This is a genomic window from Streptomyces sp. NBC_00878, from assembly GCF_026341515.1.
Classification (GTDB): domain Bacteria; phylum Actinomycetota; class Actinomycetes; order Streptomycetales; family Streptomycetaceae; genus Streptomyces.
Genome location: NZ_JAPEOK010000001.1, coordinates 6415791 through 6525913 on the forward strand (window position 1 = coordinate 6415791; position 110123 = coordinate 6525913).

Here is a 110123-nt window from a genome sequence, read left to right on the forward strand (position 1 = left end):
GGGAGTACGAGGCGGACGCGTCCGGCGCGCAGCTCACCGGCGACCCGCTGGCCCTCGCGAGCGCACTGCGTAAGCTGGAAGCAGGCACGAAACAGCTTCCGCTGCCCCCGGAGCCGCGCATCGAGACCGCAAGTCACATGATGATCGCCAACCCCTTCCGTCCAGGCCAGGGACTTTCCAAGATGTTCTCTACGCACCCGCCGATGGCGGAGCGCATCGCCCGGCTAGAGCAGATGGCAGGTCACCACCAGTGAAGACAATCCTGAACGTCATTTGGTTCGTCCTGAGCGGCTTCTGGCTGTTCCTCGGCTACATGCTCGCGGGCCTGCTGCTGTGCATCACGATCATCGGCATCCCGTTCGGCATCGCGGCCTTCCGGATCGGTGTCTACGCGCTGTGGCCCTTCGGCCGGACGACGGTCGAGCGCCGCGACGCCGGTGCACCGTCCTTCATCGGCAACATCCTGTGGCTGATCCTCGCCGGCTGGTGGCTCACCCTCGCCCACATCTTCACGGGCATCCTCCAGTGCATCACGATCATCGGCATCCCTCTGGGACTCGCCAACTTCAAGCTGATCCCGGTCTCGCTGTTCCCCCTGGGGCGCGAAATCGTGCGCACGGACCAGCCGTTCGCGCAGGCGCGCTGGTAGCGCGGCGCCGGGGGTGCGGCGGCCGAAGTACGCCCTGGCGGCGTACGACGCCGATGCCGAGGACGATGAGATCCGGGCCCTGTGCTTGGACGCCGAGAACCTCTTCGGCGATCCGCCGCCTCCCGCGCGCGGGACGTACGAACTGATCGGCTGCGCCCCCGAAGGGGAGCTGAACAAAGCCCTCACGCGCGCGCGTGCCGACGGCTCGGCGTCCCTCGGCATCCTCACCCTGGAGATCCTCGACAAGGAGGGCGTACAGGTCGAGGAGTGGTCACTGGAGGACGTACGCGTCCTCGGCGACCGCCCGTGTGCGCGTGACCTCTCGCTGCGCGACATCACGATCGAGGCCTCCGAGTCCCCGCGCAACCCGCACGACTATCCACAGTGCCCGCCGCTCTCCCCGGGCTACCGGCTGCGCGGCGCGCAGGACGAACCATGGGGCGGCTGCCGGGACTTGGCGCACGTCCAGGACGGGCAGCCTGACCTCGCCGAACCGTCCGTGCGGCTGCTCGGCTGCTCCCTGCGCGGCGCTCTCCGGGCGGCCCTCGACGCGGGGGAGGAGGACCTCGGGCACGCCAGGCTGATACGCCTCGACACGTCCGGCCGCACCGTCCAGTCCGCCGTCGAGGGCGAACTCGTCGCGTGGATCCCGTCCGCGCGCGGACGCGGCCTGGTGGACCTCACGCTGGAACCCTGGTCGGAGCGGCCGCCGCCCGCGGCCGAGGAGGTCTGGGAACTGTGGGACGGCGGCCGCCCGAGCGAGCCCGGCCGCTGGGCCCGGTGCGGCGTGGAGGCGCGCCGCCACTGGCTGGGAGTGGCGCTGGACCGTCACGAGCCGAACAGACGCGACGCGGAACCCGGCGGCACCTATCACCTCGACGGCCGCCACGTCACCGACCATCCGGGCTTCTTCTGCGCGCTGGGCGAGGCGGTGAACGGGCCCGCGGGCTATTTCGGTTGGGGGCTGGACGCGCTCACGGACTGCCTCCGCGGCCGCTGGGGTGCCCAACGGCCCTTCACCCTCGTCTGGCACGACGCGGACGTCGCCCGCACCTGCCTCGGCCTCGTCGCGCGCACCGACCATCGGCCGAGGACGTTCGAGGAACTCCTTGAATTCCTCGCGGAAAAGGACGTCGCGGTGCGTCTCGAATGAGGGTTATCCACAGGCTGCCCGAATGTCAGTGGCGCCCTGCATCATGAACGCATGACCGAGATCGAGCAGCTGCTGGCAAGTGTCTCCGCTGAGGCACGCAACTCCCGGCCGTGGGGCTGGCCTTCGCTCCCCGAGCCCGTGGACGCGGCCACGCTCGCCCGCGCTGAGTCCGCCCTGGGCTTCCACATCCCGCCGCTGCTCGCTGCCCTCTACCTGCGGATAGGCGACGGAGGATTCGGCCCGGAGTACGGTCTGCTGCCTTTGCTCGACAGCCCGCCCTCCGGCGAGCCCGCCGTCGTCGCGCAGTATCTCGCCCATCGTGAGAGCGGCCGCAAGGACCCTGAATGGCCCTGGCCCGAGGGCGTCCTGCCGATATCCCACTGGGGTTGTGGCATGTACGCGTGTGTGGACTGCCGCACCCCCGACGCCACCGTCCTCCTCTTCGAGCCCAACGCGGACGAGGCCGACCACGCCTGGTACGTGGACGCCCCCACCCTCACGGCCTGGCTCCGCACCTGGCTCGACGGCACGGGCTGGTACGACGAGTCCCACGACGGGGCGGATCTGATGCCTTGGGGCGACTTCCGCATACGCACGGGGACGGCGCGGGCTTCGTAGCGCGCGAAGGAGTCTCGGCGTTTCGAGGAGGCGGGCGCCTTCCGGGGTGCGGGGGGATTGCGCGGCCAGCCCCCAAGACGAGCCCCCACGGCCTGCCCGCGTGCACCCGCACCCGCACCTGCACCCGCCCCTGCCCCCACCCCCACACTCCGCGCGGAGCACTCTGTCCCAGCGGTCCGTGCTCAGCGCTGAGCGCTCAGAGCTCAGCGCGAGACAACCGTCTCCTCACCCCATACGCGACCGCTCCCAACCCCAGCACCCCCACGCCCACAACCACCGACACCCACGGCAGTGCGAAAGCCAACGTCACACACCCCGCCAGTCCCACCACTGGCAAAACCCGCGACACGACGGTCGAACTCAACGTCCAGGCCGCCGCGTTGGCGATCGCGTAGTACACCAACACCCCGAAGGAGGAGAAGCCGATAGCACCCCGCACATCCACCGTCGCGGCCAGCGCGACGACCACCGCCCCAACGGCCAGCTCCGCCCGATGAGGTACCTGGAAGCGCGGATGCACGGCGGCCAGCGCGCTCGGGAGATGCCGGTCGCGGGCCATGGCCAGCGTCGTCCGTGACACCCCCAGGATCAGCGCGAGAAGAGAGCCGAGTGCGGCTACGGCAGCACCTACCCGTACGACCGGGACGAGCTCCGGCACACCCGCGGCGCGCACCGCGTCGGCCAGCGGTGCCGTCGCCTGCCCGAGCCCAGCACAGAGAGGACAGCCACCGCGACAGCCGCGTACACCACCAGCGTGATGCCCAGCGCGAGTGGGATCGCGCGCGGAATGGTGCGCGCCGGATCCCGTACCTCCTCACCGAGCGTCGCGATCCGCGCGTATCCGGCAAAGGCGAAGAACAGCAGGCCGGCAGCCTGAAGCACACCGCCCACGCCCCCGGAGATCCCTACGTCCAGCCGCCCGGCATCGGAGTTGTCGGAGGCGAGACACACGACGACCACGGAAGCGAGGACCCCGAGGACTACCGCCACAATCGCCCGCGTCAGCCACGCGGACTTCTGCACACCGCTGTAGTTCACCGCGGTCAGCGCCACCACTGCCCCTACAGCCACGGCGTGCGCCTGTCCCGGCCAGAGGTACGCGCCCACGGTGAGTGCCATCGCCGCACACGAGGAGGTTTTGCCGACGACGAACGACCAGCCCGCCAGATACCCCCAGAACTCCCCGAGCCGCTCCCGCCCGTATACATACGTCCCGCCCGACGCGGGGTAGCGGGCGGCGAGGCGCGCCGCCGACGACGCGTTGCAGTAGGCGACGGCGGCGGCGATGCCCAGGCCGAGGAGAAGCCCGGACCCGGCGGCCCGTGCCGCGGGGCCCAGCGCGGCGAAGATTCCCGCACCGAGCATCGAGCCGAGGCCGATGACAACGGCGTCGCCGACGCCGAGCGTCCGCCGCAGTGCCACCGGGTGTTGCGGTGAACCGGGTTGGGCCGAAACGGGGCGGCCGGAATCGGACCGTGTCATGACGCGCACCCTACTGATCAGTGCAACCGGCTACCGGCGCTCCGACGTCCTCCCCTGCGATAGCGAACGAAAAACGAGCAAACAAGCAATCAAGCAAGCGAGTAGACAAAGGCACGACGAGTACCACGCGAACGGCATGAACACAGCCTGGCGGGAGCAAGATCACAGCACAGGCACAGCGCGGAGAGGCAGGTTCACGGCATGGGCATCATCAGCTGGATCATCCTGGGGCTGTTGGCCGGCGCCATCGCCAAATTCTTGCTGCCGGGCCGTGACCCCGGCGGCTTCATCGGCACGACGCTGATAGGCGTCGCGGGCGCGTTCATCGGCGGCTGGATATCGGCCCGCTGGCTGGACCACCCGGTCACCAAGGACTTCTACGACGGCACCACCTGGGCCGCCGCGATCGGCGGCTCGCTCGTCCTGCTGATCGCCTACCGTCTTCTGTTCGGCAACTCGCGCAACTGAGCGCGCACTCCTGAAGCCGCAGCCAGCAGGCGAGAAGGGTGGGCACCCACGGTGCCCACCCTTCCTCGTGCTTCCTTACCTGCGCGCAACGAGCACGCGGTCACCGGTAGTTGACGTACCGCCGACTTGATCCTCTGACCTGCACGTAACCCCTGGAAGGGGGGTTGACGTGCGGAAACTACTGTCAGTATTTGCCACTGTTGCACAGTGTTATCCAGGGCCTTGTGCCCTGAGTGTGCCCTCGGGTGCCCGTGCTCCTCCGACTCCGCCTTGCCTCCGTCGACCTGACGGACGCAAAGCGGCGCCGCCCGGTGGTGAGACACCGGACGGCGCCTTGATCCGAGCCCCTTCCGATCAAGGAGTCAGACCCGTGAAGAACGTACCCGAGCCTGCCCGCGACCTCCTCGCGGCCGTTCTCGAAGCGCTCGACATCCCCCACCCCGCCACCATCGGCGACCGCGAGACCCACGACCGGATCCTGAACAACCGCGTCATGCAAGCGAAGATCGCCCTGCGCAGCGTCCTCGAAGACCACCCGCTCGGCACCGAGTGGACCGTCCAGTACTTGCGCGAGCAGCTGGCCGAGCACCCGCCCACGGGCTACCAGCACTACGCCGCCAAGGGTGCGGGGGCCGACCGATGAGCGCGCCCCGCACTGCCACCGTGCGCACCACGGACCACGGTGACGTCACGGTCACCTGTCCCGCCTGGTGCCTCGGCGCACACGACCAGGACGGCTACCGCGCCGACATCGCCCACGATGGGCCCGAACACCCCTTCACCTACCGGGGCGAGACCGTCGGCAGCGTCCTGATCACGCAGGCCCCGTACGCCGAGACCACTACCCGCCTCGCCCACGGGCACGTCGACCTCGTCATCGGGGGTACCAGCCTCGACCCCGCGGGCCTGGACGAACTGGCCGCCGCGCTCGTCGACTACGCCGTCGCCGTACGCCGTGCCGCCCGCGAGCTGGCCGTGATCCTCGCCGGAGGTGGCCAGTGAGCGCCCCTCCCACGGTCGGTAAGGCTGCGTCCGTCAAGGTCGATCAGCAGCTGTATGACGACCTTCAGACCATGCTCGCCACGGGTATGACCGTGTCCGACGCGGTACGTACGGCGGTTGCCATCGTGGCCGGTACGTACCGGCAGGCGTGGGGCACAGGCCGCTGCCCGGACGGCGTCCGTCCGACGATCACCCGGTACTGGGTTGACCGGTATGACGCAGGTCAGGAGCCGGAGCGCGGGTCGGTGCAGTCGACTGTTCCGACGCCGTATACCGAGCGTCCGACGCCGCGTCCGATCGTCCGACCGGAACGTCATACGCCGGTACGACAGGGGCCGCCGGATCAGGGGGCAACCTCATGAGGTGGCTTGTCCTCGGCGCCCTGCTGGGCCTGCTGCTCCTGTACCCGTCGCTCCTCGCGGTCATCGCGGCCGCGGTCGCGTGGCTCGTCTCGAAGCCCGTGATCGTGGCGTTCGCGCTCGGTCTCGCCGCCCGCCCTCACCTGCCCCGGATGCGGAGGTGGGCCCGATGAGCGACGCCCTCGACAAGGCCGAGGCCGCGGTGAGAGAGGCCTCGACGGACACGGCCGCCGTGCAGCTGGCGTTCGCCGCGATGGAGCTGGCGAAGCTGGCCACCCAGCAGCAACAGCCGGCCGTGCAGCCCGCATGCGAGCACCAGCGCAAGCAGGGCCGGAGCGCGGGCCAGTGGCTCGCCATCGGGGGCGCCGTCTGTGTCGGCTCCGTCGGTCTGGCCTTCGCGTCTCTCGCCATCGCCATCGCTGCGTGCTGCGCCACCGGCTGCTTCGTGATCCTCCGCTCGATCTGGCAGAGCACTCAGAAGGGGAAGTGACCATGGCTGCGACCAGCAAAGACCCGCACAACGCTCGCGAGATCGCCCGGGTGGTCCTCCTCGGCGCACGCATCGCCCGACGCGAGGCCCGCGGCAAGCCGGTCAAGCGCCTTAACAACGAGGTCGACCGCATCCGCGAGCGCGCGCAGGCCCGCGAGGACGCCAAGCGCAAGAAGTAGGTACCCCACGGGGCGCCCGTACCCGGCACAGGTACACCCGGGCGCCCCGTGGCCCAGAACGTCGCTCAGGACGACCGGAGAGACCAGGATGACGGACACGACCGCACCCGCCCACACCGACCCGACGGGTACACCCGTACCCGATGTACCCGAGCAGGCGGGTACCCGTACCCCGCCCGTACCCGCGACCGAGGTACACCCCCGCCGTCGCATCCGTCTCGGGGGCCTGCGGCGCGCCGTTGTCGAGGCCCGCGAGCACGACGCGTACCGCCTCCTCGTACGCCACGGCGCCTACGTACTCGGGGGTACCCGCGTCCTCACCCGACGCGGCTGGGACTCCCGCACCACCGCCCGCCACGAACGCATGATGCGCGCCGCCGAGATCGCAGGGAACGAGGAGCTCGTACGACAGTGGGAACAGCGCGCGTACGCCTACCGGTTCGCCCGGCACAAGCGGCGCATGGACCTGTTGCAGATGATCCTCAACGCCCCGAAGGCCATCGCCTCCGCGGTCCTGAGCGCGGGCAGCGTGCTGCTCGTCCTCGGCCTCATGCTGGCCTGGTACAACCACGACGTGTCCGACCTGCTGACCCCGCTCGATACGGCGGTCGAGCTGGTCGGATGGGTCGCGTTCGTCGCGGGCGTGCTGTGGGAGCCCGTGCTGTACTCGCTGCCCTGGCTCGCCCTCGCCGGAGTGTGGGCCGTCGGCCGGCACCGCCAGACCGCACCCTCGTGGGCGCTGCCCGTGGGCGGTGACGAGCGGGACATCGTGCCCGACGAGGGCGCCATCCTGCGTGCGCTCGGCAACCTCGGCATCGCCCCGCTGAACAAGGCCATCAAGGATGGCTGGCAGCCTCGTTGGGAGCAGCCCACCACCCGCTCGGGGAACGGCTGGCACACACAGTTGCAGCTACCCATGGGCGTCACCGTGGAGATGATCTGCGGGCGGAAGAACGTCCTCGCGCACAACCTCCTGCGGAAGCCGGTCGAGGTGTGGCCGACCGAGCCCCCGAAGCAGCCCGGCGTACTCGATCTGTGGGTCGCCGATCAGGGCTCACTGTCCGGGGCGGTGCCTCCGTGGCCGCTGCTCACGGAGGGCGTGACCGACTACTTCAAGGGCGTGCCGGTCGCGGTGTCGCAGCGCGGTGACGCCATCATCGGGAAGCTGATGGCGGCGAACTACATGGTCGGCGGGATCATGGGTTCGGGTAAGTCGTCGCTGGTCATCGCCCTGTTGCTCGGTGCGATCCTCGACCCGCTCGTCATCGTCGAGGCGTACGTCATGGCCTACAACACCGATTACGATCCGCTGAAGCCTCGCCTGCGGACGCTGGTCAAGGGCGACGACGACGAGGACATCAAGGCCGCGCTCGTCGCCCTGCGGAACCTGCGCGACGAGGTCACCGCCCGGGGCAAGCTCCTCGAGGAACTCGGCGAGGGTGCCACGAAGGTGACGCGCGAGCTGGCGCTGAAGGACCCGCGGATGCGGCCGAAGGTCGTCGTGTTCGACGAGTGCCACGAACTGTTCATGCACAAGGAGTACGGCAAAGAGGCCGCTGAGCTGGCCATCAAGGTGATGAAGAAGGCCCGGAAGGTGGCCATCACCCTCGTGTGGGTCACGGTCTCCCCGACCGCCGACAGCCTCCCGCGGGACGTCACCCGCAACACCTCCCACCGCGTCGCGTTCGCCGTCGGCGACCACGTTGCGAACGATGGCCTGCTCGGCTCCGGCAAGCACAAGGCCGGCATTACCGCGACCACCCTGATCCCGGGCGAGGACGTCGGGACTGCGGTGACCGTGGGGTTCAGCAACAAGCCGTTCGAGGTGGTGCGCGCCCACTACGTGGCGCGTGACCCCGACAAGGGTGTCGACGAGGTGACGCCCGTGGTCGAGCGGGCGATGGGTCTGTACGAGGGTGGCCCGGTTGTCGACGAGCCGATGTTCCAGCCGGCCGACCCGCTCGCCGACACCGCGGCGGTCCTCGGCGATGAGACGCGGGTGCTCGCGCAGGAGGTGCTGCACCGCCTCGCCGCGCGGAACCCGGAGGCGTATGGCAGCTGGGGGCCGACCGACCTGAAGCGCGCCCTGGAGCCGTACGGGGCCGAGCAGTACAAGTCGAACGGCGTGATGGTCGTGGCCCGCGACCGCGTCCAGGACGCCGTGTTGGAGCGCCTCGCGGAGGACGTCGACGGCTTCGACGACGAGGAGGGACCGGCGTAGATCTTGGGGAGTCCTCCCCGAAGCCTCCCTGATCCACCTCCCCCGTGGGGACCTGCACGTATGCGGGTTCAGGGAGGGCAGGGAGGCTGATCTATGTGGGGCGGGGAAGCGGGAAACGAGGGGTTCAGCCTCCCCCGTCCTACCTCCCTCCCTGCACTACCCGAGGCGCTTGCCAAGTACCTTGCCCTGCCCAGCCACATCGACGAACGGGCGCACCTGCGAAATGGCCACCCCCTGCTGCTGGCATGCCCGGTCCAGTTCGTCATGGAGGATGTACCAGCTCGCCTCCGCGTGCGACTCAAGCCGGTGCGGCAGGTCGTGAACTCCAGGGAGCCGAGCGCTCTGAACAACGATCGTCATGGAGTTCGGGAGCAGCAGTCCCCACCCCGTGATGGTCGCCGCGGCTCTGCCCTCGTTGACCGCCGTGACGGATAGGTGATGGTCCCCCACCACGCCGCCAACGTAGGGCATGGCACTGTGCCCCTTGACCTTGATCACTGGACCGGTGCGGAGCCAGGAAACTACCTGCCAGCCGAGCGAAACGGCGCTGACAGTGAGGGCGCATATGGAGATGACGATGGCTGTCATGCACGGAGAGTAGACCTGCCTCAGGGCCACTCAGCGCCGTTCCGTCTCCCTCCCCACGGCAACGGCCCCCGCAATTCCCTCCAGGGCAGCGGGGGCCGTCGCATGCGCGCGGGCGGGCGCGGACAGAGGTACGCGCCCGCCCGCGGCCTCAGCCGGGACACAGTACCGGCCGAGGCATGGTCCCGCCCGCCCCTGCGCATCGGGGATACAGGGACGGGCGGGGGGTCTACTGCGGGAGCGCCCGCCACTCCTCCCATATCTCCTGCGCCACGTCGCACCGCCGGTTGCCGAAGTCGCAGTCCGGGCAGCCCTGGGAGTGGTCCAGGAAGGCGCCGAACTTCGCCTGCTTCGGCGTGAACCCCGTAGTGCTGGCCGTAGTCCGCGGTGCCCCGCTGGACGTGTCGCGCCACTCGGACCGGTCGCCCATCATGAGGCGCTCCTCGTGTGCTTGGGGTGGTTGCGCATCTCGACCTCGCAGGTCGTCGCGGCCTTGGTGTTCCCGCGCCCCTCATGCCCGGCGCGCTGCTTCTCCAGCGCCGCACACACATCACAGCCCGGCGCCGGGCGGGGAGGGCTCGTCGGATCCAGCAACGTGACGGGGGATTCCTGGGTCGTGCTCATGCGCGTGCCTCCGCTGGCGTAGGTCTGCCCAGCGCGGCTATGTGTACGGGCAGAGTGGTGGGCCTGCCGCTGGTCACGACGCTAGGGACGCGATGTGTGGGAGTGCCAGCAATGTGCATCGATGTGCACGACGTACCTCTGAACAACTCCCTGGCCAGAACGCGGTCTTGACCCCGCATCACCGGCGGGTGACGTTGGTGCACATCAGCGCACGCGCCGCCAGGGGAGGACAGTCATGGCCTTACAGTTCATCGGCATCGACCCAGAGACAGGACAGAGCGGGTCGCCCACCGCGTGGGTCGACACCGACACCGCCGACATCGTGCTTCAGAGCTACACCGCCGACGAATCCACCCGGACCCAGTGCCAGGAGAACACCGCGCCCGGGCACGACAAGGGGATCCCCGACCACGAGACCGTGGTCCGGATCCCCGTCCACCTCGTACCGCTGCTGAGGGAGGCATGCGATGCCGCAGAACGAGCTGCGCTTTAACGACCTCCTTGAGTCGGCCCAGCAATCTGCCGTCCACTTGGAGATGCGCGACAACTACGGGGTCGGTGACGAGGCCGACGACTTCGACCACTGGAAGGAAACCGGCTGGCGCGACGCCGACCCGGGCTCCGCCTACTGGGCGCCGTGGGTCGACCTGATCCAGCGCTCGACCGCCCGCGGCGTGACCGTGCGCCGGGCCCGCATCGTGTCCGAGCCCGTCACCGACTACATCCGGTACGAGCACGCCGGGGCCGGCGTCAACGTCCACGCGGGCGAGCAAGTCCGCTGGCTGCCCCGCCGCCAGGCCGTCGACCTCATGCTGCCCGGCGCAGACCTGTGGATCTTCGACGGGGCACGCGTGCTGTTCAACCACTTCAGCGGAGACGGGGGCTGGGCAGACCCGCCGCTCGAACTCCGCACGGAACCAGCCATCGTCAAGCAGTGCGTCGATGCGTTCGAGGCCGTGTGGGAACGCTCCACCCCACACGACCAGTACGAGATCCACTGACAGAAAGCACCGGACAGGCCAGCTCATGCCCATCTCCCCGTCGTCCTCCGCCCAGGAGGCCCGCGAAAACGTGGCGCGCCAGCTCCGCGAACTCCGCAGGGACGCCGGACTGACGGTCACCGAGCTGGCCTCCGCGTGCGGCTGGCACCACGCCAAGACGTCCCGCATCGAGAACGCGAAGACGCCGCCGTCCCCCACCGACATCCGCCTCTGGTGCACGACCTGCAAGACGCCAGGCCGCGCCGAGGACCTGATCGCCGCGTCACTCAACGCGGAGTCCATGTACACCGAATGGCGCCGCCGGGCCCGCCTCGGCCTGCGCCAGATCCAGGACAGCTACGTCAAGCTGTTCCGCTCCACCGGCCTGTTCCGCATCTACTCGCCGACGCTGGTTCCGGGCCTGCTGCAGACCGAGGGATACGCGCGCGCCCTGCTGTCCGCCAACGCCCGCCTGCTCGACATCCCCGACGACGCCGACCAGGCCGCAGACGCACGTGTCGAACGGTCCAAGGTCATCCACGAGCAGGGGCACCGGTTCGTCCTGCTGATCGAAGAGGGCGTCCTCTACTACCAGTTGGGCGACAGCGACGCGATGGCCGCGCAGCTCGGCTATCTGCTCACCGCGGGGGCGCTGCCGTCGGTGTCGCTCGGCATCATCCCTCGCGCCACACTGCAGCGCGTGCTGTGGCCGCAGGAGTTGTTCCACGTGTACGACGACACGCTCGTCTCGGTCGAGCTCCTCTCGGCGCAGGTCAACATCACGCAGCCTACGGAGATCGCCTTGTATCTGGAGGCGTTCGAGCAGCTGCGGAGCATGGCCGTGTACGGGGCCGAGGCGCGCGCTCTGATCGTGAAGGCCATCGACGCGCTTCGGTGAGGCTGACCCCTGCTCGCTGGCCCCCAGGGGGAAGCGCCTCAGACAAAGGGCCGATCCCGTGTCACGGTCAGGACATGACTGACCTTCCGCGGTCCTGCCACCGCTCTGAAGTCCGCAACCTCCCGCACCCACAATGCGATCAGTGCCAGCGCCAGAAGCGTCCGAGGTGGCGCGAAGCCACAGGGATGTTCGAGGAGACCGTCGATCCCGTGGGAACGGTCTCCTACGAGTGCCCCACGCCCCTCTGCGAAGGCAATGGGGGAAGCTTCTGACTCTCCCTCGGCACGACGAAGCGCCCGGCCCCTCGAGGTGAGGGTGCCAGGCGCTGCCGGACAGTCGTCAGGACTTCGGCGGGTTGCCCTCCCGGCCCCACCGGGTCGCCCAGTAGCGATCCCGCAGGGGCACGTACTCCTGGAATGCCTGCATCGCCTCGGTCTGTGCGTCGCGCTCCGCCTTGGTGAGGACCGGAGGCTCTTCCCCGAGGGGGATGGGCTTCGGATCGCCCATGACGTCCTGCAAGGCCCGGTACGCCTCGCCCACCCGATTGAGGGCGGCCCGGTACTGCGCTTCCAACTCCTCGAACGACTCGCTCATGCCGCTTCCTTTCCACCCCGCTTGGACGAGGTGGGGTGGGAATGTACGACCACGGCCGACGACAGGCAAACCGGGGTCAGTTCCTCGTGATCCGCACACAGGACACCGCGGGCGTTGAACCCCAATCGGGAAATGAGGAGCGTCACGCCATGAACCGGTCATAACCTGCATCTCATGGCAACGAGCCCGAAGCGACCGGATGACGTCGCGTACCTCCTTCCCCTCTTCCAGGCCGTCGCGCCCTACCGCGCCGACGGCCACTTCAGGCAGCTTCCGGAACCCGCACCGCGCAGCAGCCTCGCCACGGACGATGCTGCGCTGAAGCCCTGGGACGGCAGCGTCCTGATCCGCACCTCCTTTGCCGCCGGCCTGTTTCACGTGGACGCGCTGAGCCGCAACGTCACCATGACGGGGCAGATCGATCCCTTCAGCCCCTGGACCCTCTTGCGTGGCGCTCTGGAGAACTTCGCCACCGCGGTATGGCTGCTGTCGGGCAAGGATCGGTCTGAGCGGCGTGCCCGCGCCCTCGCCCTGTGGCGCGAGGACATGCGCAACCGTGGCCAGCACGAGGAAGATGTCCAGCACGTCGTCACCGGCCAGGGAAAGTCGGGCGAGCAGCGGCGTCAGGAGATCGAGCAGGTTGCGACCACCCTCGGCCTGACCCCGCTCCCTGGCCACAAGGCAGGCACGACCATCGCCGCAGCCGCCAAGGAAGCGGGCCTCGATCCGGTACGCGTCCAGGCATCCTGGCGGGTCGCCTCGGGCTTCGCTCACGGCCGGTTCTGGCCCAACCTGCGTGCCGCAACGCCGCGGAGCGCGATACCGACGGCTGATGGCTATCTCGTCGGCATGGTGATCAACGACGACGAGCTTGAGCGCCTCGCGAAGGCGTGCCTGAAGCTCTTGGAGCACACCACGCAGCGCTACGCGGCTCGGAACACGGTCAACTGACTTTGGACTGGCAGGCGCACGAAGCGCCCGGCTCCTCACGGTGAGGAGACCGGGCGCCGGCGCTCACTAGAGAGCCCGCCCCGGGGCAGGGGGCGGCGTCTCGTCAGCTGTAGACGGCCTTGGCGACCTCGGGCGGAAGCTCCGGGGTGCGGAAGTCCTTGTAGTCCCACCCGCGGCCACGGGACTGGGGGGTGAGGGCGTCCCTCAGCTGCCGCTTCTCGTCGCTGTAGCCGCTCACTCCGTGCGCCTGCGCGACCCACTCGTTGACGAGGCGGACGTCACCGCTGTCCGAAGCATGCTGGAGTACCGCGCGCTGCAACGAGGCGTCGCCGTAGCGCTCGGCCTCGGCGAGCAGCTGCCCGCGGTGCTCCTTGCTCGCGGCCTTCGCCTTGCCGAGCGCGTCACGGAAAGCGGCGAGCAGGAGTTCGCGGTCGGCAGGGCTCGTGCCCTCGGGGATGTCGGGGCCGGACGGGACGAGGCTGTTGAGGTAGTCGAGGCGGGCCTGACGGCGCGCGAGGACCCGCTCGTACGCGTCGGCGACCTCTTGGGCGTGCGCCTGGTACAGCTCGGCGAGCTTCTCCGTCTTGTGGTCGTCGGACCAGACGCGGCTGTCGCGGATCACCTGCGCCTGCGCGGCGAAGTCCGTGCGGGACTGGCGTGCGGCGAGGTGGTCCGGGTCCTCGTTCGGGTGCGTGGCGAACGGGTTCGGGGGCGCCTCGGGCGTGGTCATCGTCACGCGTCCCTCCGGATGCGGGCGTGCACGTTGACGCGGCCGTTGGAGTCGATCAGGTCGCCATCGTGAGCAAGCTCGTTGTCGACGTTGTACTTCCGCATCTCGCGCGGGTACGTCGCGAGGACGCGGTGCAGGGCCACGGCGAGCAGGGTCCCGGCCCGCATGCGGCGGAAAATCTTGTGCCCCACGGTGACGCTCTGCTCGCCGATCATGTGGGCGAGGGCGTTCGGGCCGGTGCCTTCCCCGTGGATGGCATGGATGCCCGCCGAGCCCATGAGGCGGCCCCACTTCGTGATGCGGCCGTTGTGGGCCTGGACGGCTTCGCACAAGCCCTTCACTGCGGCCTCGTACGCGTCCAGGGCGGTGATGATGCCCTCGGCTCCGTCGAGGTCCGAGGCGGCCTCGGCGCGGATCATGGCCTTGATGTCTGCATGCCGGGCCTGGATGCGGGTCTCACGGATCTCGGCCTGGCGGCGCTCGGCGGCCGGCACCTTCAGCGCGGCGTGCTCGGCGCGGGCGCGCAGCTCGGCGAGACGCTCCGGGGTGAGGTCCTCCGGCATCCAGCCGGGGATGGGCTCCACCTCGCCGCGGAGGATCAGCTTCGCGGTCTCCACCTCGGCGGTGGCGTTGCGGGCCTCGATCATCGCGTCGTTGCGGATCGCGTCGACCTCGGCGTCGGTCATCTTCAGCGGGTCGGGCGGTGAGGCGGTCTTCTGGTCGGGCATCAGCGGGTCCTCCGCAGTTCGGCGAGCCGGTCGGCGTCCTCCGTCGCCCACAGGCCCCATGCGGCGCGCGTGATGCCCGCGGCGGTGGCCAGACGGCGGAGGTGGCGCCCGGTCACCCCCAGGCGGCCGGCGAGCTCCTGGGTGGTGACCAGGCGGTCACTGGCGCGATCGTGCGGCAATGTCCGGTTGCCGTGCCTGGAAGCGGACATGTGGTTGAAGGCTGCGGACCGCAGGGCGTCGAGCGCGGCCATGACCTCGGGGCGGATCTCGCGGCCGTTCGTGCGGGCCTGTTGCGCCTCGGCGCGCAGGGCCAGCCACAGGGGGTAGGCGCAGCTGGCGGGGACGTACACGCCTGCGTCGTCGAGGACGGCGTGCCGCTTGTCAGGCGACGTCGTCACCGTCGGGCCCGTCGTCCACAGTCCGCAGCCGCGCCCGCTCGTTGAGCCGCTCCAGCATCGACACCGCGCGCGCATCGCCCCGCCGTACGCCCCTGCGAAGGACCGCCCGCACCTTGTCCTCCTCCTTCTTCAGCCCGGCCCTGTGGCGCGCGCTGGAGTCCTCCGCCTGCTCGGCCTCCACGGCGAGCGCGAGCAGCTGCTCGGTGGCGCGCTGGACGATCGCGGTCAGCTTCGGCATGAGGGCGGGGTCGTGGCGGCCAGCCTCGCGGTGCAGGCGGGAGAGGCCGCGGCGGAAGCGCATGTTCGCCTCGTCCAGGGCAGGGCGGCCGGGATACGCAGGCTTCTTGGGGGGTGTGCTCACGGGGTGTGTTCTCCGTACATGTGCGGGGGCGTGATCACGCGGAGGGCGGCGGAACCGGATGCGCCTCGGCTGTCTCAGGTCTGGTCCCATGTCCCACCCCTTAAGGGGGGTGGGACGGGACGGGAATGGGATTGCCGAGTGAGACTGGTTTGGGACCGTGGGAAAACTGCTGGTCAGACGGTCGGTTGGAGAGTGGGACCGATTGGGAATGCGCTGTGTTCCGGCTGCCTGCCGAGGAGGGGAATGGGAATGCCGCTTTCCGGGCTTCACGGGGCACTCCGGGTTCCAGGCAGGGCGTAGCGAGCGGCCTTTTCCGTGCCGATGTTGATCAGCGCCGCGCGCTTGGTGAGGGATGTCAAGGCCCGGTAGAGGCTGCTCTTCGCGAGGCCGGAGACTTCACCGATCTGCGCGGCGGTGGCGCTGGTGAAGGCGAATGCCTCGCGCATCGCGTCGAGAACGGCCTCTTCGGTGCGGTTGGTCTCCTGGATGCCGGGCGCGGTGCTGCGACTGGTGAGCACGACGGAGTGCCCGGTTGGCGTCATGCGCAGGAAGACCGTTTCGAAGTCCTCGACGTCCTTCTGTTTGTCGCTGTGGACCTCGACGAACTCGCCGTCTCGGGTGACCTTGATGACGCTGGTTGCCGCTCCCTCGAACGCTGAGGCGCCGCGCATGTCGAGGCCGTTCTTGCCTGCGTGGTGCACGAGCAGCACGCACGCCCCGGTGGCCTGACGGATCTGGTCCGCGGCGTCGACGACCTTGCTCATCTCGCCGTTGCTGTTCTCCTCGGCGCCGACCGTGACGCGGGCCTGGGTGTCGATGACCACCAGTGCGGGGTGCATCTCGGCGACGAGAGCGAGAAGGGCCTGCCGGTCGACTCCGTTGAGCAGCTGCACAGCGACAGGCAGGAAGGTGACGTTCTTCATCGGCTGACGGAACGCCTCCTCCCACGCGCGTACGCGCCTGCGGATGCCGGAGACGCCCTCGGCGACCAGGTAGAGCACGGGCCCTTGGCTGACCGGGCGGAGCTGCCAGGGGAGGCCGTTGGCGATGCATCCGGCCCAGTCGAGGGCGACGAACGACTTCCCCGAGCCGGGCTTGCCGTAGAGCCAAGCGAGAGAGTCCATGAACAGGACACCGTCGACGAGCGGTACGGGGTCGGGGATGCTGTCGAGGCTGTCGGAGTCGACGAGCGCGCGCCGGAGTTGGGCGAGGCGGGCCTGAGTGGGGTTGTCGCTGTCGTCAGGTTCCGCCGGCGCCTCGTCGAGAACGGCCAGGGGTTCCTCGCTGCTCTCGTCGTTCATCGGGACCAGCTCGTCGGAGCCGAGCCCTGCGGCGAGGTGGTCTGAGACGTCCTTGCCCCGGGCCGGTTGCGTGACGCGTACCGGGATGCCCGTACGGTGCAGGGATGCGGCGACCTGCGCGGCGTGACGGCGGCCGGGGTCGTCGCGGTCGGCAATGACGATGACCTCGGAGACGCCGCGGAGACTGAGGCTGTACTCATCGCGCCACTTCCCGGCGCCACCGATGTTGCATGTGGCAGTGACGCCAGCCTCGACGAGGTTGTCGGCGTCCTTCTCGCCCTCGACGACGAAGACGATTCCGCCGGTCGCCGCCTGCTGGATCACCTCGGGGAGCCGGTAGAGAACTCGGCGAATGCCGGACACCCCCGGGGCGCCGTCGGCGGCGAACTGACGGAATGTCTTGCGCTCCCCGCCGAAGCCCGGCTCCATGCGCCTTACGGTCAGCAGCACCTCGCCGTGCTCGTCGACGTACGGGTACTCGGCCACGACCTGCGGGCGGTCGCGCCGTTCGGCCGTCGGTTCGTCGAACAGGTCCTGCATGGTGAACCCGAGGGCGTCCACGATCTCCTCGGGGGCGCATCCGGCGTGGCAGTTGAGCACCACGCCGTTGCCGTCCCTGCGCTTGCCGATGGACAGGGACGGGGCCCGGTCCTCGTGGGCCGGGCACTGGGCTGAGCTTCCGCGTACGGCGCACCCGTGCTGCTGGAGTGCGTCCGTGACGCGGCTGAAGGCTGTCACTCGTGGAGCTCCATTGCGTGCTCGTGTGCGAAGAGGCTGATCGCTCTGGCGATGGCGTCGAGGCCGAAGACCAGCCCGTCGTCGACGTAGCCGCGCTCGCTGCGCTCGGCGGTGCCGGTCACGGTGATCTCGGCGCACAGGGCGAGAGATCTGCCGATCTCACGGGCGGAGGGGGCGTACATGACGTCGACGGGACCGCAGTCGAGGACGACGGACGCGCCGGGCGGGCACGGCCGGTAGCGCTCGCCAAGGAACCCTGCGTCGAGGAGGCCTTGGCGAGCGCTGAGGACGATGCGGTGCTGTGCGCGCACCACGGGCCCCCGCCCGGTCGCCGAGGCGACGAGACGGGGGCGGTGGGTGCCGTTGCGGCCGGTCACTCGCCGACCTCGGCGAGGGCCGCGCGCAGCTGCGGCAGCGTGTCGCTCATCCGCTGCCCGTACGGCAGGAGCACGAGGCGGGAGTCCCAGAACACGACCACCTCGGTCACCCAGTCCACGGGCTCGGGGGCCCGGCGGACCGTCAGGCCGTGCTTTTCCGTGAGGCGCTTGACTTTGGCCTCGGCGCGGCCACTCTCGACGGCGCCGAGGAACCAGGACGCGAACCCGGCCGGGTCGCCTGACTTCTTGATCTCCTCGGTGGCCAGGTCGATGAAGCGGTTCAGGTTCTCGTCGCCGTTCCTGCGGAGCGCCTCGAACTGGGCGACGGCGGCCGTGACGGTGGGGTTCTCGTCGGCGGCGTACTCCTCGATGACCTCGGCCACGTACTGGAGGGCGGTGTATGCGGCCTTCAGCTTCGGGTTGTTGCCCGCGAGGCGGGCCAGCCCAATCCCGGCGTCGATGAGCTGGTTGTTGATGGCCTGGAAGGTCAGAGGCCCCCGGACGTCGGCGGGCTCGGTGTGCTCGCGGGCCTGCTCGCCCACGAGGAACGGCACGCGGCCGGAAGGCGATGTGGCGTTCTTGGCGATGGTGGCTCTAGTCTTCAAGGGAAGCTCCTCGACGGCCGCGCATATGGGACAGGCATCCCGCGCGGCCGTTCGGCTGTTCAGGTGTGAATGGATGGGCTTCCGGCCCCCGGATCACAGGCGTTGGCGCGCCTGCTGGGGGCCGCTTTCATGCGGCGATCGTCTGGGCGTCGAGCCACTGCTCGACGTCGGACCAGCGGGCCCGGAGGTGGCGGCCGACCTTGATGAACTTCGGGCCGCTCCCGCGGCTGGACCACTGGTAGACGGTGCCGAGCGGGACATCGCAGTACTCGGCGATCTCCTGCGGGGTGGCGAGCTTGCGCCGCTGCTGGTCAGCGACCTGAGGCAGCTTGCTGCGAGACATTCGCGATCATCCTCGATTCCGCCACGTGCAGCGGCGAATCACGTCGTTCGTGGGGTGATCCCACGTACCGGATGCGCCAAGAGTGGCCTGCGCTGGAATGTGGTGTCAACCCACACGGGAAAATTCGTGTGTGTTGTCATCCCACGACAACTGTGGGAGCGTGAAGCGCATGGATCAGGAGCGTCGCGAAGAGCCGGTGCCGAGCGTCGGCAAGGTCGTAGGCGAGAACCTGCGTCGGCTGCGGAAGCGACGCAGATGGACGCAGGAAGCGTTGGCTACGCAGCTCGCGACCGTGGGGCTCAACTGGAAGCGAGCACAGATCGCAGACCTGGAGAGCGGGCGCCGAGAAACAGTCGACCTCGGCACTCTGGTCGTGCTCGCCTTCGTGTTCGGTGCACCCGTGCATTGGCTGCTCGAGGGGGAGAGCAACGTGCTTCTCACCCCCAGGGCCGACATGCCGGCGCATGGGGCGGTTATGTCGCGAGAGCAGCTACGCGCCGCCATCGCTGGCGAGGAGAACTACACGGTCACGATCGAAGGCAGTGACAGTGTGAAGGCCAAGTGGGATCACTGGCGTCACGAGGAACGCGAGATCCCCGTGAAGCTCGACAAGGAACTAGCTCGGCAGCTGGACGTCGATGTCGTGCGCATCGTTTCCGCGGCCGACGGGCTTTGGGGGCGCAGTCTCACTGAAGAGAGGGAGCGTCGAGTCGCGGAGCTTGGAGATCTACCGATCAGCGAGCGGCAGGCGCGGCAGGGTCACATCACCAGGGAGTTGAAGTCAGCCCTGACCAAGTGGGTGCTCGAAGGGGAGGAACCCGCAGATGAGTAGCGTCTACGACCGGTGGCACCTCTCACGCCCGAAGAAGGACGCCAAGCCCTGCGCCGAGCACTCCAGCAAGACGCGCACCCTCGTACCATCCGCCGACCACGGCAAGGGAAAGCGCTGGCAGGTCCGTTGGCGCGACGCGGCGGGGGAGCAGCAGAAGGAGAACTTCGCCAAGCGCAGCCAGGCCGACAACCGCGCGGACACGATCGGGGCCGATCTCGCGCGCGGCCTCTATGTCGACCCCGCGGCGGGCAAGGAGAGCTTCCGGGCGGTCGCCGAGCGCTGGCGCACCTCCGCCGTACATCGCGACGGGACCGCGTCCCGCGTCGAACGGGCCCTACGGCTGCACATCTACCCGACGTTCGCGGACCGACCGATCGTCACGATCCGCCCCTCCGAGGTCCAAGCCTGGGTCAAGGACCGGTCGCAGGTCCTCGCGCCGTCCACGCTGCGGGTGACGTTCGCTTACCTCGTGACCGTGATGCACACGGCCGTACGGGACCGCACGATCGCACTCAACCCGTGCGCCGGCATCAAGCTGCCGGAGGTCCGCCGCGTCGAGATCACGCCCCTGCACGCGGACGCGGTGCGCGCGCTGATCGAGACGGCCCCGCCTCGGTACCGGGCGATGATCCTGCTCGCTGCGGCGTCCGGCCTCCGCCAGGGCGAGGTCTTCGGCCTGGAAGTCGACTGCATCGACTTCCTGCGCCGCGAAGTGATGGTGCGGCAGCAGCTCATCACGCCGGACAAGGACACCGACGCCGACCAGGACGCGACGCCGGAGCCGTACCTCGGCGAGCCGAAGACGCACGAGAGCTACCGCACGGTGCCGCTGGCCACCTCGGCGGTCAACGCCCTTGCTGCGCACCTTCAGCAGCACCCGGCGATCACTGTGGACATCGAGGACCGTACGGACCCGCGGAAGCCGAAGCAGCGCCAGGCGCAGATGCTGTTCACCAGCGACCGCAGTGAGGTACTCCGGCGCGCCAACTGGTCGTACGTCTGGGGGCGCATGGAGGAGAGGGCGAACGAGGCCCTCGCCAAGTCCTACGCCGAGGCGTACGCGGCATGGGTTCAGCGGGGCCGGCCGGACGGGCAGGAGCCCGCTCCCGTTCGAGTGCCGGACGGGGCGAGCATGCACGACCTGCGCCACTTCTACGCCTCGGCGCTGATCAAGAACCGCGAGAGCGTGAAGACCGTTCAGCGGCGGCTCGGCCACTCGAAGCCGTCGATCACGCTCGACATCTACACCCACCTCTGGCCGGACGACGAGGACACGACGCGGGCGGCCGTTGAGGCGGTCCTCGGCGATGTGCCCGCGTTGTGCCCTCCGGTCGCAGCCATTTCGGATTAGTGCAGCTCAGAGCGTTCGGTTAGCGGTAGTTGACGAACTGCAACGCGAAGTCGAAGTCCTGGCCCTTCAGCAGCGCCTGCACGGCCTGCAGGTCGTCACGGCTCTTCGAGCTGACCCGCAGCTCGTCGCCCTGCACCTGCGCCTTCACGCCCTTCGGGCCCTCATCGCGAATGATCTTCGCCACTTTCTTCGCGTTCTCCTGGGAGATGCCTTCCTCGATCGAGGCGAAGATCTTGTACTCCTTGCCGGAGAGCTGGGGTTCACCAGCGTCCAGCGCCTTGAGCGAGATGCCCCGCTTGATCAGCTTGGACTGGAAGACGTCGAGGATGGCTTTGACCCGCTCCTCGGAGTTCGCCTCCATGAGGATCTTCTCGCCGGACCAGGAGATGGAGGCGCCGACGTTCTTGAAGTCGTAGCGCTGCGAGATTTCCTTGCCGGCCTGGTTGAGGGCGTTGTCGACCTCCTGCCGCTCGACCTTCGAGACGATGTCGAAACTGGAGTCGGCCATGTCCTGTGGCTCCTTGTATCGGGGTGCGTAGTGGCGGCCGTCGAGCACCTCATCGGTCCCTGGCCGCATCCGCATAAGCCTAGCCACCCGCTCCCCTCCGAGTGCCGATCAATCGGGTGGCGAAGCACCCCCGAGCATCGGGTATCGTTTACGTCGTTGCCACGGAGCGCCGCCGAAAGCGGTTCGCATGGTAACTACCCCGGCGGTGTGCCCGAGCGGCCAAAGGGAGCAGACTGTAAATCTGCCGGCTCAGCCTTCCCAGGTTCGAATCCTGGCGCCGCCACGCTGAGAGAAACCTCCTCCTGAAATGCGTACTCGCAGGTCAGGAGGGGGTTTCTTCGTGTCTGGGGGATGTGTCCTCACGAGCGAGCGCAAGCCTTGGCCGTCGCCGTCGCCGTCGCCGTCGCCGTCGCCGTCGTGAGGAGTGTGGACGGTGTGTGGACCCCTGGCTTCCAAGGAGTCGTGGAGCCTCCCGCGTCAAGGCCTCCCCAGCCCCGCGCCGCTTCCTCCGTACCCTGAGTTCATGTCCTCACGTCGTAGGAGATGCCCCGAGTGCCGTCGCGAGATTGCCGTCGTCGCGGGGCGGTTTGCCCGGCACGATCCGCCGGGGGCGCGGCAGAGCGGGGAACTCGTGTCGTGCCCCGGGTCGCGCAGGCAGGCGGAACTGGGCGCGGCGCAGCCCGCGCTGGACGGGTACGTCGTCGCGGACTTCCCCGGCCAGTTGCCGCTCTTCTGACCCCGGCTGCTCCCGGCTGACCCCGGCTGCTCCCGGCTGCTCCCGGCTGCTCCTGGCTGGCCCCGCTGATCTCGCCGATCCCGACTGACCCCGACTCCGCTGTCCCCGGCTGCCACCGCAGCCCCGCAGACTGCCGCCCCCTCCGTTGATTCCTGGATTCCTGCGTCCCGCCCCAGCGGTTCAGGGCTGCCGTACGTCCATCCGGCTCACCAGTCCGTCCGCTCCGAAGGCGTACACGTGCTCGACCTGCTCTTCGCCCAGTGCTGCTCGCCCGTGGCGTCCCGAAGCCCAGGTCGCACCAGGGCGACCACGCGCCGCCCGTCTTCGTCGAGGCGCAGACCCTCCAGCCGTACGAGGGGGTGCGCGGCCGCGAACTGGGCTGCCCAGTAGGCGCGTACCGCCTCGTGGCCGTGCAGGCGGACCCCGTCGGCCACATTCGGCCAGTCCACGTCGGGCGCCAGGCAGTGGGGGATGAACGCGTCGCGTTCGGCGGTGCTGAAGACGTCGTACATCTTCCGCAGCAGCGCCTCCTGAGCGGCGGACACCTCAACGGGCACGGAAACTCCCCCTCTCGGAAGGCGGGGGCGGCCCCTCGCCGCCCCCGCCCGCGTGCAACCTCGGTCAGTTCCCTGCCACCGACTTCACCGCCACGGACACCGGCGCCGATCCGCTGATCAGCTCCAAGGTCAGCCCGGCCGTCGCCGAAGTGTCCACCAGTTCCGCGAGGACCGCGGCGACGTCGTCGCGGGGGATGGGCCCGCGCCCCGTGGCGGCCTCCAGGCGTACGAGACCGGTGCCGGCGTCGTTCGTCAGCACCCCGGGACGCAGGATCGTCCAGTCCAGGCCCCGGTGAGCGCGTACGTACGCGTCGGCCTCGCCCTTGGCGCGCAGATACGCGTCGAAGATGTCGCCTCCGGGGTGCTCCGGATCCGCCCCCATCGACGACACCACCACATGCCGCCGAACCCCGGCCCGGGCGGCAGCGTCCGCGAAGAGCACTGCGGCGCCCCGGTCCACGGTGTTCTTGCGGTCCACCCCGCTGCCCGGGCCGGCGCCCGCCGCGAAGACGGCGGCGTCCGCGCCCCGTATATGCGCGGCGACCTCCTCCACCGAAGCCGACTCCAGATCGCACAGCACCGGCTCGGCGCCGGCCGCCCGCAGATCGTCGCCCTGTTCGGCGTGGCGGATGATCCCCGCTACCTCGTCACCGCGCGCGGAGAGCAGCCGCTCCAGCCGCAGCGCGATCTGACCATGACCTCCAGCGATGACAATGCGCATGTTTCCGACCGTACGCCCGGACGACCCCACTCGCCGCACAACCCTGTGGATAACTCGTGGGTCTCATGAACGATCACTGTGTACGAGGGGGGACGCCGCGCGGCGTCATGAAGGAGACCGTCATCACCACCACACGCGAGAGCCTCGCGATACGCATGAGCTCGGCCACACGCAACCGCCCGGCCATGCGCAAGGCCCTCACCGCGGCAGCCTGCACCACGGCTCTGCTCGCCGGCGTGGCCGCCTGCGGAACGGTCGAGAACCTCACCGCCGGTCAGAAGGTCGACCGCGCCTTCGAGGGTCTCGGCGAAAAGAAGTCGCTGGCCTTCGAGTTGGGGCTCGACGCCAAGCCCTCAGCGCTCACGAAGCTGGCCGGGGAGGCGGAGCCCGGCGAGGAGTTGCCGCCCGAGCTCGCGGAACTCTTCACCGGGGTGCGGGTCAAGGTGTCCGTCGAGTCGAGGAAACCGCTCGCCGACTCGGGTGAGAAGGATCTCGTCGGTACGGGGGTGACGATCTCGGGGCCCGACGGCGTACTGGCCGAATACCGCCTCGTCGGCGACTACACGTACTACCGCGCCGACATGAAGGCGCTCGGTGAGGCGATGGGCTTCCCGCTCCCGACGGCCGAGGAACTCCCCGAGAGCGAGAAGGACCTCAAGAAGGTCCTGGAGGGCGAGTGGGTCAAGGTCGACAACAGTGACCTCGATCGTGCCGCCAAGGATGCCCCGGGCTCCGAGAAGGGCGAGATCGACACCAAGACCCAGCAGAAGCTCCTCGATGCCGTGCGCGGAGTCGTCGCCCGCGAGGTCACCTTCAGCGACAAGGGAGGCAGCGACGGCGTCGAACGGATCGTCGCCAAGGCCTCGTTCCGCGATCTGCTCATCGGTGTCCTCGACAAGCTCCGGCCGCTGGCCGACGACCTGCCGGCGGGCACCGAACTGCCCACCGACGAGGACCTGAAGGACGCTCCGGACAAGAAGATCGCCGTCAACTTCTCCCTGAAGAACGGCGACTTGACCCGCGTCTCCGTAGACCTCGCTGCCCTCGCCGACGACCCGAAGGGCGCCCGGCTTCCGCTGGTCGTCACGTTCGGCGAGGCGGGCGACGTCAGCGCCCCGTCCGGTGCCACCGAGGTGCCCGCGGACGGGTTCGGGGGTCCGGGCAACCCGTTCGCCGGGGGCATGCTGGGCGGCTTCTGACGGCCGGTCCGGACCCCACGGCCACAGGTAGCTCGACGACGGGTAACCCGATGGCTACGTGTATCCCGATGGCTACGAGTTACCCGGCGGCCGCGGGTGGGCCGACTTCGAAAGCACCGGCACGCGCGCGTGGAGCCCAAACGGACCTCCACGCGCGCGTGCCCACGCCAACAGCCCCCCGACTCGCAACACCTCAAGCTCCACGCCACCCCCCCGTCACCCCAACCCTCACGACGGTTCCCCCGCGCGCCCCGTCCGCCCCTGCCGAGGCAGATCCAACGCCACGGCCACAGCCGAGTTGCAGTACTCCCGCACCGCACTCGTCCGCGCCACCACCCGCCCCCGATGCACCACGATCCGGCTGTATGCCAGAGACAACGCCGCGTCCAGCCGGTCCCCGCGCACCGCGAGCAGCTCCGCGGGAAATCCGGCCTCCACCCGCACCTCGGGCAGCCCTAGCGCCGCCCGCGCCGACGAACTCACCGCTTCGTAGGCGTTCCCGGCCCGCAGCCCGTACCGCGAGGCCAGCAGATACGCCGCTTCCAGCGGGTCCCCGCGCCCCACGGGGTTCGATACGTCCCTGAGGGCGCCGCTCCCGGCCGCGACGCGTACCCCGGCCGCCCGCAGCAGCCGTACCGGAGCCGTCCCGCGCCGGTCCACGCCCGAGCAGCCGCCCTGGGGCAGGCAGACCACGCTCACGCCGGCCGCGGCGAGCTGGTCCGCCGCCCGCGAGGCCACCTCCGTGGGCAGCCGCCCGAGCCCGCCGCACGGGCCGAGTGTCACCCCGGGCCGCAGTCCGCCGGCCATCGCCGCGAGCCGTGCCAGCCGGGCCGGGTCGTCACCGTCCGTGTGCAGATCGACCGGGCAGCCGTGCTCCGAGGCGACCTCCAGGACCGCCTCCACATATCCCGTCGGGTCGGGGTCCAGATCTGGACAACCGCCCACTACGGAGGCACCCATTTTCACCGCGTCCCGCAGTATCGCCAGCCCGTCCGCCCCGGCGAGCCCGGTCAGCACCCGCGGCATCGCCACCACCGTCAACTCGGCCAGCCCCCGCAGCGCGCGCCGCGCCTGGAGCACCGCGGCCATCGAGCCCAGCCCCTGTACGTCGCCCACGCGCACGTGCGAGCGCAGCGCGGTCGCCCCGTGCCCGAGTTGGAGCAGCGCGGCCTCGGTCGTACGGCGCTGGACGTCCTGTGCCTCGTACGACACCGGTCCGTCGCCGTCGGCCGACAGGGCCGTGTCACCGTGCGCATGGGGCTCGGCGGGGGCCGGCAGGAGCAGATAGCCGACGAGGTCCACGCGCGTGGTGTGCGCGGTGAGGCTGCCGGCCGTCCCGACCGCCTCGATGCGCCCGCCGCCCAGCCTTACGTCCACGGTCCGGCCGTCGGTGAGCCGCGCACCGCAGAGCAGCAGGTCGGAGCCGTCGCTCCGGCCGGACGAGCCCGAGGGGTTCGACGAGGCCGAAGAGGACGAGGACGAGTGGGGCGGCTGCGGCTGGCTGTCGGGCATCGCGCTCCTGGGGCTCGGCGGCGGCTGCGAATGAGGGACACAAGATCACGCAGCGTGAGTCGAGCCTAGGGTGGCGACCGGCGCCCATCGAGGAGGAGCGGAATAGTCGTACCGGTGTGGTCCGTCGTGCGGAAGGGGCGCGTGAAACGCCCTGCGAACGCCCGGGAACGGGCCGGGGCAGGTGCCGCGAAACGGATTTGGGCGATCGGTGGCCGAGCGTGTAATGTCTTCATCGCTCGCCCCAATAGCTCAGTCGGTAGAGCGTCTCCATGGTAAGGAGAAGGTCTACGGTTCGATTCCGTATTGGGGCTCTGGTGTGGAAGGTTCCCGTCGCAAGACGGGGACCGATCACATCACAGCGGTGTAGCTCAGTCGGTAGAGCAAGCGGCTCATAATCGCTGTGTCACCGGTTCAAGTCCGGTCACCGCTACTGACAGTAGCCGATTGTGGGGTCGGTCCTTCGATCGGCTACTCTTCTATGCGTTATAAGCGTTAATCGTCCCATCCGTTCGTCAAGGAGCACTCCTGTGGCTGCCACCGACGTCCGCCCGAAGATCACGCTGGCCTGCGTGGAGTGCAAGGAGCGGAACTACATCACCAAGAAGAACCGGCGTAACAACCCGGACCGACTGGAGATGAAGAAGCACTGCCCGCGTTGCAATGCGCACACCGCGCACCGCGAAACGCGATAATTCAGGCTCGTACACGAGGCCGTCCCCTGAAGCTGGGGGGCGGCCTCGCGTCGTTACAGCAGCTGCGAACCAGGAGGTGCCGGGCCCATGGCGCTCGACCAGTCCTTCGTAGGGCGGACCTATCCGCCCACCGACCCCTATGAGGTCGGCCGCGAGAAGATCCGCGAGTTCGCGGAGGCGGTGGGCGACACCAACCCCGCGTACACGGACCCCGAGGCCGCCAAGGCCCTCGGCTACGCCGATGTGATCGCCCCGCCGACCTTTGTGTTCACCCTCACCTTCAAGGCCGCGGGGCAGGTCGTCCAGGACCCCCAACTGGGGCTCGACTACAGCCGGGTGGTGCACGGCGACCAGAAGTTCGTCCACCGCCGCCCGGTGCGCGCGGGCGACCGGCTCACGGTCACCTCCACCATCGAGACGATCAAGTCGCTGGCGGGCAACGACATCCTGGACATCCGCGGCGAGGTCCACGACGAGACGGGCGAGCACGTGGTGACCGCCTGGACCAAGCTCGTGGCCCGCGCGGCCGAGGAGGCGTGAACAGATGACGGCCAAGATCTCGTACGACGACGTCGAGGTCGGCACCGAACTGCCGGCCCAGACCTTCGGCGTGACCCGCGCGACGCTCGTGAAGTACGCGGGCGCGTCCGGGGACTTCAACCCGATCCACTGGAACGAGAAGTTCGCCAAGGAGGTCGGCCTCCCGGACGTCATCGCGCACGGCATGTTCACCATGGCCGAGGCGATCCGGGTCGTCACCGACTGGGCCGGCGACCCGGGCGCGGTCGTCGAGTACGGCGTCCGCTTCACCAAGCCCGTCATCGTCCCGAACGACGACCAGGGCGCCACGGTCGAGGTCAGCGGCAAGGTCGCCGCCAAGCTCGACGACAACGCCGTCCGCATCGACCTCCTCGCGATGAGCGCGGGCAAGAAGGTGCTGGGCATGTCCCGGGCGGTCGTGCGCCTGGCCTGACGGGGTCGGTAGGCGTGTAGGCAGCATGAGCGTAGGTAAGGGGCGTCCGCCATTGCGGGTGCCCCTTACTGACTCGCGGCCCGCGTCTCGATCCGCCTTCCTCTCGCTCGCCTCTCAGTCAGGCCCACCCCCTTGACTCAGTTAGTGATTGAGTACTAACTTGTTTGTATGGTCAGGATGAGCGCAGAAGAGAGGCGCGAGAGCGTCATTCGTGCGGCGATTAGCGAGTTCGCCCGGGGTGGCTACTACGGCACGTCGACCGAGGCGATCGCCAAGCGCGTGGGTGTCTCGCAGCCGTACCTCTTCCGGCTCTTCCCGAGCAAGAAGGCGATCTTCCTCGCGGCTGCCGAGCGGTGCCTGGAGGAGACCCAGCGCACCTTCGAGGCCGCCTCCGAGGGGCTGGAGGGCGAAGAGGCGATGAGCTCCATGGCGAACGTGTACGTCAAGGTCATCGCCGAAGAGCCTGAGCGGCTGCTGATGCAGATGCAGATGTACGTCGCGGTGGCGGCCGCCGAGGAGGCGGGCGACCATGAGCTCGGCGAAGCGGTACGGGCGGGCTGGATGCGCCTGTGGGACACCGTCCACCTGCCGCTCGGTGCCGATGTCGAGGAGACCACGACGTTCATGGCGACCGGGATGCTCATCAACTGCCTGGTGGCCATGGGATTTCCGCCCGAGCACCGGGTCTGGGAGGGGCTCTACCCGTCGGCCGGGGTCGAGGGTCGGCTCGAACACTGAATCAAGGGTGGCGATGACTGCCGCCTTTTCATGCCCATGAAAGTTAGTCAGTAATAACTAATCAAACTGAGCGATCACCCGTAGGGGGAAGCGATGTCACAGCAGACCGAACGTCCCGGGGGAACCGTCTGGGCCCTCGTCATCACCAGCGTCGCCGGGTTCATGGCGGCGCTCGACAACCTCGTCGTCACCACCGCGCTGCCCTCGATCCGCGAGGACCTCGGGGGAGCGCTCCACGATCTGGAATGGACCGTGAGCGCGTACACGCTCACCTTCGCCGTGCTGCTGATGTTCGGTGCGGCCCTGGGGGACCGGTTCGGCCGTCGCCGGCTCTTCCTCGTCGGCATCACCGTGTTCACCGGGGCATCCGCCGCCGCGGCCATGGCGCCCGGCATCGACTCGCTGATCGCCGCCCGCGCGGTCCAGGGCGTCGGCGCGGCCATCATGATGCCGCTGACGCTGACCCTGCTCACCGCCGCCGTTCCGGCCGCCAAGCGCGGGATGGCGTACGGGATCTGGGGTGCCGTCCACGGTCTCGCGGTCGCCTCGGGGCCGCTCATCGGCGGCAGCCTCACCGAACACATCTCCTGGCAGTGGATCTTCTGGCTGAACGTTCCGCTGGGCGTGGCCCTCCTGCCGCTCGCCCGGCTGCGTCTCTCGGAGTCGTACGGCTCGGGCGCCCCGCTCGACATCCGCGGCACCCTGCTGGCCAGTGGGGGCCTCTTCGGGATCGTGTACGGGCTGGTCCGGGCGCCCGTCGTCGGCTGGACCGACGCGATCGTCCTCCTGGGGCTGTTCGCCGGTACGGCTCTGCTCGTCGGCTTCGTGCTCCACGGCATCAGTGCCAAGAACCCGATGCTGCCGATGCGGCTCTTCCGCAGCCGGGCCTTCGCCGGGATCAACGCGGCCAGCCTGCTGATGTTCCTCGGGATGTTCGGCTCGATCTTCCTGCTCAGTCAGTACATGCAGGGTGTCCTCGGCTACTCGCCCACGGAGGCCGGGCTGCGGCTGCTGCCCTGGACAGGGACGCCGATGCTCATCGCGCCCGTCGCCGGAATCCTGTCCGACCGGACAGGCGGCCGCCCGGTCGTCGCCGCGGGCCTGTTCCTGCAGGCCGTCGGGCTCGGCTGGTTCGCCGCCGTGACCGCGCCCGACACGTCGTACGCCGCACAGCTCCCCGCCCTGATCATCAGCGGTCTGGGCATGTCCCTCTTCTTCGCCCCCGCCTCCAACCTGGTCATGTCCAGCGTCCGGCCGCAGGAGCAGGGCATCGCGTCCGGCGCCAACAACGCGCTGCGCGAGGTCGGCGGTGCCCTCGGCGTCGCGGTGATGGCCTCGATCTTCTCCGCCCAGGGCGGCTACCAGAGTGCGCAGACCTTCGTGGACGGCATCCAGCCGGCGCTCTGGGCGGGCTCCGGTGCCGTGGGTGTGGCGGGTGTCGCGGCCCTGCTCATCCCGACGCGTCGCCGTACGGCGGAGGCGGGCGCGGACGTGGACGTGGACGTGGACGTGGAGGCGGGGGAGGGGAGCACGGACACCGCGCCCGCGCGGGTGCTGGAGAAGGCCTCTCGCTGAGGACCTCTCGCCGAACCGGGTCCGGAATCCAAACGCTCGGGCCGCATCCGGTTCGCCTACGACTCGCATTCAGTCCGGAAGCCAAACCCACAAGAGTTCGGAAACCAAACCCGAAAGGACTCCGCTCATGCCCACCCTCCCCTGGACCGTGCCGAACAAGCCGCCGCAGGACGCCGAGGTGCACGTCTTCGCCTCCCGCTTCGAGACCCGCACCCTCTGGGGAGCACTGAAGTTCTTCGCCAGGACGCCGGCCGTCTGGCGGCAGGTGAGCAAGGCCCCCGGAGCGTACGGCGCCACACTCAAGGCGGCCCCGCTGCGGCGGACCTTCTGGACCCTGTCCGCCTGGGAGTCGCCCGCGGCGCTCAAGAACTTCGCCCGCTCCGGCACGCACGCGCCGGCCGCCCGGGGCCTCGGCCCCCAGATGCGGGACGCGAAGTTCGTCTCGTGGACGGTCACCGCGGACGACCTCCCGCTCGACTGGTCGGAGGCGCTCCGCCGCCTGTGACCGAGCCACCCCTCGAACAGACCGAGCACTCCCGCGAACAAGCCGAGCACTCCCGCGAACGACCGTCCGGCCCACGGGCAACCGCCCGATCCGCGAGCAACCGTCCGACCCCGCCGAGAACGGCCCCGCCCAGACCGGCGGGGCCGTTCTCGTACCCTGGTGCACGTGCTGGAACTCCACGACGCCCCGCTCGCCCCGCTGACCACCTTCCGGCTCGGCGGCCCCGCCGCGCGGCTGATCACCGCGACGACCGACGCCGAGGTGATCGCCGCCGTCCGCGAGGCCGACGACTCCGGCACGCCGCTGCTGCTGATCGGCGGCGGATCCAACCTGGTCATCGGCGACAAGGGCTTCGCGGGCACCGCCCTGCGCATCGCCACCCGCGGCTTCGCCCTCGACGGTACGAAGCTGGAGCTGGCCGCCGGCGAGGTGTGGACCGACGCCGTCGCCCGCACCGTCGAGGCCGGCCTCGCGGGCATCGAGTGCCTCGCCGGAATCCCGGGCTCCGCGGGCGCGACACCCATCCAGAACGTGGGCGCGTACGGCCAGGAGGTGTCGTCGACGATCACCGAAGTGATCGCCTACGACCGGAGGACCCACGAGACAGTCACCGTCCCGAACACCAAGTGCGCCTTCTCGTACCGCCACAGCCGCTTCAAGGCCGACCCCGAGCGCTTCGTCGTGCTGCGCGTCCGCTTCGAGCTGGAGGACGCCTCCGGGCTGTCCGCGCCGGTCAAGTACGCCGAGACGGCCCGCGTCCTCGGTGTCGAACCCGGCGACCGCGTGCCGCTGGACAAGGCCCGAGAGACCGTCCTGAAGCTGCGCTCCGGCAAGGGCATGGTGCTCGACCCGGAGGACCACGACACCTGGTCGGCCGGCTCGTTCTTCACCAACCCGATCCTCACCGACGAGGAGTTCGCCGCGTTCCACGCGCGCGTGGCCGAGCGTCTCGGCGACGGCGTCACCCCGCCCGCGTACCCGGCGGACGACGGGCACACCAAGACCTCCGCGGCCTGGCTGATCGACAAGTCCGGCTTCACCAAGGGCTACGGCACCGGCCCCGCCCGCATCTCCACCAAGCACACCCTGGCCCTCACCAACCGCGGTGAGGCGACCACCGAGGACCTCCTCGCGCTCGCCCGCGAGGTCGTCGCCGGCGTCCACGCCGCCTTCGGGATCACGCTCGTCAACGAACCGGTGACGGTGGGCGTCAGCCTCTGAGGCTGCCCCAGGAACTGCCCCTGGAGCCGCCCCTGGGCGCGGCGGCGGGATATTTCGTTTGCCGGTCGCCAGGCCCGGCGGTCACCCTGGGTCCATGAGGCAACTCCTGTGCGGCTGAAGGTCGGTGAGTTCCGGCCGAGCGCCGGCCGGTACGCGTTCCGCGTGGTCCAGCCGCGCCCCGCACTACGCCACACCACACTCAGCGACCCCTTGCGGGGCTGGGGCTACCTGGTCGGCGACCACGACGGACTGGCCCGCCTCGCCGCGCTGTTCTCGTTCGCCGCGTACTCCCCGCACACGGTCGTCCACGTCCCGCTGCGCGACAGCGTCCCCAGGACGTACGCGCCCGGAGTGCCGGTCGACCTCGTCCTCGCCCACCGGGCACTGGGCCTGCGGCCCTCCGCGTGGCCGTCGCTGCGCCGCGGCCTGACCCGGGGCACGCCGGGCACCGTCCGCACCGACGAACGGCGTACCGCGGACCACGCCGCGGCCTGGCAGGCGCGCTGGGAACAGCGCTGGGACCGCCTCGAACCGGTCGACCGGATCCGCCCCGCCGTCCACGCCCGGACGCTGTTCCTCTTCGGCGCCCGGGACACCTTCGCCTCGGCGTCCGTCCAGCTGGAGGCCGCGGCCGGCTTCGGCCCGCGCCAGAAGAGGGCCGCAGAGGGACACGACGTGCTGGTCACCTCGCTCACGCTGCACATGCCTCTGAGCGCCGGACGCCATACGGAACTGGACATCGGCTTCCAGGCGTACCCGCCCTACGGCCACTTCAGGCCACCGGGGCGGTCAGCCAGTCGTCGATCCCGGACAGCAGCTTCTTCCTGATGTCCTCCGGGGCCGCCGAACCCCGTACCGACTGCCGTGCCAGCTCGGCCAGTTCGGCGTCCGTGAAGGCGTGATGGCGGCGCGCGATGTCGTACTGGGCGGCCAGCCGCGAGCCGAACAGCAGTGGGTCGTCCGCGCCCAGCGCCATCGGGACCCCCGCCTCGAAAAGCGTGCGCAAGGGGATGTCCTCCGGTTTTTCGTATACCCCGAGGGCGACGTTCGAGGCCGGGCAGACCTCACAGGTGATGCCCCGGTCCGCGAGCCGCTTCAGGAGCCGCGGGTCCTCGGCCGCCCGCACCCCGTGCCCGATCCGCGAGGCGTGCAGATCGTCCAGACAGTCGCGTACGGACGCCGGACCCGTCAGTTCGCCGCCGTGCGGCGCCGCCAGCAGCCCGCCCTCACGGGCGATGGCGAAGGCCCGGTCGAAGTCCCGCGCCATACCGCGTCGCTCGTCGTTGGAGAGCCCGAAGCCGACGATGCCCCGGTCCGCGTACCGCACGGCCAGCCGGGCCAGCGTGCGGGCGTCCAGCGGATGCTTCATCCGGTTCGCGGCCACCAGGACCCGCATCCCGAGCCCGGTCGCGCGCACGGCCGAGTCCACGGCGTCCAGGATGATTTCCAGCGCCGGGATCAGCCCGCCGAGCCGGGGTGCGTACGAGGTCGGGTCGACCTGGATCTCCAGCCACCCGGAGCCGTCCTTGAGGTCCTCCTCCGCGGCCTCTCGCACCAGCCGCTGAATGTCCTCGGGATCTCTGAGGCACGACCGCGCCGCGTCGTACAGCCGCTGGAAGCGGAACCAGCCCCGCTCGTCGGTGGCCCGCAGTTTCGGCGGTTCGCCGCTGGTCAGGGCGTCGGGCAGGTGGATGCCGTGCCTGTCGGCCAGTTCCAGCAGGGTGGTGATCCGCATAGACCCCGTGAAGTGCAGGTGCAGATGGGCTTTGGGTAGCCCCCGGACGTCTCGTACCGTCTCCATCAACTCTCCGTATGCGCTAGGCTCCGCTCCGTACCGAAAGGTGCCGGACAGGGCTTGTCCGCCGCTGGGCCGTCGGCCGAGCGGGAAGCCCCGCAGGGGCGGAGTCACTCCAGGATCCTGCCGTAGAGATCCTGTTCCAGGCAGCCGAGTTCACCGAACGGGCGCGTGCCTGAACGCACAAGCGGGCCCCCGGCTCGACCGGAGGCCCGCTTGTGCGCCGTACATGTCAGTCCGTGGCCTCCGCCAGCAGCTTCTGGATCCGTGAGACGCCCTCGACGAGGTCCTCGTCACCCAGCGCGTACGAGAGCCGCAGGTAGCCCGGCGTGCCGAAGGCCTCGCCCGGGACGACCGCGACCTCGGCTTCCTCCAGGATCAGCGCGGCCAGCTCGACGGAGTCCTGCGGGCGCTTGCCGCGGATCTCCTTGCCGATGAGGGCCTTCACCGAGGGGTACGCGTAGAAGGCGCCCTCGGGCTCCGGGCAGAGCACGCCGTCGATCTCGTTGAGCATCCGCACGATGGTCTTGCGGCGGCGGTCGAAGGCCTCGCGCATCTCGGCGACGGCCGTCAGGTCGCCCGAGACGGCGGCGATCGCGGCGACCTGGGCGACGTTCGACACGTTCGACGTGGCGTGCGACTGGAGGTTCGTCGCGGCCTTCACCACGTCCTTAGGGCCGATGATCCACCCGACCCGCCAGCCGGTCATCGCGTACGTCTTCGCGACGCCGTTGACCACGATGCACTTGTCGCGCAGCTCCGGCAGGACCGCCGGAAGCGAGGTGAACTTCGCGTCCCCATAGACCAGGTGTTCGTAGATCTCGTCCGTCAGCACCCACAGACCGTGTTCGACGGCCCAGCGGCCGATCGCCTCGGTGTCCTCGGCGCTGTAGACCGCACCCGTCGGGTTGGACGGCGACACGAAGAGGACGACCTTCGTCTTCTCCGTACGGGCCGCCTCCAGCTGCTCGACCGAGACGCGGTAGCCGGTGGTCTCGTCCGCGACGACCTCGACCGGGACACCGCCGGCGAGACGGATCGACTCCGGGTACGTCGTCCAGTACGGCGCCGGGACGATGACCTCGTCACCCGGGTCGAGGATCGCGGCGAACGCCTCGTAGATGGCCTGCTTGCCGCCGTTGGTCACCAGGACCTGGGAGACGTCAACCTCGTAGTCGGAATCGCGCAGCGTCTTGGCGACGATCGCCGCCTTCAGCTCGGGAAGACCGCCGGCCGGCGTGTAGCGGTGGTACTTCGGGTTCTTGCAGGCCTCGATGGCGGCCTCGACGATGTAGCCCGGGGTCGGGAAGTCGGGCTCACCGGCGCCGAAGCCGATCACCGGACGTCCTGCGGCCTTCAGGGCCTTGGCCTTGGCGTCCACGGCGAGAGTGGCGGACTCGGAGATCGCACCGACCCGGGCGGAGACCCGGCGCTCGGTGGGAGGGGTTGCAGCGCTCATGGGCCCATCGTTCCAGACCCGAAACCTCCCCGGCACACCGGTTTCACAGAGTGAGCGGTGGCCGACAAAGTCCTTACGGACACTTTCTGTTCGACGACCGGCCGCCGACCACGTACACTCTCACCTCGTTGGCCATCACCGGCCGCGCCCACCCGGCGCACACCGAGCACCCGGGCGGATGCGGTACGTTGTTGGGGAAACAAAGGGTCGTAGCTCAATTGGTAGAGCACTGGTCTCCAAAACCAGCGGTTGGGGGTTCAAGTCCCTCCGGCCCTGCTACACACTCCTTTCGCCAGGATGTGTGCACATGTACGTACTGCAATGCACCGCCGTGCGGCTCATACCCGGGCGCGGCACGGCCACGACCCGGAATCAGGTGAGGACGAGTGACGGACGCCGTGGGCTCCATCGACATGCCTGATGCCCAGGATGAGGCGCCGGAGTCCCAGAAGAAGGGCCGCAAGGGCGGTAAGCGTGCCAAGAAGGGCCCGCTGAAGCGCCTCGCTCTCTTCTACCGCCAGATCGTCGCGGAACTCCGCAAGGTGGTCTGGCCGACCCGCAATCAGCTGACGACGTACACCACAGTGGTGATTGTGTTCGTTGTCATCATGATCGGTCTGGTGACTGTGATTGACTTCGGACTCGACAAGGCCGCCAAGTACGTATTCGGCTGAGCCAAGCGCGAAGGGCGCCGTACCCGGCGCCCGCTTTCGCGTGTTCCACCCCCATGATCCAGGAAGAAGCAGCCACCGTGTCTGACCCGAACCTGAACGACGCCGGCGAGTCGGTCGAGTCCGTTGACGACGAGCTCGACATCGTCGAGGGCGCGGACGTCGAGGACGAGGTCGAGGCTGCCGACGCCGAAGCCGGCGAGGCCGCCGAAGAGGCTGCCCTGCACGTCGAGGACGAGTCCGGTGAGGACGTCGAGACCGACGTGGACGCCGAGGACCTGACCGCCTCCGAGGGCGAGGACGACGGCGAGGACGCGGCCGTCTCCGAGGAGACCGACGAAGCCGAAGAGGCCGAGGAAGAGGCCGAGCCGGTCGACCCCGTCGAGGCCCTCCGCGAGGAACTTCGCACGCTGCCCGGCGAGTGGTACGTCATCCACACGTACGCCGGCTACGAGAACCGCGTGAAGACCAACCTCGAGCAGCGCGCCGTCTCACTGAACGTCGAGGACTTCATCTTCGCGGCCGAGGTGCCGCAGGAAGAGGTCGCGCAGATCAAGAACGGCGAGCGCAAGACCGTCCGTCAGAACAAGCTCCCCGGCTACGTGCTGGTGCGCATGGACCTGACGAACGAGTCCTGGGGCGTCGTCCGCAACACGCCCGGAGTCACCGGCTTCGTGGGCAACGCCTACGACCCGTACCCGCTGACGCTGGACGAGATCGTGAAGATGCTCGCCCCGGAGGCCGAGGAGAAGGCGGCCCGCGAGGCGGCCGAAGCCGAGGGCAAGCCGGCTCCGTCCCGCAAGCTCGAGGTCCAGGTGCTGGACTTCGAGGTGGGTGACTCGGTCACCGTCACCGACGGCCCGTTCGCGACGCTGCAGGCGACCATCAACGAGATCAACGCCGACTCGAAGAAGGTCAAGGGCCTTGTCGAGATCTTCGGCCGCGAGACCCCGGTCGAGCTGAGCTTCGACCAGATCCAGAAGAACTGACCCCTTTCGGGACGATCTTCTGGAGCACACGCCTCCGACCAGGTCAGACGGGCTCTCGCAGCCCGTCTGACCTGCTCGGTTTTTGGCCGCGCACAGATACCCGTTATCGTTGTGCGGTATGCCTCCATCCGGATGATCCGGAACGGAGGCTGAAAACTCTCACTAGGACCCGGAGAGAGCAATGCCTCCCAAGAAGAAGAAGGTCACGGGGCTCATCAAGCTCCAGATCCAGGCCGGTGCGGCCAACCCGGCGCCGCCGGTCGGCCCCGCGCTGGGCCAGCACGGCGTCAACATCATGGAGTTCTGCAAGGCCTACAACGCCGCGACCGAGTCGCAGCGCGGTTGGGTCATCCCGGTGGAGATCACGGTCTACGAAGACCGCTCCTTCACCTTCATCACCAAGACCCCGCCGGCCGCGAAGATGATCCTCAAGGCCGCTGGTGTCGAGAAGGGCTCCGGCGAGCCGCACAAGACCAAGGTCGCCAAGATCACCCAGGCGCAGGTCCGCGAGATCGCCACCACCAAGCTGCCCGACCTGAACGCCAACGACCTGGACGCCGCGTCGAAGATCATCGCCGGCACCGCCCGTTCCATGGGCATCACGGTCGAGGGCTGAACCCCACCTTCGTAGAACACGCGGCCTCGGCCGCACGTGGCAGGGCCTGCTCGGCCCCTACCACGACTCCTCAGAACACACAGGAGCAGTAGTGAGCAAGCGCAGCAAGTCTCTCCGCGCTGCGGACGCCAAGATCGACCGGGACAAGCAGTACGCCCCGCTCGAGGCCGTCCGTCTCGCCAAGGAGACCTCCACGTCCAAGTTCGACGGCACCGTCGAGGTCGCCTTCCGTCTGGGTGTCGACCCGCGCAAGGCCGACCAGATGGTCCGTGGCACCGTGAACCTCCCGCACGGCACCGGTAAGACCGCCCGGGTCCTGGTCTTCGCGACCGGTGACCGTGCCGAGGCCGCGACCGCCGCGGGCGCCGACATCGTCGGCTCCGACGAACTCATCGACGAGGTGGCGAAGGGCCGGCTGGACTTCGACGCCGTCGTCGCCACCCCGGACCTCATGGGCAAGGTCGGCCGCCTGGGCCGCGTCCTCGGCCCGCGTGGTCTGATGCCGAACCCGAAGACCGGCACCGTGACCCCGGACGTGGCCAAGGCCGTGACCGAGATCAAGGGCGGCAAGATCGAGTTCCGCGTCGACAAGCACTCGAACCTGCACTTCATCATCGGCAAGACCTCGTTCGACGAGACCCAGCTGGTGGAGAACTACGGCGCCGCGCTGGAGGAGATCCTCCGTCTGAAGCCGTCCGCCGCCAAGGGCCGCTACATCCGGAAGGCCGCGATCAGCACCACGATCGGCCCCGGCATCCCGCTCGACCCGAACCGCACCCGCAACCTCCTCGTCGAGGAGGACCCGGCCGCCGTCTGAGCCCGACGCTCACCGGCAGCCGCGTCACGCACGCGATTCCAGGACGGGCCCCGCAACCTTTCGAGGTGCGGGGCCCGTCCCTTTGTTGGGTGCCCGTTTCGGACCGGGTGTCAGTGGCCTGCGCTAGCGTGCGGGGCACCGGAATCGCATTGGGGGACGAATGAAGAGCACGACCGTGCGACGCGCGACTGTCTCGATAGCGGTGGCCGCCGCTCTGACCGGGGTCGCGGCCTGCAGTGGCTCGGACTCCGGCGAGGGCTCGGGAGGGGGCGACAAGGCGGCCGGGAAGGCCAGGACCCAGGTGAACCCGATCGCGGCCCTGCGCTCCGTCGAGCAGTCCACCGACAAGGCCGACTCCGCCAAGGTCGAGTCCACCACGACCATGGGCACGATGATGTCCATGAAGGCGGACGGCGCCCTCGGCTGGGCCGACGGCCTCACCGGCGATCTGACGATCACGTACACCGGCGGCACGATGGCCGACCAGATGCGCCAGCTGGGCACCACCTCCATGGAGGCCCGCTATCTGCCGGACGCCTACTACGCGAAGATGGGCGACAAGTTCGCCGAGCAGTCCGGCGGCAAGCACTGGATCAAGTACGCGTACGCCGACCTGGCCGACCTCGCCGGCGGATCGGGCGCGTACATGAAGGACCAGATGCAGAACACCACGCCGAACCAGTCGGTGAAGCTCCTGCTGGCCTCCGGGGACGTCAAGAAGGTCGGCGAGGAGAAGGTGCGCGGCGAGAACACCACGCACTACTCGGGCACGGTCGACGTCGCGGACCTCGCGGGCGAGAGCTCGAACCTCACCGCGGACCAACTGGCCGACATGAAGCGCCAGTTGGAGCAGGCCGGAGTCACCACCGAGACCGTCGACATATGGGTCAACGACGAGGACCTGCTGGTGAAGAAGGTCGAGAAGGGCGAGCTGGCGACCGGCTCGATGTCCTCGACGGCGTACTACAGCGACTACGGCGTGAAGGTCTCCACCGAGGAGCCCCCGGCGGCCGACACCGCCGACTTCAAGGACCTGATGCGGACTCAGCCGGCGGCCTGAGAGCTCTCGTACGGGACGCAGGGGGCGCCGCCCAGGCGTCCCGGGCGTCGCACCGGCCTCACGAGAACTCGGAGGATCGCCCGAGTCCCTCTGGGATACGCTCGCGCCTTGTCTGTGAGTCGCTCATCTGTTCCTTGGGGGGAACCATGAAGTTTTCTGTGCGCGGGTCCGCGCGTCGTGGTGCGACCGGTGCGGCGCTCGCCGCGCTGGTCCTCACCGGGGGTGCCGTCGGCTGCTCGAAGGACGGCGCGAGCGAGGAGTCACCGAAGATGACGCCCGCCGCGGCCGTGGCCAAGGCGGCGAAGAACACGGAGGACATCACCTCCATCAGCTACCGGATGACCGGCAGGACCCCTGAGGAGGGGCGCGTCAAGGCCGATGCGCAGATGCGCATGAAGCCGGACGTCGCCATGAGCATGAAGATCACCGCCCTCGACCAGGGCGCGGACGGCACCGCCGAGATACGTCTCGTCGACAAGGCGATGTACATCGGCGGAGGCGCGGCGGCCGCCAAGGAGATGGACGGCAAGAGCTGGATCAAGTTCGACCTGTCCACGCTGGGGGACGACGCGCTGGGCGGCGCGGCCCCGGGCGCCGGGACGGCCGACAAGAACCCGGCCCAGGAGTCCACCTTCCTCACCGGCTCCAAGGACGTGAAGAAGGTCGGCACCGAGAAGGTCGACGGCGTCGAGACCACTCACTACAAGGGCACGGTCGCCCTCGACGACTTCCGCGAGTCCCTCAAGGACGAGAGCAAGACCACGCGCGAGCAGCGGGAGAAGAGCCTCGAACAGTACGAGAAAATGGGCGTGGACACGCTCACGATGGACATGTGGATCGACGGCGAGGACCACGCCAAGCAGTTCCGTATGCGGGGCGACGCCGACAAGGGCAAGCTCGACATGACCATCACCTTCGTCGACTACAACAAGCCCGTGACGGTCGAGGCCCCGCCGGCCAAGGACGTCATGGACCTGGCCGAGATGATGGGCGACATCAAGAGCTGACATCGCGAGCCGATATCGGCGTCGGTCGGCGTATGACGTCGGCCGACGTACGGATTTGCTTGACAGCGACCCGTTCACGTAACCTTCCACAGAAGCCAAAGACCGCTGGTCGTTGCCGTGTACTTGTTCAAGGGCACGGTGACCGAAGGATCCGCTGAAACTGCGGACGACCCGCGTAGGTGACTGTGGATGAACTCCCGGACAGTCCCGTATTCACGTACGGATTCCGTCCGGTCGAGTCACGCCCCGTGCGCCTGCGCCGGGGCGTTTCGTTTTCCCAGTCTCCTTCTGAGCGGTCCTCATCACCCGGAAGGAGGCCACGCTTATGGCAAGGCCCGACAAGGCTGCCGCGGTAGCCGAGCTCGCGGACCAGTTCCGCAGCTCGAACGCCGCTGTGCTGACCGAGTACCGGGGTCTCACCGTGGCGCAGCTCAAGACGCTGCGTCGTTCGCTCGGTGAAGACGCCCAGTACGCCGTGGTGAAGAACACGCTGACCAAGATCGCGGCCAACGAGGCCGGGATCTCGACGCTCGACGACCTGTTCAACGGTCCGACGGCGGTTGCCTTCATCACCGGTGACCCGGTGGTGTCGGCGAAGGGTCTTCGTGACTTCGCCAAGGACAACCCGAACCTCGTCATCAAGGGCGGTGTCCTTGACGGCAAGGCGCTGTCCGCCGACGAGATCAAGAAGCTTGCGGACCTCGAGTCCCGCGAGGTTCTGCTCGCCAAGCTGGCCGGTGCCATGAAGGGCAAGCAGACTCAGGCTGCGCAGCTCTTCCAGGCGCTGCCGTCGAAGTTCGTCCGCACTGCGGAGGCGCTTCGCGTCAAGCTCGAAGAGCAGGGCGGTGCCGAGTAATTCGGCTCGCGCATTGACCGCCGCCTGAGGCGACGGTCACAGCGGGCCGAACGTACGCCCGCCTCACCAGTACATACCGGCACCTGCCGAATGAGTGGAAGGACGCCATCATGGCGAAGCTGTCCCAGGAAGAGCTGCTCGCGCAGTTCGAGAACCTCACCCTCATCGAGCTCTCCGAGTTCGTGAAGGCCTTCGAGGAGAAGTTCGACGTCACCGCCGCCGCCGCGGTCGCCGTTGCCGGCCCCGCCGGCCCGGGCGCCGTTGCCGAGGTCGCTGAGGAGCAGGACGAGTTCGACGTCATCCTCACGGGTGCCGGCGAGAAGAAGATCCAGGTCATCAAGGTCGTGCGTGAGCTGACCTCGCTGGGTCTGAAGGAGGCCAAGGACCTCGTCGACGGCGCTCCGAAGCCGGTCCTCGAGAAGGTCGCCAAGGAGGCCGCCGAGAAGGCCGCCGAGTCCCTCAAGGGCGCCGGCGCCTCCGTCGAGGTCAAGTAACCCCACGAGTCGCCCGCCACGCGCCGCAAGGCGTGTCGTGGCAGCGGCTCCAGTGAGCTGACACAGCCGCCCGAACAGGGGCTGTAACGCTGACGCACTGAAGAGCGATCATCCATCTGGGTGGTCGCTCTTCGGCGTTCGAGGGGGCCGTGCGGTGGCTGCCTTGCGCAGTAGGTCGCGGCGAGTATCGTGATCTTCGTTCGTGCCTCCGGCCGCCCTGTGACGGGCAGCGAGACAGGTTGCAAGACGGGTTGCAAGTGACGATGGCAGCACTCGTTTTGGGCATGGGGGGCCTTGACGAACCGCACGCAGCGCGCAATTCTCAGGACGCGTCGTCACAACGATCCGGATCCGAGGCATGGATCGGTGGCGAAGAGGGCAGTATCGATGTGCATCGAGGGCGTGGCTTGCAGCAGGGGTTGAGAACAACGAGGGTCTTCAAAAACCCGCACTGGACATCAGTGGGCCTAGTGGCTACACTGACCCTTTGCGCTGCCTGTTAGCTGCCTCCTGCCCGTCACCAGGGGCATGCCCTCGCTTGAGCACTGTGGATTGAAACGACCCTGACCTGGTCCTTTTCGGCTGGTTCAGGAAACGTCTGTCTCTGTGCCCGGCTTGGGACCGGTACGCGCGTAGTGAGTCCGAGCCCTCGGAAGGACCCCCTCTTGGCCGCCTCGCGCACTGCCTCCGCGAATACGAACAACGGCGCCAGCACCGCCCCGCTGCGCATTTCCTTTGCAAAGATCAAGGAGCCGCTCGAGGTTCCGAACCTTCTTGCGCTGCAGACCGAGAGCTTCGACTGGCTGCTCGGCAATGCCGCGTGGAAGGCTCGCGTCGAGGCGGCTCTGGATTCAGGTCAGGACGTCCCCACCAAGTCCGGTCTGGAGGAGATCTTCGAGGAGATCTCCCCGATCGAGGACTTCTCCGGGTCGATGTCGCTGACCTTCCGCGACCACCGTTTCGAGCCTCCGAAGAACAGCATCGACGAGTGCAAGGAGCGCGACTTCACGTACTCCGCGCCGCTCTTCGTCACCGCCGAGTTCACCAACAACGAGACCGGCGAGATCAAGTCCCAGACGGTCTTCATGGGCGATTTCCCGCTCATGACCAACAAGGGCACCTTCGTCATCAACGGCACCGAGCGTGTCGTCGTGTCGCAGCTGGTCCGTTCGCCGGGCGTCTACTTCGACTCCTCGATCGACAAGACGTCCGACAAGGACATCTTCTCCGCGAAGGTCATCCCGTCCCGGGGTGCCTGGCTGGAGATGGAGATCGACAAGCGCGACATGGTCGGTGTCCGCATCGACCGCAAGCGCAAGCAGTCGGTCACCGTCCTCCTCAAGGCTCTCGGCTGGACGACCGAGCAGATCCTGGAGGAGTTCGGCGAGTACGAGTCCATGCGCGCCACCCTGGAGAAGGACCACACCCAGGGCCAGGACGACGCGCTGCTCGACATCTACCGCAAGCTGCGTCCGGGCGAGCCGCCGACCCGAGAGGCCGCCCAGACCCTGCTGGAGAACCTCTACTTCAACCCGAAGCGCTACGACCTCGCCAAGGTCGGCCGCTACAAGGTCAACAAGAAGCTGGGCGGCGAAGCCCCGCTGGACGCCGGCATCCTGACCGTCGAGGACATCATCTCGACGATCAAGTACCTGGTGAAGCTGCACGCCGGTGAGACCGAGACCGTCGGTGACAGCGGCACCTCGATCGTCGTCGAGACCGACGACATCGACCACTTCGGCAACCGTCGTCTGCGTAACGTCGGCGAGCTCATCCAGAACCAGGTCCGTACGGGTCTGGCGCGTATGGAGCGAGTCGTCCGTGAGCGCATGACGACTCAGGACGTCGAGGCGATCACGCCGCAGACCCTGATCAACATCCGGCCGGTCGTCGCCTCCATCAAGGAGTTCTTCGGCACCAGCCAGCTGTCGCAGTTCATGGACCAGAACAACCCGCTGTCGGGTCTCACCCACAAGCGCCGTCTGTCGGCGCTCGGCCCGGGTGGTCTCTCCCGTGAGCGGGCCGGCTTCGAGGTCCGTGACGTGCACCCCTCGCACTACGGCCGCATGTGCCCGATCGAGACCCCCGAAGGCCCGAACATCGGCCTGATCGGCTCGCTCGCCTCCTACGGCCGGGTCAACGCGTTCGGTTTCGTCGAGACGCCGTACCGCAAGGTCGTCGGCGGTCAGGTCACCGACGAGGTCGACTACCTGACGGCCGACGAAGAGGACCGGTTCGTCATCGCGCAGGCCAACGCCTCGCTCAATGACGACATGCGTTTCGACGAGGCCCGTGTCCTGGTCCGCCGTCGTGGCGGTGAGGTCGACTACGTCCCCGGTGACGACGTCGACTACATGGACGTCTCGCCGCGCCAGATGGTGTCCGTCGCCACCGCGATGATCCCCTTCCTGGAGCACGACGACGCCAACCGTGCCCTCATGGGCGCGAACATGATGCGCCAGGCCGTGCCGCTGATCACCGCCGAGGCCCCCCTCGTCGGTACGGGCATGGAGTACCGCTGCGCCGTCGACGCCGGTGACGTCATCAAGGCCGAGAAGGCGGGTGTCGTCCAGGAGGTTTCCGCGGACTACGTCACCGTGGCCAACGACGACGGCACGTACACCACCTACCGGGTGGCCAAGTTCTCCCGTTCCAACCAGGGAACCTCGGTCAACCAGAAGGTCGTCGTCGACGAGGGCGACCGGGTCGTCGAGAACCAGGTTCTCGCCGACGGTCCGGCCACCCAGGAAGGCGAGATGGCGCTGGGCAAGAACCTGCTCGTCGCCTTCATGCCGTGGGAGGGTCACAACTACGAGGACGCGATCATCCTGTCGCAGCGCCTCGTGCAGGACGACGTCCTCTCCTCGATCCACATCGAGGAGCACGAGGTCGACGCCCGTGACACCAAGCTCGGCCCCGAGGAGATCACCCGGGACATCCCGAACGTCTCCGAGGAGGTCCTCGCCGACCTCGACGAGCGCGGCATCATCCGCATCGGTGCCGAGGTCGTCGCCGGTGACATCCTGGTCGGCAAGGTCACGCCCAAGGGTGAGACCGAGCTGACCCCGGAGGAGCGCCTGCTCCGCGCGATCTTCGGTGAGAAGGCGCGCGAAGTGCGCGACACCTCGCTGAAGGTGCCGCACGGCGAGATCGGCAAGGTCATCGGCGTCCGCGTCTTCGACCGTGAAGAGGGCGACGAGCTGCCGCCGGGCGTGAACCAGCTGGTTCGTGTCTACGTGGCTCAGAAGCGCAAGATCACCGACGGTGACAAGCTCGCCGGCCGTCACGGCAACAAGGGCGTCATCTCCAAGATCCTGCCGATCGAGGACATGCCGTTCCTGGAGGACGGCACCCCGGTCGACATCATCCTCAACCCGCTGGGTGTCCCGTCCCGAATGAACCCGGGACAGGTCCTGGAGATCCACCTCGGCTGGCTCGCCAGCCGCGGCTGGGACGTCTCCGGGCTCGGCGACGAGTGGGCGCAGCGTCTCCAGTCCATCGAGGCGGACAAGGTCGACCCCGGCACGAACGTCGCCACCCCCGTCTTCGACGGTGCGCGTGAGGACGAGCTGGCCGGTCTGCTCCAGCACACCATCCCGAACCGCGACGGCGAGCGCATGGTGCTCCCCACCGGTAAGGCGCCTCTGTTCGACGGCCGCTCCGGCGAGCCGTTCCCGGAGCCGATCTCGGTCGGCTACATGTACATCCTCAAGCTCCACCACCTGGTCGACGACAAGCTGCACGCCCGGTCGACCGGTCCGTACTCGATGATCACCCAGCAGCCGCTGGGTGGTAAGGCCCAGTTCGGTGGCCAGCGCTTCGGTGAGATGGAGGTGTGGGCGCTGGAGGCTTATGGCGCCGCTTACGCCCTCCAGGAGCTGCTGACCATCAAGTCCGACGACGTGACCGGCCGCGTGAAGGTCTACGAGGCCATCGTCAAGGGCGAGAACATCCCCGAGCCCGGCATTCCCGAGTCCTTCAAGGTGCTCATCAAGGAAATGCAGTCGCTCTGCCTCAACGTGGAGGTGCTGTCCTCGGACGGCATGTCCATCGAGATGCGCGACACGGACGAGGACGTCTTCCGCGCCGCGGAGGAGCTCGGTATCGACCTGTCCCGGCGCGAGCCGAGCAGCGTCGAAGAGGTCTGACGGGTCTGGCCGGGGCTCCCTGAACAAGAGCCCCGGCTAACCCCGGACCCCAGTCAGACCAGTGAAGAATCGACCCCGAAAGAGGGATTGACGACAAGTGCTCGACGTCAACTTCTTCGACGAGCTGCGGATCGGCCTTGCTACCGCTGACGACATTCGTCAGTGGTCCCACGGTGAGGTCAAGAAGCCGGAGACCATCAACTACCGCACCCTCAAGCCCGAAAAGGACGGACTCTTCTGCGAGAAGATCTTCGGTCCGACCCGGGACTGGGAGTGCTACTGCGGCAAGTACAAGCGTGTCCGCTTCAAGGGCATCATCTGCGAGCGCTGCGGCGTCGAGGTCACTCGCGCCAAGGTGCGTCGTGAGCGGATGGGCCACATTGAGCTGGCCGCTCCCGTGACCCACATCTGGTACTTCAAGGGCGTTCCGTCGCGGCTGGGCTACCTGCTCGACCTCGCCCCGAAGGACCTGGAGAAGGTCATCTACTTCGCCGCGTACATGATCACGTACGTGGACGACGAGCGTCGTACCCGCGACCTGCCGTCGCTGGAGGCTCACGTCTCCGTCGAGCGTCAGCAGGTCGAGAACCGTCGCGACGCCGACCTCGAAACCCGCGCCAAGAAGCTCGAGACCGACCTGGCCGAGCTTGAGGCCGAGGGCGCCAAGGCCGACGTACGCCGCAAGGTGCGCGAAGGTGCCGAGCGTGAGATGAAGCAGCTGCGCGACCGTGCGCAGCGCGAGATCGACCGTCTCGACGAGGTGTGGACCCGCTTCAAGAACCTCAAGGTCCAGGACCTGGAGGGTGACGAGCTCCTCTACCGCGAGCTGCGTGACCGCTTCGGGACCTACTTCGACGGCTCCATGGGTGCGGCTGCCCTGCAGAAGCGCCTGGAGTCCTTCGACCTGGACGAGGAGGCCGAGCGCCTCCGCGAGATCATCCGTACCGGCAAGGGCCAGAAGAAGACCCGTGCGCTGAAGCGGCTGAAGGTCGTGTCTGCGTTCCTGCAGACCTCCAACAGCCCCAAGGGCATGGTTCTCGACTGCGTCCCGGTCATCCCGCCGGACCTTCGCCCGATGGTGCAGCTGGACGGTGGCCGCTTCGCGACCTCCGACCTGAACGACCTGTACCGCCGTGTGATCAACCGGAACAACCGTCTGAAGCGGCTTCTCGACCTCGGTGCTCCAGAGATCATCGTGAACAACGAGAAGCGCATGCTTCAGGAGGCCGTCGACGCGCTCTTCGACAACGGCCGTCGTGGCCGCCCGGTGACGGGCCCCGGCAACCGTCCGCTGAAGTCGCTGTCCGACATGCTCAAGGGCAAGCAGGGCCGATTCCGTCAGAACCTGCTCGGCAAGCGTGTGGACTACTCCGCGCGTTCCGTGATCGTCGTCGGTCCGCAGCTGAAGCTGCACCAGTGCGGTCTGCCGAAGGCGATGGCGCTGGAGCTCTTCAAGCCGTTCGTGATGAAGCGCCTGGTCGACCTGAACCACGCGCAGAACATCAAGAGCGCGAAGCGCATGGTGGAGCGCGGCCGTACGGTCGTGTACGACGTCCTCGAAGAGGTCATCGCCGAGCACCCGGTTCTGCTGAACCGTGCTCCCACCCTGCACCGCCTCGGCATCCAGGCCTTCGAACCGCAGCTGGTCGAGGGCAAGGCCATCCAGATCCACCCGCTCGTCTGCACCGCGTTCAACGCGGACTTCGACGGTGACCAGATGGCCGTGCACCTGCCGCTCTCCGCGGAGGCGCAGGCCGAGGCCCGCATCCTGATGCTGTCCTCGAACAACATCCTCAAGCCCGCGGACGGCCGTCCGGTGACGATGCCGACCCAGGACATGGTCCTCGGTCTGTTCTTCCTCACCACCGACGGCGAGCTGCGGGACGTCAAGGGCGAGGGCCGGTCCTTCGGCTCCGCGGCCGAGGCGATCATGGCGTTCGACGCCGGTGACCTCTCGCTGCAGTCGCGCGTGGACATCCGCTTCCCGGTGGGCACCATCCCGCCGCGCGGCTGGACCCCGCCGGTGCAGGAGGAGGGCGACCCGGAGTGGCAGCAGGGTGACACCTTCCGCCTGAACACCACGCTGGGCCGCGCGCTCTTCAACGAGCTGCTGCCCGAGGACTACCCGTTCGTCGACTACGAGGTCGGCAAGAAGCAGCTCTCCGAGATCGTCAACGACCTCGCCGAGCGCTACCCCAAGGTCATCGTGGCGGCGACGCTCGACAACCTGAAGGCGGCCGGCTTCTACTGGGCGACCCGTTCCGGCGTCACCGTGGCCATCTCCGACATCGTCGTTCCCGACGCGAAGCGCGCGATCGTCAAGGGCTACGAGGACCAGGACGAGAAGGTCCAGAAGCAGTACGAGCGTGGTCTGATCACCAAGGACGAGCGCACGCAGGAGCTCATCGCGATCTGGACCAAGGCGACCAACGAGGTTGCCGAGGCGATGAACGCGAACTTCCCGAAGACCAACCCGGTCTCGATGATGGTCAACTCGGGCGCCCGCGGAAACATGATGCAGATGCGTCAGATCGCCGGTATGCGTGGTCTGGTGTCGAACGCCAAGAACGAGACGATCCCGCGTCCCATCAAGGCGTCCTTCCGTGAAGGCCTGTCCGTGCTGGAGTACTTCATCTCCACGCACGGTGCCCGTAAGGGTCTGGCGGACACCGCCCTGCGTACCGCCGACTCGGGTTACCTCACCCGTCGTCTGGTCGACGTCTCCCAGGACGTCATCATTCGCGAGGAGGACTGCGGTACCGACCGCGGCCTGCGTCTGGCGATCGCCGAGCGGGGCGCCGACGGCGTCCTGCGCAAGACGGAGAACGTCGAGACCAGCGTGTACGCACGTGCGCTGGCCGAGGACATCACCGTCGACGGCAAGGTGCTGGCCCCGGCCAACACCGACCTGGGCGACGTCCTCATCGACGAGCTCGTCAAGTACGGCATCGAGGAGGTCAAGACCCGTTCGGTCCTGACCTGCGAGTCCGCCGTCGGTACCTGCGCCATGTGCTACGGCCGCTCGCTGGCCACCGGCAAGCTGGTCGACATCGGTGAGGCGGTCGGCATCATCGCCGCCCAGTCCATCGGTGAGCCCGGCACGCAGCTGACGATGCGTACCTTCCACACCGGTGGTGTGGCCGGTGACGACATCACCCAGGGTCTGCCCCGTGTCGTCGAGCTCTTCGAGGCTCGTACGCCGAAGGGTGTCGCCCCGATCTCCGAGGCCTCCGGCCGCGTGCGGATCGAGGAGACCGAGAAGACCAAGAAGCTCGTCGTCACCCCCGACGACGGCAGCGACGAGACGGCGTTCCCGATCTCGAAGCGTGCCCGTCTGCTGGTGGGCGAGGGCGACCACGTCGAGGTGGGCCAGAAGCTCACCGTGGGTGCCACCAACCCGCACGACGTGCTGCGCATCCTGGGTCAGCGTGCCGTCCAGGTCCACCTGGTCGGCGAAGTCCAGCGGGTCTACAACTCGCAGGGCGTGTCGATCCACGACAAGCACATCGAGATCATCATCCGGCAGATGCTCCGCCGTGTGACGATCATCGAGTCCGGCGACGCCGAGCTGCTGCCCGGCGAGCTCGTCGAGCGCTCGAAGTTCGAGACCGAGAACCGTCGTGTGGTCCAGGAAGGCGGCCACCCGGCCTCCGGCCGTCCGCAGCTGATGGGTATCACCAAGGCCTCGCTGGCGACGGAGTCCTGGCTGTCGGCCGCCTCCTTCCAGGAGACGACCCGAGTCCTGACGGATGCGGCGATCAACGCCAAGTCCGACAGCCTCATCGGCCTCAAGGAGAACGTCATCATCGGTAAGCTCATCCCGGCCGGTACGGGCCTGTCCCGCTACCGCAACATCCGGGTCGAGCCGACCGAGGAGGCCAAGGCCGCGATGTACTCGGCCGTCGGCTACGACGACATCGACTACTCGCCGTTCGGCACGGGCTCCGGCCAGGCCGTTCCGCTGGAGGACTACGACTACGGTCCGTACAACCAGTAAGCGGGTCGCTTGAGTTGAAGGGCGGTCACCTTTCGGGGTGGCCGCCCTTCGGCTTTTCCCGTGACGGGAACCTATGCCGGAAATGCCGCGTTGGAGCATGATGGAAGGCCAGTCGCTGGGGGGAGGTGCTCCCGTGTCGTACCCGTCGTGGCAGCCCGGGGAGGGGCCGAAGGATCCACAGGTCCCGCAGGGGCCGGGCGGTCCGCCGTCCTGGCGCGGGCCGAGTGGTCCACCGCCGTTCTGGCCCCAGCAGAGCGTTCCGCCGCAGCCCGGGTACGTGGACAGCGGGCATTCCATGCTCGCCTCCCACGCCGATCGGGAGCGGGCCGTCGACGTGCTCAGAGCGGGCTTCGGCGAGGGACGCATGGAGCAGGCCGAGTTCGAGAAGCGGGTGGCACGGGCCTACGCGGCCCGTACGGTGGGCGAGCTGGCCCTTCTGGTGGCCGACCTCCCTCAGGGCCCCGTACCGCTGCCGGCGGCCGCAGCGGCCGTGCCACGGACCTTCCTGCCCATGCAGGTGCCGAAGACGAACGAGAAGGCGATCGGCGCGGCGATCTGCGGCGGGCTCTGCCTCGTGACCGTCGGGCTCACCGGCATTCCCGCCGTGATCCTGGGCCATTCCGCGCGCTCCGAGATCCGGCGCACGGGCGAGGGCGGTGACGGTCTCGCGCTCACCGGGCTCGTCCTCGGCTGGCTGTCCACGGCGGGCTGGGCGCTCCTGGTGACACTGCTGCTCATCGCGGCGGTGACGACCTGACGAAGATCGGGAACGGCGCGGTGGCTTGGCGAGGCCCGCTCGGAAATGTTAGTGCGGTCCATTTGTTTTGACCGCAGCGTATGAGGTAGGTACGCTCAGACCTTGTGCCTGGGGTGTGCCCTGGCTCCCGTGCGTGCCTTCGAACCGCAGGGGAAGCCGTAAGCGGCCACCGTAAATCTGCGCCCTTCCCGCCTTTCGGCGGGAGTCTGCAGGCTTCGACACACCCGACCGCGTGGGTCGGCGGTGTTCCAGGTTAGCTTCACCATTCGGCACACAGAAACCGGAGAAGTAGTGCCTACGATCCAGCAGCTGGTCCGGAAGGGCCGGCAGGACAAGGTCGAGAAGAACAAGACGCCCGCACTCGAGGGTTCGCCCCAGCGTCGCGGCGTCTGCACGCGTGTGTTCACGACCACCCCGAAGAAGCCGAACTCGGCCCTGCGTAAGGTCGCGCGTGTGCGTCTGACCAGCGGGATCGAAGTCACCGCTTACATTCCGGGTGAGGGACACAACCTGCAGGAGCACTCCATCGTGCTCGTGCGTGGTGGCCGTGTGAAGGACCTGCCGGGTGTTCGCTACAAGATCATCCGAGGTTCGCTTGACACGCAGGGTGTCAAGAACCGCAAGCAGGCCCGCAGCCGCTACGGCGCCAAGAAGGAGAAGTAGAAATGCCTCGTAAGGGCCCCGCCCCGAAGCGCCCGGTCATCATCGACCCGGTCTACGGTTCCCCTCTGGTGACCTCCCTGATCAACAAGGTGCTGCTCAACGGCAAGCGCTCCACCGCCGAGCGCATCGTCTACGGCGCCATGGAGGGCCTGCGCGAGAAGACCGGCAACGACCCGGTCATCACGCTCAAGCGCGCTCTGGAGAACATCAAGCCGACTCTTGAGGTCAAGTCCCGCCGTGTCGGTGGCGCCACCTACCAGGTGCCGGTCGAGGTCAAGCCCGGCCGCGCCAGCACCCTGGCGCTGCGCTGGCTGGTCGGTTACTCCCGCGCCCGTCGCGAGAAGACCATGACCGAGCGTCTGCTCAACGAGCTTCTCGACGCGTCCAACGGCCTCGGTGCCGCTGTGAAGAAGCGCGAGGACACCCACAAGATGGCCGAGTCCAACAAGGCCTTCGCGCACTACCGCTGGTAGTCGCTACCCCCATCGAGACCGAGAGAAGACCGAAGCCTTATGGCTACCACTTCACTTGACCTGGCCAGGGTCCGCAACATCGGGATCATGGCCCACATCGACGCGGGTAAGACGACCACCACCGAGCGGATCCTCTTCTACACCGGCGTCAGCTACAAGATCGGTGAAGTCCACGACGGCGCTGCCACCATGGACTGGATGGAGCAGGAGCAGGAGCGTGGCATCACGATCACCTCTGCTGCCACCACCTGTCACTGGCCGCTTGAGGACGACGACTACACGATCAACATCATCGACACCCCGGGGCACGTCGACTTCACGGTCGAGGTGGAGCGTTCGCTCCGCGTCCTCGACGGTGCCGTCACGGTGTTCGACGGTGTCGCGGGCGTTGAGCCGCAGTCCGAGACGGTGTGGCGTCAGGCCGACCGTTACGGCGTGCCGCGCATCTGCTTCGTGAACAAGCTGGACCGTACGGGCGCGGAGTTCCACCGCTGCGTCGACATGATCAAGGACCGCCTCGGTGCGGTTCCGCTGATCATGCAGCTTCCGATCGGTGCCGAGATGGACTTCAAGGGTGTTGTGGACCTGGTCCGCATGAAGGCGCTCGTGTGGTCCGCCGAGGCGGCCAAGGGCGAGATGTACGACGTCGTCGACATCCCGGCCACGCACGCCGAGGCTGCCGAGGAGTACCGCGGCAAGCTCGTCGAGGCCGTCGCGGAGAACGACGACGAGATCATGGAGCTGTTCCTGGAGGGCCAGGAGCCCACCGAGGAGCAGCTGTACGCCGCGATCCGTCGCGTCACCATCGCGTCCGGCAAGTCCAAGGGCGTCACGGTCACCCCGGTGTTCTGTGGCACCGCGTTCAAGAACAAGGGCGTCCAGCCCCTGCTCGACGCGGTCGTGCGCTACCTGCCGACCCCGCTCGACGTCGAGGCCATCGAAGGTCACGACGTCAAGGACCCCGAGGTCGTCGTCAAGCGCAAGCCGTCCGTGGACGAGCCGCTGTCCGCGCTCGCGTTCAAGATCATGAGCGACCCGCACCTGGGCAAGCTCACCTTCGTCCGGGTCTACTCGGGCCGCCTGGAGTCCGGCACCGCGGTGCTGAACTCCGTCAAGGGCAAGAAGGAGCGCATCGGCAAGATCTACCGCATGCACGCGAACAAGCGTGAGGAGATCGAGGCGGTGGGCGCCGGCGACATCGTCGCCGTGATGGGCCTGAAGCAGACCACCACCGGTGAGACGCTGTCCGACGACAAGAACCCGGTGATCCTGGAGTCCATGGACTTCCCGGCGCCGGTCATTCAGGTCGCGATCGAGCCCAAGTCCAAGGGTGACCAGGAGAAGCTGGGTGTCGCCATCCAGCGTCTCGCGGAGGAGGACCCCTCCTTCCAGGTTCACTCGGACGAGGAGACCGGCCAGACCATCATCGGCGGTATGGGCGAGCTGCACCTCGAGGTGCTGGTCGACCGTATGCGCCGTGAGTTCAAGGTCGAGGCCAACGTCGGTAAGCCGCAGGTCGCCTACCGTGAGACGATCCGCAAGGCCGTCGAGCGCGTGGACTACACCCACAAGAAGCAGACCGGCGGTACCGGTCAGTTCGCCAAGGTGCAGATCGCGATCGAGCCCATCACCGAGACCGACGGTCCGGCGTACGAGTTCGTGAACAAGGTGACCGGTGGCCGTATCCCGCGGGAGTACATCCCGTCGGTGGACGCCGGTGCGCAGGAGGCCATGCAGTTCGGCATCCTCGCCGGGTACGAGATGACGGGTGTCCGCATCACGCTTCTCGACGGTGCCTACCACGAGGTCGACTCCTCCGAGCTCGCCTTCAAGATCGCCGGTTCGCAGGCCTTCAAGGAGGCCGCCCGCAAGGCCAGCCCCGTGCTGCTCGAACCGATGATGGCCGTCGAGGTCACCACGCCCGAGGACTACATGGGCGATGTCATCGGCGACATCAACTCCCGCCGTGGCCAGATCCAGGCCATGGAGGAGCGTGCCGGTGCCCGCGTCGTGAAGGGCCTGGTTCCACTGTCGGAGATGTTCGGCTACGTCGGCGACCTCCGCAGCAAGACATCGGGTCGCGCGAGCTACTCGATGCAGTTCGACTCCTACGCCGAGGTTCCCCGGAACGTCGCCGAGGAGATCATCGCGAAGGCCAAGGGCGAGTAACTCAGCGAGTCGGACTCAACCGAGTTCACACCTTAGGCTTGACTCCGGAGCCTGCTGGGGCATTCCACCGCAAACAGCGGCGGAACCGCCCCGGGCCCCGGCTTTCCAGCAAAGATCACCTGGCGCCGATGAGTAAGGCGTACAGAACCACTCCACAGGAGGACCCCAGTGGCGAAGGCGAAGTTCGAGCGGACTAAGCCGCACGTCAACATCGGCACCATCGGTCACATCGACCACGGTAAGACGACCCTCACGGCCGCCATTACCAAGGTGCTGCATGACGCGTACCCGGACCTGAACGAGGCCTCGGCCTTCGACCAGATCGACAAGGCTCCTGAGGAGCGCCAGCGCGGTATCACGATCTCCATCGCGCACGTCGAGTACCAGACGGAGACGCGTCACTACGCCCACGTCGACTGCCCCGGTCACGCGGACTACATCAAGAACATGATCACGGGTGCGGCGCAGATGGACGGCGCCATCCTCGTTGTCGCCGCGACGGACGGCCCGATGCCGCAGACCAAGGAGCACGTGCTCCTGGCCCGCCAGGTCGGCGTTCCGTACATCGTCGTCGCCCTGAACAAGGCCGACATGGTGGACGACGAGGAGATCCTGGAGCTCGTCGAGCTCGAGGTCCGTGAGCTGCTCTCCGAGTACGAGTTCCCGGGCGACGACCTGCCGGTCGTCAAGGTCTCGGCGCTCAAGGCCCTTGAGGGCGACAAGGAGTGGGGCCAGACCGTCCTCGACCTGATGAAGGCCGTCGACGAGAGCATCCCGCAGCCCGAGCGTGACGTCGACAAGCCGTTCCTCATGCCCATCGAGGACGTCTTCACGATCACCGGTCGTGGCACGGTCGTCACCGGCCGTATCGAGCGTGGTGTCCTCAAGGTCAACGAGACCGTCGACATCGTCGGCATCAAGACCGAGAAGACCACCACCACGGTCACCGGCATCGAGATGTTCCGCAAGCTGCTCGACGAGGGCCAGGCGGGCGAGAACGTCGGCCTCCTCCTCCGTGGCATCAAGCGCGAGGACGTCGAGCGCGGCCAGGTCATCATCAAGCCCGGCTCGGTCACGCCCCACACCTCGTTCGAGGCCCAGGCGTACATCCTGTCCAAGGACGAGGGTGGCCGTCACACGCCGTTCTTCAACAACTACCGTCCCCAGTTCTACTTCCGTACGACTGACGTGACCGGTGTTGTGACCCTCCCCGAGGGCACGGAGATGGTCATGCCCGGCGACAACACTGAGATGACGGTCGACCTCATCCAGCCCGTCGCCATGGAAGAGGGCCTGAAGTTCGCCATCCGCGAGGGTGGCCGGACCGTGGGCGCCGGCCAGGTCACCAAGATCAACAAGTAAGCGTCGCTTACCTGTTGGGCTTGAACGCCTGGTAGCTCCAGCGTCAGCTGAGCTGAGAGCTCTTCGAAGGGGCCCGTACGACTTCGGTCGTGCGGGTCCTTTTGCTGTTTGCGCTGGAGAGAGCTGAACGCTGGAGAGGCACTGAGTGGCGATGAGCCGGAGCGGGGTCAGCCCGGGGGCGCGAACACGCTTCGTTCCGTCACGTCGGTGAGAATGCGGGCGGCAGCGCGGAAGTCGTTGTCGTCGTGCAGGACGACCAGGCCGTGGTGAGAGGCCGTGGCGCAGACCAGCCAGTCGATGACGGACAGGCTCTGGTGCTGGCCTCGTTGGGCGAGGCGGTACTGTGCCGCCTCGATCCACCGCCAGACGCCCTTCGGGACCGGCACGTCCGGGTACAGGTCGGCGAACATCTCCGTCATGAGGTCGTATTCGTCGAGACCGCGTGCGGACTGGAGGAACTCGGTGCGCTGTGCGGCGCATGAGCCGATGGCTCCTTCGTCGAGTTCGTGAGCCCAGAGGTCGTTGAGCTTTCTGTCGCGCTGGAGCCGCCACACGGCGGTCGAGTCGGCGAGATAGCGGATCACGGTCAGGCGATGCCCTTCTCCGTGGGCTCCCCGGCCGGGGCCCCCTTCTCCGCCGCGTGGCGCCGCCAGAAGTCGCCCTCATCCCACTGCTGGGCCCGCTCAAGATGCCGCAGCCTGGCCTCGGTGCGGCGGCGGCGCTCGGCGTACTCCCGGAGAGCGATGTTGACCATCTCCTTTTTGGTCTTGGCCCCCGACAGCCGCATGGCCTCGGCGAGGGCTTCGTCGTCGATGTCGATCTGAGTGGCGGACATCAGGCACCTCCGCAGATGGGCTCCATGGGCACCATACAAAGGTAGCCAATGCCTCATACATCCGCAGGGCCCTTCCAGGGGTTTCCGGCCGTCAGGCGACCTCCAGGAGATCGGATCGGCAGCCGCGGCAGCGGCCCGGCTCGGGCGCGCGGAAGGCGCGGTCGCAGCCGTCGCAGTTCTGGAGGGGGAGCGGGCGTACGGCCCGTACGGCCGCCGGGGCTGCGGGGAGTGGGGGCGGGAGGAGTTCGGCGAGGCGGTGGGCCAGGAAGCCAGCTGGGTGGCGCAGGGGGTCCTCGGGGAGGCTCGCCGTCAGGGTGCGGCGTACGGCTTCGGGGGCGGCGCCGCGTTCCAGCCAGGCGGTGACGGCGGGGGCGAGCCGGCTCACGTCGCGCTCCGCGAGGAGGAGGCGGGGGTCGTCGCGGTGCAGGCTTGCGAGGAGCGTGGTGGCGGTGCGGTGGCTGGCTGAGTCGTAGGTGTGTGGTTCGGGGAGAGGGTTCCTGGGGCGGGGATCTGCGGCGGGTGGCGGCGGAACCTTGACGTCAGGCCGTACGGGGGCGGGGTCGGCCTCGATCGCGGGGGCAGGAACCGGAACGGGGACGGGCTTCGGCTGGGGAGTGAGCCTGGACGTGGGTGTGTGCCCGGACGTGGGTGTGGGCCTGGACGTGGGCCTTGGGCCAGGCTTCTGGGCGTCGACGCCCCTCGGCTGGTTGTACGACACCGTGTGCGTGACGACTCGGCCGCTCGGCAGGCGTTCGCGGGTGCGGGCGAGATAGCCGTGCGCCTCCAGCTCCCGCAGGGCCGCCGCGATCCTCGTCTCGCCCTCGGGGAAGCGGGCCGCGAGCGTCTTGATGTCGGCGCGGGCGCCGGCGGGCAGCGACTGGATGTGGACGGCGAGCCCGATCGCGAGCCCGGACAACTCCCGGTGCTGGGCGAGGTGGTTGCCGATCACCGTGAAGCGGGTGGTGTGGCGGACGTTGATATGGGTGATGCCCCGCGGAATCCGGGGCTGGGCGCACGGGGGCGCGCTAGGGTTCTGCTCATCCATCGGGAAGTCCCTTTGACTACTTCTCGTTGGTCAGGCCCTCGATCGGGATGCCAGTCCCGGCCGGGGGCCGTCGCATGTTCTGGAATTGTCTAGCTGGTCGACTTGCTGGTCGACATGCTGTTGATGTCTCGGTTGTCGCGGGGCGAGCATATGCCCGCCAACCGGACGAAAATCCAGCTGAGTTGGCGATTGTCACCCTTGTGGGCGACGCGGCCTCGCGGTGCTGACGGGGGAGGCAGGAGGGGCTTGGTGGGGTTCTCTCCCCGGGTCTTGGAAAAGCAATTGATGTCGTGCGCTTCCGGTTGGCCATTCACCGGGATGTGACTTGCCGCGATCCGGGGGGAGCGGGTTGCGGTACGACGCTGATCTCGGCCCAGACCGTCTTGCGCGGGGGTGGGCCGAGCATGACGCCCCAGCGGTCGGCGAGGGCCTCGACGAGGACCAGACCTCGCCCCGACTCGGCTGTGGGGGTGGGATGTTGGGGCTGGGCGACCGGTCGGTCTCCACGCGTGTCGGTCACCTCGATGCGGAGGGTGCCGCCGATCACGTACAGCGTGAGGCGGAAGTCGCGGCCGGGTACGCGGCCGTGGGTGACCGCGTTGGCCGCCAGCTCGGCCACGATGTGCTCGGCATGTCCGGGTCCGACGGGAGTTCCCAGGTGCGGAGTTGCTCCGTCGTGAGCAGGCGGGCCAGGCGGGCGCCGCGGGGTGTGGGGGACAGGAGCACGCTGAAGTTGCGGATGGTGCAGTCGAGTTGGGACGGGGGTCGGACCGTTTCCTGATTCATGTGACTCAGCGTGGCGGATGATGCCTAGTCTGAGCTGCGATGACGACTGTGCGTACCGGGACTGTCCCGCCGTTGTCTCGTTCTGTCTTGGCTGTCTCGGGTGTCGTACGGGTACGGGTGGGCGTTGGAGGTGGGTGGGCATGAGCAGCGAAGGTGTGGACGAGGCGGGCTGGGACCTCGAACCCGGGGACGAGAGCGCGCCGTTGGTGGAAGCCGTGGGGCGACTGGTCAGGCTCTGCCGGGAGGCGGCCGGGATGCGGGTCGCCGACTTCGCGGAAGCCATCGGGTACGGCGAGGACATGATCCGCAAGATCGAGCGCGGGGCGCGGATTCCCCGGCCGGAGTTCCTTGACCGGGCGGACGAGCTCCTGAACGCGGGCGGGCATCTCAAGGCGTTCAAGGAGGACATGGAGAAGGCTCGGTACCCGAAGAAGGTGCGGGAGCTGAAGGAGTTGGAGGACCGGGCGGTCGAGCTGATGCAGTACAGCAACCACAACATCCAGGGGCTGTTGCAGACGCAGGAGTACGCACGGGCGCTGTACGAAATGAGGCAGCCCGCACTCACCTCGGACGTGGTGGAGCGAGAGATCGCCGCACGTATGAGCCGGAAGTCGATCTTCGAGCGGGAGCCCGCCCCGACGCTCAGTTTTGTCCAGGAACAAGTGACTCTGGAACGCCCGCTCGGTGGGAAAATGGTGTTGCGTCGACAGCTCCAACACTTGCTGAAGGTGGGGCGGTTGCGCAACGTCACACTTCAGGTCATGCCGACCGACTGCGAGGAGCATGCCGGAGTACAGGGCTTGATCCAGGTGCTGAAGTTCGCCGACGGCACGGCGGTCGGGCGTTGCGATGGTGCGTTCAACGGGCGCCCGGTCTCCAACCCGAAGGATCTTCGTATCCTTGAATTGCGGTATGGCATGATCCGCGCGCAGGCTCTCACCCCGAGGGAGTCTCTGGCCTTCATCGAGCGCACTCTGGGAGAACTATGAGCGCCACGGAACTCCACTGGTTCAAGAGCAGCTACAGCGATAGCAACGAACCCGGCGACTGCGTCGAGATAGCCCTCAGCTCCGCCGTCATCCACGTCCGCGACTCCAAGAACGCCGTTGGCCCCCGGCTCACCTTCGCCCCGACCACCTGGGCCGACTTCGTCTCGTACGCCTCCGGGAGCTGAACCATTCGCCTTTCTCTCCCCGATGTGCGGCAGTCTGTCCCAACTGCCCTTGCCTGCCTACGATGTGAGGGGGCGGTGACACCGCTCGGCTGCGCGAAGGGGGAACCGTGCAGAGCGAGATCGTCGTTGCGCTCATCACCGCGGCGGGAACCATCGGGGTGGCCTACGTCTCATTCAGGAGCGGATCACGAGATGGTCCCCTGCATGAGCCACTGATCGATCTGAGCGTCTACTGCGGGCATGTCTGGGGCGCGGCCAAGGCCGCGACGGACAGTTGCGGCGACGGTATTCACCGGCTGCAACGCACCGGGAGGACCGAGGAGCCGGCGGGCGGGACGTACGACGCCTACAGCGAAATGCTGCGGCAGAGCAAGGACAGCCTCGACGCCGCACTCAAAGAGTTCCGCGTGTACAGGCAGGCCGCTGAGAGCTTCGGAGGGACGCTGCGTCGTCTCTGTGAGGCCATCGATGCATCGTCTCCGTCGCCGGACGACAATCACCTTCAGATCTTGGGAACCGATCTATCGAACCTGCGATCGATCTTGCAGGATTTAAGCGACCAGTTCGAGTACTGCGTGAACGGTTATGTCTCCGGACTGTCGTCCAGCATGTCGGCCCGTAGGCGCCGTAGGTTCCGACGCGCGGCCCGGAAGCGGTACCGGTGGGGTGTGAAGAGCGGCAGCGCTCTGTTCGATCCGTCCCGGAGGCCCGCGGCCGAGGAGCCGCCTCAAGGTGGCGGCGCGGCGCCCGACGAGCCGGAAACGCGCGAGACACCTCCGTGCGGCCACTGCATCTGGCGCTGCCCGCACGCGCCCCCCGGCTGCGGCACGGCAAACGGGGACGCTGGGCCGGAAGCGACGAGCTCGGACCCACCCGTCGGCGGAACGGCTCCGCAGGGCATCACGGGAAGTGACGGGGCGCAGCTTGGCGGCGGATCGGTACCGCCACGGGCCATTGGGCGACAAACTGCGTGAGTGTGGAGCTCTCGATGCGCGGCCCGTGTTTGACCTGCGTCACCCTGGGGGTATTCTCTCCGGCTCGATTGGCCAGCCGTATGCCCCGTATGGCAGACTACCGGGGTTGCTCGGTTGAGTGCCGATGCTGCGCGCCTCCCGCCGGGAGGACCGGAAGCGAGTCCCACAGTACTCGTCGCTCCAACTGCCGTAAGGCAGCGCTGGGGCGGACGTACGGGAATCTTCCGGGAAGTGTCAGCGGGGTACCGACCAGGCGCCCGGTGGCTACGCATCCGCTCATTCGATGCAGTCGGCCCCCGGTCCAGCGGTTGTCTTTTGGGCTCAGCCGCGTCCCTCGGCAGGGAAATCCACTCGTGGATATCTCTGTCAGCAGGAGCGCGACACGCCCGACCGCGTGGGTCGGAGGTGAGGGACGCGGAACCCCGGGTCGCAGAGCGTTAAACGAGACTAAGGACTACTGAGTAGCCATGGCGGGACAGAAGATCCGCATCCGGCTCAAGGCCTACGACCACGAGGTCATCGACAGCTCGGCGAAGAAGATCGTCGAGACGGTGACGCGAACTGGTGCGTCGGTCGCGGGCCCGGTGCCGCTGCCCACTGAGAAGAACGTGTACTGCGTCATCAAGTCGCCGCACAAGTACAAGGACTCGCGCGAGCACTTCGAGATGCGCACGCACAAGCGCCTGATCGACATCCTCGACCCGACGCCCAAGACCGTTGACTCCCTGATGCGACTCGACCTCCCGGCCGGTGTCGACATCGAGATCAAGCTCTAGGGGCCGGTGATCTGAGAATGGCTAAGCAGATCAAGGGCATCCTGGGCGAGAAGCTCGGCATGACGCAGGTGTGGGACGAGAACAACCGTGTTGTTCCCGTGACGGTCGTCAAGGCCAGCCCCAACGTCGTCACCCAGGTCCGTACGAACGACGCCGACGGCTACGAGTCGGTCCAGATCGCCTTCGGCGAGATCGACCCTCGCAAGGTGAACAAGCCCCTCAAGGGTCACTTCGCCAAGGCCGACGTCACCCCCCGCCGCCACCTCGTCGAGATCCGCACCGCGGACGCCTCCGAGTACACGCTGGGTCAGGAGATCTCCGCCGAGGTCTTCGAGGCCGGCGTCAAGGTGGACGTGACCGGCAAGAGCAAGGGCAAGGGCTTCGCCGGTGTCATGAAGCGTCACAACTTCAAGGGCCTCGGCGCCGGTCACGGCACCCAGCGCAAGCACCGCTCTCCCGGCTCCATCGGTGGCTGCGCCACCCCGGGCCGCGTGTTCAAGGGCCTCCGCATGGCGGGTCGCATGGGCAACGAGCGGGTCACCACCCAGAACCTGACCGTCCACGCCGTTGACGCGGAGAAGGGTCTGCTGCTCATCAAGGGCGCGGTTCCCGGTCCGAACGGCGGCCTCGTCCTGGTCCGCACCGCGGCCAAGGGGGCCTGAGGTAACGATGAGCACTGTTGACATCCTTTCGCCGGCAGGCGACAAGACCGGGACGGTCGAGCTCCCCGCGGAGATCTTCGACGTCGAGAAGATCAGCATTCCGCTGATCCACCAGGTCGTCGTCGCCCAGCTGGCCGCTGCCCGCCAGGGCACGCACAAGACCAAGACCCGTGGCGAGGTTCGCGGTGGCGGCAAGAAGCCGTACCGCCAGAAGGGCACCGGCCGCGCCCGTCAGGGCTCGACCCGCGCGCCCCAGTTCGCCGGTGGTGGCGTCGTGCACGGTCCCGTGCCGCGTGACTACTCGCAGCGGACCCCGAAGAAGATGAAGGCCGCGGCCCTGCGCCACGCCCTCACCGACCGGGCCCGCAACGCTCGTATCCACGTCGTCACCGGCGTGGTCGACGGCGAGATCTCCACGAAGGCCGCGAAGTCCCTGCTGGGCAAGATCAGCGAGCGCAAGAACGTGCTCCTGGTCATCTCCCGCGAGGACGAGCAGGGCCTGCTCTCCGCCCGCAACCTGCCCCAGGTGCACATCCTGGACCCGGGCCAGCTGAACACGTACGACGTTCTCGTCTCGGACGACGTGGTCTTCACCCAGGCCGCCTTCGAGTCCTTCGTGTCCGGTGCGCCCTCCGCAGAGCGGAACGCCGACACCGAAGGGAGCGAAGCCTGATGGCTACGCGTCACCCGAGCATCGCCTCGAAGGCCGCCAAGGCCAAGAAGGTCGCGCGCGTCGCCAAGGCGAAGCGCCACGCCACCGAGGGCAAGAACACCGTCGAGACCCCGCTGAGCAAGTCCTTCACGGATCCCCGTGACGTGCTCCTCAAGCCGGTCGTCTCGGAGAAGAGCTACGCGCTGCTCGACGAGGGCAAGTACACCTTCATCGTCGCGCCCGGCTCCAACAAGACGCAGATCAAGGAGGCCGTCCAGGCGGTCTTCTCGGTCAAGGTCACCGGGGTCAACACGATCAACCGTCAGGGCAAGCGCAAGCGCACCCGCACCGGCTTCGGCAAGCGTGCGGACAGCAAGCGCGCGATCGTGACCCTCGCTGAGGGCGACCGTATCGACATCTTCGGCCAGGCCTCCTAACGGAGCGCCCTGGTCCGAATATCGGACGAGGACTGAGAAATGGGAATCCGCAAGTACAAGCCGACTACGCCGGGCCGTCGTGGCTCCAGCGTCGCCGACTTCGTCGAGGTCACGCGGTCCACGCCGGAGAAGTCGCTGGTTCGCCCGCTGCACAGCAAGGGCGGCCGTAACAATTCCGGTCGTGTGACCGTTCGCCACCAGGGTGGTGGACACAAGCGCGCCTACCGTGTCATCGACTTCCGTCGCCATGACAAGGACGGCGTGCCGGCGAAGGTCGCGCACATCGAGTACGACCCCAACCGCACCGCGCGCATCGCGCTGCTGCACTACGCGGACGGCGAGAAGCGCTACATCCTCGCCCCCCGCAACCTGTCGCAGGGCGACCGCGTCGAGAACGGTCCCGGGGCCGACATCAAGCCGGGCAACAACCTGGCCCTCCGCAACATCCCGGTCGGTACCACGATCCACGCGATCGAGCTCCGTCCCGGTGGCGGTGCCAAGTTCGCCCGCTCCGCCGGTGCCTCCGTGCAGCTGCTCGCGAAGGAGGGCCAGATGGCCCACCTGCGCATGCCGTCCGGAGAGATCCGCCTGGTCGACGTGCGCTGCCGCGCCACCGTCGGCGAGGTCGGCAACGCCGAGCAGTCGAACATCAACTGGGGCAAGGCCGGCCGCAAGCGCTGGCTGGGCGTCCGCCCGACCGTTCGCGGTGTGGCGATGAACCCGGTTGACCACCCGCACGGTGGTGGTGAAGGCAAGACTTCCGGTGGTCGCCACCCGGTCTCGCCGTGGGGTCAGAAGGAGGGTCGTACTCGTTCGCCGAAGAAGGCTTCGAACAAGTACATCGTCCGCCGCCGCAAGACGAACAAGAAGCGCTAGGAGCGGGTTTAGATGCCGCGCAGTCTCAAGAAGGGGCCCTTCGTCGACGACCACCTGATCAAGAAGGTGGACGCCCAGAACGAAGCCGGTTCCAAGAACGTCATCAAGACCTGGTCCCGTCGCTCGATGATCATCCCGGCCATGCTCGGCCACACGATCGCGGTGCACAACGGCAAGACCCACATTCCGGTGTTTGTCACCGAGTCGATGGTCGGCCACAAGCTCGGCGAGTTCTCGCCGACGCGCACCTTCCGGGGTCACGTCAAGGACGACCGGAAGTCGAAGCGCCGCTAACGCGGGGTGGAATGACCATGACAGACACTGGAAGGACAACCATGGAAGCCAGGGCCCAGGCGCGGTACATCCGCGTTACGCCCATGAAGGCCCGCCGCGTGGTGGACCTTATCCGTGGCATGGATGCCACGGAGGCTCAGGCGGTCCTGCGTTTCGCCCCGCAGGCCGCGAGCGTGCCGGTCGGCAAGGTGCTTGACAGCGCCATCGCCAACGCCGCACACAACTACGACCACACCGACGCCGACAGCCTCGTCATCTCCGAGGCGTACGTCGACGAGGGTCCGACCCTGAAGCGGTTCCGTCCGCGTGCCCAGGGCCGCGCCTACCGGATCCGCAAGCGGACCAGCCACATCACCGTGGTCGTCAGCAGCAAGGAAGGAACCCGGTAATGGGCCAGAAGGTTAACCCGCATGGGTTCCGGCTCGGCATCACCACGGACTTCAAGTCCCGGTGGTACGCCGACAAGCTGTACAAGGACTACGTCAAGGAAGACGTCGCCATCCGTCGGATGATGACGTCCGGCATGGAGCGCGCCGGTATCTCGAAGGTGGAGATCGAGCGCACCCGTGACCGCGTCCGTGTGGACATCCACACCGCGCGCCCGGGCATCGTCATCGGCCGTCGTGGCGCCGAGGCCGACCGCATCCGCGGTGACCTCGAGAAGCTGACCGGCAAGCAGGTCCAGCTGAACATCCTTGAGGTCAAGAGCCCGGAGACGGACGCTCAGCTGGTGGCCCAGGCCGTCGCCGAGCAGCTGTCCTCCCGCGTCTCCTTCCGTCGTGCCATGCGCAAGAGCATGCAGGGCACGATGAAGGCCGGCGCCAAGGGCATCAAGATCCAGTGCGGTGGCCGTCTCGGCGGCGCCGAGATGTCCCGCTCGGAGTTCTACCGCGAGGGCCGTGTGCCCCTGCACACGCTCCGCGCGAACGTCGACTACGGCTTCTTCGAGGCCAAGACGACCTTCGGCCGTATCGGTGTGAAGGTCTGGATCTACAAGGGCGACGTCAAGAACATCGCCGAGGTCCGCGCCGAGAACGCCGCTGCCCGTGCGGGTAACCGCCCGGCCCGCGGTGGCGGCCCGGGTGGCGACCGCCCGGCCCGTGGCGGTGGCCGCGGTGGCGAGCGTGGCGGCCGCGGCCGCAAGCCGCAGCAGCAGTCCGCGCCGGCTGCCGAGGCCCCCAAGGCCGAGGCTCCCGCCGCCGCTGCCGCTCCGGCTGAGAGCACCGGAACGGAGGCCTGACCGACATGCTGATCCCCCGTAGGGTCAAGCACCGCAAGCAGCACCACCCCAAGCGCCGTGGTCAGGCCAAGGGTGGTACGGAGGTTTCGTTCGGCGAGTACGGCATTCAGGCCCTCACGCCGGCGTACGTGACGAACCGCCAGATCGAGGCGGCTCGTATCGCGATGACCCGTCACATCAAGCGTGGCGGCAAGGTCTGGATCAACATCTACCCGGACCGCCCGCTGACCAAGAAGCCCGCCGAGACCCGCATGGGTTCCGGTAAGGGTTCCCCCGAGTGGTGGGTCGCGAACGTGCACCCGGGCCGGGTCATGTTCGAGCTGTCCTACCCCAACGAGAAGATCGCCCGTGAGGCCCTGACTCGCGCAGCCCACAAGCTGCCGATGAAGTGCCGGATCGTCAAGCGCGAGGCAGGTGAAGCGTGATGTCGGCCGGTACCAAGGCGTCCGAGCTGCGCGAACTGGGTGACGAGGAGCTTCTCGCGAAGCTCCGCGAAGCCAAGGAAGAGCTGTTCAACCTCCGCTTCCAGGCGGCCACGGGTCAGCTCGAGAACCACGGTCGGCTGAAGGCCGTCCGCAAGGACATCGCGCGGATCTACACCCTGATGCGTGAGCGCGAGCTGGGCATCGAGACGGTGGAGAGCGCCTGATGAGCGAGAGCAACGTGACTGAAGAGACGAAGACGAACCGCGGTTTCCGCAAGACCCGTGAGGGTCTCGTCGTCAGCGACAAGATGGACAAGACCGTCGTCGTCGCCGTCGAGGACCGCGTCAAGCACGCGCTGTACGGCAAGGTCATCCGCCGTACGAACAAGCTCAAGGCCCACGACGAGCAGAACGCCGCGGGCGTCGGCGACCGGGTTGTCATCATGGAGACCCGTCCGCTGTCCGCGACGAAGCGCTGGCGCATCGTCGAGATCCTCGAGAAGGCCAAGTAGTTTCCGCGAGGAAACTCCGCAGGCAAGCACATCCCTCCTAGGGGGACACCCTAGGAACAGTTCCGCCAGGCTCGGCGAGCCCCGTGAACGACTTACGGGGCTCGCCGGGAACCGGCAGACAATCAGGAGATAGACGTGATCCAGCAGGAGTCGCGACTGCGTGTCGCCGACAACACTGGTGCGAAGGAGATCCTTTGCATCCGTGTGCTCGGTGGCTCCGGTCGCCGCTACGCGGGCATCGGTGACGTCATCGTCGCCACCGTCAAGGACGCGATCCCCGGCGGCAATGTGAAGAAGGGTGACGTCATCAAGGCGGTCATCGTTCGCACCGTCAAGGAGCGCCGCCGTCCGGACGGCTCGTACATCCGCTTCGACGAGAACGCCGCCGTCATTCTGAAGAACGACGGCGACCCTCGCGGCACCCGTATCTTCGGCCCCGTCGGCCGTGAGCTGCGCGAGAAGAAGTTCATGAAGATCATCTCGCTCGCGCCGGAGGTGCTGTAAGCATGAAGATCAAGAAGGGCGACCTGGTCCAGGTCATCACCGGTAAGGACAAGGGCAAGCAGGGCAAGGTCATTGCCGCTTACCCGCGCGACGAGCGCGTCCTGGTCGAGGGTGTCAACCGGGTCAAGAAGCACACGAAGGCCGGCCCCACCGCTCGCGGTTCGCAGGCCGGTGGCATCGTCACGACCGAGGCCCCGATCCACGTCTCCAACGTCCAGCTGGTCGTGGAGAAGGACGGCAACAAGGTCGTCACGCGTGTCGGCTACCGCTTCGACGACGAGGGCAACAAGGTTCGCGTTGCCAAGCGGACGGGTGAGGACATCTGATGGCTACCACCACCACTCCGCGTCTCAAGACGAAGTACCGCGAGGAGATCGCGGGCAAGCTGCAGGAAGAGTTCTCGTACGAGAACGTCATGCAGACCCCGGGCCTCGTCAAGATCGTGGTCAACATGGGTGTGGGCGACGCCGCCCGCGACTCCAAGTTGATGGACGGCGCCGTGCGCGACCTCACCACGATCACCGGTCAGAAGCCGGCCATCACCAAGGCCCGTAAGTCCATCGCGCAGTTCAAGCTGCGTGAGGGCCAGCCGATCGGTGCACACGTCACCCTCCGTGGCGACCGCATGTGGGAGTTCCTGGACCGCACCCTGTCGCTCGCGCTCCCGCGCATCCGCGACTTCCGTGGTCTGTCCCCCAAGCAGTTCGACGGCCGTGGCAACTACACCTTCGGTCTCACGGAGCAGGTCATGTTCCACGAGATCGACCAGGACAAGATCGACCGCGTCCGGGGTATGGACATCACCGTGGTCACCACGGCGACCAACGACGCCGAAGGCCGTGCCCTTCTCCGTCACCTCGGCTTCCCCTTCAAGGAGGCGTAAGCGAGATGGCGAAGAAGGCTCTGATTGCCAAGGCTGCTCGTAAGCCCAAGTTCGGTGTACGCGGCTACACGCGCTGCCAGCGCTGCGGCCGTCCGCACTCCGTGTACCGCAAGTTCGGCCTCTGCCGCGTGTGCCTTCGTGAGATGGCTCACCGTGGCGAGCTGCCGGGCGTGACCAAGAGCTCCTGGTAATCCCTCCCACCCGTCACCCGACCACCGCCCCTCAAGGGCGGCCCTTCGGGCCGACAGGTTGGATTGGGATTCCGGAAGCTCTCGGTAAGTAAAGGGCAGTGTCAGAGGTCCATCCCTCCATGGCTTAGGCTAGGAGGGTTGGGCGCTCTGACGCACAGACGCCCGCGGGCATGGCCCGCTATAAACGCTTACTACGCCGTAGGTCCCCGCACCGCACCCGTCCCGCCACTGAGTGGGGAGAGGGATGGCGCACTGGAAACCCCGGCGAGAGAGGCCGAAGGCCAATTCATGACCATGACTGATCCCATCGCGGACATGCTTACGCGTCTGCGTAACGCGAACTCGGCGTACCACGACGATGTCGCGATGCCGCACAGCAAGATCAAGTCTCACATCGCGGAGATCCTCCAGCAGGAGGGCTTCATCACCGGCTGGAAGGTCGAGGACGCCGAGGTCGGCAAGAAGCTCGTCCTCGAGCTGAAGTTCGGCCCGAACCGTGAGCGCTCCATCGCGGGCATCAAGCGGATCTCGAAGCCGGGTCTGCGTGTGTACGCGAAGTCCACCTCCCTGCCCAAGGTGCTCGGTGGCCTCGGCGTGGCGATCATCTCCACGTCGCACGGTCTCCTCACCGACAAGCAGGCCGGCAAGAAGGGCGTAGGCGGAGAAGTTCTCGCCTACGTCTGGTAGCGGAAGGGAACGGAGGAAACAGCTATGTCGCGCATTGGCAAGCTCCCCATCACGGTTCCCGCCGGCGTGGACGTCACCATCGACGGCCGTACGGTTTCGGTGAAGGGCCCCAAGGGCTCTCTCTCCCACACCGTCGCGGCGCCGATCGAGATCGCTAAGGGCGAGGACGGCATTCTCAATGTCACCCGCCCGAACGACGAGCGTCAGAACAAGGCCCTGCACGGCCTGTCCCGCACGCTGGTGGCGAACATGATCACCGGCGTGACCCAGGGTTACGTGAAGAAGCTCGAGATCAGCGGTGTCGGTTACCGAGTCCTGGCGAAGGGTTCCAACCTGGAGTTCTCGCTCGGCTACAGCCACTCGATCACTGTCGAGGCCCCCGAAGGCATCTCCTTCAAGGTCGAGAACCCGACGCGGTTCTCGGTCGAGGGCATCGACAAGCAGAAGGTCGGAGAGGTTGCGGCCAACATCCGCAAGCTGCGCAAGCCCGACCCGTACAAGGCCAAGGGCGTCAAGTACGAGGGCGAAGTCATCCGCCGCAAGGTCGGAAAGGCGGGTAAGTAAGCCATGGCATACGGAACGAAGATCGCTAAGGGCGACGCTTACAAGCGTGCAGCCATCAAGCGGCGTCACATCCGGATCCGTAAGAAGGTCAACGGAACGGCTGAGCGTCCCCGCCTGGTAGTGACGCGCTCGAACCGCCACATCGTGGCCCAGGTCATCGACGACATCAAGGGTCACACCCTGGCGTCGGCGTCGACCCTGGACACGTCGATCCGCGGCGAGGGCGAGAAGTCCGCGCAGGCCGGCAAGGTCGGCGCCCTGGTCGCCGAGCGCGCCAAGGCCGCGGGCGTCGAGGCTGTCGTATTCGACCGTGGTGGCAACCAGTACGCCGGGCGCATCGCCGCTCTGGCGGACGCCGCCCGCGAAGCCGGACTCAAGTTCTGAGTCGCCCGTCGCGTCAGCGACAAAATCGTTGGCGCGTAGCTAGCGGAAACAGAGAGAGGTAATTCCAATGGCTGGACCCCAGCGCCGCGGAAGCGGTGCCGGTGGCGGCGAGCGGCGGGACCGGAAGGGCCGTGACGGCGGCGCTGCTGCCGCCGAGAAGACCGCGTACGTTGAGCGCGTCGTCGCGATCAACCGCGTCGCCAAGGTTGTGAAGGGTGGTCGTCGCTTCAGCTTCACTGCGCTCGTCGTAGTGGGCGATGGCGATGGCACCGTCGGTGTCGGCTACGGCAAGGCCAAGGAGGTGCCGGCCGCCATCGCCAAGGGTGTTGAGGAGGCCAAGAAGCACTTCTTCAAGGTCCCCCGTATCCAGGGCACCATCCCGCACCCGATCACGGGCGAGAAGGCCGCGGGCGTCGTCCTGCTCAAGCCTGCTTCCCCCGGTACCGGCGTTATCGCCGGTGGCCCGGTGCGTGCTGTCCTCGAGTGCGCCGGCGTGCACGACATCCTGTCGAAGTCGCTCGGCTCGTCCAACGCGATCAACATCGTGCACGCGACCGTGGCGGCCCTCAAGGGCCTGCAGCGTCCCGAGGAGATCGCGGCCCGCCGCGGTCTGCCCCTCGAGGACGTCGCCCCCGCGGCTCTGCTCCGTGCGCGTGCGGGAGCGGGTGCGTAATGGCTCGCCTCAAGGTCACGCAGACGAAGTCGTACATCGGCAGCAAGCAGAACCACCGTGACACTCTGCGGTCCCTTGGTCTCAAGGGGATCAACACCGTGGTCGTCAAGGAGGACCGCCCCGAGTTCCGCGGAATGGTGCACACCGTCCGCCACCTCGTGACGGTTGAGGAGGTCGACTGATCATGGCGGAGAACAACCCGCTCAAGATCCACAACCTCCGTCCCGCCCCGGGCGCCAAGACCGCCAAGACCCGTGTGGGTCGTGGTGAGGCGTCGAAGGGTAAGACGGCAGGCCGTGGTACCAAGGGCACGAAGGCCCGTTACCAGGTTCCGGAGCGCTTCGAGGGTGGCCAGATGCCCCTCCACATGCGTCTTCCGAAGCTCAAGGGCTTCCGGAACCCGTTCAAGACCGAGTACCAGGTCGTGAACCTCGACAAGCTGGGCGCGCTGTACCCGGAGGGTGGCGAGGTCACCGTCGAGGGGCTCGTCGCCAAGGGTGCCGTTCGCAAGAACAGCCTCGTCAAGGTCCTCGGCCAGGGCGAGATCTCCGTGGCGCTGCAGGTGACGGTCGACGCCGTCTCCGGCTCCGCCAAGGAGAAGATCACCGCCGCCGGCGGTACCGTCACCGAGCTCGTCTGACATCACCAGGCGTCTCGATGACTTGAGCGAACCCGACCGGGGGTGCCCCACAAATGGGGCATCCCCGGTTGGTCGTTCCTAGGGGAGCGGTGTCGCCGGTAAGGTGGCCTGCGCTGCTAATTTTCGCCCGGTGTGCCGTACGGGAACTCCGGGAAGCTCCTGACTGTTAGTTAGCTGTCCGTTACTTATTCGTCGAACCTCAAGACCGTCACCTCTGACGCACTTGCGCGGGGGTCGCAGGAGGCACCGTGCTCACCGCGTTCGCCCGGGCGTTCAAGACGCCCGACCTGCGCAAGAAGCTGCTCTTCACGCTCGGCATCATCGTGGTCTATCGGGTGGGCACACACATCCCGATCCCCGGTGTCGACTACAAGAACGTCCAGATCTGTATCGACAACGCGAGCCAGAACACGGGTCTGTTCGGCCTGGTCAACATGTTCAGTGGTGGCGCGTTGCTGCAGATCACGATCTTCGCGCTGGGCATCATGCCGTACATCACGGCGAGCATCATTCTGCAGCTGCTGACCGTGGTGATCCCGCGTCTGGAAGCCCTCAAGAAGGAGGGCCAGGCCGGTACGGCGAAGATCACGCAGTACACCCGTTACCTGACGGTGGCGCTGGCCATCCTTCAGGGCACCGGTCTGGTGGCCACCGCGCGCAGCGGTGCGCTGTTCACCAGCTGCCCGGTCGCGAACCAGATCGTGCCGGACCAGTCGATCTTCGTGACCATCACGATGGTCATCACGATGACCGCCGGTACGGCCGTCGTCATGTGGCTCGGTGAGCTCATCACCGACCGCGGCATCGGCAACGGCATGTCGATCCTGATGTTCATCTCGATCGCCGCGACCTTCCCGTCCGCGCTGTGGGCCATCAAGCAGCAGGGTGACCTCGCGGACGGCTGGATCGAGTTCGGCACCGTGATCGCGGTCGGCCTGTTCATGGTCGGCCTGGTCGTCTTCGTGGAGCAGGCTCAGCGCCGTATTCCCGTTCAGTACGCGAAGCGGATGATCGGCCGCCGGTCCTACGGCGGTACGTCGACCTACATTCCGCTGAAGGTCAACCAGGCGGGCATCATCCCTGTGATCTTTGCCTCGTCGCTGCTCTACATCCCGGCGCTGATCGCGCAGTTCGCCGGTGGAACGTCCGGCTGGAAGACCTGGATCGAGCAACATCTGGCGGATACGGCCGCGCCGGCGCACATCGTCCTCTACTTCTTCCTGATCATTTTCTTCGCGTTCTTCTACGTGGCGATCTCGTTCAACCCCGAGGAAGTCGCGGACAACATGAAGAAGTATGGTGGCTTCATCCCGGGCATCCGGGCTGGCCGACCGACCGCTGAGTACCTGGGATACGTACTCAACCGGATCACCTGGCCGGGTTCGCTGTACTTGGGTCTGATCGCTCTCGTGCCGACGATGGCGTTGGCGGGCTTCGGCGCCAACCAGAACTTCCCGTTCGGTGGCACCAGCATCCTGATCATCGTTGGTGTGGGTCTGGAGACGGTGAAGCAGATCGAGAGCCAGCTCCAGCAGCGCAATTACGAAGGGTTCCTCCGCTGATGCGTATCGTCCTCGTCGGGCCGCCCGGTGCGGGCAAGGGAACGCAGGCCGCGTTCCTCGCCCAGAACCTGTCGATCCCGCACATCTCCACGGGCGACCTCTTCCGTGCCAACATCAGCCAGCAGACGGAACTCGGCAAACTGGCGAAGTCGTACATGGACGAGGGCAACCTCGTGCCGGACGAGGTCACGATCGCCATGGCACGGGACCGCATGGAGCAGCCGGACGCAGCGGGCGGTTTCCTGCTCGACGGCTTCCCGCGGAACGTCTCGCAGGCCGAGGCGCTGGACCAGGCGCTGAAGGCCGACAGCGTGGAGCTGGACGCGGTGCTCGACCTGGAGGTCCCCGAGGGCGAGGTGGTCAAGCGCATCGCCGGCCGCCGCATCTGCCGCAAGGACTCGAGTCACGTCTTCCACGTGACGTACAGCCCGCCGAAGAAGGAAGGCGTCTGTGACGTCTGCGCCGGCGAGCTGTACCAGCGCGACGACGACACCGAGGAGACCGTCCGCAAGCGCCTGGAGGTCTACCACACGCAGACCGAGCCGATCATCGACTACTACCGGGCCCAGGGCCTGGTCGTGACGATCTCGGCGCTCGGCAAGGTGGACGAGGTCACCAAGCGCGCGATGGACGCCCTCGACCGTCAGGCCGAGGGCAAGGGCCAGAGCGACGGTGACGAGGACAAGAGCGACAGCGAGGGCGACGACAAGTAGTCGTCCTGGCTGGTTCGGCCGCGGTGCCCGTGCTGGGCGCCGCGGCCTTACTGTTGTGTAGTTGACCGAATAGGCAGAGAAGACGGAGAGCGCGGGCCCTCATGGTGCAGATCAAGACCCCCGAGCAGATCGCCAAGATGCGTGAGGCGGGCCTGGTCGTCGCCGCCGTCCACCAGGCGACGCGGGAAGCCGCGGTGCCGGGCGCCACGACGCGCGATCTGGACCAGGTCGCGCGCAAGGTGCTCGACGAGCACGGCGCGAAGTCGAACTTCCTCGGGTACGGGGGCTTTCCAGCGACGATCTGCACCTCGGCGAACGAGGTCGTCGTGCATGGGATTCCGAGCGATGAGGTCGTCCTGAAGGACGGCGACATCATCTCGATCGATGCGGGCGCCATCGTCGACGGCTGGCACGGCGACGCCGCCTTCACCGCCTTCGTCGGGTCCGGTCACGCTCCGGAGCTCCTTGAGCTGTCCCGGGTGACGGAGGAGTCGATGTGGGCCGGGATCGCGGCGATGAAGCCGGGGAATCGGCTCGTCGACGTCTCGCGTGCCATCGAGACGTACATCCGGCGGCAGCCGAAGCCCGGCGGTGGCAAGTACGGGATCATCGAGGACTACGGCGGTCACGGCATCGGTACCGAGATGCACATGGATCCGCATCTGCTGAACTACGTGGAGCGGCGGCGGGGGAAGGGGCCGAAGCTCGTTCCCGGGTTCTGCCTTGCCATCGAGCCCATGGTTTCGCTGGGTACGCCGAAGACCGAGGTACTGTCCGATGACTGGACGGTCATCACTACGGACGGTACGTGGTCGTCGCACTGGGAGCATTCTGTTGCTCTGACGGAGGGTGGGCCGCTTGTGCTCACGGCTCCCGACGGGGGTAGGGCGAAGCTGGCGGAGTATGGGATCACGGCTGCGCCTGATCCTCTGGGCTGAGTTCGCGTCGTAGGGGCGGGCTGGTGTATGTGTCGCGGCTGCGGGCCGGTGGGGGCTCGTCGCGCAGTTCCCCGCGCCCCTGAAGGGGCGCCCATGCCAAGCCTCGTTTTCAGGGGTCCCCGCTAGCTCGCTGCTTAGGGATCTTCCGTGTGGGGCAGGCTATCTCGATTCGTCTTTCCGAGGGCCCTGGCGTAGACTGACTCGTCGGCTCTCGTGCATCCGCATGTCTGCATGTGGTAAGCGCGGGGCCGATCAAGGTAGTCGATTCGAAGGGCGAAGCGTGGCCAAGAAGCAAGGTGCCATCGAGATCGAGGGCACTGTCGTCGAGTCTCTTCCGAACGCCATGTTCAAGGTCGAGCTCCAGAACGGCCACCAGGTCCTGGCGCACATCAGCGGCAAGATGCGTATGCACTACATCCGTATCCTCCCTGACGACCGGGTCGTGGTGGAGCTGTCTCCGTACGACCTCACGCGCGGTCGGATCGTCTATCGATACAAGTGAGCTTGGGTGAGTCCCGTACTCGCCTCGGCGGCCGGGAGGGTCGTTGTCGGACAGGTTCGCCCTGTCAAACTCTCCGGAGCGATCCAGGGGAGAGTCTTCCTGATCCGTCAGGAAGAGAACTCCAACGGTACAAGTAGATCTTTTTTTGCGCCCCGCCTCCGCCTGGTGCGGTGGCACTGACCCGGAGAACCTCACCCAATGAAGGTCAAGCCGAGCGTCAAGAAGATCTGCGACAAGTGCAGGGTGATCCGCCGTCACGGCCGGGTCATGGTCATCTGCGAAAACCCGCGCCACAAGCAGCGCCAGGGCTGACGCACGACCGAACCTTCTGCACCCGCAGAGCTTCGCGCGACGCAAGTAGTACATGTTCATACGCAGAGCCCGGATCCGCTGTTCACAGGGATTCCGATACCCCCGGTCGGAGGCCGGGGACCCAGTTCGTACCTCATACGGCGACTGGGAACCGGCTCTGCGGAAGACCTCCGAACGACAACTGGAGCCATTGAATGGCACGCGTTTCCGGTGTTGACATCCCGCGCGAAAAGCGCGTGGAGGTTGCCCTCACCTACGTGTTCGGCATCGGCCGGACCCTCTCGCAGAAGACGCTGGCTGACACCGGCGTCAACCCGAACACCCGCGTTCGTGACCTCTCCGAGGAGGAGCTGGTCAGGATCCGCGAGTACGTGGACGCCAACTTCAAGACCGAGGGTGACCTCCGTCGCGAGGTGCAGGCCGACATCCGCCGCAAGGTCGAGATCGGCTGCTACCAGGGTCTGCGTCACCGCCGCGGCCTGCCCGTTCACGGTCAGCGCACCAGCACGAACGCTCGTACCCGCAAGGGCCCGCGTCGCGCGATCGCCGGTAAGAAGAAGCCGGGCAAGAAGTAGTCCTCAGCGGACAACGCTTCATCAGCGGTCTTCGCTGTAGGACCGACCACCTCCCCGTAGGAGTAATAGATGCCCCCCAAGGGTCGTCAGGGCGCTGCCAAGAAGGTGCGCCGCAAGGAAAAGAAGAACGTCGCTCACGGCCACGCGCACATCAAGAGCACGTTCAACAACACCATCGTCTCGATCACGGACCCCTCGGGCAACGTGATCTCCTGGGCCTCCGCCGGCCACGTCGGCTTCAAGGGCTCGCGCAAGTCCACCCCCTTCGCCGCGCAGATGGCCGCCGAGTCGGCCGCCCGCCGCGCGCAGGAGCACGGCATGCGCAAGGTCGACGTCTTCGTGAAGGGTCCGGGTTCCGGTCGTGAGACCGCCATCCGTTCGCTTCAGGCGACCGGTCTCGAGGTCGGCTCGATCCAGGACGTCACGCCGACTCCGCACAACGGCTGCCGTCCGCCCAAGCGTCGTCGCGTCTGACCCCGGCGCTTCTGGGTTTGCTGTGCCCCGGGCTTTCGGCCGGGGGTGTGGGGGCTGTCCCCCACATGTAACAGCCGGGCGGTACGGCTCTTCCGAGTCGTACCGCCCGTACCCTTGTTACACATCAGGGCGTCAAATAGCGGGCGCCCCTGACTGAAGGATCGCAACATGCTGATTGCTCAGCGTCCCTCGTTGACCGAAGAGGTCGTCGACGAGTTCCGCTCCCGGTTCGTCATCGAGCCGCTGGAGCCGGGCTTCGGCTACACCCTCGGCAACTCCCTCCGCCGGACTCTGCTGTCGTCGATCCCGGGTGCGGCTGTCACCAGCATCCGTATCGATGGCGTTCTGCACGAGTTCACCACCGTGCCTGGTGTCAAGGAAGACGTCACCGACCTCATCCTCAACATCAAGCAGCTCGTCGTCAGCAGCGAGCACGACGAGCCTGTCGTCATGTACCTGCGCAAGCAGGGCCCGGGGCTCGTCACCGCCGCCGACATCGCGCCTCCGGCCGGTGTCGAGGTGCACAACCCCGACCTCGTCCTCGCCACGCTCAACGGCAAGGGCAAGCTGGAGATGGAACTGACGGTCGAGCGTGGCCGTGGTTACGTCTCGGCTGTTCAGAACAAGCAGGTCGGTCAGGAGATCGGGCGTATCCCGGTCGACTCGATCTACTCGCCGGTTCTGAAGGTCACGTACAAGGTCGAGGCGACTCGTGTCGAGCAGCGCACCGACTTCGACAAGCTGATCGTCGACGTCGAGACCAAGCAGGCCATGCGTCCTCGTGACGCCATGGCGTCGGCTGGTAAGACGCTCGTCGAGCTGTTCGGGCTTGCCCGTGAGCTCAACATCGACGCCGAGGGCATCGACATGGGTCCGTCCCCGACGGACGCCGCCCTCGCCGCGGACCTGGCTCTGCCGATCGAGGAGCTTGAGCTCACCGTTCGGTCGTACAACTGCCTCAAGCGTGAGGGCATCCACTCTGTGGGTGAGCTCGTTGCCCGCTCCGAGGCGGATCTGCTCGACATTCGTAACTTCGGTGCGAAGTCCATCGACGAGGTCAAGGCCAAGCTCGCCGGCATGGGCCTTGCCCTGAAGGACTCGCCTCCCGGATTCGACCCGACCGCCGCCGCGGACGCCTTTGGCGCGGATGATGACGCGGATGCGGGCTTTGTGGAGACTGAGCAGTACTAAGAGCTCGGGGTCCGCTGTCTGTTCTAGGCTGCGGGCCGGTTCTTGGCTGGTCGCGCAGTTCCCCGCGCCCCTTAAGGGGCGCGGGTCCTCCGGCGCCTTGCAAAAGGTGCCCGGATCTCCGACGGGCGATCGCCCGCTCGGACACTGACCTCGGTACCTGATACGGCCGGGGCAGACACCTAGGAGAAACGCCATGCCGAAGCCCACCAAGGGTGCCCGTCTGGGCGGCAGTGCCGCGCACGAGAAGCTGCTCCTCGCGAACCTCGCGAAGTCGCTCTTCGAGCACGGCAAGATCACGACCACCGAGGCGAAGGCCCGTCGGCTCCGGCCGTACGCCGAGCGTCTGGTCACCAAGGCGAAGAAGGGCGACCTTCACAACCGCCGGCAGGTGCTCTCGGTCATCACGGACAAGAGCGTCGTCCACACGCTCTTCACCGAGATCGGCCCGCGCTACGAGAACCGCCCGGGTGGCTACACCCGTATCACCAAGATCGGTAACCGCCGTGGCGACAACGCGCCCATGGCTGTCATCGAGCTGGTGGAGGCCCTGACCGTGGCCCAGCAGGCCACCGGTGAGGCCGAGGCGGCGACGAAGCGCTCCGCGAAGGACGCCGAGGCCGCTGTTGAGGCCAAGGCCGAGGAGACCCAGGTCGAGGACGCCAAGGTCGACGTGACCAAGGCTGACGAGGCCGAGGAGTCCAAGGAGGCGTAAGGCCGTCCTTGGCTGCCGGTCCGTTGTGGCTGGTCGCGCCCACGCGGCGGTAGCCGCATATCGGTACAGCCCCGCGCCCCTTCGGGGCGTGCTTGAGCGGGCCCGTTCCTTTCCAGGAGCGGGTCCGCTTTCGTGTTCTTGAGAGGATCTCCAGGTGAGTGACGAAGCAGCGCCCGGCCATGTCCGTATCCGGATGGACGTCTCGTACGACGGGAGCGAGTTCTCCGGGTGGGCCAAGCAGGCCGGGGGGCGCAGGACCGTGCAGGGGGAGATCGAGGATGCCCTGCGGACGGTGACGCGGGCGCGGGACATCACGTACGAGCTGACCGTGGCCGGGCGGACCGATGCCGGGGTGCATGCCCGGGGGCAGGTCACGCATGTTGATCTGCCTGTGGAGGTGTGGGGCGAGCAGCGCGGGAAGCTGCTGAAGCGGCTGGCCGGGCGGTTGCCCAGGGATGTGCGGGTGTGGGCCGTCAGGGAGGCGCCGAGCGGCTTCAACGCGCGGTTCTCGGCCGTCTGGCGGCGGTACGCCTATCGCGTCACCGACAACCCCGGTGGTGTCGATCCGCTGCTGCGTGGCCATGTCCTCTGGCACGACTGGCCGCTCGATGTCGATGCCATGAACGAGGCCGCTCAGCGGTTGCTCGGAGAGCATGACTTCGCCGCCTACTGCAAGAAGCGGGAGGGTGCCACGACCATCCGTACGCTTCAGGAGCTGCGGCTGGAGCGGGGGAGTGACGGGATCGTCACCGCCACCGTGCGGGCCGATGCCTTCTGCCACAACATGGTGCGGTCGCTGATCGGGGCGCTGCTGTTCGTGGGGGACGGGCATCGGGGGCCCGAGTGGCCCGGGAAGGTCCTCGCCGCGGGTGTACGGGACTCCGCCGTGCATGTGGTAAAGCCGCACGGGCTGACGCTCGAAGAGGTCGGGTATCCGGCCGACGCGCTGCTGGCCGCGCGGAACAAGGAGGCGCGGAACCGGCGGACACCGCCGGGCGCGGGGTGCTGCTGACGGGCTGCGCTGACCTGCGGCTCCGTCGGCCTGTAAAGGTGCGTAAGTGGTTAGATATGCCCGCTGTTGCGTGTGATGAAACCCCTGCGTAACACGAATGTTCGGACGTAACCTCTGAAACTCGGTTATGATTTCGCTGCTCGGCTGAAGGTTCGATTAGGGGTCGGCCGGGTTTGGGCGGGGGTAACGGGCCGTAACGGCCCCGGGGGTTGTGCATGAGTGCAGTGGGGACTGCTCGTGTTCCGCAGAACAGGAAACGAAAAAAGACGTCGCAGAGCCATGGGCTCCTGCCGACGCCGCCGGACGACGTAGAGAAGTACTCGTACTCGCGTCGGTATCTGTGGGTGCTGACGGTCGGTTCGCTGATCAGCTTCGCGTGTCTGGCGATGAGCCAGTTTCTGTTCACGGCGTCGAGCCCGTGGTTCTGGCTGACGCTGCCGCTGCTGGCGTTCATCATCGCGGACTATCTGATCTCGTTGTACCTCGACGGGCTCAGCAAGGACTTCGACATCAAGGGCCACAAGCGTCTCGTACGCCAGTGGCATCCGGCCGTGTATCCGAGCGTGGACATCTTCCTGCCGGTCTGTGGTGAGCCCCTGGAGGTGCTCCACAACACCTGGGTCCATGTGAACCGGCTGGCCGACAGCTACCAGGGCGTCGTGAAGACGTACGTCCTGGACGACGCGGCCGAGGAAGAGGTCGGGGCGATGGCCCGCGACTTCGGGTTCGAGTACGTGGTGCGCGCCAACCGCGGCTGGTTCAAGAAGGCGGGCAACCTCAACCACGCCTTCGAGATGACCGACGGCGACCACATCCTGATCCTGGACGCCGACTTCGCGCCGCGCGCCGACCTGCTCGACGAGCTGCTGCCGCACATGGACGACGACGAGAAGTGCGCCATCGTGCAGTCGCCGCAGTTCTTCCGCATCGTCGACGCGCAGAACTGGATCGAGCGTGGCGCCGGCGCCGTGCAGGAGCAGTTCTACCGGTCCGTACAGACCTCCCGTGAGGACCTGGACGGCTCCATCTGTGTCGGTTCGTGCGCCGTCTACCGGCGCGCGGCCCTGGAGCAGACCAACGGCATCACGCTGATCGAGCACTCCGAGGACATGTACACCGGCTTCGACCTGCGGGCGCTGGGCTGGAAGCTGCGCTACGTGCCCGTCGCGCTGTCCGCCGGTGTGTGCCCGGACACGGCCGGTGCCTTCCACAACCAGCAGTACCGCTGGTGCATGGGCTCACTGGAGCTCCTCACCAGCAAGCGGTTCTGGGAGATGGACCTCAAGTTCAAGACCCGGCTCTGCTATGTGTCGGGCTTCCTCTACTACCTGCAGACCGCGCTCGCCACGTTCATCGCGCCGGTCATCCCGCTCGCCCTGATGATCCTTCGCCCCGATCTGCTGCGCGCCGAGGCCGCCCTGTGGGTGCTGCCGAGCGTCGCGTACGTGACGCTCGTCCTGCCGCTGTGGCACCGGGCGCCCTACCGTCTCGAGGCCTGGGCCGTCCGGATCATGTACGGGTGGTCGCACGTCTTCGCGGTCTGGGACGTGCTGCGGGGCCGTCCGATGGGCTGGAAGCCCACGGGCTCGGCGGGCGCCAAGAAGAACGGCATGCGCCGCTACTGGAACTGCATGATCTTCTGGACCGGCGGCTCCGCCGTCCTGTGGATCATCGTCGCCGCCTGGCGCATGCTCACCCTCTATCCGCCGGACTTCGCGCTGATGCTGTCCGCCGGCCTCTTCTACGCGATGGTCGTCGGCCGTGTCCTCGTACAGCCGCGTGCCCAGGAAGTGCAGGAAGCGACCGCATGAGTCTTTCCGTACGCCGAGTGCGGGCATCACGTCCCGTGCGGGCGCTCGTCGTCACGCTCCTTGCCGGTGCGCTGCTGGCCGGGTGCAGCACGTTCTCCGAGGAGGGCCGCGACCAGTACGAGCGCGGACAGGGCGAGAAGCCGGGGGCCGACGGCACCGGTGAGGCCAGTGAGTCCGCGAAGCCGGAGCCGCCGTACGACGTGCGGCCGCTGCTGCAGCCCAAGAAGAAGTACCTGGGCGTGGCCGCCGACGGCGCTCCCGCCAAGATGACGTCCGTCGAGGACTTCGCGAAGCGGGCGGGCAAGAAGCCCAACCTGATGGAGTTCTACTCCGCCTGGGGCGACCAGTACGAGCAGGCGCTCGTGAAGAAGTCCTGGGACTACGGCGCCGTGGCGTTCATCGCCTGGGAGCCCTTCGAGACGAGCATGAAGGACATCGCCTCCGGCAAGGAGGACGCGTACATCCGTGAGTACGCGAAGTCCGTCAAGGAACTGAACCTGCCCGTCGCGATCAGCTTCGCGCACGAGATGAACGGCTTCTGGTACCCGTGGGGCACCAGGAAGACCACCGCCGCCGACTTCACCGCCGCGTACAAGCACATCCACGACCTCTTCGACGACGAGGGCGCCACCCAGGTCATCTGGGTGTGGAGCCCGAACGTCACCCACCCGATGCCGAAGGTGAAGCTCAAGCCGTTCTGGCCGGGCGACGACTACGTCGACTGGGTCGGAGTCATCGGCTACTACGCGGCCACCGGTCCCTCGACGTACGACTCGCTCTACGGACCGACGATGACGCAGATCCGGGGCTTCACGAAGAAACCATTCATCATCGCGGAGACGGCCGCGCAGGCCGGTCAGCGCAAGCCCACCGACATCAAGTCCCTCTTCCAGGGGACCGCGAAGCGCGACGACGTCGTCGGGTTCGTCTGGTTCAACTTCGACAAGGAGACGGACTGGCGCATCAACAGCGGTCCGCTGTCGGAGAAGACCTTCAAGCAGCAGGCGGCGAGCCCGAGCTTCGGATTCGATGTGACGAAGCCATGAGCGACCGACGCACGCCCACCTGGGCGGACGACTCCGAGCTGCACGACGAGCAGGGTTACGGGCAGCGGCAGGACCGTCAGCAGAGCCCACTGCAAGGCCTTCAGCAGGGCCCGCCGGAGCATCAGCAGCAGTACGGCAACGGCAACGGCAACGGCAACGGCAACGGCAATAACGGGTACCCGCAGCAGAACCAGCAGCATCAGCACCAGCAGCATCAGCAGTACGGCAACGGAAACCAGCAGCAGTACGGCAACGGGAACCAGCAGCAGTACGGCCAGGGCGGTCAGCAGCAGTACGGCCAGGGCGGTCAGCAGCAGTACGCGCAGGGAAACCAGCAGCAGTACGCCCAGGGCGACGAGGACCAGCGGCGGTACGCGCAGCAGGAGAGCCTGCGGCAGTACGCGCAGCGGGCCGAGGCCCAGGTCCAGCAGGGCCAGACCCGGCCCCGCGTACAGCCGACCTACCCTCCCTACCAGCAGCAGGCCGGCGGCGATCAGGGCGGCTACGTCACCGAGACCGGCAGCTGGCGCTTCGACGTCCACGACCGGACGTCCTCGTACCCGGACCAGCAGACCTACGACACCTACGCGCCCTACGACCCGTACGCCTCGTACACCGCGGTCGAGCCGGAGGCGGCTCCCGCGCCCACGGCACCGGAGTCGGAGAAGCCGGGGTACACGCTGCCGCCCGTGCAGGAGTCGGCGTGGGCGGTGGACGGCGGGCGCAGCAAGTTGCTGGGCCGCTGGGTGATGCTCTGCGTCCTGCTGATCCAGACCGGACTCTCGCTGCGGCTGCGCGGCACCGCGTTCCAGGACGAGGCGCTCTACATCGCGGCCGGCCACTACGAGGTCGGGAACATCCTCAACGGCACGCCCGTGCCGGGTGACTTCGAGGGCTACTTCTCGGGCTACCCGAAGCTGTACCCGGTGCTCGCGGCCATGGTCGACAGCGTGGCCGGGCTCGCCGGAGTGCGCATCGTCAGCCTCTTCTTCATGCTCGGTGCGACCGCGCTGCTGTACGCGACGACCCGCCGGATGTTCAACGTCCGGGCGGCGCTCGGCGCGGCGGCGCTGTTCTCGGTCATCCAGTCGACGGTGTTCCTCGGCAACTTCGCCACCTTCGACGCCGCGGCGATCTTCCTGCTGGCCCTGGCGTTCTGGATCGTCGTACGGACCGGCCGGTCGCACATCCTGGCGGTCGTGCTCGCGGCGCCCCCGGCGTTCCTGGCCTTCGGCACCAAGTACGCGGCGGGTCTGTACCTGCCGACCCTGGTGGTCCTGGCCGTGCTGACCGCCTACCGGCACCGCGGGGTGCTCGCGCTCGTCCGCGGTGCGCTGCTCGGCGCGGCGATGGCCGCCATGCTGGGTGCCGCCTACGTCCTCACCGGCTCGCTCGGCGGTATCAGCCAGACCACCACCGACCGCGCCAAGGGCGCCGACACGGCGACGACGATCCTGCAGCACAGCTCCGAGTGGGGCGGGCTGATGTTCCTGGCCGCGCTCGGAGGCTCCATCGCCTATGTGATCCGCCCGAGCATGGGTGAGATGCCCTGGCTCGACAAGCAGGGGCCCGGGCCCGGGAGGTTCCGGCGGGTCTTGCTCGGTCTGCTGCTCACCGGGACCGCGCTGCTCGCTCCGGCCTATCAGATCCATCTCCAGACCGAGATCTCGCTCTTCAAGCACGTGGGCTTCGGTCTGCTCTTCGCCGGACCGATGGCGGGCCTCGGCATGTCACGGCTCGTCGGCCCGCACTTCCGGCACCCGCAGCTCGGCATCATGCTGTACGTCCTGACGCTGGTGTTCGGCATGGTGCAGTCCCAGCAGGCGTACAGCTTCCCGGACTCCAAGGAGATGACGGCGATCCTGCGCACCATGGTGGACCGCAAGGGCAGCTACCTCGCCGAGGAGCACGAGGTTCCCGCGTACTACCTGCGGGACAAGACCGACTACGACCAGTGGCAGAGCACGTTCGGCATGGACTACAAGGACAAGAAGGGCAAGCAGTACTCCGGCCCCGACGCCTACCGTGCCGCGGTCAAGGACGCGAAGTTCGACGTCATCGTGTTGCGCGGGACGGTCACGCCCGAGGTCGATACGGCCGTGACCGACGCGCTGCGCGGCAATTCCCACTACCGCCTGGCAGCCGTGTCGCGCTTCACCACCAGCAAGGGCGACGGCGCGTTCCGGATTTGGGTGAAGCGATGAGTGTCAATGCCTCTCCGCCGTACGGCGGCGGATACCCCGATGCCCAGGGGGGCCACGATCCGTACGCGGGTCAGGGCGCCTACCCCGGGCAGGGCGCGTACGCCGACGGCCAGGGCGGTTACGCCGGTCCTGGTCAGGGCGGCTACGCCGACCCGGCCCAGGGCACCTACGCCGACCACGCCCAGGGCGCGTACGGCGGCCCCGGCACGTACGCGGATCCCGGTCAGTACGCCGACCCGGCCGCCTACGCAGGCGCCCCCGGGCAGCAGCAGGCGCAGGCCGCCGAGCCCGTCGCGCCGAAGCAGGTCGCGCCGAAGCCGGTCGACCCCGAACCGCCCGCGGACGAGCCCGAGGCCGAGGCCGACGCGCCCGAGGACTCGAAGGGCGGGCGGCTCGTCACTGCTGTGACGTTCCTGCTTCCCACGCTGCTCGCGTTCGCCATGATCTGGCGCGGGATCGGCGACCGCCAGCTGTGGCGGGACGAGCACGCCACCTGGTGGGCGGCCACGCTGTCGTTCCACGACCTGAGCCTGCTGATCCGCTCGATCGACGTCGTGTTCACGCCGTACTACGTGGTCATGCACGTCTGGATCGCCATCGCCGGGGACTCCCCGACCGCGATGCGCATCCCGGGCGCGGTGGCGATGGCTGCATCAGCCGGTCTGCTGGCCCTGCTCGGGCGGCGGCTGTTCACCACGCAGGCGGGCATCCTCGCGGGGCTGGCCGTCGCCGTCATGCCGTTCACCACCCGGTACGGGCAGGAGATCAGGCCGTACGCCTTCGCCGTGGCGGCGGTGCTGCTGTCGACGCTGCTGCTCGCCCGGGCGCTGGACAAGCCGTCGTTCAAGGTGTGGGTCGCCTACACCCTGTCGGTGCCGCTGATCGGCTGGAGCCATCTGGCCTCGATGGCGGTGCTCGGCGCACATCTCGTGATCATCGTGATCGCGCGCCGCGCGGGTGACAAGATCGTCGGCTGGGCGTACGCGGCGGCCTTCACACTGGGCATGTGCTTCGTCGTCCCGATGGCCGTCTCGGGCTCTGGGCAGAGCGGTCAGATCGCCTGGAACAACCCCGGCGTCGAGGACCTGATGGACTTCCCCAAGAACCTCTTCGGCTCCTGGGCGGTGGCCGTACCGGTCATGGCGCTCGGCGCGCTCGGGCTGTTCTTCGCGGGCCGGATGGCTCTTCCCCTGGCCGTCTGGATCGTGCTGCCGCCCGTCGCGACGTACGTCACCGCCGCGCAGCTGCACCTCTTCCTGCCGCGCTATCTGCAGTTCACGGCGCCCGCCTGGGTGCTGCTCGCGGCCGTGGCCGTGGTCCGGCTCGCCGGTCCGGTGGCCGGGGCGAAGGCCGGCACGGGGGCGGTGGCCCGGCGCGGCTTCGGCTGGGTGCTCGTGGCGGCCGCGGTCGCCGGGGTCGCCTTCCAGTCGCTGCCCGGCATCCGCGAGACCCGCCAGAACGCGCTGGGCGAGCCGGACTACCGGGGCGCCGCGCAGCTCATCGAGGCCGGACAGAAGAAGGGCGACGGCATCGTCTTCAGCGGTGTGCAGACCGAGCGCCGGGCCATGGACTTCGAGTTGCGCGACGACGCGGGCCGTCCGAAGGACTGGCTGATGTACCGCACACCGCAGGAGCGGGGCTCGTTCGACGCGGCCGAGTGCCCGCATCCCGCCAAGTGCCTGGCCAAGGCCGATCGCCTCTGGCTCGTGTCGACCACGCTCGACGGGAAGCCGTTCAGCGGCATGCCCACGACGTCGGCGGCCGTGATCCAGAGAAGTTTCAAGGTCGTGAAGACCAAGAAGCTCACATACCTCCAGCTCGTGCTCCTCGAAAGGACACGCGCGGCGACGGACTCGTCCGAGGAGAAGGACGACGCCGCCAAGCGCAAGGTGCATACCTGAGTTGGGTAGCCGGGCGCGGGCCAGCCCCGCGTCCGGCCAATCCCGCGTCCGCGGGGGCAAACAGAAAATGGGGAGGGGAAAGAGATGTCGTACGACGTGGGGGCGGACGTGGCTGTCACCGTGGTGATGCCTACGTACAACGAAGCCGCCAATCTGCCGAGAATGGCCGAGGCGGTGCTTCAACTGCCGCTGAACGGGCTCCACTTGAAGGTAGTGGACGACTCTAGTCCGGATGGTACAGGACGGATCGCCGAGGAGTTGGCGGAGAAGTACAACTGGGACGGGCGGCGCCGGATGAGCGTGCTGCACCGGACCGAGAAGGACGGCCTGGGGCGTGCGTACGTCGCGGGCATGAGTGCCGCCGTCGACGAGGGCGCGCAGTACGTCGTCCAGATGGACGCCGACGGCAGCCACCCCGTGGAAGCGGTCCCACGCATGCTCGGCACCGCCGTGGCCTCGGGCGTCGGCCTGGTCATCGGCAGCCGGTACGTGGAGGGCGGCCAGCTCGACGACGACTGGGGCGCGCACCGCGTGCTGCTGTCCCGCTTCGCCAACCGTTACGCGCGCACCGTGCTCGGCACGAAGATCCGCGACATCACGGCAGGGTTCAATCTCTGGTCCGCCCAGACCCTCCGCGATGTCGACCTGCACTCGCTGGACAGCGCCGGCTACAGCTTCCAGGTGGAGCTCAAGTTCAAGGCCGTACGCGCCGGTCACGCCGCCGTGGAGATCCCGATCCGCTTCGAGGAGCGGACCGAGGGCGTCTCGAAGATGACCCTGCGTACGCAGCTGGAGTCCGCCGTGGTGCCGGTGAAGCTGCGGCTCAAGCACAAGTAGGCGGCAGGCAGCGGCAGAACGCACCACACGTAAGGCGCGCAAGCCGGGCGCGCACGTAGACACACAAGCAGGACGCATGACCGATGGCTGAGACGCATGAGTTGGCACGGGGACGGCGGTCTGCTTCTGGGCGGACCGCCGTTCTGCTCTTCGGCGGCCGTTCCGCCGGTCGAACGGGGCCTACTGGTTGGCCGCAGCCGAAGCCTGGGCCTCGCCGCGGCGGTGGATCTGCCGGAAGGTGAACTCGGCCAGGTCGTCGCCGGTGGTGAAGACCTTGGAGTCCTTCTGGGTCACGTCCTTGCCGTTGGTGAAACCGGCGACCGTGAAGTACGTGTAGCGGCCGTACGAGTTGGTGGTCGAGCGGCAGATCGCGGAGCGGCAGAAGGTGGCGACGCCCTCGCCGGACAGGGACTGGACGACGCTCTTGCCGTCGGCGTCGTTCTTCGCCTTGAGGGCCTTGCCCTCGGTGTCGAAGACGGCCACACCCACCGTCACCGCGACCCCGTCCTTCGCGTACGTGACGCGCATGAGCCGGGTGCAGTCGTTCTTGGTGAGGACCGCGCCGAGCGTGCCCTGGGCGGCCGACGCGCAGTTCTTCGTGGACGCCATCGCGCCCTTCTTGTAGACCGTCTCGCCCATCGTCAGCTGCGACCCCGGGAAGAGGAGGTCCGGAGCGAGCGGCGCGGTGTCCTTCTGTACGTTGCCTATGAAGTCCTTCGGGTCCAGCGGCGGCGGCGCCGAGGTCGCCGCGAAGGACGGGCCGGGAGCCGAGGAGCCCGCCGGGATGTCCCCGGACGTGGGCAACTCGGAGGCAGGCCTGTTCCCCGCCTGGTCCTCGCCGTCCCCCGAGACCATGGCCATCGCGACGGCGGTGCCCACCGCGACGGTCGCGAGCGCGCCGCCGACGATCAGCAGCCATTTGCGGCGCCGGTTCCGCGTCTCGGACGCCTCGGCCAGCGCCGCCCAGTCCGGTGACTGATTGCTCCACCGCGGCGGTTGAGAACCTGACCCCCCGGAACCCCACTGGGGTCCCCCCTGCCCAAAGCTCATGGGCCGCATCTTAGACGGGACAAGGGGTGTGCTGGTCCGTCTCCGGCATCACCGGAACCCCTTGCGCGTCAAACGTGATGAGGCCAAAGGGGGCATCTCCGGGTGGTTGGTACGAGCCCGTATGGCGATCCGCACTTTCTTTGTCTACCGGGAGCCGTTTCGGCCGCCGTCCCGCGGGCCCTTTTGCCCTGGGGTGGGCACAGCGGGTGGGCGGGGGCGGCAGGCGGGGCGGGCGCGCCGGGCGCGGTGAGCGTGCCGGGCGTCGCGGGTGGGGTCGGCGTGGGGGGCGTCGGGCAGGTGGCCGAGGGGCGAGGTCACTCGTTTTGACCCTTGCGGGTTTGCGCGGGTACTCTTGCGGTTTGTTATGCGTATCGGCTTGGTCGTTCTCACGCGAGAGGCCCTTACGTAGGTTCCCTGGAGCAGTTACCAGTGGTCGGCATACGGGCAGCGTTCCCGGCACTGTCGTCCCCAGCTGCACGATCGCTTCAGTGATGCCATGTGTCAGGACCCATCCACTGAAGAAGCGAAGGCTACGAAGTGCGTACGTTCAGCCCCAAGCCCGGCGACATCACTCGCCAGTGGTACGTCATTGATGCCCAGGATGTCGTCCTGGGTCGTCTGGCCACCACTGCCGCGAACATCCTGCGGGGCAAGCACAAGCCGATTTACGCGCCCCACGTCGATGCCGGTGACTTCGTCATCATCATCAACGCCGACAAGGTGCACCTCTCCGGCAACAAGAAGACCCAGAAGCTGGCGTACCGCCACTCCGGCTACCCGGGTGGTCTGCGCTCCGTCCGTTACGACGAGCTGCTGGCGAAGAACCCCGAGAAGGCCGTCGAGAAGGCCATCAAGGGCATGATCCCCAAGAACACCCTGGGCCGTCAGGTGCTCTCGAAGCTGAAGGTCTACTCGGGCGACCAGCACCCGCACGCTGCGCAGCAGCCGGTGCCGTTCGAGATCACCCAGGTCGCGCAGTAGTTCCGGCCACCCCCTAAGACAAAGAGAATCTGAGGAAAATCGTGGCCGAGACCACCGCTGAGCAGCCGGTCGAAGAGACCGAGACCGAGCTCGTCGAGAACGCCGAGAACGTCGAGAGCTACACCACCGAGTCCGAGGCGCCCGTTGAGGGCGAGTACACCTCGGAGTCGCTCGCGGGCCGCTTCGGCGACCCGCAGCCGGCCGCAGGCCTGGGCCGTCGCAAGAACGCCATCGCCCGCGTCCGGATCGTCCCGGGCTCCGGCAAGTGGAAGATCAACGGTCGCACCCTTGAGGACTACTTCCCCAACAAGGTGCACCAGCAGGAAGTCAACGAGCCCTTCAAGGTGCTCGAACTCGACGACCGCTACGACGTCGTGGCCCGTATCTCGGGTGGCGGTGTCTCCGGTCAGGCCGGTGCGCTCCGTCTTGGTGTCGCCCGCGCGCTGAACGAGGCCGACGTCGACAACAACCGCGGCGCCCTGAAGAAGGCCGGCTTCCTCAAGCGCGACGACCGTGCGGTCGAGCGCAAGAAGGCCGGTCTCAAGAAGGCCCGTAAGGCCCCGCAGTACAGCAAGCGCTAAATCTCGCTCAGCTGTTTGCACGAAACGCCCCGGCGGCACGTTCTGTGCCGCCGGGGCGTTCGTTTACCACAACCTTGGAACAGGTCCGGAAGTCTGCCTCAAGGCAGGCCTGTAAGGCGGCAGCCTTGACACAGACCTGAGAGATATACAGGTCCAAGGGATATACCTGTCAGGGGCGGAGCCGCTCCCTGACAGGAGTCGTAGCCGGCCCCTCGGCCTGAGCCGCACATTCTGTAGTAAGCCTGAGCAAGTTCGGAGGACACCAGTGGGACGACTCTTCGGGACGGACGGCGTACGCGGTGTCGCCAACGCGGATCTGACGGCCGAGCTCGCGCTCGGTCTCTCCGTGGCGGCGGCGCACGTACTGGCCGAGGCGGGCACCTTCGAGGGCCACCGGCCGACGGCGGTGGTCGGGCGGGACCCGCGCGCGTCCGGGGAGTTCCTGGAGGCCGCCGTGGTCGCGGGCCTCGCCAGCGCGGGCGTGGACGTCCTGAGCGTCGGCGTCCTGCCGACCCCGGCGGTGGCGTATCTCACCGGCGCGCTCGGCGCCGACCTCGGTGTGATGCTCTCCGCCAGCCACAACGCCATGCCGGACAACGGCATCAAGTTCTTCGCCCGCGGCGGCCACAAGCTCGCCGACGAACTGGAGGACCGGATCGAGGCCGTCTACGAGGAGCACCGCACCGGCGCTCCATGGGACCGGCCCACCGGATCGGGCGTCGGCCGCGTCCGGACCTACGAGGAGGGCTTCGAGCAGTACGTCGCCCATCTCCTCACCGCCGTTCCGAACCGGCTGGACGGTCTGAAGGTCGTCCTCGACGAGGCGCACGGCGCGGCCGCCCGGGTATCGCCCGAGGCCTTCACCCGCGCGGGCGCCGAGATCATCACGATCGGCGCCGAGCCGGACGGGCTCAACATCAACGACGGCTGCGGCTCGACCCACCTCGGCCTGCTGAAGGCCGCCGTCGTCGAGCACGGGGCCGCCCTCGGCATCGCGCACGACGGTGACGCCGACCGGTGCCTCGCCGTGGACCACACGGGAGCCGAGGTCGACGGCGACCAGATCCTCGCCGTGCTCGCGCTCGCGATGCGGGAACGTTCCGAGCTGCGGTCCGACACCGTCGTCGCGACGGTCATGTCGAACCTCGGGTTCAAACTGGCGATGGAGCGCGAGGGGCTGGCACTCATCCAGACCGCGGTCGGGGACCGGTATGTGCTGGAGGAGATGAAGGAGCACGGGTTCGCGCTCGGCGGCGAGCAGTCCGGGCACGTGATCGTCCTGGACCACGCGACCACGGGCGACGGAACGCTGACCGGGCTACTGCTCGCGGCGCGGGTCGCCGAGAGCGGTCGTACGCTTCGGGATCTGGCGTCCGTGATGGAGCGGTTGCCGCAGGTTCTCATCAACGTGCCGGATGTCGACCGGGCGCGGGTGGGGACGTCCGCGGAGTTGGCTTCGGCTGTTGCCGAGGCCGAGCGGGAACTTGGGGCCACCGGGCGAGTGTTGTTGCGGCCTTCCGGGACCGAGCCGTTGGTTCGGGTGATGGTTGAGGCGGCGGACATTGATCAGGCTCGGTCTGTGGCGGGGCGGTTGGCTGATGCGGTGAAGTCTGCGCTGGGGTGACCTTGGGGGCCGGGTCGGGGGTGGGGGCTGTGGATTCGTTGCGGGGTGCGGGTGCGTTGTGGCTTGTCGCGCCCCGCGGCGGAGCCGCAAATGTCACAGCCCCGCGCCCCTTAAGGGCGCCCCCGTTACCCGGCGCTTGTGCGGTTCCGTTGGTTTGACCACAGCCACTTCTGGGCCAAGAGGGTCAGGGTTCCTGCCAGGACGATGCCCAGGAGGTTCAGCAGGAGCTGGTTCGTTGAGCCGATGGTCTGCTTGGTGTCTCCGTAGCTGAGGGCCACGGCCGCGTTGGCGGCTGCCGGGACCGTGGTGACGGAGATGGCCACGCCCACCAGGAGGCCCGACTTGGCCGAGGTCAGGGAGAGGGTGCCGGCGATGCCCGCGAGGACCGCCACGACGAACGAGAACGGGTCGGGGGCGTAGACGAAGGCCGTGTTGGGGCGGTCGGCCTCCAACTGGGCCTCGCTGAACAGGCCGATGCTGTCCATGAAGAAGCTGAAGCCGACCGTCACCGCCATCGCCACCGCGAAGCCCACCAGTAGCGCGATCAGGGAGCGCAGGGCCAGGCGCGGGTGACGCTGGACCAGGGCCGTGCTGACGCCCGCCAGCGGGCCGAACTCCGGGCCCACCGCCATCGCGCCCACGATCAGGATCGCGTTGTCGAGGACCACACCGCACGCCGCGATCATCGTGGCGAGCGTGATGAAGGCGACGTACGTGAACGAGAGCGTCGACTCCTCGTGCGTCGCGTCCGCCAGGTGCTCCCACAGGACCGCGTCCGCGCCCTCGCCGGGCGCCTCGTCCTCCGCCTCGTCGGCGCGCTTCGACAGCGACAGGTCGATGTTCTCGACGGCGATCGAGCCGTGCGTATCGATCTCCAACTCGCGCAGCCCGCTGATCAGTTCGTCGCCCGCCTCGCGCGCCACGTCGCACATCACGATGTCGCCGGCGGGGTTGCGGGCGGCGCCCGGTACGACCGCCAGGTGGGTGGTGCCGACCGTCTTCTGGATCAGGCGAACCACGGCGTCGGTCCGGTCGGCCGGGGTGATCAGGCGGAGATGCAGCATGCGACGCAGAGTATCCAGACTGTCCGCAGAGGGGTGGACGACCCCGGGTCACAGCTTGCGCAGGCTCAGCTTCTGGACCTTGTGGTCCGGGCCCTTGCGGATGATCAGGGTGGCGCGGCCGCGGGTGGGGGCCACGTTCTCCAGGAGGTTCACCTTGTTGATGGTGCGCCAGGTGGTGCGGGCGTAGTCCAGGGCCTCGTCCTCCGAGACCTGCGTGTACTTGCGGAAGTACGAGGACGGGTCCTGGAACGCCGTCTCGCGCAGCCTGCGGAAACGGTTCAGGTACCAGCGCTCGATGTCCTCCGCGCGGGCGTCCACGTACACGCTGAAGTCGAAGTAGTCGGCGAGGCCGACGCGGGTGCGGCCGTCGCTGCCGGGGAGGGCAGGCTGGAGGACGTTCAGGCCCTCCACGATCAGGATGTCCGGGCGGCGGACCGTGAGGCGCCTGCCGCGGACGATGTCGTAGATGAGGTGCGAGTAGACGGGGGCCGTCACCTCGTCCTTGCCCGCCTTGATGTCCGCGACGAAACGGGTCAGCGCCCGGCGGTCGTACGACTCCGGGAAGCCCTTCCGCGACATCAGGCCGCGGGCCTGGAGCTCCTCGGTGGGCAGCAGGAAGCCGTCCGTGGTGACCAGCTCCACGCGCGGGTGCTCGGGCCAGCGGGACAGCAGGGCCTGGAGGAGACGCGCGACGGTGGACTTGCCCACGGCGACCGAGCCCGCGACGCCTATCACGAACGGCGTACCGGACTGGGAGCCCTGCTCGCCGAGGAACGTGTTCAGCGCGCCGCGCAGGCCGTCGGTCGCGCCGACGTAGAGATTGAGGAGTCTGGAGAGCGGCAGATAGATGTCCCGCACCTCGTCGAGGTCGATGACATCGCCCAGGCCACGCAGCTTCTCCACCTCCTCGGCGGTCAGCGGCAGCGGCGTCTTCTCACGCAGTGCCTTCCATTCCGAGCGGGTGAGGTCGACGTAGGGAGTCGCCTCCGGCCTGGGCCGGTGGGCGCTCCGCGGCAACGAGGAGACCGGTGAGATCACAGTCCATTGTTACGGGAGTACGAACAGAGTGGCGGGTGGAGTCCGTCACGTCGGTGCGCTCTACACGCGTCCGGTGGCGCGTTCCGTACGCGTCCGGAGATGTCCGGAGGTCTGGACCGCGGGGTCCTACGGGGATAGCGTCCCGCCAACCGGGAGCGAGCCGCCTTCCGGTGTTCTGGGGGGTTTGGGGTGGTCGTCATGGCCGTGCGTTTCCGTGTGCGTGGCTTCGGCAGACGCAGACCGGGGGCGGTGCCCGGGGTTCCGCCGCTGGAGTCGGCGGAACTGGAGGGCCGGGTGCGCAGCGAGCTGTCCGTCGATCTGCCGGACGAGGACCTGGGGGAGTACCTCTACGACTGCATAGACCTGTACGAGATGGGCAGCAAGCCGCGCTGCGAGGAGGTCGAGTACTTGGGGATGGTGCAGGAGGCGATCGACCGGATCGAGCGGGGGGAGTAGGGGAGTAATCGACCGGATCGAGCGCGGGGAGTGGGGGAGCGGGAGAGCAGGGGGGCTCCGGAGCGGTACGTGTGGGCGCGGGGATTTCCGATATCGGGCACGCGGTGCCGGGGCGGGGCGGGCGTCGGCATCTAGGCTGCCGCCATGTGCGGAATCGTGGGATACGTGGGGTCGCAGTCGGCGCTTGACGTAGTGGTGGCCGGACTGAAGCGGCTGGAGTACCGGGGTTACGACTCGGCGGGCGTCGCGGTGCTCGCGGACGGCGGGATGGCTGCCGCGAAGAAGGCCGGGAAGCTCGCCAACCTGGAGAAGGAGCTGGTCGAGCGGCCTCTGCCGACCGGGTCAACGGGTGTTGGCCATACGCGTTGGGCCACCCATGGCGGGCCGACCGACGCGAACGCGCACCCGCATCTCGACAACGCGGGGCGGGTCGCCGTCGTCCACAACGGCATCATCGAGAACTTCGCCGCGCTGCGCGCCGAGTTGGCGGACCGGGGTCACGAGCTGGTCTCCGAGACCGACACCGAGGTCGTCGCGCATCTGCTCGCCGAGGAGTTCTCCGCGTGCGCCGATCTCGCCGAGGCCATGCGGCTGGTGTGCCGACGGCTGGAGGGCGCCTTCACGCTGGTCGCCGTGCACGCCGACGAGCCGGACGTGGTGGTGGGGGCGCGGCGCAACTCGCCGCTCGTCGTCGGGGTGGGGGACGGTGAGGCCTTTCTCGCCTCGGACGTCGCCGCGTTCATCGCGCACACGCGGTCGGCGATCGAGCTGGGGCAGGACCAGGTGGTCGAGCTGCGGCGGGACGGGGTGAGCGTCACCGGGTTCGACGGGCTGCCCGCCGAGGTCCGGTCGTTCCACGTCGACTGGGACGCGTCCGCCGCCGAGAAGGGCGGCTACGACTACTTCATGCTCAAGGAGATCGCCGAGCAGCCGAAGGCTGTCGCCGACACGCTGCTCGGGCGGATCGACGCGAGCGGGTCGCTCTCGCTCGACGAGGTACGGATCTCTCCGAGTGAGCTACGTGAGGTCGACAAGGTCGTGGTGGTGGCGTGCGGGACCGCCTTCCACGCCGGGCTGATCGCCAAGTACGCCATCGAGCACTGGACCCGGATCCCGTGCGAGGTGGAGCTCGCGAGCGAGTTCCGGTACCGGGATCCGATTCTGGACGCGCGGACGCTGGTGATCGCCATCTCGCAGTCCGGGGAGACCATGGACACGCTGATGGCGTTGAGGCACGCGCGGGAGCAGGGGGCCAGGGTGCTGGCCGTCTGCAACACGAACGGGTCGACGATTCCCCGGGAGTCGGACGCCGTTCTTTACACGCACGCGGGGCCGGAGGTCGCGGTCGCGTCGACCAAGGCGTTTCTGACGCAGCTTGTTGCCTGCTATCTCGTGGCCTTGTACCTGGGGCAGGTGCGTGGGACCAAGTGGGGCGACGAGATCCAGGCCGTGGTGCGTGACCTGTCCCGGATCTCGTGCGAGGTCGAGCGGGTGCTGGAGACGATGGAGCCGGTGCGGGAGTTGGCCCGGTCGCTGGCCGGGAAGAACACCGTGCTGTTCCTGGGGCGGCACGTGGGGTATCCGGTCGCACTGGAGGGCGCGCTCAAGCTCAAGGAACTCGCGTACATGCACGCCGAGGGCTTTGCGGCGGGGGAGTTGAAGCACGGGCCGATCGCTCTGATCGAGGAGGATCTGCCGGTGGTTGTCGTTGTGCCGTCTCCTCGGGGGCGGTCTGTTCTGCACGACAAGATCGTGTCGAACATTCAGGAGATCCGGGCGCGGGGGGCTCGGACGATCGTGATCGCGGAGGAGGGGGACGAGGCGGTGGTTCCGTACGCGGATCACTTGATTCGCATCCCTGCTACGCCGACGTTGCTTCAGCCGTTGGTGGCGACTGTGCCGTTGCAGGTGTTTGCTTGCGAGTTGGCTACCGCTCGGGGCAACGAGGTGGATCAGCCGCGGAATCTGGCGAAGTCGGTGACCGTGGAGTAGGGCGACTTCAGCGCTTCTATGAAGGGGGCGAAGGCTCCGGTCGGGAAGGTGAGGGTGCGGGCGGCCGGGGTCTTGGAGTCGCGGATGGCTATGTGGGTGGGGGAGTTCGCGATCTCCACGCAGGAGTTGCCGTCACCTGCGCCTGAGTGCGACGACTTCCGCCAGTTGTCGGGGGTGGCCACGGTGCGCCTCATACTTCCTTGGACAGTCTGTGGATGAAGTCACGCGAACGCGCTGTGTCGAGTGACGCGGCTTCCACTCTACGGAAGAGTGTTCGAAACACGTTGAGTTGCGCGTCGGAATCGATGAATGCTGCGGCGTGAGGTGCGTCGCCAACGGCCGTGTCCAGCCTGGGTACGGCGCCGCCTGCCATCATCATGGCGGTCCAGGACCCGCCGAAGCCGTCCAGGTCGAACGGGATGACGCGCAGGGTGATGTGGTCCGCCTCGGAGAGTTCGAGGAGGCTGGCGAGTTGGGCTCGTGAGGCGGCGCGGTCGTCGACCCGGATGCGCAGTGCCGCCTCGTGGATAACCGCCTCGTAAGGCGTGGGATCGGAGCCTTCGAAGATCACCTTGCGTTGCATCCGGTGCCGGACGCGCAATTCCAAATCCTCGCAGGGGAGTTCGGGGATCCTGTCGGAGAAAATGGTGCGGGCGTAATCCTCCGTCTGAAGAGGGCCAGGGATGTACAGGAACTGGACCTCCCGCAGGAACGTAGCGTGGTGCTCAAGTTCGGTGAGGTCGAGGAAGGGTGTGGGCAGCAGCCCTCGGTAGTCCTCCCACCAGCCGCGCGTTCGGTTGGTTGCCATGGCGACCAGCGCATCGACGAGGGCCTGGTCCGTGCAGGCGTAGTTGGTGGCGAGACGGCGTAGGCGCTTTTCGCTCACGCCGGACAGTGCCGACTCGATCTGGTTGATCTGGACGGAACTCACCCCGAGCGAGGTTGCCGCCTCGCGGCCCGTCAGTCCTGCTGCGTTGCGAAGTCTGCGTAGCTCGATCCCCAGGCGCATCTGACGTGCCGTTGGTTCGCGCCTCAACCCCATCGATTGCTCCCCTGTCCGACGTGCCCGTGAGCGCAGCTCGTTCGGGGTCAGATTACGCGATCGACTTGCTCGACCTTTAAATGAAGGTCTACCGTCAGTGACGCGACGCACACACTGCGGAACGCCGGAACCCCGGAAGCGCACCGCCCCGTCCTGCCATGACGGCTGCGGCACAGCCACCGCCCGCCCCTCCGTAACTCCCCACCAACCGAACGGAGTTCACGCATGCCCGAAAGCGAAACCGAACCCGAATCCTGGGAATACTCCCTCGACATCCCGAACGACCCCCGAGCCGTCACCATCAGTCGCCGCACGTTCCGTCTGATCCTCACCATGCACGGCCTGATCCGCCTCGTCGACGTCGCCGAACTCCTCGCGAGCGAGCTGGTCGCCAACGCCGTATGCCACACGAAAGGACCCGCTGCCCTGCGGGTGCGTTGGTCGGCGGGCGTCCTGCGGATCGCGGTGTGGGACGCCGATCCGGAGCCGCCCGAACCGCCGGGAAAGCTGGAGCAGCTCGGTGAGGCGGAGGGGGGCCGGGGGCTCGCGCTGGTCCGGGCGTGCTCGGACCTGTGGGGCTGGCAGCCGCTGTCCAGATTCGGCAACCGTGGCAAGTGCGTGTGGTGCGAGTTGGCCGCCGTCGCCTGAACGTTTTATCGCCCCCCGAAAGGGTGAACGCATCCCGATCACCCGGACAACCGATCCTTTGATCCATCTAGGTTGCGCATATGGTGACATCAGCTCATGAGGGCATGCATCGCATCTTCCAGGAGCGGCCCGAGATCCTGGCTCCCGTGTTCGGGGAACTGGGTGTCCCGTTGTCAACGAAGGCGACTGTGGACGCCGTCACCACGGACGTGACGGAGACCAAGCCGCTGGAACGACGCGTGGACACCGTCCTGCGCATCAGCACGTCCGACGGTGAGGAGTTCCTGCTCGCTATTGAGGCGCAGTCGGGCAAGGTCGTTGGCAAGGAGGCGAGTTGGGCTTACTACATCGCCTTCCTCCAGGCCAAGTACCGCCTGCCCGTGCTGCTTCTGGTGGTCTGTCAGGACCGGGCTACGGCCAAGTGGGCGGTCGGTCCCTTCGATTGCGGCACGGGCGGATGGACGGCTCTGCGGTTGTATCCGTTAGTCGCCGGGCCGGACAATCTGCCGGTGATCACCGACGCCAGGACTGTGGCGAAGAAGCTCGCGCTGGCCGTGCTCTCTGCCGTGGCCCACGCCCGCAATCCGGAGTGCGGGGCCATACTGGAGGTGATCGGCATTGTCCTTCGAGAACTCCGAGAATCGGACCCCGAGACAGTCGAGTACTTCGTCGAGTTCCTGGAAATCAACCTGGGTAGCACCCCAGCCGGAAAGAAATGGCAGGAAATCATGTCGGTCGTCATCTACTTCCCCGGTCGAGGGACGCTCCGGGAGAGGATCTACCTGGAGGCCAAGGCCGAGGGACAGGCCGAGGGCCAGGCCGAAGAGCGTGCCTCGATGGTCCTGAGCGTCCTGGAGAAGCGCGGGATCCCCGTTCCCGAGGACACACGGGAGCGCATCACCTCGTGCGCTGATCTCGACACCCTCGCCCTCTGGGTCGACCGCTCCTGGACAGCCACAGCGGCCCAGGACCTGTTCGCCGAGGACCCGGAGGTTTCCGGGAGCAGTCCTGAACAGGCCTGAGCGTTGACAGACCTGCAAGACAATCAGCAGAGCCGGAACCCGGAGCTGCAAGAGGAGGTCTCAGGCATTGCCATGTCGCTCGCGGCGGCCATGGCCTTTGGGCTCCAGCCCGAGAAGGCCACGGCCGAACTCCACAGAAGGTTGAAGGAGATCCTCAAGTGGGAGGGCTTGTCTCCCGGGCAGATCGCCTTTCTGCGGGGCAAGATCGAGAAGTGGCCGCCCGGTTACGCCGAGCGGTGGGCCTCAGGGTATGCCGCAGGTCTGGCGCAGGGGCTGGCCAAGGGAACTCTGGCCGTGCTGGAAGTACGGCGGCTCTCAATCTCCGACGATGTCCGCGAGCGCATCACCACTTGCACGGATCACGCTCGCCTCGACGACTGGCTCGACCGGGCCGGAACGGTCGAGCGAGCGGAGGACCTGTTTCGGGCGGGTGCGGAGCTTGACCGGGAATAGGGTGCCCTGATGAGCATCATCGGTGTCGGGATCGACGTGGCCGAGATCGATCGGTTCGCGGTGTCGCTGGAGCGGACGCCTGGGATGGCCGAACGGCTGTTTCTGGAGAGCGAGTTGCTGCTGCCCAGCGGGGAGCGCAGGGGTGTTGCCTCCCTCGCCGCTCGCTTCGCCGCGAAGGAGGCGTTGGCCAAGGCGCTGGGCGCGCCGGGGGGGCTGCGCTGGACCGATGCGGAGGTATATGTCGAGGACAGTGGGCAGCCGCGGTTGCGGGTGTCGGGGACGGTTGCCGCGCGGGCGGCGGAGCTGGGTGTTCGGGCGTGGCATGTTTCGCTGAGCCATGACGCGGGGGTGGCCTCGGCGGTGGTGGTGGCGGAGGGTTAGGGCAACGTGCTCCCCAGCGGGACTTAGGCCGGTGGACAACGTGCGGGACCGTCGTGGTTGGTCGCGCGGTTCCCCGCGCCCCTATACACAGCCGGGGCTGCACCGCCGTCTTTTTAGGGGCGCGGGGAACTGCGCGATCAGCCCCCACCCACCCGCAGCCGACGTGCTGGCTCGGCGCGCAGCGGCGGAATGCGGGAAACTCGGGCCATGCGTACTGCGTACAACGTGGAGACAGTGAGGGCGGCCGAGCGGGAGCTGATGGCGCGGCTGCCTGACGGGGCGTTGATGCAGCGGGCGGCGGCCGGACTCGCCGCGGCCTGCGCCGAGTTGCTGGGGCGGGTGTACGGCAGTCGGGTCGTCCTGCTGGTCGGCAGTGGTGACAACGGCGGCGACGCCCTTTACGCCGGTGCCCGGCTGGGTCGGCGTGGCGCGGGTGTCACGGCGGTCCTGCTCGCGCCCGAGCGGACCCATGCCGGTGGGCTTGATGCCCTGCGGCGCGCGGGTGGCACGGTCGTACGAGGGGCCGATGCGGACGCCGCCGAGGAAGCGATCTTTCGCGCCGACCTCGTCGTGGATGGGATTGTGGGGATCGGGGGGAAGGGGGGGCTGCGGGCGGATGCCGTCCCCCTTGTGGACGTTGTTCGTGCGGCTCGCGTTGCCGTCGTCGCCGTTGATCTGCCCAGTGGTGTCGAGGCCGATAGCGGGGAAGTGCGCGGTGTTGCCCTGCGGGCCGATCTGACCGTGACCTTTGGGACGCACAAGCCCGGGCTGCTCGTTGATCCCGCGAAGGAGTACGCCGGGTCCGTGCGGCTTGTTGATATTGGGCTCTCGTTGCCGGACGAGGCCGAGTTGGAGGCCTTGCAGCACGCCGATGTCGCGGCGCTGCTGCCTGTGCCCGGGGTCGAGAGTGACAAGTACCGGCGTGGGGTCGTGGGGATCGCGGCCGGGTCCGCCCGGTATCCCGGGGCCGCCGTGCTGGCCGTTGCCGGGGCCCTGCGGGGCGGGGCCGGGGCCGTGCGGTACGTCGGGCCCGCGGGGGACGCCGTGATCGCGCGGTTCCCGGAGACCCTGGTGTCGTCCGGGTCGCCCGAGCGGGCCGGGCGTGTGCAGGCGTGGGTCGTGGGGCCCGGGATCGGTGAGGACGGTGACGCCGTTGCCGCCGTGCTCGCGACTGATGTGCCGGTGCTCGTGGATGCCGATGGGCTGCGGCTCGCGGAGCGGGACGTCGTACGGGCGCGGACCTCGCCCACCTTGCTCACGCCGCACGCCGGTGAAGCCGCCGCGTTGCTCGGTGTCTCGCGGGAGGAGGTCGAGGGGGCTCGGCTGGCCTCCGTGCGGGAGCTTGCGGCCGCCTATGGGGCGACCGTGTTGCTCAAGGGGTCTACCACCTTGGTGGCCGAACCGGGGGGTGGGGCTGTGCGCGTGAACTCCACCGGTACCTCCTGGCTCGCCACCGCGGGGAGCGGGGACGTGTTGTCGGGGCTTACCGGGTCGCTGCTCGCCGCTGGGCTGGGGGCGCTGGACGCCGGCAGCGCGGGGGCCTATCTCCATGGGCTCGCGGGGCGGTTCGCGGCGGGCGGGGCGCCCGTGGGGGCGTACGACGTGGCCGACTCGGTGCGGGAGGCCTGGCGGGATGTCGTGGAGGGCTGAGTGCGCGCCGCGTACTCCGTACGCGTGCGCACAACGGGCGACCCTTCCGCGCGGCTGAACCCGGCACGCCGTCCCCCGGGGTTTCGCTGTGCGCATGGTCCGTCAGAGAACTGTTGCCCTGCTGGTCGCCGCCCCGGAGAGCGACGAGCTGATCGAGTACGTGCCGCTGAGTGACGCCGTGGCGCGGCGGGCGGGGGTCGTGGCGTGCGGCAAGCAGACCGGGCCGTATCAGCGGCAGGGTGACTACGTGTACGCGTGGGGCCGCAGGGCCGGTACCTGAGGGCAGTGTCCGACCCCTCTGAGACACTGGGCGCGATGACTGAGACAGCACCCGCGCGGGCCCGCGCCGAAATCGACCTGGCCGCTCTGCAGGCCAATGTGCGGGCTCTGCGTGCCCAGGCGCCGACCGCCGCCCTCATGGCGGTGGTCAAGTCCGACGCGTACGGACATGGGGCTGTGCCGTGTGCTCGCGCGGCTCTCGACGCCGGCGCGACCTGGCTGGGCACCGCCACGCCGGAGGAGGCCCTGGCCCTTCGTGCGGCTGGTCTGAACGGGCGGATCATGTGCTGGCTGTGGGCCCCCGGCGGGCCCTGGCGGGCGGCCGTCGAGGCCGATCTGGATCTCGGGATCAGTGGGGTGTGGGCGCTGCGTGAGGCCGTGGAGGCCGCTCGGGTGTCCGGTCGCGTCGCCCGCGTCCAGCTCAAGGCCGACACCGGGCTCGGGCGGAACGGGTGCCAGCCCGCCGACTGGCCCGAGCTCCTCGCCGAGGCCCTGCGTGCCGAGGCCGAGGGGCTCGTGCGGGTCGTCGGCCTGTGGTCTCATTTCGCTTGCGCCGACGAGCCCGGGCATCCGTCCATCGAGGCTCAGCTCGGCCGATTCCGGGAGATGCTGGCCTATGCGGAGGGGCAGGGCGTCCGCCCCGAGGTGCGGCACATCGCCAACTCGCCCGCCACGCTCACGCTCCCCGAGAGCCACTTCGACCTCGTACGGACCGGGATCGCGGTGTACGGCGTCTCGCCCAGCCCCGAGCTGGGCACCCCGGCCGACCTCGGGCTGCGCCCCGTGATGACGCTGTCGGCATCGCTGGCGCTGGTGAAGCACGTACCGGCGGGACACGGCGTCAGTTACGGGCATCAGTACGTCACGGCGGGCGACACGACCCTCGGCCTCGTGCCCGTCGGGTACGCGGACGGCATCCCGCGCCACGCCTCCGGCACCGGTCCCGTTCTGGTCGGCGGCAAGTGGCGGACGGTCGCGGGACGGGTCGCGATGGACCAGTTCGCGGTCGACCTCGGCGGGGACGAGCCACCGGTCGGCGAGAGAGTCGTCCTCTTCGGGCCCGGCGACCACGGCGAGCCGACCGCCGAGGACTGGGCCAAGGCCGCGGGCACGATCGCGTACGAAATCGTCACCCGGATCGGAACCCGGGTGCCGCGCGTTTACGTGAATACCGAACAAGCGGGGTAACCGCCCAAGTGCGGGCAGGGCACCGCGGGAACCGGCAGTACCACCGGCAGCAACAGCGACACCGACAGTCACACCGACCGTCACACCGACAGCAGACATGGGCAGTGCCCCGGCGAAGAGGAGCGGTACGTGAGCGAGAGCAGCGCGGAGGCCGCCGTGGAAGCGGCCACGGCCGCAGCCTCGGCCGTCTCCGCAGCGGGGGCCGCGGCGACCTGGCGCAGGGCCGGAATCGCCGGTGCCGCGATAGGTGTGGTCGCCGCGGGCGCCGCCGCCGGAGTCGCCATAGAGCGGCTCACGGTCGGCCGCGGCATGCGCCGCAGGGCCCGCCTCGCCCTCGACTCGACCGGTCCGTACGGGTCGTTGCGCGGCATGCCCGGCAAGGCCGTCGCCGATGACGGCACGGAGCTGTACTACGAGGTCGACGAGGTGGAGCCCGACTCCACCCTCGCCCCGCGCCGCCGTCGGCTCTTCGGCCGTAAGGCCCCGGCCCCCGTCACCGTCGTCTTCAGCCATGGCTACTGCCTCAGCCAGGACTCCTGGCACTTCCAGCGGGCCGCCCTGCGCGGCGTCGTGCGGACCGTCCACTGGGACCAGCGCAGCCACGGCCGCTCCGCGCGCGGCGTGGCCCAGGTCGAGGACGGCATGCCGCTCACCATCGACCAGCTCGGCCGCGACCTGAAGGCCGTCATCGACGCGGCGGCGCCCGAGGGCCCGCTCGTGCTCGTCGGTCACTCGATGGGCGGTATGACGGTGATGGCCCTGGCCGACCAGTACCCCTCCCTGATCCGCGACAGGGTCGTCGCCGTCGCCCTCGTCGGTACGTCGTCGGGGAAGCTCGGCGAGATCAACTTCGGGCTGCCCGTCGTCGGCGTCAACGCGGTGCGGCGGGTGCTGCCCGGAGTGCTGAAGGCGCTGGGGCAGCAGGCCGCGCTGGTGGAACGCGGGCGGCGGGCCACGGCCGACCTGTTCGCCGGGATCATCAAGCGGTACTCGTTCGCGTCCAGGGACGTCGACCCGGCGGTCGCGCGGTTCGCGGAGCGGTTGATCGAGGCCACGCCCATCGACGTGGTCGCGGAGTTCTACCCGGCCTTCACCGACCACGACAAGACCGAGGCGCTCGCCCACTTCGCCGACATGCCCGTGCTCGTCCTGGCCGGGGTCAAGGACCTCGTCACGCCGAGCGAGCACAGCGAGGCCATCGCCGACCTGCTGCCGGACGCCGAGCTGGTGCTCGTGCCGGACGCCGGGCACCTGGTGATGCTGGAGCATCCGGAGGTCGTCATAGACCGGCTCGCCGACCTGCTCACCCGCGCGGGAGCCGTCCCGGCAGGAGCTACCGTGGGTGGTTATGGAAGCACCAGCAGCAGCGCGCAACCCGGCTGAGTCCTCGGGACCCTCGGAGCCTTCCGTGGCCGGTGTCAGTACAGAGATCACCGTCAACTCACCCGAACAGATGCAGGAGTTGGGTCGTCGGCTCGCCAAGCTGTTGCGCGCCGGCGACCTGGTGATGCTCACTGGCGAGCTCGGCGCGGGCAAGACGACGCTGACCCGCGGGCTCGGCGAGGGGCTCGGCGTGCGGGGTGCGGTCACCTCCCCGACCTTCGTGATCGCGCGCGTGCATCCGCCCCTCGGTGACGGGCCGCCGCTGGTCCATGTGGATGCGTACCGCCTCGGACTGGGGTCCTCCGGGACGGCGTCCGGGGTGGGGCTCGACGACATGGAGGACCTCGACCTCGATGTCTCGCTGACCGACTCCGTGATCGTCGTGGAGTGGGGCGAGGGCAAGGTCGAGGAGCTGACCGACGACCGGCTGCACGTCCTCATCCACCGGGCCGTCGGCGACACCACGGACGAGGTACGGCACGTCACGCTGCGTGGGGTCGGGGAGCGGTGGGCGACTGTTGGGTTGGGTGTGCTCTCCGCCTGATACGGCCCCGTCTGGCGCCCCAACATTCCGACAAGGCGTCGGGAAGATGTTGCGTTGGGTGGGTTCGGCGTGTTCACATGGATGGAAGGGTTGGTTAGGTCTACCTAACCACGTCTGCTCCCGGAGTCCCTAGGAGGCCGCCATGGCGACGTCTGAACGTGATGTGACGTGTCCGCGGGTTCCTGCGAAGCCTGTGCCCTCCGGGGTGTCTATGGGGGAGTTGCTTGCGGCTGGGGCTGCTGCGCTTGCCGTTTCTACGCCGCCTCCTCCGCCGCCGGCTGCGCCGGTGCGACACGAGCGGCGTAGCGCCGCGTAGCGCTCCGCGGGGAGCGCCATGGGAATCTGCGGGTTCGTCGTGGCTGGTCGCGCCCCGCGGCGGAGCCGCAAATCGGAACAGCCCCGCGCCCCTGAAAGACGGGGCTGCGCCCGCGTCTTTCAAGCGCCCGCGAGACCTGCTACTTGATCACTGCCACCCTCGTGCCGATTGTTGCGAAGTTCCACATGGTCGTGCCGTCCTCGCGGGTTTCTCGGATTCCGCCGAGTTTTTTTGTGGGGGTGGGGGGTGCGGTCGAGCCGTTGGTCGCCGCGCTGAAGCCGATTGGTGTGCCGTTCGTCTTCGTGAAGCGGACTACGTGCTCGACTGCCACACCGTCCGAGCCGGTGACCCTGCCGGAGCGCGAGGTGACGATGTATGTGGCGGGCGTGGGATCCACCGTCCCCGGCGTCACCTTGAACGTCCGCCTGACCCGGTCGCGCGCCCCGACCAGCCACACCCGGTCGTCGTCCACCGAGTAGACGACCCGTCGTCCCTCGCCCGACGCGGCGGGCAGTGCCGTCGGGTGATTCTTGTCCCGGGGGGCCTTGGCGTCCGCGGACTCGGCGGGGCGGGCCGCGTTCAGGTCGCTCGGTACGTGCGCCGACGCCTGGTAGGCGAGGAAGCCGATCGCGGTGAGTGCCGCCGCGGTGAGCCCGGTCACGATTGCCGAGCTGCTCCGAACCACCTTGGGTGCCCACCTCTCGTACGGCATTTGTGATTTCTGTGACGTTAGCAGCAGGTATGCGGTGTATTGGGGCGGCCGTGCTCCTGGCGTGGGCGCCGTAGGCTGTTCGCGTGCTCTTGCTCGCTCTGGATACCGCCACCCCCGCCGTCACCGTCGCGCTGCACGATGGGACGTCCGTCATCGCCGCCTCCAGTCAGGTGGACGCGCGCCGGCACGGGGAGTTGCTCCTGCCGGCCGTCGACCGGGTGCTCGCCGAGGCCGGGCTGCGGCTCGACGCCGTCACCGGCATCGTGGTCGGCGTGGGCCCCGGCCCGTACACCGGACTGCGCGTCGGTCTGATGACCGCCGACACCTTCGGTCTCGCGCTCGGCATCCCCGTGCACGGACTGTGCACGCTCGACGGTCTCGCGTACGCGGCCGACGGCTCCATTGCCGACGGACCCTTCGTCGTGGCGACCGACGCCCGGCGTAAAGAGGTCTACTGGGCGCGGTACGCCGACTCGCGTACCCGGGTCACCGAGCCCGCCGTCGACCGGCCCGGCGACCTGGACATCGGCGCTCTGCCCGCCGTCGGCGCGGGTGCGCTGCTCTACCCCGACACCTTCCCGGACGTGCGCGGGCCCGAGCACGTCTCCGCCGCCGCGCTCGCGGCCCTGGCGGCGGAACGGCTGGCCGCGGGCGAGGAACTGGAGGCGCCTCGGCCCCTCTATCTGCGTCGGCCGGACGCCCAGGTGCCCAAGAACTACAAGGTGGTCACGCCCAAGTGACGACCGCGGTGCTGCGTGAGATGCGCTGGTGGGACATCGAGCCCGTACTGGAGCTGGAGAAGGACCTCTTCCCCGAGGACGCCTGGTCGCGGGGCATGTTCTGGTCCGACCTGGCCCATGCGCGGGGGCCGGGGGCCACTCGGCGGTACGTCGTGGCCGAGATCGCGGCCGAGAGCGACTCCGGGTCCGGTTCCGGGGCCGGGTCCAAGGGGGGTGCGCGGATCGTGGGGTACGGCGGGCTCGCCGCCGCCGGGGACGTCGGTGATGTGCAGACCATCGCCGTCGCCCGGGAGCACTGGGGTACCGGCCTCGGCGCGCAGATCCTGACCGAGCTGCTGCGGGCCGCGACCGCGTTCGAGTGCGGCGAGGTGATGCTGGAATGCCGCGTCGACAACGTCCGCGCCCAGAAGCTGTACGAGCGCTTCGGCTTCGAGGCGATCGGTTTCCGGCGCGGCTACTACCAGCCGGGGAATGTGGACGCGCTCGTCATGCGACTCGACACAGCAGCTGACAGCGGCTCCGCCGCTGGTTCGGCATCCGTACAAGGAACAGAGATCAATGACTGACGAACCGCTCGTCCTCGGCATCGAGACCTCCTGCGACGAGACCGGCGTCGGCATCGTCCGCGGCAGGACCCTGCTCGCGGACGCCATCGCGTCCAGCGTCGACGAGCACGCGCGCTTCGGGGGTGTGGTGCCCGAAGTCGCGTCCCGTGCGCACCTGGAGGCGATGGTCCCGACCATCGAGCGGGCGCTGAAGGAGGCGGGCGTCAGTGCGAAGGACCTGGACGGGATCGCCGTCACCGCGGGTCCGGGGCTCGCGGGCGCGCTGCTCGTGGGGGTGTCGGCGGCGAAGGCGTACGCGTACGCGCTGGGCAAGCCGCTGTACGGGGTCAACCACCTCGCTTCGCACATCTGCGTCGACCAGCTCGAACACGGGGCGCTGCCCGAGCCGACCATGGCGCTGCTCGTCTCCGGCGGGCACTCCTCGCTGCTGCTGTCCTCGGACATCACGAGTGACGTACGGCCGATGGGCGCGACCATCGACGACGCGGCCGGTGAGGCCTTCGACAAGATCGCGCGGGTGCTGAATCTCGGCTTCCCGGGCGGGCCGGTCATCGACCGGTACGCCAAGGAAGGGGACCCGGGTGCCATCGCCTTCCCGCGTGGGCTCACCGGGCCGCGCGATCCCGCGTACGACTTCTCGTTCTCCGGGCTGAAGACCGCCGTGGCGCGGTGGATCGAGGCGAAGCGGGCGGCCGGGGAGGATGTGCCGGTGCGGGATGTGGCCGCGTCCTTCCAGGAGGCCGTCGTCGACGTGCTGACGCGCAAGGCGGTACGGGCCTGTCGTGACGAGGGCGTCGACCACCTGATGATCGGTGGGGGAGTTGCCGCGAACTCGCGGCTGCGGGTGCTCGCGCAGGAGCGGTGTGAGGCCGCGGGGATTCGGCTGCGGGTGCCGCGGCCGAAGTTGTGTACGGACAACGGGGCGATGGTTGCCGCGTTGGGTGCGGAGATGGTTGCGCGGGGGCGGGGCGCCTCTGATTGGGACTTGTCCGCGGATTCGTCGTTGCCGGTGACTGACACGCATGTGCCGGGGCAGTCGCCTTCACGTTCGCATGGCCATGGTCACGATCATGTGCATGAGGTCAGCAAGGGCAATCTGTACTCATGAGTGTTGCGTTGATGTGGGAGGCGCGGGCCGTCGAGGGGCGGGGGGAGGAACTGCTTGCGTGGGTGAGGGGGCAGGACCTCCCGGCGCGGCCCCTGCGTCGGGAGGTCCTGCGGGCTCCGGGGGATCGGGTGCTCGTCATTACGTGGTGGGATGCCGCGTATGAGGATGAGCTGCCTGAGTTGCCGGAGCCGGCTGGGGAGTTGGTTGCGCGGGCCGTTCATCGGTGGCGGTTCGAGTCCCTCGACGGCGGATAGGGGTTCCGGGGCGTACGTCGGGTGCGGGCCGGTGGGGGCTGGTCGCGCCCACGATGGGGGTCCCCCCGCTCGAGCGAAGCCGAGAGTGGGGGAGGAGCCGCACAATGTCACAGCCCCGCGCCCCTAAATTGCCTCCGTCTCCCTTGAAGCGCAGCGCAGTTGGCGGTCCGGGCCCAATTGGCGTTCCGGGCCCGTCAGGGTTATGCGTGACGTGTGCTGTGTGTCTGCGCTGGATTTGGACAGGCGGAGTTCCAATGCGCCCGGTTCTACTACCCGTTGGCCCCTGCGGTCCGTGAAGGACGACAGGTCCGGGTGGAAGGTGAACGTGATGCGGCGGGCCTTGCCGGGGGGCAGGGTGAGGCGGTGGTAGCCGATCAGGCGGACGTCGGGGCGGGTTACGCGGGCCACCGGGTCGTGCAGGTAGAGCTGGACCACCTCCGTGCCTTCTCGGGGGCCCGTGTTGCGGACCGTGATGGAGACGTCGTACGTGTCGGTCGTGGCGAGCTCCGTTTCCGCCCGGTCCTCGATGTCCTCCCACGTGAAGTCCGTGTAGCCGAGGCCGTGGCCGAAGGGGTGGAGGGGGGTCGGGTCCAGGTTGCTGACCGTGCCGGCCAGGCCCAGTGGGGGCTGGAGGTAGGTCCACGGCTGGCCGCCGGGCTCGTGGGGGACGCTCACGGGGAGCCTGCCCGACGGGTTCACGCGGCCCGACAGCACGCCTGCCACCGCCGGGCCGCCCTCCTCCCCAGGGAAGAACGCCTGGACGGAGGCGGCCAGTTGGCCGTGCCAGCGGCCGAGTGCGTACGGGCGGCCCGTGAGGAGGACCAGGACCACGGGCGTGCCGGTCGCCGTCAGGGCGTCCAGCAATTGGGCCTGTGCGCCCGGGAGTTGGAGGTCGCCCACGTCGCAGCCCTCGCCCGACGTGCCCCGGCCGAACAGGCCCGCCCGGTCGCCCAGTACCGCAACGCAGACGTCCGCCTCGGTGGTGCGGGCGATCGCCTCCTCGAAGCCCGTGGTGTCGGGGGCTGTCGTGTCGCAGCCTTCGGCGAACGTGATCTTGGCGTCCGGGAGTTCCGTGCGGAGGGACTCCAGGAGCGTGGGGATCTCGATGCCCGTCGGTACGTCGGGGTGGTTCGTGCCCACGTGGGAGGGGAACGAGTAGCAGCCCAGCATGGCCAGGGCGTCGGCCGCCCGTGGGCCCACCACGGCGATCCGTGTGTCGGGGGTCAGCGGTAGCAGGCCGTCCGGGTTTGAGAGCAGGACGACGGATTCCTCGGCCAGGCGGCGGGCCAGGACGCGGTTTTCGGTCGGGTCCAGGTCGATCGGGTGGTCGTGAATCGGGTGGCGTTGAATCGGGTGGTGTCGGTCCGTGGGCTCGGGGGTCCAGTCCTCGTCCAGCAGGCCCAGTTCGCATTTCTGGCGCAGGACGCGGGACGCCGCCCGGTCCACCAGGGACTCCGGGATCGCGCCCGCGCGTACCGCCTCGGCCAGGGGAGTGCCGTAGCAGCGGAGGGTGGGGAGTTCGACGTCGACGCCGGCCGCCAGGGCCGCGTGGGCGGCCTCCGCCTTCGTGCCCGCGACCCGGTGCAGGGTCTCCAGGAAGCCGACGCCGAAGTAGTCGGACACGACCGTGCCCGTGAACTGCCATTGCTCCCGCAGGAGTTCGGTGAGGAGATACGGATCCGAGGACGCCGGTACGCCGTCCGTGTCCGTGTACGCGGCCATCACCGAGCGGGCCCCGCCCTCGCGCAGCGCGAACTCGAACGGCGGCAGGGTGATGTCGGCGAACTCGCGTACACCGGCTCGTACGGGGGCGAGGTTGCGGGCGCCCGCGGAGGACGCGTACCCCGCGAAGTGCTTGAGCGTGGCGACGATTCCGGCGGACTGCAGGCCGCGGACGTAGGCCGCGCCGACCGTGCCGACCAGGTACGGGTCCTCGCCGATGGTCTCCTCGACGCGGCCCCAGCGCGGGTCCCGTACGACGTCCAGGACGGGGGCAAGGCCCTGGTGGACGCCGACGGAGGCCAGGTCCCGGCCGATGCGGCGGGCCATCTCCTCGACCAGGTCCGGGTCGAAGGTCGCGCCCCAGGCCAGGGGGACCGGGTACGCGGTGGCGCCCCAGGCCGTGAAGCCCGCCAGGCACTCCTCGTGGGCCACGGCCGGGATGCCGAAGCGGCCGGCCTCGGTGATGCGGCGCTGCGCTCGGGCCAGGGCCTGGGCGCCGAGGGCCGGGTCCACGGGGGCCGAGCCGAAGGAGCGGGTGAGCTGGCCCAGGCCGTGCGTGATCAGCTCGTCCCAGTCGTAGCCCGAGGTCATCTCGGCCTGGTTCGGGGCGACTCCGTCGCCGTCCGTGGCGGCGCCCACCCACACGCCGTACAACTGGGCGGTCTTCTCCTCCAGGGTCATCCGGGCGAGCAGGTCGTCGACCCGGGCCTCGGCGGGCAGGGCGGGATCACGCCAGGGGGCGGTGGTCATGAAGCTCCTGTCGGGGTCGAGGGGGGTTCACTCACTTGCCGCCTACGCCCATCAGGCCGCCGATGAGGGCGCGGCGGGCCACCAGGTACACGGTGAAGATGGGGATGCCGGAGAGGACGACCGAGGCGAGCAGGGCGGGGATGTTCACGCCGAACTGGCTGACGTAGTTGAAGAGTCCGAGGGTCAGGACGCGCGGGCCGTCGGACTGGGTGAAGATCAGCGGGAAGAGGAAGCCGTTCCAGGCCTGGAGCGCCGCGTAGATGACGACCGTGCTGATGCCGCCCTTGGC

Annotated in this window: 129 protein-coding genes, 4 tRNA genes and 2 pseudogenes (2 of these 135 cut by a window edge); 104 read left to right on the plus strand and 31 right to left on the minus strand. The window is 68.2% G+C overall.

What is annotated here, in order from left to right:
- The 4 genes in view from htpX to OHA11_RS27730 are tightly spaced (at most 51 nt apart) and all read left to right on the plus strand, a layout consistent with a single transcriptional unit that may run on beyond the window.
- A protein-coding gene (htpX, locus tag OHA11_RS27715; protein ID WP_266500885.1) for a zinc metalloprotease HtpX crosses the window boundary here: on the plus strand, window positions 1–254 show its end. Its footprint begins 610 nt before the window's first position; 254 of the gene's 864 nt are visible here — the last part of the coding sequence; its start codon lies off the left edge, out of view; the stop codon is at window positions 252–254.
- A complete protein-coding gene (locus OHA11_RS27720; RefSeq protein ID WP_266500888.1) occupies window positions 251–649 on the plus strand; it encodes a YccF domain-containing protein in 399 nt (132 codons plus the stop codon). Before htpX ends, OHA11_RS27720 begins: the two co-directional genes overlap by 4 nt.
- A gap of 13 nt (window positions 650–662) precedes the next feature.
- Entirely contained in the window at window positions 663–1802 is a 1140-nt protein-coding gene (locus tag OHA11_RS27725) for a barstar family protein (protein WP_266500890.1), read from the plus strand.
- 51 nt (window positions 1803–1853) lie between these two features.
- The gene (locus tag OHA11_RS27730; protein WP_266500891.1) at window positions 1854–2420 is read left to right on the plus strand and encodes an SMI1/KNR4 family protein; all 567 of its coding nucleotides are present in this window, start codon (window positions 1854–1856) and stop codon (window positions 2418–2420) included.
- Window positions 2421–2616: 196 nt separating this feature from the next.
- On the opposite strand, the pseudogene OHA11_RS27735 reads toward OHA11_RS27730, so the two are convergent.
- Window positions 2617–3923 (minus strand): annotated as a pseudogene (locus OHA11_RS27735) (APC family permease).
- Between the two features lie 180 nt (window positions 3924–4103).
- Between OHA11_RS27735 and OHA11_RS27740 the strand changes: the two are divergent.
- From OHA11_RS27740 to OHA11_RS27770, 7 genes are all read left to right on the plus strand, one after another.
- The gene (locus OHA11_RS27740) at window positions 4104–4370 is read left to right on the plus strand and encodes a GlsB/YeaQ/YmgE family stress response membrane protein (RefSeq protein WP_055614635.1); all 267 of its coding nucleotides are present in this window, start codon (window positions 4104–4106) and stop codon (window positions 4368–4370) included.
- A 370-nt stretch (window positions 4371–4740) separates the two neighbouring features.
- A complete protein-coding gene (locus tag OHA11_RS27745) occupies window positions 4741–5013 on the plus strand; it encodes a hypothetical protein (RefSeq protein WP_266500897.1) in 273 nt (90 codons plus the stop codon).
- A complete protein-coding gene (locus tag OHA11_RS27750; protein WP_266500899.1) occupies window positions 5010–5372 on the plus strand; it encodes a hypothetical protein in 363 nt (120 codons plus the stop codon). The genes OHA11_RS27745 and OHA11_RS27750 overlap by 4 nt, the downstream gene beginning before the upstream one ends.
- A gap of 358 nt (window positions 5373–5730) precedes the next feature.
- Complete coding sequence (locus OHA11_RS27755) at window positions 5731–5904, plus strand: hypothetical protein (RefSeq protein ID WP_266500901.1); 174 nt, start codon at window positions 5731–5733, stop codon at window positions 5902–5904.
- A complete protein-coding gene (locus tag OHA11_RS27760) occupies window positions 5901–6221 on the plus strand; it encodes a hypothetical protein (RefSeq protein ID WP_266500904.1) in 321 nt (106 codons plus the stop codon). Before OHA11_RS27755 ends, OHA11_RS27760 begins: the two co-directional genes overlap by 4 nt.
- Window positions 6218–6400 carry a hypothetical protein gene (locus OHA11_RS27765; RefSeq protein ID WP_266507888.1) on the plus strand — a complete coding sequence of 61 codons (183 nt, stop codon included), beginning with the start codon at window positions 6218–6220 and terminating at the stop codon, window positions 6398–6400. Before OHA11_RS27760 ends, OHA11_RS27765 begins: the two co-directional genes overlap by 4 nt.
- Before the next feature lie 88 nt (window positions 6401–6488).
- Window positions 6489–8621: a cell division protein FtsK gene (locus tag OHA11_RS27770; RefSeq protein ID WP_266500906.1), complete on the plus strand. Its 2133-nt coding sequence runs from the start codon at window positions 6489–6491 to the stop codon at window positions 8619–8621.
- A 156-nt stretch (window positions 8622–8777) separates the two neighbouring features.
- Here OHA11_RS27770 and OHA11_RS27775 read toward each other — a convergent pair whose 3' ends face one another.
- From OHA11_RS27775 to OHA11_RS27785, 3 genes are all read right to left on the minus strand, one after another.
- Window positions 8778–9209, minus strand: a complete 432-nt coding sequence (locus OHA11_RS27775; protein WP_266500908.1) for a hypothetical protein — start codon at window positions 9207–9209, stop codon at window positions 8778–8780.
- 226 nt (window positions 9210–9435) lie between these two features.
- Window positions 9436–9639 (minus strand): hypothetical protein, encoded by a 204-nt coding sequence (locus tag OHA11_RS27780; protein ID WP_266500910.1) that lies wholly within the window; start codon window positions 9637–9639, stop codon window positions 9436–9438.
- Entirely contained in the window at window positions 9636–9830 is a 195-nt protein-coding gene (locus OHA11_RS27785; protein ID WP_266500912.1) for a hypothetical protein, read from the minus strand. Before OHA11_RS27785 ends, OHA11_RS27780 begins: the two co-directional genes overlap by 4 nt.
- Window positions 9831–10065: 235 nt before the next feature.
- Between OHA11_RS27785 and OHA11_RS27790 the strand changes: the two genes are divergently transcribed.
- The 3 genes from OHA11_RS27790 to OHA11_RS27800 are packed head-to-tail and all read left to right on the plus strand — an operon-like array spanning window position 10066 to window position 11708.
- Window positions 10066–10323 carry a hypothetical protein gene (locus OHA11_RS27790; protein ID WP_266500914.1) on the plus strand — a complete coding sequence of 86 codons (258 nt, stop codon included), beginning with the start codon at window positions 10066–10068 and terminating at the stop codon, window positions 10321–10323.
- Window positions 10298–10831 carry a DUF6879 family protein gene (locus OHA11_RS27795; protein WP_266500917.1) on the plus strand — a complete coding sequence of 178 codons (534 nt, stop codon included), beginning with the start codon at window positions 10298–10300 and terminating at the stop codon, window positions 10829–10831. The genes OHA11_RS27790 and OHA11_RS27795 overlap by 26 nt, the downstream gene beginning before the upstream one ends.
- A gap of 25 nt (window positions 10832–10856) precedes the next feature.
- Window positions 10857–11708 (plus strand): helix-turn-helix transcriptional regulator, encoded by an 852-nt coding sequence (locus OHA11_RS27800; protein WP_266500919.1) that lies wholly within the window; start codon window positions 10857–10859, stop codon window positions 11706–11708.
- Between the two features lie 339 nt (window positions 11709–12047).
- Here the strand turns inward: OHA11_RS27800 and OHA11_RS27805 are convergent, their stop codons facing one another.
- Window positions 12048–12302 carry a hypothetical protein gene (locus tag OHA11_RS27805; protein ID WP_266500920.1) on the minus strand — a complete coding sequence of 85 codons (255 nt, stop codon included), beginning with the start codon at window positions 12300–12302 and terminating at the stop codon, window positions 12048–12050.
- Window positions 12303–12476: 174 nt separating this feature from the next.
- Here OHA11_RS27805 and OHA11_RS27810 point away from each other — a divergent pair, with 174 nt between their 5' ends.
- Window positions 12477–13253 (plus strand): hypothetical protein, encoded by a 777-nt coding sequence (locus OHA11_RS27810; RefSeq protein WP_266500922.1) that lies wholly within the window; start codon window positions 12477–12479, stop codon window positions 13251–13253.
- Between the two features lie 103 nt (window positions 13254–13356).
- Here the strand turns inward: OHA11_RS27810 and OHA11_RS27815 are convergent, their stop codons facing one another.
- The 8 genes from OHA11_RS27815 to OHA11_RS27850 all read right to left on the minus strand — a co-directional run bounded on the left by OHA11_RS27815 (window position 13357) and on the right by OHA11_RS27850 (window position 18834).
- On the minus strand, window positions 13357–13989 hold the full coding sequence (locus OHA11_RS27815) for a hypothetical protein (protein WP_266500925.1): 633 nt from the start codon (window positions 13987–13989) through the stop codon (window positions 13357–13359).
- Window positions 13986–14711 (minus strand): hypothetical protein, encoded by a 726-nt coding sequence (locus tag OHA11_RS27820; protein WP_266500928.1) that lies wholly within the window; start codon window positions 14709–14711, stop codon window positions 13986–13988. Before OHA11_RS27820 ends, OHA11_RS27815 begins: the two co-directional genes overlap by 4 nt.
- Window positions 14711–15109, minus strand: a complete 399-nt coding sequence (locus OHA11_RS27825; RefSeq protein ID WP_266500931.1) for a hypothetical protein — start codon at window positions 15107–15109, stop codon at window positions 14711–14713. Before OHA11_RS27825 ends, OHA11_RS27820 begins: the two co-directional genes overlap by 1 nt.
- Entirely contained in the window at window positions 15093–15470 is a 378-nt protein-coding gene (locus OHA11_RS27830) for a hypothetical protein (RefSeq protein ID WP_266500933.1), read from the minus strand. The genes OHA11_RS27825 and OHA11_RS27830 overlap by 17 nt, the downstream gene beginning before the upstream one ends.
- 266 nt (window positions 15471–15736) lie before the next feature.
- Entirely contained in the window at window positions 15737–17509 is a 1773-nt protein-coding gene (locus tag OHA11_RS27835; protein ID WP_266500935.1) for an AAA family ATPase, read from the minus strand.
- Window positions 17506–17886 (minus strand): hypothetical protein, encoded by a 381-nt coding sequence (locus OHA11_RS27840; protein WP_266500937.1) that lies wholly within the window; start codon window positions 17884–17886, stop codon window positions 17506–17508. The genes OHA11_RS27835 and OHA11_RS27840 overlap by 4 nt, the downstream gene beginning before the upstream one ends.
- Entirely contained in the window at window positions 17883–18491 is a 609-nt protein-coding gene (locus tag OHA11_RS27845) for a hypothetical protein (RefSeq protein WP_266500939.1), read from the minus strand. Before OHA11_RS27845 ends, OHA11_RS27840 begins: the two co-directional genes overlap by 4 nt.
- A 127-nt stretch (window positions 18492–18618) precedes the next feature.
- Window positions 18619–18834: an AlpA family transcriptional regulator gene (locus OHA11_RS27850; protein ID WP_266500941.1), complete on the minus strand. Its 216-nt coding sequence runs from the start codon at window positions 18832–18834 to the stop codon at window positions 18619–18621.
- Window positions 18835–19003: 169 nt separating this feature from the next.
- Here OHA11_RS27850 and OHA11_RS27855 point away from each other — a divergent pair, with 169 nt between their 5' ends.
- Together OHA11_RS27855 and OHA11_RS27860 are read left to right on the plus strand one after the other, a co-directional pair.
- Window positions 19004–19666, plus strand: coding sequence for a helix-turn-helix domain-containing protein (locus OHA11_RS27855; protein ID WP_266507508.1), 663 nt, complete (start codon window positions 19004–19006; stop codon window positions 19664–19666).
- Window positions 19659–21017 carry a site-specific integrase gene (locus OHA11_RS27860; RefSeq protein ID WP_266500943.1) on the plus strand — a complete coding sequence of 453 codons (1359 nt, stop codon included), beginning with the start codon at window positions 19659–19661 and terminating at the stop codon, window positions 21015–21017. The genes OHA11_RS27855 and OHA11_RS27860 overlap by 8 nt, the downstream gene beginning before the upstream one ends.
- A gap of 19 nt (window positions 21018–21036) precedes the next feature.
- Here OHA11_RS27860 and OHA11_RS27865 read toward each other — a convergent pair whose 3' ends face one another.
- On the minus strand, window positions 21037–21525 hold the full coding sequence (locus tag OHA11_RS27865; protein ID WP_188337413.1) for a YajQ family cyclic di-GMP-binding protein: 489 nt from the start codon (window positions 21523–21525) through the stop codon (window positions 21037–21039).
- A gap of 201 nt (window positions 21526–21726) precedes the next feature.
- On the opposite strand from OHA11_RS27865, the gene OHA11_RS27870 reads away from it, so the two are divergent.
- Both OHA11_RS27870 and OHA11_RS27875 read left to right on the plus strand, forming a co-directional pair.
- Window positions 21727–21808 (plus strand) — tRNA-Tyr (locus tag OHA11_RS27870).
- Window positions 21809–22048: 240 nt separating this feature from the next.
- Window positions 22049–22261 (plus strand): hypothetical protein, encoded by a 213-nt coding sequence (locus tag OHA11_RS27875; RefSeq protein WP_266500948.1) that lies wholly within the window; start codon window positions 22049–22051, stop codon window positions 22259–22261.
- A 206-nt stretch (window positions 22262–22467) separates the two neighbouring features.
- Here OHA11_RS27875 and OHA11_RS27880 read toward each other — a convergent pair whose 3' ends face one another.
- Together OHA11_RS27880 and OHA11_RS27885 are read right to left on the minus strand one after the other, a co-directional pair.
- Window positions 22468–22818 (minus strand): nuclear transport factor 2 family protein, encoded by a 351-nt coding sequence (locus tag OHA11_RS27880; protein ID WP_266500951.1) that lies wholly within the window; start codon window positions 22816–22818, stop codon window positions 22468–22470.
- Window positions 22819–22882: 64 nt separating this feature from the next.
- Window positions 22883–23539: an NAD(P)H-binding protein gene (locus tag OHA11_RS27885; protein WP_266500954.1), complete on the minus strand. Its 657-nt coding sequence runs from the start codon at window positions 23537–23539 to the stop codon at window positions 22883–22885.
- 107 nt (window positions 23540–23646) lie between these two features.
- Here OHA11_RS27885 and OHA11_RS27890 point away from each other — a divergent pair, with 107 nt between their 5' ends.
- Window positions 23647–24738 (plus strand): hypothetical protein, encoded by a 1092-nt coding sequence (locus OHA11_RS27890; protein WP_266500957.1) that lies wholly within the window; start codon window positions 23647–23649, stop codon window positions 24736–24738.
- A 228-nt stretch (window positions 24739–24966) separates the two neighbouring features.
- On the opposite strand, the gene OHA11_RS27895 is transcribed toward OHA11_RS27890, so the two are convergent.
- On the minus strand, window positions 24967–26115 hold the full coding sequence (locus OHA11_RS27895) for an amidohydrolase family protein (RefSeq protein ID WP_266500959.1): 1149 nt from the start codon (window positions 26113–26115) through the stop codon (window positions 24967–24969).
- Between the two features lie 13 nt (window positions 26116–26128).
- Here OHA11_RS27895 and OHA11_RS27900 point away from each other — a divergent pair, with 13 nt between their 5' ends.
- The 11 genes from OHA11_RS27900 (at window position 26129) to OHA11_RS27950 (ending at window position 32782) form a co-directional block, all read left to right on the plus strand.
- A complete protein-coding gene (locus OHA11_RS27900; RefSeq protein ID WP_266500961.1) occupies window positions 26129–26284 on the plus strand; it encodes a hypothetical protein in 156 nt (51 codons plus the stop codon).
- Window positions 26285–26488: 204 nt separating this feature from the next.
- Window positions 26489–26561: transfer RNA gene (locus OHA11_RS27905), tRNA-Thr, on the plus strand.
- A 46-nt stretch (window positions 26562–26607) separates the two neighbouring features.
- Window positions 26608–26680 (plus strand) — tRNA-Met (locus OHA11_RS27910).
- A 97-nt stretch (window positions 26681–26777) separates the two neighbouring features.
- Window positions 26778–26942, plus strand: a complete 165-nt coding sequence (gene rpmG / locus OHA11_RS27915) for a 50S ribosomal protein L33 (RefSeq protein WP_003948671.1) — start codon at window positions 26778–26780, stop codon at window positions 26940–26942.
- An 87-nt stretch (window positions 26943–27029) separates the two neighbouring features.
- Window positions 27030–27482 (plus strand): MaoC family dehydratase N-terminal domain-containing protein, encoded by a 453-nt coding sequence (locus OHA11_RS27920; RefSeq protein ID WP_266500963.1) that lies wholly within the window; start codon window positions 27030–27032, stop codon window positions 27480–27482.
- A gap of 4 nt (window positions 27483–27486) precedes the next feature.
- Window positions 27487–27915: a MaoC family dehydratase gene (locus tag OHA11_RS27925; protein WP_266500966.1), complete on the plus strand. Its 429-nt coding sequence runs from the start codon at window positions 27487–27489 to the stop codon at window positions 27913–27915.
- Window positions 27916–28083: 168 nt separating this feature from the next.
- The gene (locus tag OHA11_RS27930; protein ID WP_266500967.1) at window positions 28084–28653 is read left to right on the plus strand and encodes a TetR/AcrR family transcriptional regulator; all 570 of its coding nucleotides are present in this window, start codon (window positions 28084–28086) and stop codon (window positions 28651–28653) included.
- A 93-nt stretch (window positions 28654–28746) separates the two neighbouring features.
- On the plus strand, window positions 28747–30228 hold the full coding sequence (locus OHA11_RS27935; protein WP_266500970.1) for a DHA2 family efflux MFS transporter permease subunit: 1482 nt from the start codon (window positions 28747–28749) through the stop codon (window positions 30226–30228).
- A 127-nt stretch (window positions 30229–30355) separates the two neighbouring features.
- A complete protein-coding gene (locus OHA11_RS27940; protein ID WP_266500972.1) occupies window positions 30356–30733 on the plus strand; it encodes a DUF3291 domain-containing protein in 378 nt (125 codons plus the stop codon).
- Window positions 30734–30898: 165 nt separating this feature from the next.
- Window positions 30899–31954 carry a UDP-N-acetylmuramate dehydrogenase gene (locus OHA11_RS27945; protein ID WP_266500974.1) on the plus strand — a complete coding sequence of 352 codons (1056 nt, stop codon included), beginning with the start codon at window positions 30899–30901 and terminating at the stop codon, window positions 31952–31954.
- A 108-nt stretch (window positions 31955–32062) separates the two neighbouring features.
- The gene (locus OHA11_RS27950) at window positions 32063–32782 is read left to right on the plus strand and encodes a hypothetical protein (RefSeq protein WP_266500976.1); all 720 of its coding nucleotides are present in this window, start codon (window positions 32063–32065) and stop codon (window positions 32780–32782) included.
- On the opposite strand, the gene OHA11_RS27955 is transcribed toward OHA11_RS27950, so the two are convergent.
- Both OHA11_RS27955 and OHA11_RS27960 read right to left on the minus strand, forming a co-directional pair.
- Entirely contained in the window at window positions 32727–33755 is a 1029-nt protein-coding gene (locus OHA11_RS27955) for an adenosine deaminase (RefSeq protein ID WP_266500978.1), read from the minus strand. The two genes, OHA11_RS27950 and OHA11_RS27955, sit on opposite strands and share 56 nt — an antisense overlap.
- Before the next feature lie 226 nt (window positions 33756–33981).
- The gene (locus OHA11_RS27960) at window positions 33982–35208 is read right to left on the minus strand and encodes a pyridoxal phosphate-dependent aminotransferase (protein WP_266500981.1); all 1227 of its coding nucleotides are present in this window, start codon (window positions 35206–35208) and stop codon (window positions 33982–33984) included.
- A 203-nt stretch (window positions 35209–35411) separates the two neighbouring features.
- On the opposite strand from OHA11_RS27960, the gene OHA11_RS27965 reads away from it, so the two are divergent.
- The 16 genes from OHA11_RS27965 (at window position 35412) to tuf (ending at window position 55287) form a co-directional block, all read left to right on the plus strand.
- A tRNA-Trp gene (locus OHA11_RS27965) sits at window positions 35412–35484 on the plus strand.
- Between the two features lie 110 nt (window positions 35485–35594).
- Window positions 35595–35882, plus strand: coding sequence for a preprotein translocase subunit SecE (gene secE, locus OHA11_RS27970; RefSeq protein ID WP_055610500.1), 288 nt, complete (start codon window positions 35595–35597; stop codon window positions 35880–35882).
- Window positions 35883–35959: 77 nt separating this feature from the next.
- A complete protein-coding gene (gene nusG, locus OHA11_RS27975) occupies window positions 35960–36868 on the plus strand; it encodes a transcription termination/antitermination protein NusG (protein ID WP_266500983.1) in 909 nt (302 codons plus the stop codon).
- 181 nt (window positions 36869–37049) lie between these two features.
- Window positions 37050–37484, plus strand: coding sequence for a 50S ribosomal protein L11 (gene rplK / locus OHA11_RS27980; protein WP_010986329.1), 435 nt, complete (start codon window positions 37050–37052; stop codon window positions 37482–37484).
- Between the two features lie 91 nt (window positions 37485–37575).
- Window positions 37576–38301, plus strand: a complete 726-nt coding sequence (rplA, locus tag OHA11_RS27985; protein WP_143642867.1) for a 50S ribosomal protein L1 — start codon at window positions 37576–37578, stop codon at window positions 38299–38301.
- A gap of 160 nt (window positions 38302–38461) precedes the next feature.
- Window positions 38462–39361, plus strand: coding sequence for a hypothetical protein (locus OHA11_RS27990; RefSeq protein ID WP_266500986.1), 900 nt, complete (start codon window positions 38462–38464; stop codon window positions 39359–39361).
- Window positions 39362–39507: 146 nt separating this feature from the next.
- Window positions 39508–40368 (plus strand): DUF1396 domain-containing protein, encoded by an 861-nt coding sequence (locus OHA11_RS27995; protein ID WP_266500987.1) that lies wholly within the window; start codon window positions 39508–39510, stop codon window positions 40366–40368.
- Window positions 40369–40693: 325 nt separating this feature from the next.
- Entirely contained in the window at window positions 40694–41224 is a 531-nt protein-coding gene (gene rplJ / locus OHA11_RS28000) for a 50S ribosomal protein L10 (RefSeq protein WP_266500988.1), read from the plus strand.
- Window positions 41225–41334: 110 nt separating this feature from the next.
- Window positions 41335–41718, plus strand: coding sequence for a 50S ribosomal protein L7/L12 (gene rplL, locus OHA11_RS28005; protein WP_266500990.1), 384 nt, complete (start codon window positions 41335–41337; stop codon window positions 41716–41718).
- Between the two features lie 665 nt (window positions 41719–42383).
- Window positions 42384–45866 carry a DNA-directed RNA polymerase subunit beta gene (gene rpoB / locus OHA11_RS28010; RefSeq protein WP_266500993.1) on the plus strand — a complete coding sequence of 1161 codons (3483 nt, stop codon included), beginning with the start codon at window positions 42384–42386 and terminating at the stop codon, window positions 45864–45866.
- Between the two features lie 97 nt (window positions 45867–45963).
- Window positions 45964–49863, plus strand: coding sequence for a DNA-directed RNA polymerase subunit beta' (locus OHA11_RS28015; RefSeq protein ID WP_266500996.1), 3900 nt, complete (start codon window positions 45964–45966; stop codon window positions 49861–49863).
- Between the two features lie 295 nt (window positions 49864–50158).
- On the plus strand, window positions 50159–50620 hold the full coding sequence (locus tag OHA11_RS28020) for a DUF1707 and DUF4190 domain-containing protein (RefSeq protein ID WP_266507510.1): 462 nt from the start codon (window positions 50159–50161) through the stop codon (window positions 50618–50620).
- 291 nt (window positions 50621–50911) lie between these two features.
- Window positions 50912–51283 carry a 30S ribosomal protein S12 gene (gene rpsL, locus OHA11_RS28025; RefSeq protein ID WP_003948652.1) on the plus strand — a complete coding sequence of 124 codons (372 nt, stop codon included), beginning with the start codon at window positions 50912–50914 and terminating at the stop codon, window positions 51281–51283.
- A gap of 2 nt (window positions 51284–51285) precedes the next feature.
- Window positions 51286–51756: a 30S ribosomal protein S7 gene (gene rpsG, locus OHA11_RS28030; RefSeq protein WP_030345396.1), complete on the plus strand. Its 471-nt coding sequence runs from the start codon at window positions 51286–51288 to the stop codon at window positions 51754–51756.
- Window positions 51757–51795: 39 nt separating this feature from the next.
- Window positions 51796–53925, plus strand: a complete 2130-nt coding sequence (gene fusA, locus OHA11_RS28035; RefSeq protein WP_266501001.1) for an elongation factor G — start codon at window positions 51796–51798, stop codon at window positions 53923–53925.
- A gap of 168 nt (window positions 53926–54093) precedes the next feature.
- Window positions 54094–55287 carry an elongation factor Tu gene (gene tuf, locus OHA11_RS28040; protein ID WP_266501003.1) on the plus strand — a complete coding sequence of 398 codons (1194 nt, stop codon included), beginning with the start codon at window positions 54094–54096 and terminating at the stop codon, window positions 55285–55287.
- A gap of 167 nt (window positions 55288–55454) precedes the next feature.
- On the opposite strand, the gene OHA11_RS28045 is transcribed toward tuf, so the two are convergent.
- From OHA11_RS28045 to OHA11_RS28060, 4 genes and pseudogenes are all read right to left on the minus strand, one after another.
- The gene (locus OHA11_RS28045; RefSeq protein WP_266501005.1) at window positions 55455–55871 is read right to left on the minus strand and encodes a PIN domain-containing protein; all 417 of its coding nucleotides are present in this window, start codon (window positions 55869–55871) and stop codon (window positions 55455–55457) included.
- 2 nt (window positions 55872–55873) lie between these two features.
- The gene (locus OHA11_RS28050; protein ID WP_266501007.1) at window positions 55874–56122 is read right to left on the minus strand and encodes a type II toxin-antitoxin system VapB family antitoxin; all 249 of its coding nucleotides are present in this window, start codon (window positions 56120–56122) and stop codon (window positions 55874–55876) included.
- Between the two features lie 91 nt (window positions 56123–56213).
- Window positions 56214–57167, minus strand: a complete 954-nt coding sequence (locus OHA11_RS28055) for a helix-turn-helix domain-containing protein (RefSeq protein WP_266501010.1) — start codon at window positions 57165–57167, stop codon at window positions 56214–56216.
- Window positions 57168–57477: 310 nt separating this feature from the next.
- A pseudogene (locus OHA11_RS28060) lies at window positions 57478–57953 on the minus strand (ATP-binding protein).
- 140 nt (window positions 57954–58093) lie between these two features.
- On the opposite strand from OHA11_RS28060, the gene OHA11_RS28065 reads away from it, so the two are divergent.
- From OHA11_RS28065 to OHA11_RS28255, 39 genes are all read left to right on the plus strand, one after another.
- Window positions 58094–58942 carry a helix-turn-helix transcriptional regulator gene (locus tag OHA11_RS28065; protein WP_266501013.1) on the plus strand — a complete coding sequence of 283 codons (849 nt, stop codon included), beginning with the start codon at window positions 58094–58096 and terminating at the stop codon, window positions 58940–58942.
- Complete coding sequence (locus OHA11_RS28070; RefSeq protein WP_266501015.1) at window positions 58939–59127, plus strand: DUF397 domain-containing protein; 189 nt, start codon at window positions 58939–58941, stop codon at window positions 59125–59127. Before OHA11_RS28065 ends, OHA11_RS28070 begins: the two co-directional genes overlap by 4 nt.
- A gap of 107 nt (window positions 59128–59234) precedes the next feature.
- Window positions 59235–60101: a hypothetical protein gene (locus tag OHA11_RS28075; protein WP_266501017.1), complete on the plus strand. Its 867-nt coding sequence runs from the start codon at window positions 59235–59237 to the stop codon at window positions 60099–60101.
- Window positions 60102–60568: 467 nt separating this feature from the next.
- Entirely contained in the window at window positions 60569–60877 is a 309-nt protein-coding gene (gene rpsJ / locus OHA11_RS28080; protein WP_003948644.1) for a 30S ribosomal protein S10, read from the plus strand.
- 17 nt (window positions 60878–60894) lie between these two features.
- Window positions 60895–61539 (plus strand): 50S ribosomal protein L3, encoded by a 645-nt coding sequence (gene rplC / locus OHA11_RS28085; protein WP_266501019.1) that lies wholly within the window; start codon window positions 60895–60897, stop codon window positions 61537–61539.
- Window positions 61540–61546: 7 nt separating this feature from the next.
- Window positions 61547–62212, plus strand: a complete 666-nt coding sequence (rplD, locus tag OHA11_RS28090; RefSeq protein WP_266501021.1) for a 50S ribosomal protein L4 — start codon at window positions 61547–61549, stop codon at window positions 62210–62212.
- Entirely contained in the window at window positions 62212–62628 is a 417-nt protein-coding gene (rplW, locus tag OHA11_RS28095; protein ID WP_143642849.1) for a 50S ribosomal protein L23, read from the plus strand. Before rplD ends, rplW begins: the two co-directional genes overlap by 1 nt.
- Window positions 62629–62667: 39 nt before the next feature.
- Window positions 62668–63504, plus strand: coding sequence for a 50S ribosomal protein L2 (rplB, locus tag OHA11_RS28100; protein WP_055614926.1), 837 nt, complete (start codon window positions 62668–62670; stop codon window positions 63502–63504).
- Window positions 63505–63516: 12 nt separating this feature from the next.
- Window positions 63517–63798 carry a 30S ribosomal protein S19 gene (gene rpsS, locus OHA11_RS28105; RefSeq protein WP_010986346.1) on the plus strand — a complete coding sequence of 94 codons (282 nt, stop codon included), beginning with the start codon at window positions 63517–63519 and terminating at the stop codon, window positions 63796–63798.
- A 41-nt stretch (window positions 63799–63839) separates the two neighbouring features.
- Window positions 63840–64187 carry a 50S ribosomal protein L22 gene (gene rplV / locus OHA11_RS28110; RefSeq protein ID WP_030619142.1) on the plus strand — a complete coding sequence of 116 codons (348 nt, stop codon included), beginning with the start codon at window positions 63840–63842 and terminating at the stop codon, window positions 64185–64187.
- Window positions 64187–65038, plus strand: a complete 852-nt coding sequence (rpsC, locus tag OHA11_RS28115) for a 30S ribosomal protein S3 (RefSeq protein WP_266501026.1) — start codon at window positions 64187–64189, stop codon at window positions 65036–65038. Before rplV ends, rpsC begins: the two co-directional genes overlap by 1 nt.
- A gap of 5 nt (window positions 65039–65043) precedes the next feature.
- Complete coding sequence (rplP, locus tag OHA11_RS28120) at window positions 65044–65463, plus strand: 50S ribosomal protein L16 (protein ID WP_055614924.1); 420 nt, start codon at window positions 65044–65046, stop codon at window positions 65461–65463.
- Window positions 65463–65687, plus strand: a complete 225-nt coding sequence (gene rpmC / locus OHA11_RS28125) for a 50S ribosomal protein L29 (protein ID WP_003998824.1) — start codon at window positions 65463–65465, stop codon at window positions 65685–65687. Before rplP ends, rpmC begins: the two co-directional genes overlap by 1 nt.
- Complete coding sequence (gene rpsQ, locus OHA11_RS28130; protein ID WP_266501029.1) at window positions 65687–65974, plus strand: 30S ribosomal protein S17; 288 nt, start codon at window positions 65687–65689, stop codon at window positions 65972–65974. The genes rpmC and rpsQ overlap by 1 nt, the downstream gene beginning before the upstream one ends.
- A gap of 135 nt (window positions 65975–66109) precedes the next feature.
- The gene (gene rplN / locus OHA11_RS28135) at window positions 66110–66478 is read left to right on the plus strand and encodes a 50S ribosomal protein L14 (RefSeq protein WP_003992364.1); all 369 of its coding nucleotides are present in this window, start codon (window positions 66110–66112) and stop codon (window positions 66476–66478) included.
- A gap of 2 nt (window positions 66479–66480) precedes the next feature.
- Window positions 66481–66804 carry a 50S ribosomal protein L24 gene (rplX, locus tag OHA11_RS28140; protein ID WP_266501032.1) on the plus strand — a complete coding sequence of 108 codons (324 nt, stop codon included), beginning with the start codon at window positions 66481–66483 and terminating at the stop codon, window positions 66802–66804.
- Window positions 66804–67361, plus strand: coding sequence for a 50S ribosomal protein L5 (gene rplE, locus OHA11_RS28145; protein WP_100594878.1), 558 nt, complete (start codon window positions 66804–66806; stop codon window positions 67359–67361). The genes rplX and rplE overlap by 1 nt, the downstream gene beginning before the upstream one ends.
- Window positions 67362–67366: 5 nt before the next feature.
- Window positions 67367–67552, plus strand: coding sequence for a type Z 30S ribosomal protein S14 (locus OHA11_RS28150; protein ID WP_003948630.1), 186 nt, complete (start codon window positions 67367–67369; stop codon window positions 67550–67552).
- A gap of 288 nt (window positions 67553–67840) precedes the next feature.
- On the plus strand, window positions 67841–68239 hold the full coding sequence (gene rpsH / locus OHA11_RS28155) for a 30S ribosomal protein S8 (protein ID WP_055614920.1): 399 nt from the start codon (window positions 67841–67843) through the stop codon (window positions 68237–68239).
- Between the two features lie 24 nt (window positions 68240–68263).
- Window positions 68264–68803, plus strand: coding sequence for a 50S ribosomal protein L6 (gene rplF, locus OHA11_RS28160; protein WP_266501038.1), 540 nt, complete (start codon window positions 68264–68266; stop codon window positions 68801–68803).
- Window positions 68804–68806: 3 nt separating this feature from the next.
- Window positions 68807–69187, plus strand: a complete 381-nt coding sequence (rplR, locus tag OHA11_RS28165) for a 50S ribosomal protein L18 (RefSeq protein ID WP_143642846.1) — start codon at window positions 68807–68809, stop codon at window positions 69185–69187.
- Between the two features lie 67 nt (window positions 69188–69254).
- Entirely contained in the window at window positions 69255–69860 is a 606-nt protein-coding gene (gene rpsE, locus OHA11_RS28170) for a 30S ribosomal protein S5 (RefSeq protein ID WP_006376045.1), read from the plus strand.
- The gene (rpmD, locus tag OHA11_RS28175; protein ID WP_006376032.1) at window positions 69860–70042 is read left to right on the plus strand and encodes a 50S ribosomal protein L30; all 183 of its coding nucleotides are present in this window, start codon (window positions 69860–69862) and stop codon (window positions 70040–70042) included. Before rpsE ends, rpmD begins: the two co-directional genes overlap by 1 nt.
- 2 nt (window positions 70043–70044) lie before the next feature.
- Complete coding sequence (gene rplO / locus OHA11_RS28180) at window positions 70045–70500, plus strand: 50S ribosomal protein L15 (RefSeq protein WP_266501042.1); 456 nt, start codon at window positions 70045–70047, stop codon at window positions 70498–70500.
- A 248-nt stretch (window positions 70501–70748) separates the two neighbouring features.
- Window positions 70749–72062 (plus strand): preprotein translocase subunit SecY, encoded by a 1314-nt coding sequence (gene secY, locus OHA11_RS28185; RefSeq protein ID WP_266501044.1) that lies wholly within the window; start codon window positions 70749–70751, stop codon window positions 72060–72062.
- Entirely contained in the window at window positions 72062–72775 is a 714-nt protein-coding gene (locus OHA11_RS28190; protein WP_266501046.1) for an adenylate kinase, read from the plus strand. The genes secY and OHA11_RS28190 overlap by 1 nt, the downstream gene beginning before the upstream one ends.
- Before the next feature lie 101 nt (window positions 72776–72876).
- Entirely contained in the window at window positions 72877–73713 is an 837-nt protein-coding gene (gene map / locus OHA11_RS28195) for a type I methionyl aminopeptidase (RefSeq protein WP_266501048.1), read from the plus strand.
- 280 nt (window positions 73714–73993) lie between these two features.
- A complete protein-coding gene (gene infA / locus OHA11_RS28200; protein ID WP_003948620.1) occupies window positions 73994–74215 on the plus strand; it encodes a translation initiation factor IF-1 in 222 nt (73 codons plus the stop codon).
- A gap of 198 nt (window positions 74216–74413) precedes the next feature.
- Window positions 74414–74527, plus strand: a complete 114-nt coding sequence (gene rpmJ, locus OHA11_RS28205; RefSeq protein WP_003998809.1) for a 50S ribosomal protein L36 — start codon at window positions 74414–74416, stop codon at window positions 74525–74527.
- Between the two features lie 194 nt (window positions 74528–74721).
- A complete protein-coding gene (gene rpsM, locus OHA11_RS28210) occupies window positions 74722–75102 on the plus strand; it encodes a 30S ribosomal protein S13 (RefSeq protein ID WP_266501051.1) in 381 nt (126 codons plus the stop codon).
- Between the two features lie 69 nt (window positions 75103–75171).
- Window positions 75172–75576, plus strand: a complete 405-nt coding sequence (gene rpsK / locus OHA11_RS28215; RefSeq protein ID WP_003956432.1) for a 30S ribosomal protein S11 — start codon at window positions 75172–75174, stop codon at window positions 75574–75576.
- 168 nt (window positions 75577–75744) lie between these two features.
- Window positions 75745–76767, plus strand: a complete 1023-nt coding sequence (locus tag OHA11_RS28220) for a DNA-directed RNA polymerase subunit alpha (protein ID WP_003966937.1) — start codon at window positions 75745–75747, stop codon at window positions 76765–76767.
- A gap of 193 nt (window positions 76768–76960) precedes the next feature.
- Entirely contained in the window at window positions 76961–77479 is a 519-nt protein-coding gene (rplQ, locus tag OHA11_RS28225; protein WP_266501054.1) for a 50S ribosomal protein L17, read from the plus strand.
- 154 nt (window positions 77480–77633) lie between these two features.
- Window positions 77634–78491: a tRNA pseudouridine(38-40) synthase TruA gene (gene truA / locus OHA11_RS28230; protein WP_266501056.1), complete on the plus strand. Its 858-nt coding sequence runs from the start codon at window positions 77634–77636 to the stop codon at window positions 78489–78491.
- A gap of 215 nt (window positions 78492–78706) precedes the next feature.
- Window positions 78707–80302 (plus strand): glycosyltransferase family 2 protein, encoded by a 1596-nt coding sequence (locus OHA11_RS28235; protein WP_266501059.1) that lies wholly within the window; start codon window positions 78707–78709, stop codon window positions 80300–80302.
- Window positions 80299–81348 carry a glycoside hydrolase family 26 protein gene (locus OHA11_RS28240; protein WP_266501062.1) on the plus strand — a complete coding sequence of 350 codons (1050 nt, stop codon included), beginning with the start codon at window positions 80299–80301 and terminating at the stop codon, window positions 81346–81348. The genes OHA11_RS28235 and OHA11_RS28240 overlap by 4 nt, the downstream gene beginning before the upstream one ends.
- The gene (locus OHA11_RS28245) at window positions 81345–83552 is read left to right on the plus strand and encodes a glycosyltransferase family 39 protein (protein WP_266501064.1); all 2208 of its coding nucleotides are present in this window, start codon (window positions 81345–81347) and stop codon (window positions 83550–83552) included. Before OHA11_RS28240 ends, OHA11_RS28245 begins: the two co-directional genes overlap by 4 nt.
- A complete protein-coding gene (locus OHA11_RS28250) occupies window positions 83549–85453 on the plus strand; it encodes a glycosyltransferase family 39 protein (protein WP_266501066.1) in 1905 nt (634 codons plus the stop codon). The genes OHA11_RS28245 and OHA11_RS28250 overlap by 4 nt, the downstream gene beginning before the upstream one ends.
- 84 nt (window positions 85454–85537) lie before the next feature.
- Complete coding sequence (locus OHA11_RS28255; protein WP_055614908.1) at window positions 85538–86290, plus strand: polyprenol monophosphomannose synthase; 753 nt, start codon at window positions 85538–85540, stop codon at window positions 86288–86290.
- A gap of 180 nt (window positions 86291–86470) precedes the next feature.
- Here the strand turns inward: OHA11_RS28255 and OHA11_RS28260 are convergent, their stop codons facing one another.
- On the minus strand, window positions 86471–87340 hold the full coding sequence (locus OHA11_RS28260) for a hypothetical protein (protein WP_266501069.1): 870 nt from the start codon (window positions 87338–87340) through the stop codon (window positions 86471–86473).
- Window positions 87341–87877: 537 nt separating this feature from the next.
- On the opposite strand from OHA11_RS28260, the gene rplM reads away from it, so the two are divergent.
- From rplM to glmM, 3 genes are all read left to right on the plus strand, one after another.
- Window positions 87878–88321, plus strand: a complete 444-nt coding sequence (rplM, locus tag OHA11_RS28265) for a 50S ribosomal protein L13 (RefSeq protein ID WP_055614906.1) — start codon at window positions 87878–87880, stop codon at window positions 88319–88321.
- A 41-nt stretch (window positions 88322–88362) separates the two neighbouring features.
- The gene (rpsI, locus tag OHA11_RS28270; protein ID WP_266501071.1) at window positions 88363–88902 is read left to right on the plus strand and encodes a 30S ribosomal protein S9; all 540 of its coding nucleotides are present in this window, start codon (window positions 88363–88365) and stop codon (window positions 88900–88902) included.
- A gap of 265 nt (window positions 88903–89167) precedes the next feature.
- Window positions 89168–90526 carry a phosphoglucosamine mutase gene (gene glmM, locus OHA11_RS28275; protein ID WP_266501073.1) on the plus strand — a complete coding sequence of 453 codons (1359 nt, stop codon included), beginning with the start codon at window positions 89168–89170 and terminating at the stop codon, window positions 90524–90526.
- Window positions 90527–90651: 125 nt separating this feature from the next.
- On the opposite strand, the gene OHA11_RS28280 is transcribed toward glmM, so the two are convergent.
- Together OHA11_RS28280 and coaA are read right to left on the minus strand one after the other, a co-directional pair.
- A complete protein-coding gene (locus OHA11_RS28280; protein WP_266501074.1) occupies window positions 90652–91590 on the minus strand; it encodes a DUF389 domain-containing protein in 939 nt (312 codons plus the stop codon).
- Window positions 91591–91638: 48 nt separating this feature from the next.
- Entirely contained in the window at window positions 91639–92628 is a 990-nt protein-coding gene (coaA, locus tag OHA11_RS28285; RefSeq protein WP_266501075.1) for a type I pantothenate kinase, read from the minus strand.
- 198 nt (window positions 92629–92826) lie between these two features.
- Between coaA and OHA11_RS28290 the strand changes: the two genes are divergently transcribed.
- Window positions 92827–93084, plus strand: a complete 258-nt coding sequence (locus tag OHA11_RS28290; RefSeq protein WP_266501077.1) for a hypothetical protein — start codon at window positions 92827–92829, stop codon at window positions 93082–93084.
- A 144-nt stretch (window positions 93085–93228) separates the two neighbouring features.
- The gene (gene glmS, locus OHA11_RS28295) at window positions 93229–95076 is read left to right on the plus strand and encodes a glutamine--fructose-6-phosphate transaminase (isomerizing) (protein WP_266501080.1); all 1848 of its coding nucleotides are present in this window, start codon (window positions 93229–93231) and stop codon (window positions 95074–95076) included.
- Here the strand turns inward: glmS and OHA11_RS28300 are convergent.
- Together OHA11_RS28300 and OHA11_RS28305 are read right to left on the minus strand one after the other, a co-directional pair.
- Window positions 95037–95258, minus strand: a complete 222-nt coding sequence (locus OHA11_RS28300) for a DUF397 domain-containing protein (protein ID WP_266507513.1) — start codon at window positions 95256–95258, stop codon at window positions 95037–95039. The genes glmS and OHA11_RS28300 overlap by 40 nt on opposite strands.
- Window positions 95259–95266: 8 nt before the next feature.
- Window positions 95267–96118, minus strand: a complete 852-nt coding sequence (locus OHA11_RS28305) for a helix-turn-helix transcriptional regulator (RefSeq protein WP_266501083.1) — start codon at window positions 96116–96118, stop codon at window positions 95267–95269.
- Between the two features lie 225 nt (window positions 96119–96343).
- Between OHA11_RS28305 and OHA11_RS28310 the strand changes: the two genes are divergently transcribed.
- From OHA11_RS28310 to tsaE, 9 genes are all read left to right on the plus strand, one after another.
- Entirely contained in the window at window positions 96344–96766 is a 423-nt protein-coding gene (locus tag OHA11_RS28310) for an ATP-binding protein (RefSeq protein ID WP_266501084.1), read from the plus strand.
- A gap of 104 nt (window positions 96767–96870) precedes the next feature.
- On the plus strand, window positions 96871–97788 hold the full coding sequence (locus OHA11_RS28315) for a hypothetical protein (RefSeq protein WP_266501087.1): 918 nt from the start codon (window positions 96871–96873) through the stop codon (window positions 97786–97788).
- A 3-nt stretch (window positions 97789–97791) separates the two neighbouring features.
- Window positions 97792–98241, plus strand: a complete 450-nt coding sequence (locus tag OHA11_RS28320) for a hypothetical protein (protein ID WP_266501090.1) — start codon at window positions 97792–97794, stop codon at window positions 98239–98241.
- 9 nt (window positions 98242–98250) lie between these two features.
- Window positions 98251–98622, plus strand: a complete 372-nt coding sequence (locus OHA11_RS28325; protein ID WP_266501092.1) for a holo-ACP synthase — start codon at window positions 98251–98253, stop codon at window positions 98620–98622.
- Window positions 98623–98829: 207 nt separating this feature from the next.
- On the plus strand, window positions 98830–100272 hold the full coding sequence (locus tag OHA11_RS28330) for an NAD(P)H-hydrate dehydratase (RefSeq protein WP_266501094.1): 1443 nt from the start codon (window positions 98830–98832) through the stop codon (window positions 100270–100272).
- A gap of 94 nt (window positions 100273–100366) precedes the next feature.
- On the plus strand, window positions 100367–100552 hold the full coding sequence (locus tag OHA11_RS28335; RefSeq protein ID WP_266501096.1) for a hypothetical protein: 186 nt from the start codon (window positions 100367–100369) through the stop codon (window positions 100550–100552).
- A 35-nt stretch (window positions 100553–100587) separates the two neighbouring features.
- A complete protein-coding gene (gene alr, locus OHA11_RS28340; RefSeq protein WP_266501098.1) occupies window positions 100588–101739 on the plus strand; it encodes an alanine racemase in 1152 nt (383 codons plus the stop codon).
- A 129-nt stretch (window positions 101740–101868) separates the two neighbouring features.
- The gene (locus OHA11_RS28345; protein ID WP_266501101.1) at window positions 101869–103122 is read left to right on the plus strand and encodes an alpha/beta fold hydrolase; all 1254 of its coding nucleotides are present in this window, start codon (window positions 101869–101871) and stop codon (window positions 103120–103122) included.
- The gene (tsaE, locus tag OHA11_RS28350) at window positions 103088–103666 is read left to right on the plus strand and encodes a tRNA (adenosine(37)-N6)-threonylcarbamoyltransferase complex ATPase subunit type 1 TsaE (protein ID WP_266501104.1); all 579 of its coding nucleotides are present in this window, start codon (window positions 103088–103090) and stop codon (window positions 103664–103666) included. Before OHA11_RS28345 ends, tsaE begins: the two co-directional genes overlap by 35 nt.
- A 455-nt stretch (window positions 103667–104121) precedes the next feature.
- On the opposite strand, the gene OHA11_RS28355 is transcribed toward tsaE, so the two are convergent.
- Window positions 104122–104667 carry a hypothetical protein gene (locus OHA11_RS28355; protein ID WP_266501107.1) on the minus strand — a complete coding sequence of 182 codons (546 nt, stop codon included), beginning with the start codon at window positions 104665–104667 and terminating at the stop codon, window positions 104122–104124.
- A 110-nt stretch (window positions 104668–104777) separates the two neighbouring features.
- On the opposite strand from OHA11_RS28355, the gene tsaB reads away from it, so the two are divergent.
- From tsaB to OHA11_RS28375, 4 genes are read left to right on the plus strand one after another with little or no spacing between them, the layout of a single operon-like run.
- Entirely contained in the window at window positions 104778–105434 is a 657-nt protein-coding gene (gene tsaB / locus OHA11_RS28360; protein WP_266501109.1) for a tRNA (adenosine(37)-N6)-threonylcarbamoyltransferase complex dimerization subunit type 1 TsaB, read from the plus strand.
- Complete coding sequence (locus OHA11_RS28365; protein ID WP_266501111.1) at window positions 105431–106000, plus strand: GNAT family N-acetyltransferase; 570 nt, start codon at window positions 105431–105433, stop codon at window positions 105998–106000. Before tsaB ends, OHA11_RS28365 begins: the two co-directional genes overlap by 4 nt.
- The gene (tsaD, locus tag OHA11_RS28370; RefSeq protein WP_266501113.1) at window positions 105993–107108 is read left to right on the plus strand and encodes a tRNA (adenosine(37)-N6)-threonylcarbamoyltransferase complex transferase subunit TsaD; all 1116 of its coding nucleotides are present in this window, start codon (window positions 105993–105995) and stop codon (window positions 107106–107108) included. The genes OHA11_RS28365 and tsaD overlap by 8 nt, the downstream gene beginning before the upstream one ends.
- Window positions 107105–107362 (plus strand): hypothetical protein, encoded by a 258-nt coding sequence (locus OHA11_RS28375; protein WP_266501114.1) that lies wholly within the window; start codon window positions 107105–107107, stop codon window positions 107360–107362. Before tsaD ends, OHA11_RS28375 begins: the two co-directional genes overlap by 4 nt.
- A 123-nt stretch (window positions 107363–107485) precedes the next feature.
- Here OHA11_RS28375 and OHA11_RS28380 read toward each other — a convergent pair whose 3' ends face one another.
- Entirely contained in the window at window positions 107486–109834 is a 2349-nt protein-coding gene (locus tag OHA11_RS28380; RefSeq protein ID WP_266501117.1) for a glycoside hydrolase family 3 N-terminal domain-containing protein, read from the minus strand.
- Between the two features lie 31 nt (window positions 109835–109865).
- Window positions 109866–110123 carry the final stretch of a carbohydrate ABC transporter permease gene (locus tag OHA11_RS28385; protein ID WP_266507515.1) on the minus strand. It continues 531 nt past the right edge of the window, so only the last 258 of its 789 coding nucleotides appear in the window; its start codon lies beyond the right edge, outside the window — the gene reads right to left on this strand; the stop codon is at window positions 109866–109868.

Coding starts and splice junctions, on each gene's coding strand:
- OHA11_RS27730 (WP_266500891.1), top strand. CDS start 1,854: ATGACCGAGATCGAGCAGCTGCTGGCAAGTGTCTCCGCTGAGGCACGC.
- OHA11_RS27740 (WP_055614635.1), top strand. CDS start 4,104: ATGGGCATCATCAGCTGGATCATCCTGGGGCTGTTGGCCGGCGCCATC.
- OHA11_RS27750 (WP_266500899.1), top strand. CDS start 5,010: ATGAGCGCGCCCCGCACTGCCACCGTGCGCACCACGGACCACGGTGAC.
- OHA11_RS27755 (WP_266500901.1), top strand. CDS start 5,731: ATGAGGTGGCTTGTCCTCGGCGCCCTGCTGGGCCTGCTGCTCCTGTAC.
- OHA11_RS27760 (WP_266500904.1), top strand. CDS start 5,901: ATGAGCGACGCCCTCGACAAGGCCGAGGCCGCGGTGAGAGAGGCCTCG.
- OHA11_RS27770 (WP_266500906.1), top strand. CDS start 6,489: ATGACGGACACGACCGCACCCGCCCACACCGACCCGACGGGTACACCC.
- OHA11_RS27775 (WP_266500908.1), bottom strand. CDS start 9,209: ATGACAGCCATCGTCATCTCCATATGCGCCCTCACTGTCAGCGCCGTT.
- OHA11_RS27780 (WP_266500910.1), bottom strand. CDS start 9,639: ATGATGGGCGACCGGTCCGAGTGGCGCGACACGTCCAGCGGGGCACCG.
- OHA11_RS27785 (WP_266500912.1), bottom strand. CDS start 9,830: ATGAGCACGACCCAGGAATCCCCCGTCACGTTGCTGGATCCGACGAGC.
- OHA11_RS27790 (WP_266500914.1), top strand. CDS start 10,066: ATGGCCTTACAGTTCATCGGCATCGACCCAGAGACAGGACAGAGCGGG.
- OHA11_RS27795 (WP_266500917.1), top strand. CDS start 10,298: ATGCCGCAGAACGAGCTGCGCTTTAACGACCTCCTTGAGTCGGCCCAG.
- OHA11_RS27800 (WP_266500919.1), top strand. CDS start 10,857: ATGCCCATCTCCCCGTCGTCCTCCGCCCAGGAGGCCCGCGAAAACGTG.
- OHA11_RS27805 (WP_266500920.1), bottom strand. CDS start 12,302: ATGAGCGAGTCGTTCGAGGAGTTGGAAGCGCAGTACCGGGCCGCCCTC.
- OHA11_RS27810 (WP_266500922.1), top strand. CDS start 12,477: ATGGCAACGAGCCCGAAGCGACCGGATGACGTCGCGTACCTCCTTCCC.
- OHA11_RS27820 (WP_266500928.1), bottom strand. CDS start 14,711: ATGCCCGACCAGAAGACCGCCTCACCGCCCGACCCGCTGAAGATGACC.
- OHA11_RS27850 (WP_266500941.1), bottom strand. CDS start 18,834: ATGTCTCGCAGCAAGCTGCCTCAGGTCGCTGACCAGCAGCGGCGCAAG.
- OHA11_RS27855 (WP_266507508.1), top strand. CDS start 19,004: ATGGATCAGGAGCGTCGCGAAGAGCCGGTGCCGAGCGTCGGCAAGGTC.
- OHA11_RS27860 (WP_266500943.1), top strand. CDS start 19,659: ATGAGTAGCGTCTACGACCGGTGGCACCTCTCACGCCCGAAGAAGGAC.
- OHA11_RS27865 (WP_188337413.1), bottom strand. CDS start 21,525: ATGGCCGACTCCAGTTTCGACATCGTCTCGAAGGTCGAGCGGCAGGAG.
- OHA11_RS27875 (WP_266500948.1), top strand. CDS start 22,049: ATGTCCTCACGTCGTAGGAGATGCCCCGAGTGCCGTCGCGAGATTGCC.
- OHA11_RS27885 (WP_266500954.1), bottom strand. CDS start 23,539: ATGCGCATTGTCATCGCTGGAGGTCATGGTCAGATCGCGCTGCGGCTG.
- OHA11_RS27890 (WP_266500957.1), top strand. CDS start 23,647: ATGAAGGAGACCGTCATCACCACCACACGCGAGAGCCTCGCGATACGC.
- OHA11_RS27920 (WP_266500963.1), top strand. CDS start 27,030: ATGGCGCTCGACCAGTCCTTCGTAGGGCGGACCTATCCGCCCACCGAC.
- OHA11_RS27925 (WP_266500966.1), top strand. CDS start 27,487: ATGACGGCCAAGATCTCGTACGACGACGTCGAGGTCGGCACCGAACTG.
- OHA11_RS27930 (WP_266500967.1), top strand. CDS start 28,084: ATGGTCAGGATGAGCGCAGAAGAGAGGCGCGAGAGCGTCATTCGTGCG.
- OHA11_RS27935 (WP_266500970.1), top strand. CDS start 28,747: ATGTCACAGCAGACCGAACGTCCCGGGGGAACCGTCTGGGCCCTCGTC.
- OHA11_RS27940 (WP_266500972.1), top strand. CDS start 30,356: ATGCCCACCCTCCCCTGGACCGTGCCGAACAAGCCGCCGCAGGACGCC.
- OHA11_RS27955 (WP_266500978.1), bottom strand. CDS start 33,755: ATGGAGACGGTACGAGACGTCCGGGGGCTACCCAAAGCCCATCTGCAC.
- OHA11_RS27960 (WP_266500981.1), bottom strand. CDS start 35,208: ATGAGCGCTGCAACCCCTCCCACCGAGCGCCGGGTCTCCGCCCGGGTC.
- rplK (WP_010986329.1), top strand. CDS start 37,050: ATGCCTCCCAAGAAGAAGAAGGTCACGGGGCTCATCAAGCTCCAGATC.
- OHA11_RS27990 (WP_266500986.1), top strand. CDS start 38,462: ATGAAGAGCACGACCGTGCGACGCGCGACTGTCTCGATAGCGGTGGCC.
- OHA11_RS27995 (WP_266500987.1), top strand. CDS start 39,508: ATGAAGTTTTCTGTGCGCGGGTCCGCGCGTCGTGGTGCGACCGGTGCG.
- rplJ (WP_266500988.1), top strand. CDS start 40,694: ATGGCAAGGCCCGACAAGGCTGCCGCGGTAGCCGAGCTCGCGGACCAG.
- rplL (WP_266500990.1), top strand. CDS start 41,335: ATGGCGAAGCTGTCCCAGGAAGAGCTGCTCGCGCAGTTCGAGAACCTC.
- OHA11_RS28020 (WP_266507510.1), top strand. CDS start 50,159: ATGCTCGCCTCCCACGCCGATCGGGAGCGGGCCGTCGACGTGCTCAGA.
- rpsG (WP_030345396.1), top strand. CDS start 51,286: ATGCCTCGTAAGGGCCCCGCCCCGAAGCGCCCGGTCATCATCGACCCG.
- fusA (WP_266501001.1), top strand. CDS start 51,796: ATGGCTACCACTTCACTTGACCTGGCCAGGGTCCGCAACATCGGGATC.
- OHA11_RS28050 (WP_266501007.1), bottom strand. CDS start 56,122: ATGTCCGCCACTCAGATCGACATCGACGACGAAGCCCTCGCCGAGGCC.
- OHA11_RS28055 (WP_266501010.1), bottom strand. CDS start 57,167: ATGGATGAGCAGAACCCTAGCGCGCCCCCGTGCGCCCAGCCCCGGATT.
- OHA11_RS28065 (WP_266501013.1), top strand. CDS start 58,094: ATGAGCAGCGAAGGTGTGGACGAGGCGGGCTGGGACCTCGAACCCGGG.
- OHA11_RS28070 (WP_266501015.1), top strand. CDS start 58,939: ATGAGCGCCACGGAACTCCACTGGTTCAAGAGCAGCTACAGCGATAGC.
- rpsJ (WP_003948644.1), top strand. CDS start 60,569: ATGGCGGGACAGAAGATCCGCATCCGGCTCAAGGCCTACGACCACGAG.
- rplC (WP_266501019.1), top strand. CDS start 60,895: ATGGCTAAGCAGATCAAGGGCATCCTGGGCGAGAAGCTCGGCATGACG.
- rplD (WP_266501021.1), top strand. CDS start 61,547: ATGAGCACTGTTGACATCCTTTCGCCGGCAGGCGACAAGACCGGGACG.
- rplW (WP_143642849.1), top strand. CDS start 62,212: ATGGCTACGCGTCACCCGAGCATCGCCTCGAAGGCCGCCAAGGCCAAG.
- rplB (WP_055614926.1), top strand. CDS start 62,668: ATGGGAATCCGCAAGTACAAGCCGACTACGCCGGGCCGTCGTGGCTCC.
- rpsS (WP_010986346.1), top strand. CDS start 63,517: ATGCCGCGCAGTCTCAAGAAGGGGCCCTTCGTCGACGACCACCTGATC.
- rplV (WP_030619142.1), top strand. CDS start 63,840: ATGGAAGCCAGGGCCCAGGCGCGGTACATCCGCGTTACGCCCATGAAG.
- rpsC (WP_266501026.1), top strand. CDS start 64,187: ATGGGCCAGAAGGTTAACCCGCATGGGTTCCGGCTCGGCATCACCACG.
- rplP (WP_055614924.1), top strand. CDS start 65,044: ATGCTGATCCCCCGTAGGGTCAAGCACCGCAAGCAGCACCACCCCAAG.
- rpmC (WP_003998824.1), top strand. CDS start 65,463: ATGTCGGCCGGTACCAAGGCGTCCGAGCTGCGCGAACTGGGTGACGAG.
- rpsQ (WP_266501029.1), top strand. CDS start 65,687: ATGAGCGAGAGCAACGTGACTGAAGAGACGAAGACGAACCGCGGTTTC.
- rplX (WP_266501032.1), top strand. CDS start 66,481: ATGAAGATCAAGAAGGGCGACCTGGTCCAGGTCATCACCGGTAAGGAC.
- rplE (WP_100594878.1), top strand. CDS start 66,804: ATGGCTACCACCACCACTCCGCGTCTCAAGACGAAGTACCGCGAGGAG.
- OHA11_RS28150 (WP_003948630.1), top strand. CDS start 67,367: ATGGCGAAGAAGGCTCTGATTGCCAAGGCTGCTCGTAAGCCCAAGTTC.
- rpsH (WP_055614920.1), top strand. CDS start 67,841: ATGACCATGACTGATCCCATCGCGGACATGCTTACGCGTCTGCGTAAC.
- rplF (WP_266501038.1), top strand. CDS start 68,264: ATGTCGCGCATTGGCAAGCTCCCCATCACGGTTCCCGCCGGCGTGGAC.
- rplR (WP_143642846.1), top strand. CDS start 68,807: ATGGCATACGGAACGAAGATCGCTAAGGGCGACGCTTACAAGCGTGCA.
- rpsE (WP_006376045.1), top strand. CDS start 69,255: ATGGCTGGACCCCAGCGCCGCGGAAGCGGTGCCGGTGGCGGCGAGCGG.
- rpmD (WP_006376032.1), top strand. CDS start 69,860: ATGGCTCGCCTCAAGGTCACGCAGACGAAGTCGTACATCGGCAGCAAG.
- rplO (WP_266501042.1), top strand. CDS start 70,045: ATGGCGGAGAACAACCCGCTCAAGATCCACAACCTCCGTCCCGCCCCG.
- OHA11_RS28190 (WP_266501046.1), top strand. CDS start 72,062: ATGCGTATCGTCCTCGTCGGGCCGCCCGGTGCGGGCAAGGGAACGCAG.
- map (WP_266501048.1), top strand. CDS start 72,877: ATGGTGCAGATCAAGACCCCCGAGCAGATCGCCAAGATGCGTGAGGCG.
- rpmJ (WP_003998809.1), top strand. CDS start 74,414: ATGAAGGTCAAGCCGAGCGTCAAGAAGATCTGCGACAAGTGCAGGGTG.
- rpsM (WP_266501051.1), top strand. CDS start 74,722: ATGGCACGCGTTTCCGGTGTTGACATCCCGCGCGAAAAGCGCGTGGAG.
- rpsK (WP_003956432.1), top strand. CDS start 75,172: ATGCCCCCCAAGGGTCGTCAGGGCGCTGCCAAGAAGGTGCGCCGCAAG.
- OHA11_RS28220 (WP_003966937.1), top strand. CDS start 75,745: ATGCTGATTGCTCAGCGTCCCTCGTTGACCGAAGAGGTCGTCGACGAG.
- rplQ (WP_266501054.1), top strand. CDS start 76,961: ATGCCGAAGCCCACCAAGGGTGCCCGTCTGGGCGGCAGTGCCGCGCAC.
- OHA11_RS28235 (WP_266501059.1), top strand. CDS start 78,707: ATGAGTGCAGTGGGGACTGCTCGTGTTCCGCAGAACAGGAAACGAAAA.
- OHA11_RS28240 (WP_266501062.1), top strand. CDS start 80,299: ATGAGTCTTTCCGTACGCCGAGTGCGGGCATCACGTCCCGTGCGGGCG.
- OHA11_RS28245 (WP_266501064.1), top strand. CDS start 81,345: ATGAGCGACCGACGCACGCCCACCTGGGCGGACGACTCCGAGCTGCAC.
- OHA11_RS28250 (WP_266501066.1), top strand. CDS start 83,549: ATGAGTGTCAATGCCTCTCCGCCGTACGGCGGCGGATACCCCGATGCC.
- OHA11_RS28255 (WP_055614908.1), top strand. CDS start 85,538: ATGTCGTACGACGTGGGGGCGGACGTGGCTGTCACCGTGGTGATGCCT.
- OHA11_RS28260 (WP_266501069.1), bottom strand. CDS start 87,340: ATGAGCTTTGGGCAGGGGGGACCCCAGTGGGGTTCCGGGGGGTCAGGT.
- OHA11_RS28280 (WP_266501074.1), bottom strand. CDS start 91,590: ATGCTGCATCTCCGCCTGATCACCCCGGCCGACCGGACCGACGCCGTG.
- OHA11_RS28290 (WP_266501077.1), top strand. CDS start 92,827: ATGGCCGTGCGTTTCCGTGTGCGTGGCTTCGGCAGACGCAGACCGGGG.
- glmS (WP_266501080.1), top strand. CDS start 93,229: ATGTGCGGAATCGTGGGATACGTGGGGTCGCAGTCGGCGCTTGACGTA.
- OHA11_RS28305 (WP_266501083.1), bottom strand. CDS start 96,118: ATGGGGTTGAGGCGCGAACCAACGGCACGTCAGATGCGCCTGGGGATC.
- OHA11_RS28310 (WP_266501084.1), top strand. CDS start 96,344: ATGCCCGAAAGCGAAACCGAACCCGAATCCTGGGAATACTCCCTCGAC.
- OHA11_RS28315 (WP_266501087.1), top strand. CDS start 96,871: ATGCATCGCATCTTCCAGGAGCGGCCCGAGATCCTGGCTCCCGTGTTC.
- OHA11_RS28325 (WP_266501092.1), top strand. CDS start 98,251: ATGAGCATCATCGGTGTCGGGATCGACGTGGCCGAGATCGATCGGTTC.
- OHA11_RS28330 (WP_266501094.1), top strand. CDS start 98,830: ATGCGTACTGCGTACAACGTGGAGACAGTGAGGGCGGCCGAGCGGGAG.
- OHA11_RS28335 (WP_266501096.1), top strand. CDS start 100,367: ATGGTCCGTCAGAGAACTGTTGCCCTGCTGGTCGCCGCCCCGGAGAGC.
- alr (WP_266501098.1), top strand. CDS start 100,588: ATGACTGAGACAGCACCCGCGCGGGCCCGCGCCGAAATCGACCTGGCC.
- tsaE (WP_266501104.1), top strand. CDS start 103,088: ATGGAAGCACCAGCAGCAGCGCGCAACCCGGCTGAGTCCTCGGGACCC.
- tsaD (WP_266501113.1), top strand. CDS start 105,993: ATGACTGACGAACCGCTCGTCCTCGGCATCGAGACCTCCTGCGACGAG.
- OHA11_RS28375 (WP_266501114.1), top strand. CDS start 107,105: ATGAGTGTTGCGTTGATGTGGGAGGCGCGGGCCGTCGAGGGGCGGGGG.
- OHA11_RS28380 (WP_266501117.1), bottom strand. CDS start 109,834: ATGACCACCGCCCCCTGGCGTGATCCCGCCCTGCCCGCCGAGGCCCGG.